At 38.0% G+C, this 115,343-nt stretch carries 89 protein-coding genes and 1 tRNA gene (2 of these 90 running past the window's edge); 22 read left to right on the top strand and 68 right to left on the bottom strand.

The features are described from left to right. From lptD to AC5NT5_RS02455, 8 genes are all read left to right on the top strand, one after another. Positions 1 to 1,691, top strand: partial view of an LPS assembly protein LptD gene (gene lptD, locus AC5NT5_RS02490; RefSeq protein ID WP_494513313.1) — the 3' portion only. Its footprint begins 562 nt before the window's first position; only the last 1,691 of its 2,253 coding nucleotides appear in the window; its start codon lies beyond the left edge, outside the window; it ends in the stop codon at positions 1,689 to 1,691. A 30-nt stretch (positions 1,692 to 1,721) separates the two neighbouring features. Beyond that, the gene (gene surA, locus AC5NT5_RS02485) at positions 1,722 to 3,017 is read left to right on the top strand and encodes a peptidylprolyl isomerase SurA (RefSeq protein WP_002960833.1); all 1,296 of its coding nucleotides are present in this window, start codon (positions 1,722 to 1,724) and stop codon (positions 3,015 to 3,017) included. A gap of 2 nt (positions 3,018 to 3,019) precedes the next feature. Continuing rightward, on the top strand, positions 3,020 to 4,012 hold the full coding sequence (gene pdxA, locus AC5NT5_RS02480) for a 4-hydroxythreonine-4-phosphate dehydrogenase PdxA (RefSeq protein WP_024589800.1): 993 nt from the start codon (positions 3,020 to 3,022) through the stop codon (positions 4,010 to 4,012). Beyond that, positions 4,009 to 4,815 carry a 16S rRNA (adenine(1518)-N(6)/adenine(1519)-N(6))-dimethyltransferase RsmA gene (rsmA, locus tag AC5NT5_RS02475; RefSeq protein ID WP_002960838.1) on the top strand — a complete coding sequence of 269 codons (807 nt, stop codon included), beginning with the start codon at positions 4,009 to 4,011 and terminating at the stop codon, positions 4,813 to 4,815. The genes pdxA and rsmA overlap by 4 nt, the downstream gene beginning before the upstream one ends. Beyond that, positions 4,799 to 5,188, top strand: coding sequence for a Co2+/Mg2+ efflux facilitator ApaG/CorD (gene apaG / locus AC5NT5_RS02470; protein WP_002960839.1), 390 nt, complete (start codon positions 4,799 to 4,801; stop codon positions 5,186 to 5,188). The genes rsmA and apaG overlap by 17 nt, the downstream gene beginning before the upstream one ends. Positions 5,189 to 5,196: 8 nt before the next feature. Continuing rightward, entirely contained in the window at positions 5,197 to 6,015 is an 819-nt protein-coding gene (locus AC5NT5_RS02465) for a symmetrical bis(5'-nucleosyl)-tetraphosphatase (protein ID WP_494513312.1), read from the top strand. A gap of 136 nt (positions 6,016 to 6,151) precedes the next feature. After that, the gene (locus tag AC5NT5_RS02460) at positions 6,152 to 8,167 is read left to right on the top strand and encodes a methyl-accepting chemotaxis protein (RefSeq protein ID WP_494513311.1); all 2,016 of its coding nucleotides are present in this window, start codon (positions 6,152 to 6,154) and stop codon (positions 8,165 to 8,167) included. Between the two features lie 1,138 nt (positions 8,168 to 9,305). Next, the gene (locus tag AC5NT5_RS02455) at positions 9,306 to 10,748 is read left to right on the top strand and encodes a capsule assembly Wzi family protein (protein ID WP_182673230.1); all 1,443 of its coding nucleotides are present in this window, start codon (positions 9,306 to 9,308) and stop codon (positions 10,746 to 10,748) included. Positions 10,749 to 11,266: 518 nt separating this feature from the next. Here AC5NT5_RS02455 and AC5NT5_RS02450 read toward each other — a convergent pair. The 20 genes from AC5NT5_RS02450 to rfaH all read right to left on the bottom strand — a co-directional run bounded on the left by AC5NT5_RS02450 (position 11,267) and on the right by rfaH (position 34,277). Continuing rightward, positions 11,267 to 12,271, bottom strand: a complete 1,005-nt coding sequence (locus AC5NT5_RS02450; RefSeq protein WP_494513310.1) for an NAD-dependent epimerase — start codon at positions 12,269 to 12,271, stop codon at positions 11,267 to 11,269. A gap of 70 nt (positions 12,272 to 12,341) precedes the next feature. Further along, entirely contained in the window at positions 12,342 to 12,689 is a 348-nt protein-coding gene (locus tag AC5NT5_RS02445) for a four helix bundle protein (RefSeq protein ID WP_165723996.1), read from the bottom strand. Between the two features lie 92 nt (positions 12,690 to 12,781). Next, on the bottom strand, positions 12,782 to 13,948 hold the full coding sequence (locus tag AC5NT5_RS02440; protein ID WP_494513309.1) for a nucleotide sugar dehydrogenase: 1,167 nt from the start codon (positions 13,946 to 13,948) through the stop codon (positions 12,782 to 12,784). A 289-nt stretch (positions 13,949 to 14,237) separates the two neighbouring features. Next, positions 14,238 to 15,320: a UDP-N-acetylglucosamine--undecaprenyl-phosphate N-acetylglucosaminephosphotransferase gene (gene wecA, locus AC5NT5_RS02435; RefSeq protein ID WP_494513308.1), complete on the bottom strand. Its 1,083-nt coding sequence runs from the start codon at positions 15,318 to 15,320 to the stop codon at positions 14,238 to 14,240. A gap of 478 nt (positions 15,321 to 15,798) precedes the next feature. Continuing rightward, complete coding sequence (locus AC5NT5_RS02430) at positions 15,799 to 17,004, bottom strand: glycosyltransferase family 4 protein (RefSeq protein WP_494513307.1); 1,206 nt, start codon at positions 17,002 to 17,004, stop codon at positions 15,799 to 15,801. Beyond that, on the bottom strand, positions 17,004 to 18,134 hold the full coding sequence (gene wecB, locus AC5NT5_RS02425) for a non-hydrolyzing UDP-N-acetylglucosamine 2-epimerase (RefSeq protein ID WP_182716412.1): 1,131 nt from the start codon (positions 18,132 to 18,134) through the stop codon (positions 17,004 to 17,006). The genes AC5NT5_RS02430 and wecB overlap by 1 nt, the downstream gene beginning before the upstream one ends. Positions 18,135 to 18,169: 35 nt before the next feature. Further along, positions 18,170 to 19,279 carry a UDP-2-acetamido-2,6-beta-L-arabino-hexul-4-ose reductase gene (gene wbjC, locus AC5NT5_RS02420; RefSeq protein ID WP_494513306.1) on the bottom strand — a complete coding sequence of 370 codons (1,110 nt, stop codon included), beginning with the start codon at positions 19,277 to 19,279 and terminating at the stop codon, positions 18,170 to 18,172. Next, positions 19,279 to 20,316, bottom strand: coding sequence for a polysaccharide biosynthesis protein (locus tag AC5NT5_RS02415; protein ID WP_494513305.1), 1,038 nt, complete (start codon positions 20,314 to 20,316; stop codon positions 19,279 to 19,281). Before AC5NT5_RS02415 ends, wbjC begins: the two co-directional genes overlap by 1 nt. Before the next feature lie 14 nt (positions 20,317 to 20,330). Continuing rightward, the gene (locus tag AC5NT5_RS02410; protein WP_494513304.1) at positions 20,331 to 21,461 is read right to left on the bottom strand and encodes a glycosyltransferase; all 1,131 of its coding nucleotides are present in this window, start codon (positions 21,459 to 21,461) and stop codon (positions 20,331 to 20,333) included. A 1-nt stretch (position 21,462) separates the two neighbouring features. Beyond that, positions 21,463 to 22,854, bottom strand: a complete 1,392-nt coding sequence (locus tag AC5NT5_RS02405; RefSeq protein ID WP_494513303.1) for an oligosaccharide flippase family protein — start codon at positions 22,852 to 22,854, stop codon at positions 21,463 to 21,465. 7 nt (positions 22,855 to 22,861) lie between these two features. Then, on the bottom strand, positions 22,862 to 23,911 hold the full coding sequence (locus tag AC5NT5_RS02400) for a glycosyltransferase (protein WP_494513302.1): 1,050 nt from the start codon (positions 23,909 to 23,911) through the stop codon (positions 22,862 to 22,864). Beyond that, entirely contained in the window at positions 23,908 to 25,176 is a 1,269-nt protein-coding gene (locus tag AC5NT5_RS02395) for a hypothetical protein (protein ID WP_494513301.1), read from the bottom strand. The genes AC5NT5_RS02400 and AC5NT5_RS02395 overlap by 4 nt, the downstream gene beginning before the upstream one ends. Continuing rightward, entirely contained in the window at positions 25,167 to 26,105 is a 939-nt protein-coding gene (locus AC5NT5_RS02390) for a hypothetical protein (RefSeq protein ID WP_494513300.1), read from the bottom strand. The genes AC5NT5_RS02395 and AC5NT5_RS02390 overlap by 10 nt, the downstream gene beginning before the upstream one ends. 75 nt (positions 26,106 to 26,180) lie before the next feature. Then, positions 26,181 to 26,912, bottom strand: coding sequence for a 3-deoxy-manno-octulosonate cytidylyltransferase (kdsB, locus tag AC5NT5_RS02385; RefSeq protein WP_494513299.1), 732 nt, complete (start codon positions 26,910 to 26,912; stop codon positions 26,181 to 26,183). After that, entirely contained in the window at positions 26,909 to 27,577 is a 669-nt protein-coding gene (locus AC5NT5_RS02380; protein ID WP_494513298.1) for an HAD family hydrolase, read from the bottom strand. The genes kdsB and AC5NT5_RS02380 overlap by 4 nt, the downstream gene beginning before the upstream one ends. Further along, entirely contained in the window at positions 27,561 to 29,174 is a 1,614-nt protein-coding gene (locus AC5NT5_RS02375) for an aldolase catalytic domain-containing protein (RefSeq protein WP_494513297.1), read from the bottom strand. Before AC5NT5_RS02375 ends, AC5NT5_RS02380 begins: the two co-directional genes overlap by 17 nt. A 9-nt stretch (positions 29,175 to 29,183) precedes the next feature. Beyond that, positions 29,184 to 31,433, bottom strand: coding sequence for a polysaccharide biosynthesis tyrosine autokinase (locus AC5NT5_RS02370; RefSeq protein ID WP_494513296.1), 2,250 nt, complete (start codon positions 31,431 to 31,433; stop codon positions 29,184 to 29,186). 15 nt (positions 31,434 to 31,448) lie between these two features. After that, positions 31,449 to 31,883 carry a low molecular weight protein-tyrosine-phosphatase gene (locus AC5NT5_RS02365; protein ID WP_007582278.1) on the bottom strand — a complete coding sequence of 145 codons (435 nt, stop codon included), beginning with the start codon at positions 31,881 to 31,883 and terminating at the stop codon, positions 31,449 to 31,451. Positions 31,884 to 31,895: 12 nt separating this feature from the next. Further along, the gene (locus AC5NT5_RS02360) at positions 31,896 to 33,011 is read right to left on the bottom strand and encodes a polysaccharide export protein (RefSeq protein WP_494513295.1); all 1,116 of its coding nucleotides are present in this window, start codon (positions 33,009 to 33,011) and stop codon (positions 31,896 to 31,898) included. 783 nt (positions 33,012 to 33,794) lie between these two features. Next, positions 33,795 to 34,277 (bottom strand): transcription/translation regulatory transformer protein RfaH, encoded by a 483-nt coding sequence (rfaH, locus tag AC5NT5_RS02355; protein ID WP_335676137.1) that lies wholly within the window; start codon positions 34,275 to 34,277, stop codon positions 33,795 to 33,797. Positions 34,278 to 34,791: 514 nt separating this feature from the next. Between rfaH and AC5NT5_RS02350 the strand changes: the two genes are divergently transcribed. The 3 genes from AC5NT5_RS02350 to AC5NT5_RS02340 are packed head-to-tail and all read left to right on the top strand — an operon-like array spanning position 34,792 to position 36,780. Further along, a complete protein-coding gene (locus AC5NT5_RS02350) occupies positions 34,792 to 36,165 on the top strand; it encodes an MBL fold metallo-hydrolase RNA specificity domain-containing protein (protein WP_494513294.1) in 1,374 nt (457 codons plus the stop codon). Positions 36,166 to 36,174: 9 nt separating this feature from the next. Then, the gene (locus AC5NT5_RS02345; protein ID WP_494513293.1) at positions 36,175 to 36,303 is read left to right on the top strand and encodes a hypothetical protein; all 129 of its coding nucleotides are present in this window, start codon (positions 36,175 to 36,177) and stop codon (positions 36,301 to 36,303) included. Positions 36,304 to 36,312: 9 nt separating this feature from the next. Beyond that, entirely contained in the window at positions 36,313 to 36,780 is a 468-nt protein-coding gene (locus tag AC5NT5_RS02340; RefSeq protein ID WP_494513292.1) for an REP-associated tyrosine transposase, read from the top strand. A gap of 85 nt (positions 36,781 to 36,865) precedes the next feature. Here the strand turns inward: AC5NT5_RS02340 and AC5NT5_RS02335 are convergent, their stop codons facing one another. The 20 genes from AC5NT5_RS02335 to AC5NT5_RS02240 all read right to left on the bottom strand — a co-directional run bounded on the left by AC5NT5_RS02335 (position 36,866) and on the right by AC5NT5_RS02240 (position 58,877). Beyond that, positions 36,866 to 37,030: a hypothetical protein gene (locus tag AC5NT5_RS02335; protein ID WP_494513291.1), complete on the bottom strand. Its 165-nt coding sequence runs from the start codon at positions 37,028 to 37,030 to the stop codon at positions 36,866 to 36,868. A gap of 116 nt (positions 37,031 to 37,146) precedes the next feature. Then, the gene (locus tag AC5NT5_RS02330; RefSeq protein ID WP_518528056.1) at positions 37,147 to 37,317 is read right to left on the bottom strand and encodes a hypothetical protein; all 171 of its coding nucleotides are present in this window, start codon (positions 37,315 to 37,317) and stop codon (positions 37,147 to 37,149) included. Between the two features lie 247 nt (positions 37,318 to 37,564). Beyond that, positions 37,565 to 39,499 (bottom strand): polysaccharide biosynthesis protein, encoded by a 1,935-nt coding sequence (locus tag AC5NT5_RS02325; RefSeq protein ID WP_494513290.1) that lies wholly within the window; start codon positions 39,497 to 39,499, stop codon positions 37,565 to 37,567. Positions 39,500 to 39,667: 168 nt separating this feature from the next. After that, positions 39,668 to 40,216 carry a sugar transferase gene (locus AC5NT5_RS02320; protein WP_494513289.1) on the bottom strand — a complete coding sequence of 183 codons (549 nt, stop codon included), beginning with the start codon at positions 40,214 to 40,216 and terminating at the stop codon, positions 39,668 to 39,670. Between the two features lie 15 nt (positions 40,217 to 40,231). Then, complete coding sequence (locus tag AC5NT5_RS02315; RefSeq protein ID WP_182716430.1) at positions 40,232 to 41,167, bottom strand: UDP-glucose 4-epimerase family protein; 936 nt, start codon at positions 41,165 to 41,167, stop codon at positions 40,232 to 40,234. Further along, on the bottom strand, positions 41,167 to 41,997 hold the full coding sequence (locus AC5NT5_RS02310) for a glycosyltransferase (RefSeq protein ID WP_182716431.1): 831 nt from the start codon (positions 41,995 to 41,997) through the stop codon (positions 41,167 to 41,169). Before AC5NT5_RS02310 ends, AC5NT5_RS02315 begins: the two co-directional genes overlap by 1 nt. Beyond that, on the bottom strand, positions 41,994 to 43,283 hold the full coding sequence (locus AC5NT5_RS02305; RefSeq protein ID WP_494513288.1) for an adenine nucleotide alpha hydrolase family protein: 1,290 nt from the start codon (positions 43,281 to 43,283) through the stop codon (positions 41,994 to 41,996). The genes AC5NT5_RS02310 and AC5NT5_RS02305 overlap by 4 nt, the downstream gene beginning before the upstream one ends. After that, the gene (locus AC5NT5_RS02300; RefSeq protein WP_494513287.1) at positions 43,276 to 44,397 is read right to left on the bottom strand and encodes a glycosyltransferase; all 1,122 of its coding nucleotides are present in this window, start codon (positions 44,395 to 44,397) and stop codon (positions 43,276 to 43,278) included. The genes AC5NT5_RS02305 and AC5NT5_RS02300 overlap by 8 nt, the downstream gene beginning before the upstream one ends. 5 nt (positions 44,398 to 44,402) lie before the next feature. Beyond that, entirely contained in the window at positions 44,403 to 45,482 is a 1,080-nt protein-coding gene (locus AC5NT5_RS02295) for an EpsG family protein (RefSeq protein WP_182716434.1), read from the bottom strand. Positions 45,483 to 46,068: 586 nt separating this feature from the next. Continuing rightward, positions 46,069 to 47,340, bottom strand: a complete 1,272-nt coding sequence (locus AC5NT5_RS02290) for a glycosyltransferase (protein ID WP_494513286.1) — start codon at positions 47,338 to 47,340, stop codon at positions 46,069 to 46,071. A gap of 3 nt (positions 47,341 to 47,343) precedes the next feature. Next, entirely contained in the window at positions 47,344 to 48,756 is a 1,413-nt protein-coding gene (locus AC5NT5_RS02285; RefSeq protein ID WP_182716436.1) for a lipopolysaccharide biosynthesis protein, read from the bottom strand. Continuing rightward, entirely contained in the window at positions 48,753 to 49,877 is a 1,125-nt protein-coding gene (rffA, locus tag AC5NT5_RS02280) for a dTDP-4-amino-4,6-dideoxygalactose transaminase (protein ID WP_494513285.1), read from the bottom strand. The genes AC5NT5_RS02285 and rffA overlap by 4 nt, the downstream gene beginning before the upstream one ends. Beyond that, the gene (locus AC5NT5_RS02275) at positions 49,864 to 50,433 is read right to left on the bottom strand and encodes an acyltransferase (protein ID WP_494513284.1); all 570 of its coding nucleotides are present in this window, start codon (positions 50,431 to 50,433) and stop codon (positions 49,864 to 49,866) included. The genes rffA and AC5NT5_RS02275 overlap by 14 nt, the downstream gene beginning before the upstream one ends. 7 nt (positions 50,434 to 50,440) lie before the next feature. Beyond that, positions 50,441 to 51,172 carry an acetoacetyl-CoA reductase gene (phbB, locus tag AC5NT5_RS02270; RefSeq protein WP_182716439.1) on the bottom strand — a complete coding sequence of 244 codons (732 nt, stop codon included), beginning with the start codon at positions 51,170 to 51,172 and terminating at the stop codon, positions 50,441 to 50,443. Positions 51,173 to 51,192: 20 nt separating this feature from the next. Continuing rightward, a complete protein-coding gene (gene rfbA / locus AC5NT5_RS02265; protein ID WP_494513283.1) occupies positions 51,193 to 52,065 on the bottom strand; it encodes a glucose-1-phosphate thymidylyltransferase RfbA in 873 nt (290 codons plus the stop codon). A gap of 1 nt (position 52,066) precedes the next feature. Then, positions 52,067 to 53,170, bottom strand: a complete 1,104-nt coding sequence (gene rfbB, locus AC5NT5_RS02260) for a dTDP-glucose 4,6-dehydratase (RefSeq protein ID WP_494513282.1) — start codon at positions 53,168 to 53,170, stop codon at positions 52,067 to 52,069. 63 nt (positions 53,171 to 53,233) lie between these two features. Continuing rightward, a complete protein-coding gene (locus tag AC5NT5_RS02255; protein WP_494513281.1) occupies positions 53,234 to 54,184 on the bottom strand; it encodes a Wzz/FepE/Etk N-terminal domain-containing protein in 951 nt (316 codons plus the stop codon). A 107-nt stretch (positions 54,185 to 54,291) separates the two neighbouring features. After that, the gene (locus AC5NT5_RS02250) at positions 54,292 to 56,967 is read right to left on the bottom strand and encodes an SLBB domain-containing protein (protein WP_494513280.1); all 2,676 of its coding nucleotides are present in this window, start codon (positions 56,965 to 56,967) and stop codon (positions 54,292 to 54,294) included. A gap of 122 nt (positions 56,968 to 57,089) precedes the next feature. Further along, positions 57,090 to 57,872, bottom strand: coding sequence for a DUF481 domain-containing protein (locus tag AC5NT5_RS02245; protein WP_182682499.1), 783 nt, complete (start codon positions 57,870 to 57,872; stop codon positions 57,090 to 57,092). 186 nt (positions 57,873 to 58,058) lie between these two features. Beyond that, the gene (locus AC5NT5_RS02240; RefSeq protein WP_002958438.1) at positions 58,059 to 58,877 is read right to left on the bottom strand and encodes a mechanosensitive ion channel family protein; all 819 of its coding nucleotides are present in this window, start codon (positions 58,875 to 58,877) and stop codon (positions 58,059 to 58,061) included. Between the two features lie 284 nt (positions 58,878 to 59,161). Between AC5NT5_RS02240 and AC5NT5_RS02235 the strand changes: the two genes are divergently transcribed. The 7 genes from AC5NT5_RS02235 to AC5NT5_RS02205 all read left to right on the top strand — a co-directional run bounded on the left by AC5NT5_RS02235 (position 59,162) and on the right by AC5NT5_RS02205 (position 73,216). Then, positions 59,162 to 59,237, top strand: a tRNA-His gene (locus tag AC5NT5_RS02235). Positions 59,238 to 59,560: 323 nt separating this feature from the next. Further along, a complete protein-coding gene (locus AC5NT5_RS02230; protein ID WP_494513279.1) occupies positions 59,561 to 60,886 on the top strand; it encodes a hypothetical protein in 1,326 nt (441 codons plus the stop codon). A gap of 12 nt (positions 60,887 to 60,898) precedes the next feature. Then, positions 60,899 to 62,020: a FecR family protein gene (locus AC5NT5_RS02225; RefSeq protein WP_494513278.1), complete on the top strand. Its 1,122-nt coding sequence runs from the start codon at positions 60,899 to 60,901 to the stop codon at positions 62,018 to 62,020. 39 nt (positions 62,021 to 62,059) lie between these two features. Further along, complete coding sequence (locus AC5NT5_RS02220) at positions 62,060 to 68,500, top strand: Ig-like domain-containing protein (protein WP_494513277.1); 6,441 nt, start codon at positions 62,060 to 62,062, stop codon at positions 68,498 to 68,500. A gap of 9 nt (positions 68,501 to 68,509) precedes the next feature. Further along, entirely contained in the window at positions 68,510 to 69,343 is an 834-nt protein-coding gene (locus AC5NT5_RS02215) for an MBL fold metallo-hydrolase (RefSeq protein WP_182694797.1), read from the top strand. A 14-nt stretch (positions 69,344 to 69,357) separates the two neighbouring features. Beyond that, on the top strand, positions 69,358 to 71,583 hold the full coding sequence (locus AC5NT5_RS02210; RefSeq protein ID WP_494513276.1) for a CHASE2 domain-containing protein: 2,226 nt from the start codon (positions 69,358 to 69,360) through the stop codon (positions 71,581 to 71,583). Beyond that, a complete protein-coding gene (locus AC5NT5_RS02205; RefSeq protein WP_494513275.1) occupies positions 71,555 to 73,216 on the top strand; it encodes an HD domain-containing phosphohydrolase in 1,662 nt (553 codons plus the stop codon). The genes AC5NT5_RS02210 and AC5NT5_RS02205 overlap by 29 nt, the downstream gene beginning before the upstream one ends. 288 nt (positions 73,217 to 73,504) lie before the next feature. On the opposite strand, the gene AC5NT5_RS02200 is transcribed toward AC5NT5_RS02205, so the two are convergent. From AC5NT5_RS02200 to trmJ, 9 genes are all read right to left on the bottom strand, one after another. Continuing rightward, positions 73,505 to 74,932 carry an NAD-dependent succinate-semialdehyde dehydrogenase gene (locus tag AC5NT5_RS02200; protein ID WP_494513274.1) on the bottom strand — a complete coding sequence of 476 codons (1,428 nt, stop codon included), beginning with the start codon at positions 74,930 to 74,932 and terminating at the stop codon, positions 73,505 to 73,507. 254 nt (positions 74,933 to 75,186) lie between these two features. Then, positions 75,187 to 75,525 (bottom strand): ISC system 2Fe-2S type ferredoxin, encoded by a 339-nt coding sequence (gene fdx / locus AC5NT5_RS02195; protein ID WP_002958430.1) that lies wholly within the window; start codon positions 75,523 to 75,525, stop codon positions 75,187 to 75,189. An 11-nt stretch (positions 75,526 to 75,536) separates the two neighbouring features. Further along, positions 75,537 to 77,399, bottom strand: coding sequence for a Fe-S protein assembly chaperone HscA (gene hscA / locus AC5NT5_RS02190; protein WP_002958429.1), 1,863 nt, complete (start codon positions 77,397 to 77,399; stop codon positions 75,537 to 75,539). A gap of 41 nt (positions 77,400 to 77,440) precedes the next feature. Continuing rightward, entirely contained in the window at positions 77,441 to 77,968 is a 528-nt protein-coding gene (gene hscB, locus AC5NT5_RS02185; RefSeq protein ID WP_002958428.1) for a co-chaperone HscB, read from the bottom strand. Between the two features lie 82 nt (positions 77,969 to 78,050). Beyond that, positions 78,051 to 78,374: an iron-sulfur cluster assembly protein IscA gene (gene iscA, locus AC5NT5_RS02180; protein ID WP_002958427.1), complete on the bottom strand. Its 324-nt coding sequence runs from the start codon at positions 78,372 to 78,374 to the stop codon at positions 78,051 to 78,053. Between the two features lie 12 nt (positions 78,375 to 78,386). Continuing rightward, the gene (gene iscU / locus AC5NT5_RS02175; protein WP_002958426.1) at positions 78,387 to 78,770 is read right to left on the bottom strand and encodes a Fe-S cluster assembly scaffold IscU; all 384 of its coding nucleotides are present in this window, start codon (positions 78,768 to 78,770) and stop codon (positions 78,387 to 78,389) included. Between the two features lie 41 nt (positions 78,771 to 78,811). Continuing rightward, entirely contained in the window at positions 78,812 to 80,029 is a 1,218-nt protein-coding gene (locus AC5NT5_RS02170) for an IscS subfamily cysteine desulfurase (RefSeq protein ID WP_002958425.1), read from the bottom strand. Between the two features lie 24 nt (positions 80,030 to 80,053). After that, entirely contained in the window at positions 80,054 to 80,545 is a 492-nt protein-coding gene (gene iscR, locus AC5NT5_RS02165; RefSeq protein WP_002958424.1) for a Fe-S cluster assembly transcriptional regulator IscR, read from the bottom strand. A gap of 237 nt (positions 80,546 to 80,782) precedes the next feature. Then, positions 80,783 to 81,508: a tRNA (cytosine(32)/uridine(32)-2'-O)-methyltransferase TrmJ gene (gene trmJ / locus AC5NT5_RS02160; RefSeq protein ID WP_002958423.1), complete on the bottom strand. Its 726-nt coding sequence runs from the start codon at positions 81,506 to 81,508 to the stop codon at positions 80,783 to 80,785. Positions 81,509 to 81,892: 384 nt separating this feature from the next. On the opposite strand from trmJ, the gene AC5NT5_RS02155 reads away from it, so the two are divergent. After that, entirely contained in the window at positions 81,893 to 82,888 is a 996-nt protein-coding gene (locus tag AC5NT5_RS02155; RefSeq protein ID WP_002958422.1) for a LacI family DNA-binding transcriptional regulator, read from the top strand. Here AC5NT5_RS02155 and AC5NT5_RS02150 read toward each other — a convergent pair. From AC5NT5_RS02150 to AC5NT5_RS02110, 9 genes are all read right to left on the bottom strand, one after another. Continuing rightward, complete coding sequence (locus AC5NT5_RS02150) at positions 82,860 to 84,074, bottom strand: oligosaccharide MFS transporter (protein WP_494513273.1); 1,215 nt, start codon at positions 84,072 to 84,074, stop codon at positions 82,860 to 82,862. The genes AC5NT5_RS02155 and AC5NT5_RS02150 overlap by 29 nt on opposite strands. 58 nt (positions 84,075 to 84,132) lie before the next feature. Next, positions 84,133 to 86,145, bottom strand: coding sequence for a glycoside hydrolase family 32 protein (locus AC5NT5_RS02145; protein WP_494513272.1), 2,013 nt, complete (start codon positions 86,143 to 86,145; stop codon positions 84,133 to 84,135). Continuing rightward, a complete protein-coding gene (locus AC5NT5_RS02140) occupies positions 86,132 to 87,469 on the bottom strand; it encodes a sugar porter family MFS transporter (protein ID WP_002958419.1) in 1,338 nt (445 codons plus the stop codon). The genes AC5NT5_RS02145 and AC5NT5_RS02140 overlap by 14 nt, the downstream gene beginning before the upstream one ends. A 50-nt stretch (positions 87,470 to 87,519) precedes the next feature. Further along, positions 87,520 to 89,229: a RagB/SusD family nutrient uptake outer membrane protein gene (locus AC5NT5_RS02135; protein WP_494513271.1), complete on the bottom strand. Its 1,710-nt coding sequence runs from the start codon at positions 89,227 to 89,229 to the stop codon at positions 87,520 to 87,522. Between the two features lie 33 nt (positions 89,230 to 89,262). Next, positions 89,263 to 92,202: a SusC/RagA family TonB-linked outer membrane protein gene (locus AC5NT5_RS02130; RefSeq protein ID WP_010554114.1), complete on the bottom strand. Its 2,940-nt coding sequence runs from the start codon at positions 92,200 to 92,202 to the stop codon at positions 89,263 to 89,265. Positions 92,203 to 92,575: 373 nt separating this feature from the next. Beyond that, entirely contained in the window at positions 92,576 to 93,331 is a 756-nt protein-coding gene (locus AC5NT5_RS02125; RefSeq protein WP_182671023.1) for a class I SAM-dependent methyltransferase, read from the bottom strand. Positions 93,332 to 93,388: 57 nt separating this feature from the next. Then, on the bottom strand, positions 93,389 to 94,567 hold the full coding sequence (locus AC5NT5_RS02120) for a response regulator transcription factor (protein ID WP_339719286.1): 1,179 nt from the start codon (positions 94,565 to 94,567) through the stop codon (positions 93,389 to 93,391). A 140-nt stretch (positions 94,568 to 94,707) separates the two neighbouring features. After that, positions 94,708 to 96,747 carry an oligopeptidase A gene (prlC, locus tag AC5NT5_RS02115; RefSeq protein ID WP_339719289.1) on the bottom strand — a complete coding sequence of 680 codons (2,040 nt, stop codon included), beginning with the start codon at positions 96,745 to 96,747 and terminating at the stop codon, positions 94,708 to 94,710. 86 nt (positions 96,748 to 96,833) lie between these two features. Next, a complete protein-coding gene (locus AC5NT5_RS02110; protein ID WP_339719292.1) occupies positions 96,834 to 97,508 on the bottom strand; it encodes a DUF2461 domain-containing protein in 675 nt (224 codons plus the stop codon). A gap of 78 nt (positions 97,509 to 97,586) precedes the next feature. Between AC5NT5_RS02110 and gorA the strand changes: the two genes are divergently transcribed. The 3 genes from gorA to AC5NT5_RS02095 all read left to right on the top strand — a co-directional run bounded on the left by gorA (position 97,587) and on the right by AC5NT5_RS02095 (position 100,796). After that, positions 97,587 to 98,948: a glutathione-disulfide reductase gene (gene gorA / locus AC5NT5_RS02105; RefSeq protein ID WP_494513270.1), complete on the top strand. Its 1,362-nt coding sequence runs from the start codon at positions 97,587 to 97,589 to the stop codon at positions 98,946 to 98,948. Positions 98,949 to 99,219: 271 nt separating this feature from the next. Beyond that, positions 99,220 to 99,852 carry a hypothetical protein gene (locus tag AC5NT5_RS02100; RefSeq protein ID WP_494513269.1) on the top strand — a complete coding sequence of 211 codons (633 nt, stop codon included), beginning with the start codon at positions 99,220 to 99,222 and terminating at the stop codon, positions 99,850 to 99,852. A gap of 107 nt (positions 99,853 to 99,959) precedes the next feature. Further along, positions 99,960 to 100,796 (top strand): mechanosensitive ion channel family protein, encoded by an 837-nt coding sequence (locus AC5NT5_RS02095; protein ID WP_494513268.1) that lies wholly within the window; start codon positions 99,960 to 99,962, stop codon positions 100,794 to 100,796. 153 nt (positions 100,797 to 100,949) lie between these two features. Here the strand turns inward: AC5NT5_RS02095 and tldD are convergent, their stop codons facing one another. The 10 genes from tldD to AC5NT5_RS02045 form a co-directional block, all read right to left on the bottom strand. Beyond that, the gene (tldD, locus tag AC5NT5_RS02090; RefSeq protein ID WP_101163214.1) at positions 100,950 to 102,389 is read right to left on the bottom strand and encodes a metalloprotease TldD; all 1,440 of its coding nucleotides are present in this window, start codon (positions 102,387 to 102,389) and stop codon (positions 100,950 to 100,952) included. After that, positions 102,386 to 103,225, bottom strand: a complete 840-nt coding sequence (locus AC5NT5_RS02085) for a carbon-nitrogen hydrolase family protein (RefSeq protein ID WP_494513267.1) — start codon at positions 103,223 to 103,225, stop codon at positions 102,386 to 102,388. Before AC5NT5_RS02085 ends, tldD begins: the two co-directional genes overlap by 4 nt. Further along, the gene (locus AC5NT5_RS02080) at positions 103,222 to 107,079 is read right to left on the bottom strand and encodes a YhdP family protein (RefSeq protein ID WP_339719753.1); all 3,858 of its coding nucleotides are present in this window, start codon (positions 107,077 to 107,079) and stop codon (positions 103,222 to 103,224) included. The genes AC5NT5_RS02085 and AC5NT5_RS02080 overlap by 4 nt, the downstream gene beginning before the upstream one ends. Beyond that, positions 107,079 to 108,551, bottom strand: coding sequence for a ribonuclease G (gene rng / locus AC5NT5_RS02075; RefSeq protein WP_002958405.1), 1,473 nt, complete (start codon positions 108,549 to 108,551; stop codon positions 107,079 to 107,081). The genes AC5NT5_RS02080 and rng overlap by 1 nt, the downstream gene beginning before the upstream one ends. Position 108,552: 1 nt before the next feature. Further along, positions 108,553 to 109,122 carry a Maf family protein gene (locus tag AC5NT5_RS02070; protein WP_154904155.1) on the bottom strand — a complete coding sequence of 190 codons (570 nt, stop codon included), beginning with the start codon at positions 109,120 to 109,122 and terminating at the stop codon, positions 108,553 to 108,555. Then, positions 109,122 to 109,601, bottom strand: a complete 480-nt coding sequence (gene mreD, locus AC5NT5_RS02065) for a rod shape-determining protein MreD (RefSeq protein ID WP_002958403.1) — start codon at positions 109,599 to 109,601, stop codon at positions 109,122 to 109,124. The genes AC5NT5_RS02070 and mreD overlap by 1 nt, the downstream gene beginning before the upstream one ends. Further along, positions 109,594 to 110,436, bottom strand: a complete 843-nt coding sequence (mreC, locus tag AC5NT5_RS02060) for a rod shape-determining protein MreC (RefSeq protein WP_173400216.1) — start codon at positions 110,434 to 110,436, stop codon at positions 109,594 to 109,596. Before mreC ends, mreD begins: the two co-directional genes overlap by 8 nt. Next, the gene (locus AC5NT5_RS02055) at positions 110,436 to 111,479 is read right to left on the bottom strand and encodes a rod shape-determining protein (RefSeq protein ID WP_002958401.1); all 1,044 of its coding nucleotides are present in this window, start codon (positions 111,477 to 111,479) and stop codon (positions 110,436 to 110,438) included. The genes mreC and AC5NT5_RS02055 overlap by 1 nt, the downstream gene beginning before the upstream one ends. A gap of 133 nt (positions 111,480 to 111,612) precedes the next feature. Beyond that, a complete protein-coding gene (locus tag AC5NT5_RS02050; RefSeq protein ID WP_494513266.1) occupies positions 111,613 to 113,661 on the bottom strand; it encodes an SUMF1/EgtB/PvdO family nonheme iron enzyme in 2,049 nt (682 codons plus the stop codon). A 122-nt stretch (positions 113,662 to 113,783) separates the two neighbouring features. Next, positions 113,784 to 115,343: the 3' end of an H-type lectin domain-containing protein gene (locus AC5NT5_RS02045; RefSeq protein WP_154904153.1), read on the bottom strand. Its footprint extends 2,181 nt past the window's final position; only the last 1,560 of its 3,741 coding nucleotides appear in the window; the start codon falls outside the window, past its right edge — the gene reads right to left on this strand; its stop codon occupies positions 113,784 to 113,786.

The raw sequence follows: 115,343 nt of genomic DNA, 5'->3' as shown, positions 1-115,343 counted from the left end.
TATTGCGTATTTTAGATACACCGGTTTTATATTTACCTTATTTTACATTCCCGCTAGACGAACGCCGTAAATCGGGCTTACTTACCCCGACTATTTCAAGCTCTGACAAATACGGTCTTGAAACAATTACGCCGTATTATTTAAATATTGCACCTAACTTTGATGCCACTATTACCCCTCGTTATATGTCTAACAAAGGGCTGCAATTACAAACAGAATTTAGATACCTAACAGAGCAACATGAAGGCTTAGTAGGGATTGAATACTTAAATAGTGATGATTCTGAGCCTGATTTGAATGAACGCTACATGTTTCATTGGCAACAACAAAGCTACTTAGGTGAAAACTGGCGCGCAAACGTTGATATAACCAATGTGAGCGATGATAACTACATCACCGACTTAACTTCAAACTACGCAAGTAAAACCGATACTCAATTGTACCGTACTGGCTCACTTACGCATTTAGGTGATACATGGCGCACCGATATAAAAGTGCAAAACTTTGAAGTACTTGGCGATCACTTAGAGTCATACACTGCTATACCGCAAGTTAATTTTACGCAAACTGCCCCTTGGCGTTTTGATAATTTTGACTTTAGTGTGTCGGGCGAGATTAGCCATTTTACCAATGATTCATCAGAAGTGGCCATAGACAGCGCAACTCGTGTACACGTAGAGCCAAAAGCACGCTACAACTACGCTACGCATGCGTGGTCATTTTTATCTGAAGTGAGCTTATTACAAACTAATTATAAGCAAAGCGGAAACTTAACCGGCACGCAATACAGCGATACCGTATCGCGTACTATCCCAAAAGTACGTTTGTACTCTCAGCTTAATTTTGAGCGTGACGCATCTTACTTTTTTGAAGATGGTATACAAACGCTTGAGCCGCAAATTCAGTATTTATATACACCTAATAAAGATCAGTCAGACATTGGCCTGTTTGATACAACCAAACTGCAAGATGATTATTATGGTTTATTTAGAGACGTGCGCTTTTCGGGTGTTGACCGTATAGCAGCTGCTAATCAGTTTACTTTAGGTGCTACAACGCGCTTATTTGATAAAAAACAAGAAGAAGTGTTTAACTTTAGTGCGGGCCAAATATTTTATTTAAGTGACGATGCCAAGCCAACAGAGCAAGGCTTAAACTCAGACACTAATTATAATGCACTATTTGCAGCTCAAACCATGTTACATTGGCACCGCCGTTGGTACCTCGCTGGAGGTATTCAATATGATACAGATGGCAAGCAAATGGTACAGTCAAATGTAACGCTTGATTATAAAGGTGATAATAATCAGCTAGTACAATTGAACCATCGCTATGCAAATGATGTCTCAGGAAATACAATCGAGCAAGCAGGTGTATTTACAAGTATTCCTATTAGCGACGAATGGCAATTTATTGCGAGCTATCATCGAGATCTTGAAAACAATAGAAGTATCGAAGTATTGAGCGGATTACAGTATGAATCATGCTGTTGGGCTATCCAAATTACTGGCCATCGCCAAATTGAAACTGATTTAAATCAGTCAATAGGACAAGAACAAGCAACTTTTGATTCAGGTATTAGTTTGAATTTTGTATTAAAAGGACTTGGCAGTAAAAGCCGTTATGATGCACAAAAATTATTACAACAAGGTATTTTTGGCTATCGTAGACCGTATTTTCTTAGTAACTAGAGTACTATCAGCAAGAGTAGTAAAAAGAATATGAATTTAAAAAAATTATTAACATCAGCAGTTTTAAGTGCCAGCCTTTGTCAAAGTGTAATGGCTGCACCAGTAGAAATAGATAAAGTTATTGGCGTTGTAAACCAAGGCGTAATTTTAAAAAGCGAAGTAGACACCATAATTGATCGTGTTAAAAAGCAAGCACAAGAACAAGGCCAGCAATTACCAAAAGATGAAACACTTCGTGTACAAGCTGTAGAGCGTTTAGTTAATCAAGCGCTTATGATGCAAATGGCTGAGCGTATGGGATTACAAATCTCAGACAGCCAACTCGATCAAACTCTTGCTAACATGGCAAAAGAGCAAGGCGGAACAATTGCCGACTTACGCCGCACTATTGAAGGTTCGGGCGAAAGCTTTCAAGCTTACCGTGAAGAAATTCGTAAAGAAATCACAACGCAGCAAGTAACACGTGCAAGCGTTGATCGTCGTATTTATATTAGCGAACAAGAAGTTGATAACCTTTTAAAAATTATGGAAACCCAAGGTCAAAGTGCTGAAGAGTACGACATTGGTCATATTTTAATAGATATCCCTAACGATGCGACAGCTGACGAAATTGCTGATGCAAAAACACGTGCAGATAAGGTTATTGAGCTATTAAACGATGGCCAAGAGTTTAAGCGTATTGCTATTTCATCATCAAGCGGCTCTAAAGCACTTGAAGGTGGACAACTTGGTTACATGGGTATTAACGAAATGCCATCGCTTTTTGCTGAAGCAGTAAAAGGCCAAAAGAAAGGCGCTATTGTTGGCCCACTTCGCTCTGGTGCTGGTTTTCATATAATTAAAGTACAAGACGTTCGTGGTCTACAAGTTGTAGAAACAACTGAAGTACGTTCACGCCATATACTTATTAAACCTTCAATTATTTTAAGTGAAGAAAAAGCACGCTCAATGCTTGCAGGTTTTGCAAAAGACTTACGTGCAGGAACAGCCGACTTTGGTGAACTTGCTAAAGAGTACTCAGAAGATCCAGGCTCTGCACTTAAAGGTGGCGAGTACGATTGGACAGATCCAACTACCTACGTACCTGCGTTTAAAGATACATTACTTTCTCTTAAAGAAAATGAAATAAGCGAACCGTTTAGAACACAGTTTGGTTGGCATATTGTGCAGTTACTTGGCAAACGTGTAGCTGATAAAACTGAACTAGCTAAACGTAACCGTGCTCACGGTATGTTGTTTAACCGTAAATTTAAGGAAGAAAGTTTTAACTGGCAGCAAGAAATGCGCGAGCAAGCTCACGTTGAAATTTTCCCTATAGACCAATAAATATGACTCTAAGAATTGCTATTACACCGGGAGAACCAGCCGGTATTGGCCCAGATTTGCTACTCACGCTTGCTCAGCAAGCGTGGGACGCTCAACTTATAGCGATTGCTGATGGCAAACTATTAAAAGAGCGTGCAAAGCATTTAGGCTTAACAATAAACTTAATTGAATTTGATGATAATGCCCCCGCCATAGCAGCACCTGCAGGCAGTTTGTATATTCATCAGGTTGATTTAGGTGCGGATGTAGAGCTTGGCGTACTAAACGACGGTAACGGCCAATACGTGTTAGATACCTTGCGTATAGCAAGTGAAAAAAACATGGATGGCACGTTCGATGCGGTTGTTACGGGCCCTGTTCACAAAGGCATTATTAACAAAGCGGGCATTTCATTTAGCGGACACACTGAGTATTTTGCGCAGCAATCAAATACTGCAGATGTAGTTATGATGCTTGCAACTGAAGGTTTACGCGTTGCACTTGTAACCACGCATATTCCACTTGCGTATGTATCGCGTGCCATTACTCCTGAGCGCTTAACTAAAGTAGCGGGTATTTTAAATCACGACCTACAAACTAAGTTTGGGATAGAAAAACCACGTATTTTAGTGTGTGGCTTAAACCCACATGCAGGTGAAGATGGCCATTTAGGCCGTGAAGAAATAGAAACAATCACCCCAACGCTTGAAATACTTAGAAGCGAAGGGATGAATTTAATTGGCCCACTACCGGCCGATACCTTATTTCAACATAAATACCTATCTGAAGCAGATGCAGTACTTGCTATGTATCACGATCAGGGATTACCTGTGCTAAAATACAAAGGATTTGGTAAATCGGTAAATATTACCCTTGGCTTACCATTTATCCGCACCTCAGTTGACCACGGTACTGCACTCGATTTAGCAGGGACTGGTACAGCTGACGTTGGCAGTTTTGAATTAGCGATCCGCGAAGCAATTAAGCTCGCCCAAGAAAAAGCACAAAATCAATGACCGATAAAGTACATTTAGGACACCGCGCTCGTAAGCGTTTTGGGCAAAACTTTTTATTTGATGAATCTATCATCGATAAAATAGTCTCTGCGATTGATCCTAAACCAGAAGACAACTTAGTAGAAATTGGCCCCGGCCTTGGCGCAATTACTGAGCCAGTAGCCGACTTAAGCGGCCATTTAACGGTTGTTGAATTAGATAAAGACTTAGCACAACGATTAATTGAACATCCATTTTTGGGTCCTAAATTAACCGTTAACCAAGGCGATGCAATGACGTTTGACTTTGCAAGCTTGGTTCGCGATGACAAAAAATTAAAAGTGTTTGGTAACTTACCTTACAATATTTCGACACCGTTATTGTTTCACCTTTTTGAATTTTCAGATCATATTGAGCACATGCACTTTATGCTTCAAAAAGAAGTAGTAAAACGCATGGTAGCAGGCCCAGGTAGTAAAACATTTGGCCGCTTAAGCGTAATGACTCAATACTACTGTAATGCAATGCCGGTTGTTGAAGTACCACCTGAGTGCTTTAAACCAGCGCCAAAAGTTGACTCTGCTGTTATTCGTTTAATACCTAAAAAGCCAGAGCAACGGACAGCAAAAAGCGTTAAAATTTTAAACACAGTGTGTTTAGAAGCATTTAACCAGCGCCGTAAAACGCTACGTAATAGTTTAGGTAACTTACTTACCGCAGAAGAACTAACTAGCATTGGCATTGATATAACGCTGCGTGCTGAGCGCTTATCTTTACAACAATTTATTGATATAGCTAACTGGATTTATGACAACAAGCAGTAACATTGGATCGCCTGTAAAGGTATCTGTAGAAACATTTTACGTAGAAGGTCAATCTCAACCTGAGCTTGAAAAATACGTATTTGCTTACTCGGTAACAATTAAAAACCATAGTTTATGTAGTGCAAAATTACTGAGCCGCTATTGGTTAATTACCGATGCAAATGGCAAGCAAGTAGAAGTTGAAGGCGAAGGCGTTGTTGGCGAAATGCCAGATATTGGCCCAGGCGAAAGCTATAAATACACCAGCGGTGCAATTTTAGATACACCTGTAGGCACTATGCAAGGCCATTACACGTTACGCAACGAGTTTGGCTCTGAGTTTCAGGCGCCTATTAATGTGTTTCGTTTGGCTTGCCCTAACATTTTGCATTAAGCACTTAGATGGCAGATTATGCGATAGGTGATTTACAAGGGTGTTTTAGTGAATTTAACACCCTTTTACAACGGGTTGATTTTAACCCAAGTAAAGATCACCTATATTTAGTTGGCGACATAGTTGCTCGCGGGCCAGACTCCCTAGCCTGCTTAGACTATATTTACCAACATCAAAATAGCATGACCATCACTTTAGGCAATCACGACCTTCACATGGTTGCCTGCTACTTTCTTAACAAACCCACTAATCCAAAAGATAAATTAAACCCAATATTTGAAAGCCCTAAATTGGCTAACTACATCGCTTTTTTACAAACCCAGCCATTGGCATTAGAGCTTATAAAACATAACTGCTTTATATCTCACGCGGGGTTAAATCCCGATTGGTCTGTTGAAGATGCGCTAAAAAAAGCTCAATTTGCACAAAGCTGTTATCAATCAAGTAACGCAAAAGCGTTTTTTGAACACATGTACCAGGCTCACCCCGCTAGGTGGTCTAACACCCTTGATGACTTTGCAAAGTTTAGATACATAGTTAATTACTTTACCCGCATGCGTTTTTTAACAAGTGATAACAAACTCGAGCTTAATGCAAAGGGTGCAATAACCGACAGCGAAACCCTCACTCCTTGGTTTAACCACCCCAATATAGCTAAATCTAAACACGATATTATTTTTGGCCACTGGGCCGCACTTGAAGGTAGAACAGGTAATTCACGGGTTCACGCCCTAGATACGGGCTGCGTATGGGGTAACACCATGAGCCTAATGGAGCTGAGTACTAAAAAAGTAATTGTAGAAAATTCCCACCTTTCGTCTAAATAAACTGAAAAAAAACAATACATCTGTTAGATTTATCAATTAATAGTTAAAATTAATTAAAGTAATTGATTTTAATTACTTAACTTATTGGTACAAACGCCGATAAGTTTTAATTGAAGTACTTTTGAGTGGAAATCTTATGAACCTGACAGTAAGCCAGCGTATTTGGGGTGGTTTTATATTTATCACACTATTATTATTAATAATTGGTGGTAATTCCTTAATAAAAATTGCAAATATTGACCGTTCCACTCAAAAAGTGAACCAACTATCACTCCCAGCATTAAATAAAAGCTCTGAGCTACAAGCCGAATTTATTTTAATGAGTAAAGCCGCACAAGCGAGCTTTTACACTACATCAGCCAATGAGCTTGCACCAATAAAAGCACAAGTCCTTGAGCAAAAACAGCAATTCAACACGCTGCACCGTGAGCTTCAAGACGTAGTAAAAAACGATGCTGCACTTAATCAAAGCAGCCAAAACGTAGAAAAAACTTATTTAAGCTTTTTAAGCACCGTTGAAAATTTATTAGCAGATAAAGGCAAGCAACTAGCATTAAATAAAACATTAAAAGCACAATTAGAAAATATAGAACTAAGTGCAGAAGATGCTAACTCTGTTGTACTCGACATTATCGACATTGACGGGTTTGAACAAAACCACCCTCGCGCTTATCAAGCTGCAAATAATTTAGAAAACAACTTTATGTCGGTAGTTAGTAACAGCACCGACATGCTAACTGTTAAAACGCTTAATACTCTCGATATTGTTAAAAATGAACAAACGTATTACCTTGAAGAAGTAATACGTACCGTTGATTTAATTAAGCCAGCAATAGAGCAAACGCATAGCGACTTATATTCAAGCCTAAAAGAGTATGTTGATATTTTAGAAAATAACATAAAGGGCAGTAACAGCTTAGCGGCAAACAAAAAACGTTTAATTGATTCGATTACGCTTACGCAATCAGAGCTTGCACAGTCAGAGCAAGCCACCAAAATGGCACTTAACCAAATTGACGAACTAGTTAATCAAGCGAGTGACGTCGCGTTTAAATTACAACAAGGTGTGCGCAGCGACGTTGACTCAGCTAATTTATGGACCTGGGTTGGTATGGTTATAGCCACTCTTTTAGCAATTGTGATTGCCATTATTACTGTTAGCCGCATTACTAAACCACTTGCCGAAGTTAATCGCATTTTAGATATTGTTGCCAGTGGCGACATGACACAACGTTTAGACGACAGCGCTAAAGACGAGTTTGGGGAGCTATCTAAAAGCTGTAACACACTAATTGACAGCCTACGCAGCCTAATTAAAGGTATTATTTCGCGCTCTACTCAGCTTGCAGCAGCATCAGAGCAAACATCTGCCATTACCTCAGAATCAAGCCAAGCAATTCGTAACCAGCAAGCACAAGTTGAACAAGCAGCTACTGCAACAACCGAAATGAGCAGTACATCGCAAACGGTTAGTAACAGCGCTCAACAAGCGCTTAGCGAAATTAAAAATGCTGATAAAGAAGCTGAACGTGTTAAAGGTATTTCGAATAACAATAAAGCAACGATTGAACAGCTAGCACGTGAAGTAGACGATGCCTCACAAGTTATAAATAAACTGCATCAAGATAGCGCATCAATAGGCAGCATTTTAGATGTAATACGCGGAATAGCGGATCAAACGAACCTACTTGCACTAAATGCCGCAATTGAAGCTGCGCGAGCTGGTGAATACGGCCGAGGCTTTGCTGTTGTAGCTGACGAAGTACGCTCTCTAGCGAGTAAAACTCAAGAGTCGACCCAAGAGATACAATCAATGATTGAGTCTCTACAAACAGGCGCAGAAGCTGCAGTAACGGCAATGAGCAAAGGTAAGCAACGTGCGGTATCGTGTGTTGAGCAAACCGACCTAGCAAGTAGCGCACTTGATTCGATTACATTTGCAGTTTCGCAAGCTCACGACGTAAGTGAAGAAATTTCGACTGCCGCACTTGAGCAACAACAAGTAGCGCAGGAAATTAGCGAACGCCTTGAGTCGATTGTAGCCATCGCAGAGCAAACAGCCGAAGGCGCAAATCAAACTAATATTTCAAGTTCAGAAGTAGCAAAACTTGCTGAAGAGCTTCGCTTGTCGGTAGACGAATTTAAAGTTTAAGTTTACTAAAACGATTAAAAAACCCCGATGGTACACAGTACCATCGGGGTTTTTGTTTATTAGAGCTTTAAAGTGAGGTATAAAACCTTACCGGTAAGCGCCGCTCTTACTCACGTAAAAACGCAATTTTAAACATTTATATTACCTACTTTTGCCTTCACTAAAGTGCAGCGCCCTCTTAACCTTTTTGTGAATAAATTACTTAAAACCTTATTGCACAAAGAGAAGTAAAAGAGGAGTAAATGAGAAGAGACTAAAACACAGAAATTACGAATTTTGCTCGCCTACAAGTAAATTTAACCACAGCATCAAACTTTCCAGGTAGGCGTGAAGCTTGCTCACGCGAAAAGCGTAGCTTTTAATATTTATACTTAATAGACTACCTACTTTTGGCTTCTCTAAAGCGCAGCGCCCTCTTAACCTCTTTGTGAATAAATTACTTAAAACCTTATTGCACAAAGAGGTTAAGAGGAGTAAATGAGAAGAGACTAAAGCACAGAAATTACGAATTTTGCTCGCCTACAAGTAAATTTAACCACGGCGTCAAACTTTCACAGTAGGCGTGAAGCTTGCTCACGCGAAAAGCGCAGCTTTTAATATTTATACTTAATAAATAACCTACTTCTGGCTTCACTAAAACGTAGCACCCTCTTAACCTCTTTGTGAATAAATCACTGAAAACCTGATTGTACAAAGAGGAGTAAATGAGAAGAGATTAAAGCACAGAAATTACGAATGTTGCTCCCCTACAAGTAAATTTAACCACGGCGTCAAACTTTCACGGTAGGCGTGAAGCTTGCTCACGCGAAAAGCGCAGCTTTAAATATTTATTACTAATAGCTTACCTACTTTTGGCTTCTCTAAAGCGAAGCGCCCTCTTAACCTCTTTGTGAATAAATAACTTATAAATCTATTTTTTGTAGGTATAACTTATTAAATGCGTTCACCGCCTACTTTATAGCAAAACACTACATGCAAAAACGCGCTCGAATTTAACGCAGCGCCTATCCCCTTCGAATGATAGCTTACTCCTATATATCCCCACTAATATATCGCTTTTTTCTTCCTTACTTAGGCGTTTATTGCTAACCTCGCGTTAACGTTTTTACTTAAACAAATTTTTGCTAACGGAATAATTATGCTCAAAAAAATATCACTGTTTATCGGGATGGCAATCAGTGCAAATGCTGTTGCTAAAGGTGGCGTATCACCCTACTTACCTTTAAATCAAGCCCCAGAACTTGAGCACCAAGTACAACGACTTTTAGCTGTAAGTAAAAATACACATATTATGAGTAAGCCCTATAAAGCTCACGATATTTATAGAGTACTACAAACAGTAAGGCATACTTACCCAGAACTATATCAAACACTTTCGTACCAACTTAGCCCTTATATTCAAAGCGACGCGGGGGCATTTGCAAAAGTAACACTTGCTGCTGGCACAAAAGATAAAACACTGCCTAACCAACGCGGCCAAACCACTAAAACTAATTTAATTGTTGAAGGTGGCGCTTATGCTAACTTCGGGCGTTACTTTGGTGTAAGTGTTGCAGGCATAGCCAACGAAGACGAAATATTACCTACACAAAGCTTTTTTTACCTTGGCAATAAGTACGCGCAGCTAGATGTAGGTTACCGAGAGCATTGGTACTCACCATTTAACGACAGTGCCATGTTACTAAGCACACAAGCTAAAACAACCCCTTCTATAACGCTTAGCAATGTAGAGCCAATAACCAGCTTTAATATTCGTTACGATATGTTTATTAGTAAAATGACAGAGCAACGTGGGATATTAAGAGAGGGAAGGCAAGATGGTGTAGCTAGGGTTTATGAACCAGGAAAACCATATTTGTTTGGCTTTCACACTAGCTTGGCAGCAACCGATAATTTAACAATAGGCTTAAGCCGCTTAATGCAGTTTGGTGGTGGCCCGCGAAGCGTTACAATTAAAGATTTTACAGAAGGATTTTTTAGTCCTGGTAGTAAAGATAATATCAATAGCGATGACGCTGAAGAGTTAGGTGAAGATTATGAGCTTGGGGATCAACTTGGCTCTATTACATTTGCCTACAGCAATAGTATTTATGCGCTACCGTTCGAGTTTTATGGTGAAGTTGCACTTGAAGATACATTAGGTGGCTCTCGCAATAATGCATATAGCTTTGGTATTTACTTGCCTTTTATTGCTAATAACCACAGCCTACGTTTTGAGCACAGTAATTGGCAAGTTAGCTGGTATAGTAACCACTTATATTTAGATGGCAACCGTAATTCAGGCAATGTAATTGGCCACTGGGCGGGTGATGAGCATGACTACACCGACTACACCTCTGCTAAATCTATGAGCGTAAATTGGCATTGGCAATTAAGTAAAATAGAAAGCTTAAATACCACTATACGTATGCTTGAAAATAAACGTGATGCTTATAAAACAAGTTATGAACTGCAAACAGCGTACACACGCAAGTTAAGCAAACCAATAATGGGCGCTAAAAGTTGGGGAGCTGAGCTATATCAAGGAAAGGATGTATACGGGGAAACATTTGCTAGGTTAGGTGTATTTGCTAATTTTTAACACCCTGTAGGCGCGAATTTACTTCGCGCTAAGCTAACTTAACTTTACCAAAGCGAGGTGTAAAACCTCACCTACAATATCCCCTGTAGGTGCGAATTTACTTCGCGCTCATCTAACTTAACTTTACCAAAGCGAGGTGTAAAACCTCATCTTCAATATCCCCTGTAGGTGCGAATTTATTTCGCGCTCATCTAACTTAACTTTACCAAAGCGAGGTATAAAACCTCATCTACAATATCCCCTGTAGGTGCGAATTTACTTCGCGCTCATCTAACCTAACGCTACCAAAGCGAGGTGTAAAACCTCACCTACAACATACCCAACCCGTAGGTGCGAATTTACTTCGCACTCATCTAACTTAACTTTACAAAAAGCGAGGTATAAAACCTCACCTACAATATCCCCTCTGTAGGTGCGAATTTATTTCGCGCTCAGCTAACATAACTTTATTTAAGCCAATAAAAAACACTGTCTCAAATTGAAAACAGTGTTTTTAAATGTTCTACAAATTGTAACCTTTATTTATAAAAGCTTTTATACCACTTAATAAGCTCACTCACGCCTTGCTTAACACCAACTTGCGCTTTATAGCCTGTTGCATTAAATAAGTCGGTAGTATCAGCATAAGTTTTATAAACATCGCCAGCTTGCATTTCACGGAAGTTCTTTTTAGCTTCAGTACCTAGTTCAGCTTCAATGGCTTCTATAAACTTCATTAGGTTTATTGGGCTACCGTGACCAATATTATAAACCGCATACGGAGCAGAGCTAGAAGCAGGCGAACCAGTTTCAACTCTCCAATCTGGGTTTGCAACAGGTATAACATCGGCAGCACGAACAACGCCTTCTACAATGTCATCTATGTAAGTAAAGTCACGCCACATATCTCCATTGTTGTTTATATCAATAGTGTCACCGGCAAGTATTTTTTTAGTAAAAATATACGGTGCCATATCTGGGCGACCCCATGGGCCATAAACAGTAAAAAAGCGTAAGCCTGTTGTAGGTAATCTATATAAATGAGAATAGCTATGCGCCATTAGCTCATTCGCTTTTTTAGTTGCAGCATAAAACGACACTGGGTGATCAACACTGTCGGTTGTTTCAAACGGTGTTTTTTCGTTTAAGCCATATACAGAGCTAGATGAAGCATAAACCAAGTGCTTAACTTTAGTATTACGACACCCTTCAAGTACATTTAAATGCCCTACTAAATTAGAATCAGCATAAGCATCAGGGTTTTCTATTGAATACCTAACACCGGCTTGCGCCGCTAAATGAACTACTTTATCAAACTGCTGCGTTTTAAATAACTCGCTCATTGCTGGGCGTTCACTTATATCAAGCTTAATAAATGTAAACGCTTCATGGCTTTCAAACTGCGCTAAACGAGCTAGCTTTAAATTTACATCGTAATAGTCGTTAAGGTTATCGATACCAACTACTACATGACCGGCCGCTAACAATTTTTGACATGTTGCCGCGCCAATAAAACCAGCAGCACCCGTTACTAAATATTTCATAATTTCCTAATCTTTAAGCTGATAAAGTTGAAAGTTGAAAGTTGAAAGTTGAAAGTTAAAGACTAAAAGCCTAATCCCAAGTTTCAATAGTTTTCATTAAAGCAGATATCATTTTTGATAACTGCCTTGACTCTTCTATCCAGGTTTCTGCTGTTTTTGTATCAACTTCACCAATTTTTAAGGCAATATATATTTGTGAACGAAGCTCACCACAGCTACCTTTAGAGTAAGAGAGAAAACGGCAGTAATCTTTAGCTGTCTTTCTCTCATAACCCTCTGCAATATTTGATGAAATTGATAATGCAGATCGTGTAATTTGATCTTTTAAACCAAATTGCTTACTTGCCTTAAAGTAAATAAAAACTTCACAAGCTAAATCGGCAGAGCGTTGCCATACATATAAGTCCTCAAACTGCACAACGCCCCCTAATATAAATTTACCTTAGTTTTTGACTTAGTCTTTAACCTTTAACCTGTAACCTTTAACTTTTAGTCTTTAAACTTTGTTTATTAATCGCTACCAAACAAATCGCGTGTATAAACTTTGTCTGCAATATCACTGAGCTCTTCAACCATACGGTTAGATACAACAACGTCAGATATTTGCTTGAATTCATTTAAGTCTTTAATTACGCGAGAGTGATAAAACTCATTTTCTTCAAGCACAGGCTCGTAAACTACTACCTCAATACCTTTAGCTTTAATGCGCTTCATAATGCCTTGAATAGCAGAAGCTCTAAAGTTATCAGACCCTGTTTTCATTACTAAACGATATACACCAACCACTTTAGGGCTACGCTTAATTATTGAGTCCGCAATAAAGTCTTTACGTGTCGTATTAGCATCAACAATCGCACCAATAATGTTGTTTGGTACATTTGCATAATTTGCACGTAATTGCTTAGTATCTTTTGGTAAGCAGTAACCGCCATATCCAAACGATGGATTATTGTAATGATCACCAATACGAGGGTCTAAGCTAACGCCCTGTATAATTTGCTTAGAGTTTAAGCCATGCGCTTCAGCGTAGCTGTCAAGCTCATTAAAGTAAGCTACACGCATTGCTAAATATGTGTTTGAGAACAACTTAATAGCTTCGGCTTCTGTTGAGTCAGTAAAAAGTACTTCAATATCTTCTTTTATAGCGCCTTGCTTAAGTAAGTTAGCAAATACACTCGCGCGCTCACTTTGCTCACCAACAACAATACGCGATGGATATAGGTTATCGTGTAGCGCTTTACCTTCACGTAAAAACTCCGGTGAAAATATTAAATTACTAATACCCAACGTCTCTTTAATACCTTGCGTAAAACCAACGGGTATAGTCGACTTAATAACCATAACTGCATTTGGGTTATGCGCTATCGCATCTTTAATTACAGCCTCTACAGAGTTTGTATTAAAGTAATTGTTTTCTACATCATAATCGGTTGGTGTAGCAATAATTACAAAGTCTGCATTTTTATAGGCTGCTACTTTGTCGGTAGTCGCTGTAAAATTTAAATCACTACGTGTTAAAAATTCACTAATTTCGGTATCAACAATTGGAGACTTTTTATCATTTAAAAGTGCGATTTTATGTTCGTCAATATCTAATGCGACCACCTCATTGTGTTGTGCTAGCAACATAGCGTTAGAAAGGCCTACATAGCCTGTACCTACTACGGCAATTTTCATATTAATCCTTTAAGATTAGTTAATAATTAATAAAATGATTCTATCAGAGTTATAAATTAGGCTCTAGCTAAAAGACTTTAGCCAAAATGTAATATCAAATGATATTACTAAAGGTTTTTACAGAATAATAAAAATGAGAAAGAAATGAAAATATTGAAATATACACCAATCAATACTCTCTAATTTACTGCACGGTTATGTAATTTAACATTATAAAAAGCGAGGTATAAAACCTCACCTACGATATATGTCAGCTGTAGGTGCGAATTTGCTTCGCGCTCAAATAGTTTTACTTACTCGCAGAATATTGTTTTTCTGGCAAGTCTAACTTACGTCTAAAAAAGTTTATAATTTTACAGTAGTTAATTAGTACAACTAAATAAGCTGCAAAAATAGCTATAAAGCTATAAAACATTAAAAATTCTGGTATTACAAAAATCTCGCCAATTATACCTATAACTGCAAATACAGATGCAATTGAGCATATTAAAATAAGTGTTTGTGTAGGCGAGCAACCTAATCGTTGGCATATATGGTGTAAATGTTCGCGATCGGGCTTAAACGGAGATTTACCTTGCTTAACACGGCGTATCATAATTGCAGCCATATCCATTAATGGTAGTGCAATCAGCCACAATGCGGTTACTGGGCGTATCATAGGGTTTCCTGGGGTTTGGCTTGCGCCAATTAATAACCAAATAACAGTAAAGCCAATCATCATACTGCCGGCATCGCCCATAAACACTTTTCGCTCACGACCAATAAGGCCTAGGTTCATAACAATATAAGGGATCATACATACAACCAATAATAAGCATAAATAACTTAAACTTTGCTCATTAGCCATATTAAGTAAAATACCAATAGCACCAAATGTAACTACTGAAAGGCCACCTAATAGTCCATCAATACCATCAACCATATTAAAGGCATTTATACAGCCTATAACAGCTAATACGGTAATTAGCCCACCTACATAACCATAGCCTAAGCTAATATCACCAAACCCTAATATATCACCAAGCGTAACCAACTCTGCTTTAGCAAAATAAATCATCGCTATAGATATAAGAGTTTGTACCAGCATGCGTATTTTTACACTTAAGTCATACCTGTCATCCAATGCACCAACTATGGTTAAACCAGCAATGCAACACATAAACAAATTAGCATGGTGAATCATACCTGGGTGGGAATATATGTATTGCACTATAGTAATACATATAGCAACTCCTCCAACTAAAGGTATGTTACCTGTATGTACTTTACGGCCAGAAGGTTTATCAACTAAACCAACTTGCCGCGCCACTTTACGCATAAAAAACAACACAGCAAAAGCGATAAAAAAAGTAAAAAGCAGATCTAAAAACATATAAAATCCATATTTTTTAAAACATGCTAATTCTAGCTAACACTATAAGTAAAAACTTGAGTATTTAGCTAACAACTAGCACTTAAACTGCTTACTTTAAATAAGCATATTATTAGTAATATTAAGCAACACTAAAAGTATTATTCGATGCAACTTAAAAGTTCAGTTGTAGTTTAGAGAACTCAATAAGCACTCTCTAAAGTTATAATTTTTTTCCTATCAAGGGCACTACCGAAAACAAAGTTAGCAAACCTTAAGTATTAGGTATTTTAGCTTTATACTTAACATACAAATAAGCTCAATGATAAAATCAGATTTATCATTGAGCTATATAGTAATAAAAATTAATAGAGCTAACTTTAAACAGACAGTACAAAATCGTTACATCAAAAATCTATTACGACATAAATTCAAGTACGTTTTTGATGAATAATTAGATAAATCAAATAGAATGAGCGGATAAGCTTTAACTACTTTATTATTTTACTTGTTTTAATTTACTTACTAAATTTTTAGCTATAGAAGTAACCGAGAATTCATCTTTAAGTAGCTCATATGCATTACTGCCAACTTTTTTCCTTAAGCTTGCACTTTCATATAAACTTACGGCATCTTTCAATAATTGTTCATCATCACCGTTTATAGTGATATACCCAGCCTGATTTGAGTTAACTAACATTTTTAAGTCATTGCCGCTGTTTACACTACCTAAAATAGGAAGAGACTGAACCATATACCCTAATAGCTTGCCCGGAAAGTTATGTGCAGTATGTTCAGCCGATAAAGAAAACAACCCTACGTCAACTTCAGCTAACACTTTTTTAAATTCATTCTGATTAACTGATGGTAAATAAGTATAGTTTTTTAAATTCCACTGCTCAGCAAGTTGATTAATAAGTTCTACCTCATCGCCTTGACCTATGAATAAAAAGTGAGCCTGCGTACAGAGCTGCATATTTTTGGCTAAGCGCATTAAATTTGCCATATCTTGCGCATGGCCAATGTTACCGCCATAAAAGTAGATAATTTTATTTTGCAATTGTAACTGAGACCGAAAAGAGGTAGCTGCCCCCTCAGCGATAACAGGCTTTACATCAGCCCAATTACGCAAAACCTCTATTGGGTATTTATCTCGGTTACTTTGTTTAAATACTTCTATATTTTTTTCTGACATTAAGCCGATTGTATTCGCGACTTTATATGATCGGTGTTCAAAAAACTTAAAATACTTCTCTATCAACGAGCCTTTTTTAATCATCCCTGCATCAATTACCCATTGAGGAAATAAATCCCTCAATACAAGGTATGATGGGCATTTACAGTGCTTTTTAATTTTATTAACCAAACCACCAAAAAAAATAGAAGGCGAATAATAAATGACTCCATCAAATGTGTGCTCGTTAACATTTTCCTTAATAGCTGACCAAGCTTTGAATGAAAGCAAAGTTTCATTTAAAGCCCGAGTTACTTTGCCTACATCTTTGATTGGGCCTGAACTAAAACGCCAAACTCTAACCCCTTCAACACTCTGCTCAGTAACCTTTTTTGCTTGCCCTACAGCAGGCGTAATTACTGTTACATTATGCCCCATTGATATAAGTTCAAGCGCCAAGTCATGAAACATCTTAGCGCCTACTCTTGTGCTATCTGGTAAATAATCATCAATTATTAGCGCTAATTTCATTAATATTTTTTCCAAACCACGCGATTAACATAGTCAGTATAAGAATGAATGATTCTAACCACCTTATCAGCTACATTTGGCATACTGTAATCGTACACTTGGCGTAATAATCGTTGTTCACCCGCTGGTTGCGACTCAAGTATTTGTAAGCCTTGCATAACACGCTCTACACCTAAACCAACCATCATTACCGAAGCTTCTTCCATTCCTTCAGGTCGCTCATGCGCTTCACGAAGATTCAATGCAGGAAAATTCATTATCGAAGACTCTTCGTTAATGGTCCCACTATCAGAAAGTACAGCCTTAGCATTTTTTTGTAAGTTATTATAATCATGAAAACCTAACGGTTTTAATAACCTAATATTTTTATGAAACTCAATTCCTTGTGCTTCTATTCTGTTTCTTGTGCGCGGGTGAGTCGAAATTATTACAGGCATATCATAATGCTCAGCAACTGCGTTAAGCGTATTTGCTAAGTTTATAAGCTGCTTTGGAGAATCAACGTTTTCTTCTCGGTGAGCACTCACTACAAAAAACTGGCCTTTTTGTAGCTCCAGCTCTTTTAATACGTTTGATGAATCAATTTGAGGCATATAATGTGTAAGCACTTCAAACATCGGACTGCCTGTTTTTATAATACGATCAGCAGGAATTCCTTCAGCTAACAAATAGTCTCTCGCAATAGTGCTGTAAGTAAGGTTAATATCAGCAGTATGATCGACTATTTTACGATTAGTTTCTTCAGGGACTCGTTGATCAAAACAACGATTACCAGCTTCCATGTGGAATATAGGAACCTTACGGCGCTTTGCTGGTATAGCTGATATACACGAATTTGTATCACCCAATACAAGCATGGCCTCGGGCATAACCTCTTCAAGTACTTCATCAACTTTAATGATTACTTGGCCAATTGTTTCAGCTGCATTTTTACCTGCGGCATTTAAAAAATAATCTGGTTTTCTAACACCTAAATCGTTAAAAAATACTTCATTAAGCTCAAAATCATAATTTTGGCCTGTATGAACCAATATATGTTCACAGTGTTCATCAAGCTTAGCGAGTACTCGAGATAAACGAATTATTTCTGGTCGAGTTCCCACAACTGACATTACTTTTAACTTTTTCATTTTACTCACTTAAAATCTAAAATTTAAAAACAGCTTTATAAAGGCATTGCAACAGTGTCTGGCTTGTCTCTGTCAAATATTTCATTTGCCCAAAGCATTACTATTAACTCCTCTGAGCCAACATTCGTTATATCATGAGTCCAACCAGGTACTGTTTCTACTATTGTACGAACAGCTTCTGAGGTATTAACCTCGTACTCTTCACCAGTAGCAATCTGTTTAAATTTAAATCGAGCTTCACCCTTTAACACTAAAAACTTTTCATTTTTCGAATGATGATAATGCCCACCGCGAGTGATCCCTGGGTGTGCTGTAAAGAATGAAAACTGGCCAGAATCAGTTGTTTTAAGCATTTCGCTAAATGAGCCACGTTCGTCAGTGTAACTCGGTACATCGTAAGTAAATTGCTCAGGCTTAAAATAGCTTAAATAAGTAGAATAAAGTGCACGTTCAAAACCAACGCCTACCTTATTAGTTATTAAAGAGGTGCGGCTTTGTTTAAACTCACTCAATAAGCTAACAACTTTACCTACTGTAGTTTTGTAAACAGGCTCCACTTGACTATATTCTTTAGGCTCTGAAGGCGTATTGGTTAGTAAACTAACAAACGCATGGCAAACATCATCTATATAAACAAGACTAAGGGGTGCATCAGCATTATGTACAGTAATTGGTAAGTTGTTTATTGTGTTATAACAAAAGGTAGCCACTGCAGAATTGTAATTAGGTTTACACCACTTACCAAAAACATTCGGTAATCTGTAAATATAAGCAGCACTACCTGTTTTTTCTCTGTAAGCAGCAATAGCCGACTCTGCGCCCACTTTACTTACCCCATAAGGATTATTTAATTCAGCTTGAATTGATGACGTAAGTAAAATTGGCGTACTACGCTTGTTATTAACAAGTGTATTTACTATTTTTTGAGTTAAACCTGTATTGCCTTGTTTAAACTCATCATCATTTTTAGGTCTATTTATACCGGCTAAATGATATATAAAATCAGCATTTTTTACTTTTTCATCAATACTTATGTCGTCATCACCGCGGGTGATTTTTTCAACATTTTCAAACCCAGCTTCTTTTAAATGAACACATAAGTTTCGACCAATAAAACCATTAGCACCAGTTACTAAAATATTCATTACACACCTTCTGGTACTATTAATTTACCTGCTTCAATATCACGCATAAAGTCAAGTTTACGCAGTAGCTGCTTCATTCCTTCAACATCTAAGCGCTCTGTATTATGAGAGTTATAGTCTTCGATAGTAGACAAATCTTTATCGCCTTCCTCAGTATACTGCGCATAATTTAAATCGCGGTTATCTGCAGGAACTCGGTAATATTCGCCTTGATCTTGTGCAACAAACATTTCTTCACGGCTGCACAATGCTTCAAATAACTTCTCTCCGTGGCGTGTGCCAATAACATTAACTTTATGCTCTGGCTTGCCAATCATTTCAAGTATTGCTTGTGTTAACACTTCAATAGTCGCTGCAGGCGCTTTTTGTACAAAAATATCACCATTAGTGCCATTTTCAAAAGCATGTAGTACTAAATCAACGGCATCATCTAATGTCATCATAAAACGAGTCATTGAGGGGTCTGTTAATGTAATGGGTGTATTTTCGATTACTTGTCGAATAAACAAAGGAATAACAGAACCTCGAGAAGCCATTACGTTACCGTATCGTGTACCCGAAATAACAGTGTTTGTACCTTCTAAATTACGGCTTTTAGCAACAATCACTTTTTCCATCATCGCCTTAGAAATCCCCATTGCGTTAATTGGGTATACGGCCTTATCGGTACTTAAACATACAACGCGGCTAACACCATGAAAAATCGCCGATTCCAGTACATTTTCAGTACCTAGTACGTTAGTTTTAACGGCCTCTAACGGGTAAAACTCACATGAAGGCACTTGCTTTAAAGCTGCAGCATGAAACACGTAGTCAACGCCACGCATTGCAGTAGAAATACTTTGTGGATCGCGTACATCACCAATATAAAATTTTAATTTTTCATTATTAAAAGCTTTACGCATGTCGTCTTGCTTTTTTTCATCACGCGAAAAAATACGAATTTCTTTAATATCCGTATCTAAAAAACGTTTTAATACTGCATTGCCAAACGAACCTGTACCACCGGTTATTAATAATATTTTATTTTTAAACATGATAACTCTCAATCTTAATAATTAGATTTAATACTATTTTTTATAATATTTAAGTAAGATACTGCTCGGTCTTTCGCTGTAGGAGACAAGGCAACCAATTCGAGGCCTAACCTTTTTTTATCTTCCCTTACATCGTTATTTGCAAAAGCCTCAAATATACTACTTGCGATACTATCAGCACTTAATGGGTCAAAATAAAAAGCGCTATCTCCGCAAACCTCTTTAACAAAAGGGTAATTAGAAGCAATAACGGTAGTGTTCATTTTCATGGCTTCAATAGGTGAAGCTGAAAAGCACTCTAATAAACTAGGAAATACTAATGCATCCAATGCATTATAAAAATTAGGGCATTGTGAAGCTTCAATTTCGCCAACTGAATAGAAATTATCGTGTCCTTCAAAGCCGCATAACTTCATTTCTGCACTTGTAAATGTAAATAAAAAATTACATTTCATTTGATACTTTGAAATTAAAATGTCATTAACTTGATTAAGTATGAATACATTTTTATGTGAGTAAGCACGCCCAATAAAACCTAAAGTAATATTTTCGAGCATAACACTAGTTTGAAAATCTAGAGCTTCCCAGCTATTTGGATCATCATAAATAGACGATACGCAATTACTAACTATAGAAATATTGTCCGACTTAAAACCAAGTTCACTTAGAGCTGATTTGATATGCTTTTGCTCAACAATTAAGTGATCATATCGTTTGAAAAAAAACAACTGTAACTTAAATTTTAATTTAAATTTCAAATACTCTAAAAATGAAAGTTTTTTATACGCTATATTTTTTGGATAAGCTATCCAAGCTTGAGCGAAACCACATATATGATATTTAACCTCTGGAGAAAAATATAATGGGCCAAAAACAGTAAAGCAAACATCAAAACCTTTAAATTTTTCTTTTATTTCCGTCGGAGGTTTTTTTATCCCGTGAACATTTAAAATATTAAATTCTCTAAAAGCCGTTTTATCAAAGCTTACAGGGAGGTTTGCATGAACTCTTTCAGAACAAATAACCGATATATCATGCGTCTCATCAATCGAATTAAGCAACTCGCTCAACTCAGCAATAAACGAACAAGCAACCTGTATACCACCACCTATGTGTAAATTTGATGCGTTGATTAATAATTTCATATTAGTTAAAGCTAAGCTTTTTCCTATAGTTATAAATAAGACCTGTAAACAACAACACAAGAGTAATTTTACTAGTAAGAAAAATCACATATGGTAAAAGTGACAATAAAATAAAAGCATAATATATAAACAACAGTGATGCCGTAAATACTATAAGTAACCATATAGAAATGGGGTTACATTTTAACAAATATGTTGAGGTTAAATAGTGGGATAAGCACAAAAAGAAGTAAGAAGCAACGGTTGCCCAAGCAGCTCCTTCAACACCATATATAGGTATTAACCACAAATTTAAGGTTACGTTAACTAATAATGCTATTGCTGTTGAAAATGAGATATAAAATGTTTTCTTTTCATAAAAAACAAAATTTGCATAAGACATATATATATGAATTAAAGCATTTCCTATTACTATAATCGGTATAATCTTAACACTGTCATAATAAGATGGATCGGCCAATATAATCACAGTCTCTTCACTAAAAAAAATGGCTAACATGCTAAAAAAGAGTATTAAAATCGCACTACTGTATATCACTTTACTAATATTTTTTTCACTTCTATCGTTTAACAATTGAAATAACTTAGGTTGCCATGAAGCATTCCAAGCCATTATGACAACAACTATAGCCATGCCTAAATTATAAGAAAAAGAATAGATACCAGTAGCTGTCGCACCCAACTCTGCATTTATCAAAAAGCGGTCTGCTTGGGACAAAAGATTATTAGTTATTGCATGAGGGATCAACGGTAAAGCAAATAGAAGTGCGGCACGGACATAGCTAATGTTGAATTTTATTATCATTAATTTATATAGTTTCGGTGCTACAAATAAAAGTGTAACTACAGTTACCAATAACTGAGCATAAATTTTTGATAGATATTGGTTATCAACCATCATAAAAGCAAAAATAAAAATAAGACTTAACTCTGCTAATTTACTTATGACATTCCATATAGAGTATTCTTTACTATTTCTGGAAGCTAATAAATACCCGGTATAAACATTAAAGAGTGTCAACATAGAACAAATAATTAATACATAAAATAAATCTCTTTCCAATAGCCCAAACCAATGTGCAAGATAGCTTAAATAAAATGGAGATAATAAAATGACAAATATTTGAACTGGAATTAAAAACGATAAACTCGAAAAGAGATAACTCCCAAAATTTTTGCTATCGCGCATATACTGATTAGTTATAGCATTTTGAATATTAAAACTTAAAAAGACAAAGAGTATTGATATTGCGGCATTAACTAATGATAATTTCCCATACTCGGAAGGGTCCATAATGCGAGATAGCAAAGGCAGCGATATAAAAAGGAATGCTTTAACAAATAAATCAGAAAAAAAATAATTTACAAAGTCCTTTACTGTTTTATTTTTCATTTAAGGCTCAACTTAAGTATGAGTCGATCTGATCTTGATCTCTTTTATCAAAATCTATCTTCATTACATTTTTTTTGTATTTACTATAATTCAACTCAACTTCAGATAGAGCATTGTTGAAACTAAAATCATTGTTTAAATCGAATACGGTTCCAGTTTTTGCCTTAATAACTAAATCTTCAGAACAACCTACATTACAGCTAACAACTACTGGTAAGCCAAACCACAAGGCTTCATCTATAACTAATCCCCAAGGTTCTGAGTTAGAGGGTAGGATAAATATATCATGCGATAAATAAATATCGGCTAAGTTCTTATTATTAATATAACCTAAAAATTTTATGTTGTTGTTGGCTGTTTTTTTTAACTCCTCAAATAGAGGCCCCCCCCCAACCATCGTAAGCGACTTTTTACTTTTATTAAATAAGTTAACTAGGCATCTTAAATTTTTTTCTTCAGCCATACGACCAACATACAAGTATTTAAACGAATTAATATTATAGTTAGAGTTACATAGCCTTTCACTGTGCTTATTCATAACACCGACGCCATGCGTTACCTTTATTATTCCCTTAAACTTTGCTTTATTTAAAATTTCTTGTTGTAAAAACCCAGAAGGGAAAGCTACTGACATATTTTTTAAAACGATCTTTTTTAACAACCAAAAAAAACCCTTAGTTTTAGATTCAATTATACTACTTTCAATTACTATTCCACATAACCGTCTAGGCAAAAAAATCATGATAGGGAGCAATTCACGGCTTTCCCAACCAGAGAAAATAACTTTATGAAACTGGACTCTACAGATAATATGTATCAGCTTTAGTGCTGTACTAAATATATTTCTTTTTTCATAATCTTTAGAGCTCAAAACTTCATAATCAAAATTAATCTCTGCACTTGAAAAATCTGAACTTCTGATTTCAGACGTAAAAGAAAGAAAAATGACCTTTATCGAACATTTTTTTGATAACTCATTGTAAAGGTTTACTTTATAAAATGAAGGTAAATTGGTAACAAATAGTAAATCGTATTTTTTTCTCATATCACTTTTCACTTAATAACAAACCTATATCTAAAAACTAAATACGCGCAAATGGCTCCGCTAACATATGCATATGCAGACAAAAAGTCACCCCTCAAGATTAATAACCAATGACTACCAATAAATCCCCAAGATAAAATCATGAAAATATTTCCTTTTGACGCAAAATTTTTCATATTATTATCTAACCTTGCAGAAAGTATGCCTAAAGCTATTGAGCCCATTATAATTCCAAAGAAGCCAAAATTAATGAAAAATTCAGATACCAACGGGTTCGCTATATTTGAATTAGTACCTGCAAAATACCCTCCATACAAAATATTTTCGAATAAAACAGCACCACTTCCCTCCATTTTATCCACCCAAAAACTTCGAGGTACAAAAAAGAGTAATGCAGTTAAAAAAGTTTCACCGTAGAAATATCCGATTTTATCAATCATTTTTATAGATAAAGCAAAATTTTCAAATGCATCAAAATTTCCTTGGAAAACATATTCTATAAAATTATTTTGTTTATAATTGCCTTCTAAGTAATTATCCCAGGCTCTAAATATACCAAAAAAAGAAGATGAGAAAGTACCAAATAATAAAAATAGAAAATAAACAATGTTAAAATTCCTGAAGGCTATTTTTTTGTAATACAATAAATAAAAAATTAAAAAAGAGGAGAGTACACAAAAGGCATAGTAACGCGATGTACCAATAGGGCTGTTAAATAAAAGAGCAACTCCACCGTATAAGAATAATTTTCTAGTACTCGCCTCTTGAGATAAATGATAGAAAAGCAGAAAAAGCGTTAAAGGCCTAAACAGATTCTGAAAAATCAGGGCCAGCGACTGATTATTAATAACAGAGAATATGCCTTTATCGGCTCCTCGAATCAATAAAGTTAAATAAGAACCTTTAATAGTAATATATATGAAAATCAATAACCCAATAACAACAATAATAGATGACAAAACAGCTTTTTTATCATCAGCAACAATATTGTCAACACTTTCACGTTGTTCAAGAGCAAGTACGTAAGAAAAGAAAACACACAAGCCAGAACAAAAACAATAAAGAGCAGCATTCTCGATATAGGAACTGTCGAGCTGAGTATTTAAAAATAAAAACTTATCAAGTTTTACTTGTAGGATTGGTATTATAGAGAAAAAAGTTAAATTAAAAAAAGCTAAAATCAAGCCAATAAAGTGAATATGATTTTTACTTTGCAATAAAAAAATAATAAAAATAGAAGAAATTAAAGCATTTCCATATAAAAAAATCATCTCCATAAATTACAAATCCTAGTAAATTCATCAGTATTTCTAGATAGATTAACTTCGTCTGCACCATTCTTCAATAAATACATTACTGCAGAACAATTATAGTGATATATCGTTACTTGATTTGAGTCAGCTAATAATTTTAAAATTATAAATTCAGCAAGTATACTTTGTGTAGCAACGCAGTTTAGGTGACCATATAGATCCGAGACATTTGGATGGGACTTAAATATTGTTAATTCATAATCATTTACATGTACATTATTTAAAAATTCAGTTTCAAAATCTATATTTCTATTATTTGAAGTAAGAAAAACAGCCACTTTTTTTCTGCTGGGTAAATTTATTTTTTTTATTTCGAAAATTTCATCTAATATATCTCGGTTATTCTCATAGTTAGAAATAAAATCTCGAAAAAATTCCTTTGACTTATATGACAAGGCCGGATGAATAAAATCATAAGCTTTTTTATTATATAAGAATATGCCTTTAGTATATTTTCCTGCGCCGTGTATTGAGTTAAATATCTTTGCTTTTCCTAATATATATATTAATGCATTTTTTATTTTACTATTAGTTACATTTGATATAAAACGCCTATATGATCCAACCCCCTCCTCATAGACATAAAAGTCAACGTTAGTACCCAACTTTCCAAGTAAAGCACCTTCACTATGTAGATCGTTATCAACATACACTTCTTCTACTTGGTTTTTTTTTAAAAAGAATATAGCTTTTTCTTTAGTATCAAACTCTTTAATATCATCCCAGCTTTTATCTAATTTTTTGATTTTTGAGATTACATATTCAGAGTTTGAAAAATTTGGTATTAAAATTAAAGTTAGTTTAGATTTATTTCTGTCTACTGTAGCTGATAAATTAAGACAGTTAAAATATTGTAAGGGTTTTGTACAAATATATACTGTATTTTTTTTCATAATAATTTCTATATTATAGTAAAAGGACTGTATCAAGTAGAGGTCATATTATGGATGTAGTACCTTTAACTAAGACTATTTAACTGTACAGTTTAATTTATCTATAACCCTTGGAATATCTTCTGGAATATCAATAGCAAATGATGAACTATCTACTTCTATCATTTGCACCGTAATATCATTTTCTAAGAATCTTAGTATTTCAATGTCTTCTACCTCCTCTATTTCAGTTTTAGCCTTGTAAGTAGCAAAAAACTCAAGGTGAAATTTTGAGAAAGCATAAATACATACTTGTTTATATGCAAAATGAAACTGATTTACTTTGCTAAGAGGGATGGCAGAGCGACTCATATATAGTAATTTATTCGATTTACTAACAACAACTTTAGGTACTGTGAAAGATCGAAAATCATCTTCGCTTTCAATTTTACACATTGCATTTACTATTGTATTAGGATTATTTTTATATGTGTTAATCACTTCACAAATATCGCTTGGATTAATCAAAGGCTCATCACCTTGTACATTTACTATAAAGTCGGCTTGTAATATTTTGTTAGCTTCTGCCAGTCGATCTGTACCTGTCATACAATTTGATGATGTCATTATCACCTGGGCACCAAAATCAGTGCATACACTTTCAATTTTCTTGCTATCAGTAGCTATATAAACAAACTCTTCTCCTACAGCTGCACAGCAGCGCTCCCAAACATGTTGTATCATTGGCTTACCACATAAATCGATCAATGGTTTACCTGGAAAACGACTTGATTGGTAACGTGCTGGAATAACAACAGCATACTTCATATTTTATCCTCTGAGAGCTCTGACCATGTTTTTATTACTGTGAAATTAGCCATCTGACTTCTTTTAGCTAGTTCAATAGGCACATTAGAAAAAGGAATATAAGCAATAAATTCGATATTATTAACTTGTGAGGCCTCTAAATCAGAGATAGCATCACCAAACATAACTGCATTCAGGCTATTACCTGATTTAAGTATACCCGCTACTAAATCAGACTTTTTGGTAGGAGAGCCGTAAATTTCATCAAAATATACATTCAACCCTCTCGCTTTAAGTACATCTCGTAACTCTTGCTGCTCAGAACCACTTGCAATATATTTTTTTCCACTTAATTGATTAATAAATTCGATAAACCCAGGTGTTATATCTGATTGTAAATAAAGGGATTTACACTGGGCTGAATACTCTTTAAGAATATTTTCTTTAGCTTTATTCTCAGTTACTTTATCAAGCTCTAAAAACTGCTCAATAAATACATCTACATGATGAAAACGAGAACGCCCAAAATTATTACGAAAATAATCAACACATGCCTTAACTTTATCTAAATCACTAATAGTAGATTCAAGCGCATGCTGCATTGCATCTATTTTCAGTTGATTGGAGTCTAAAATCACTCCATCACAATCAAATATATATATATCGAATTTAGAGATTTGGTGCATAAACAGACCCCTTAGTAAGCGGATATGTTGTTGGTGTTAGAGAGGTAATTTCTAAATTTGATTCATGCTTAGTATATAAATCTAAAATTTTAATCATTTCTTGCTGTCGAGAATCATTTTTATCATAACCGTCAAAACCAATAGATTTAATCGACTGCGGCTTTGACTCCATCAATATAGCTAACACGTAAGCTGCAGTTATATCTGAAGGAACTATCGCATGTATTTTATTAGCTGATAACTCTCCATTTTTAACTTCTAAACCATAATCAAGCAACTCAAGGTTATTAATGAGCGTAAGCTCATTTTCAGTAAAACGGTGTATTGGTAGTATTACTGGTTTATTTAATACTTTATAACGGTGTGCATCAGCTAAAAATTTAGAGTTATGGGAAATCACATAATAATTAATTAAATCAGCTGGAATAACTTCGCTGATATTAATTGAGATAACCACTGGTTTATAATTTTTAATGTAAAGTTTTATCGCATTTAAATATTTTTTTGTGCTTGGCCCATTGGCAATAATAAGTACATTTTTATTATTAAATATCCCACTTACAGATTCAGTACCTGAAATCTCAGCATTACTTGCATTAAACGATAACGCAGTATTTAACACCGCACCATTATATGAAGTCGTACTTTCTAATTTACTCAAGTAATCAATCGCACCTACAATTTCATCCGTACCGTAATGAGTATTAGATAATAAGTTTTGAATGTAGGTAGGGTGTACGTTGTTTTGAGCCCCTAAGAAGTACAGTAAATTACTACCCCAACCATATCTTTTTTGCATTGGCTCAAAATGGCGTATTACTAATTCGTAAACAGGCTTTGATTTATATACAGAGGTTTCTTTATCCAGAACAGCTAATAAGCTTTCTGTTGGTGTATTACCTGCACCTCGGCCCATACCTGTTATGGTAGTATCAAGCCATGTAACTCCTAATGCTTTAGCAGTAAGTGTATTATCAAGGCCTTTACCCATATTGTTATGAGTGTGTATACCTAACGGACCATCCCACTGCGTACGCAATGCATTAACTATACGCGTTACTTCGTCTCCGTCCATATTACCTAATGAATCAGCAAAGTATAACGAGTCTAACACTCCCCACTCTTTTGCTTGGCGTGCTTTTTCAGCAATTACATCATCAGCCTTACCGCCTGCTTGCATTAGATTATAGCCTACTAAGTAGCCTAATTTTTTTAGCTGCTTAACTATTAAACCTGACTCTTCAACTTCATGGAAGTGGGCTGCAATACGTACAAGACCAATTTTACTCTCACTAGCTGGCACAAATAATTTACTGACTGCATTTTCAATGCTAAGACCTGATTCTAAAATAGTTTTAGCGTCAACCATCACACCATAAACAGGCCCTTGTGGCAGGTCTAAGGAGTTAATATGCGACTCGGTTGTATAAGCATACGCACCTAAAAAACCTTCTTTAGGAAAATTGCGCAAACCAAGTTCAACGTAGTCTATATTTGCGCCACTGACTGCATTTAAATATGCCTCTACAACTTCAGACTCAAAATCCCAATTATTGTAATAGCCACCATCTCTTAATGTGCAATCGAGAATTTTCATGAATTTCCTTTATTTATCCGATTTATATTCATAATTGTAATAACCGTAATACCCATAAGCATTACTCGCTTTTTTAACAACACCGTTAAATACTACGCCTTTAACGTCTATGCCGTTTTGTTCAAAGCGATTGCGGGTTAGGTCGATTTCGCGTAAGTGGTTTTGCCCAAAACGTACCACAAGTAATGTGGTACCCGTATGCGCACTTACTATTGCGGGGTCGGTAACTGCAAGTATTGGAGGAGTATCTATAATTACTATGTCGTAAGCAGCGCTTACTTCTTCAACTAATTTGCTAAAGTTTGAGTGCATTAGCAACTCTGATGGGTTTGGCGGTATTTGACCACGCGTAATAACGCTTAAGCCATCTACCTTAGTTGATTTAGTAACTTGCTCTAGGTTTAAACGGCCCGATAGATAATCACTTAATCCATCGTCCCACTTTAAACCAAACTGTGTTTGTAAGTAGCCTTTGCGCATATCGGCATCAATAATAAGTACCTTTTTACCGCTTTGCGCAAGTACGCTTGCTAAGTTAACCGATATAAATGATTTACCCACACTTGGGCTTGGGCCCGATATAGCAATAATGTTGTTTTTAGCTTCCATCATCGCAAAGTGCAAACTAGTACGTAAGCTACGTAGTGCCTCAATTGCCAAGTCGGCTGGGTTATCGAGCGCTAATATACTTTTAGGCTTACTTGTTTTATTTTTAAGGGCTCGCTCGGCAAAGCCACTTAGTTTATCTTGATAATCTGAGTGCGGTACACTCGCGTATACAGGTATGCCTAGCGCTTCAATTTCGCTTGGGTCTTCAACCCCTTTGTGCATTGCTTTTTGTATAAGCACAATTGCCACAGCTAACATACCACCCAGCATAGTAGCCATTACTACAATTAATGCTTTTTTAGGTTTAACTGGCTTGCTGGTATTTACCTCTGCGTAGTCAATAATACGTACGTTACCTACAGTACCTGCGCGAACTATATCGAGCTCTTGTGTTTTACTAAGTAGTAATGTGTAAATTTCATTACTTACCTCAACATCGCGCTTTAAGCGTAGTAGTTCTTGTTGAGTTTCGGGTAGGTTACCTACCTCACCTACAAGTTCTTGCTTTTGGCTTTCAACCGCATCTATTTGCTCAAGCATGCCCTGATATGTAGGATGGTCTTTTTTAAATTTACGGCCAAGTTCTAAGCGTTTTAGATTTAGCTCTTGTAATTTAGTTTCAAGCTTTACAACTTGTTCAAGCACACCTTGGGTTTCTAGCGTTATATTTATTGATTGGCGTTTTATTTGATAATCGTTAAAGCGTTGCTCTGCGTACTCAAGCTGCTTTTTAATTTCAGGTAATTGGACTTCTAAAAACTCAAGCGACTTTTGCGCCTCAGCGCTGTTACGCTCAACATTACGGCGTACATAAATAGCCGCTACCTTATCAAGGACTTTTTCAGCGTAGCTTGGTTTAATACTTTGTAAACTTAAGTTAATTATGCCTGAGTCTTTACCTTTTTCGCTTGCACCAATTGCAGTTTGAAGGTCTAAAATAGTATTAAGGCGATCTTTACGGCTAATTGTAAACTCTGTACCAGGTCGTGCGTTTAAAGTACGTATTGTTAAGTTAAATTTACCGTTTGTAAGCTCCTCACCCACTTTACCTGATAATATTTGCTCGCCATCTGCATTTAAAAGCATAAGGCTATTATTAGCTTGCGCTACCAATGTAAATGTTTGATTAACAGCAGTACGTGGTACGTCAAACCTAAATACATTTATGCTCTCACCGCCCCATGCGTAGCTGTTAGCACCAAAGCTTGGCTCAGCTAAGTCTCCATCTTTCATTGGGGTAAAAGTACGGTAAGCTCGGCTACCGATAAACGGGAATAGTTTGGGCTCTGCTATTATATCAAGCTTTAGCGTATCAACGGCCTCACCTATTATACTGCGCGACTTTAGTAGCTCTATTTCGGTTACTGCAGCCGATGTACTCTCAAACATACCAGCCATATCGTCAAAACCTGGGACTGATGCGCCGCCGTCTTCAACTTGTATCATGGCTGTTGCTTGGTAAACAGGGGTACTTAATACTGCATAAATAACACCCACAAACATAAACAGTGCCGTTACGGCTACTATAAAGTATTTGCGATCGAGCAGAGCGCCTAGTAACGCCATTAAATTAATTTCTTGCGTTAGTTGTGTGTTGTTAGTGCTTTTATTATTAGCGTTACTAGCGCTGTTATTCGGCTGGGTATTCATTAAATTAGCCATTCCTTATAAATACTTTTGCCAAGCGCTACATGCGCTGTCGATTAATGTATAAACGTGTTCAAAAGCCTCTTGGCTTTGGCGGTAAGGATCTGGTATTTCAGCGTTATTAATCCACTTACCGAGTAAAAACGTTTTACCGCGCGCCTCTGGGTAACGAGCATGTACATCGTTTAAATGGCGTTCTTCCATTACAAGTATTACGCTGTTTTGCGCTACTAAGCTTGATGTAAGCTGTTGCCCTTGGTGGGCATCCATATTAACGCCATGTGCGAGTGCTATTTGCTTTGCTTTTGCATCTGCTGGTTTTCCTTCAAGTGCAGTTAAACCAGCAGACGATACTTTAATATTTTTGCCTTCAAGCTTTTGCTTTAAAACATACTCACCTGTTGGGCTTCGGCAAATATTACCTGCACACACTACTAAAACTGAATCAAACATTTTTAAAAACCCTTAGTTTGCAGTTATATCGTCAACACTATCTACAGTAGCAATTGACGGTAACAGTAAGCTTATTACGCGGTTCCAACGGGCAAGCGGTGCCGATGTTACATATACAATATCGCGCGGTTGTAGTTCAAACTGCTCAGCTAATACCATTGCAGCTATATTTTTAGCGTGTAATTGGTATACGTTTGCAATAATACCGGTTTGCTCTACGTTACTTTTACGCAGGACAAATACGCCATTGGCGTCTGCTGTTGCTTCGTTTAAGCCGCCCGAGTCGCTTAGCGCTTCGGCCAAGTTTAAGCCATAACGGTTAAGCGTTACTGAGCCTGCTTTTTTAACATCACCTAATACAAATATTTTTTGTGTATCGTTGCGGTTTACGTGCACTATGTCGCCATGTTGTAATAAACGGTTTTGCGAAATATCACCATGGGCATAAAAGTCATCAAGTTTAATAATTTCTGTTTTGTCGCCACGGGTAAATGTTACTGTGCGCCAATCGGCTGCATCTGTTAAGCCGCCGGCTTGGTTTAAGGCATCAATTAAGGTAAGTGGAATTTCGGTTACTGGGTATACACCTGGCTTGTTTACTTCGCCGGTAACGTAGGTTTTTTGGCTTCTAAAGCCAACTACTTTTACATCTACTTGTGGGTCTTCTATTACTCGACTTAGGCGTTTAACAAGCTCATTACGTACTTGGCTTATTGTTTTACCCGCTGCGGGTATATTTGGTGCATAAGCGTAAGTAATGGTGCCGTCTCGTTGTACACGGAAGCCGTCAAACTCTGCTGTGCGTTGTACTGCTGCCGGTATTGTTAGCTCTGGGTGATCCCATACGCCTATTGTTAGCACGTCGCCAACACCTAGTTTGTATTCGTAGTTACTTACATTTAAACCAGCAGTGCTTGAAATTGGTTTAGCTGCTATACGCGCTTGATTTTGTTTATTTATTAGTTGCGAGTCAATTATTTGAATGTTTACTTTTTCGAGATCTTGTTCGAGGTTTTGTGTTTGCTCGCCTGAGTCTATACCTTCAAAGTGGCTGCCTGGAACTATTGTACAGCCGGTCATGCTTAGTATTGCGAGTATTGATGCGAGTGATTTACAGCTTAACGCCATTGTAGAATCCCAAAATTATTTTAATATTGCACTTACTCACCAACCTTGGTGAGCACTTTTATTTTAGCCGACTAATTAAAGCATGCGCACTATTGTGAAGCAATAGCCTTTGCTTTGTAAAAGCTTTGTAACTAAGTTTTTAATTAGCACTAAAATTATATCAGTATTTTCACAAGGTATTTATGAATAAATTTAATTGAAAGCCGTTTTAGTTAAACACTTAACGCATTCATCATCAATTGCACAAAGAGAAGTGAATGAGAAACCATTTAAACAAGTGCTTTATAGCTGTTTACCTCTCTAAAGCGCAGTGGCCTCTTAACCTTTGTGAATAACCCTATTACGAGCTTTGCTCGTCACGCCAGCAAGCTGTGCGTCTACAAGTGAACTTAATCACTGTGCTAAACTTTACTGTTGGGCTTTCACGTAAAAAGTGCAGCGTGTTCTTAACTTTTTTTGAGTAAATTTATTGATAATTGCACAAAGAGAAGTGAATCAGAAGCCATTTAAACAAGTGCTTTATGGCTGCTTACTTCTCTAAAGCACAGTGGCCTCTTAACCTTTGTGAATAACCCTATTACGAGCTTTGCTCGTCACGCCAGCAAGCTGTGCGTCTTGTATATCTCATTGATAAATGATTAGCTATCATTTATCACATCGAAGTCAGTGAGCTTGCCTGTGCGTCTACAAATCAACTTAACCACAGTGTTTTAGGCACGCTTCCGCCCTTAGGTTACAGTTCCTATGTACTGATATATAGCTATTTTGTTACGCTTTTAATTATTATTGCTTAATATCTTTATTATCTACACTTACTTCAATTTTTTGGTTGAGTAAGTTAATTAGTAAAATACTGCGTAGGTCGCCGTCTGGCTCTTTGTATATTGCCTGTATATTACTAAATGAATCGTTATTCACACTTACTACATCACCTGCTTTTGGTATTAGTGACTCAGTGGTGTGTGAACGCTCATTTTTTAGCTGATTAATTATATGTGTAGAAACTAATTGATACTGTGATCCGTAGGATACAAAGCCACCAATTCCACGTGTATTTTTTACAGCAGAAAAATTACCGTTTTTTGACTCAAGGCATACAAATAAATAATTAGGGAATAAAGCGGTTTGTTTGACGGTACGCCGACCTTTAACCAACCTTTCGGTAGTTAATTTGGGGTAAAACGCTTCAATCCCTTGATTTTGCAAGTTAGTCTTGGCTCTCTCTTCTTGCTTAGGTTTGCATACGACTAAATACCAACTTTCCATAATAGTCCTTAACACATAACTAAGTTGCAAAAAACACAACGCTAAACTAAATAACGGCGGCATTATAACCACCATAGAGTGCCTATGTAAATAAGCCTTAGTGGTTAATAGGCACTCACATTAGTAAACAATGTTATTGAATTTAAGAGAAATAAAGGCTTTAGCGCTTATAAAGCAATGTTTAGAGCAAGCTAAACAAAAGTTTAGGAAAAGGTAATAAATTTATTAAAAACCTGAATTAATATGATTAAAAAATTAATATTTAAGTAAGGGCTCAAAATAATAAAAGCGCGAAGTAAATTCGCTCCTACAGGTTAATGCATGTTTGTAGGTGAGGTTTTATACCTCGCTTTTTAAGAAGTTAATCATGAGCGCGAAGTAAATTCGCACCTACAGGCTGGTTTATATTTACAGGTGAGGTTATTAATTTAGCTCAAGCGCTATAACCTTGAATATTTATGGCTTTGCTTCTATCTTAAAATTCAATGTAACAAATTGATAACAAGGAAGCGCAATGCAAATACTTCACCACGGAGCGGTTAATGGAGTTACCGGTTCGTGCCACGAACTGGTAATTAACGAGCAAACGAGTGTGCTTGTTGATTGCGGGTTATTTCAAGGCGAAGATTCTAAAGCAGATTTATCAATTGAATTCGATATTACCCATGTTACTGCGCTTATTGTTACCCATTGCCATATTGACCATGTTGGTCGAATTCCTTACTTGTTAGCAGCCGGTTTTAAAGGCCCTATTTTTACAAGTATTGCATCGGCCAGTTTATTACCTTTGGTAATTGAAGATGCTTTAAAAGTAGGTGTAACCCGCGACCCTAAAATTATAGCTGCCTGCTTAAGCTTATTAAATAAACGCATAGTTGCTGTTGATTATAAAACGTGGTTTGAATTACCTTGCAAAGCGCCCGACAAAGCTAAGGCGAGGTTTCAGCGTGCGGGGCATATATTAGGTTCTGCCTACGTTGAAATTGATGTTACAAATAATGATAACAACAAACATCGCGTTGTATTTTCAGGAGATTTAGGCGCGCCGTATACCCCGCTACTCCCTTCGCCTAAGCCGCCTTATAAAGCCGACACTCTAGTTATTGAATCAACCTACGGCGATAAAAATCACCAAGGCCGTAAAGAGCGCACAAAAACGCTAAAAAACATTATTAAACGCGCCGTAGCCGACAATGGTGTTGTTTTAGTTCCTGCTTTTAGTATTGGCCGCACACAAGAGCTGCTATATGAGCTTGAGCAACTAATACATAGCTCATCTAAAAAGTCTAAGTGGCGAGACATTCACGTAATACTCGACTCCCCTATGGCAGCCAATTTTACTGAGCAATACAAAAACTTTAAACACTTATGGGATAGCGAAGCTAAACGCAAAGTTGCAAACGGTAGGCACCCGCTCGATTTTAAAAACCTAACTACGGTTGATTCACACAAAGAGCACATGGCTGTTATTAACTATTTAAGTTCGCGGCAAACACCAGCAATAATATTAGCGGCAAGTGGTATGTGTACTGGTGGGCGAATAGTTAATTATCTTGAGCGATTTTTAAGTGATAAAACCTCCGATGTATTGTTTGTAGGTTACCAAGGTAATAAAACGCTCGGTCGCGAAATTCAAAAATATGGCCCACGTAATGGGTATGTTTTTATAAACGATGCTCGCATTAATATAAACGCCAAAGTACATACAATTAGTGGCTATAGCGCCCATGCCGATCAAAATGGATTAATTAAGTTTGTAACGGGTATGCATAAAAAGCCAAGCCATATAAAAATTGTGCATGGCGATGATGATGCAAAAAATGCGTTAGCAGCAAGGTACAAAGATATATTGAGTAGTGAAGTTAAAATAGAGATTGGTAAATTGTAGGCAAGAAGCTTGCTCACGCAATTAAATAAATACGTAAAAGCTGCGCTTTTAGTGCGCCAGCAAGCAAGACGCCTACATGGTCACCATACACCGAGGATAAAAATCCACGTAGGCGTGAAGCTTGCTCACGCAATTTAATTTATTCAAATGGAAATTAATTATATGGCTAACACACATAAACGTTTAAAAGGACGCTGCACTTCGATAAACGCTTATTACTCTATTACAATTTGTTGTGATTTTCGTAAGCCATTATTTGCTAACTTTTTATGTGCACGGTTAATTGCGAGTGAACTCATTAAATTTTCAAAAAACAATTCACTTAATACTATCTGCTACGTAATCATGCCCGATCATATACATTGGATTTTACAGTTAAATAGTAGCCTTGATCTTTCAAACCTAGTTAGGAATTTTAAAAACACTACAACATATAGACTTAATAAACATAGCGGTACGCATGGAAGGATATGGCAATCAAATTACTATGACCACAAAATAAGAAATGACGAAGATTTAATAGGTCAAGCGAGGTATATAGGCGCAAACCCTTTACGTGCTGGCTTAGTGGACAACATAAAGAAATACCCATATTGGGATTGTGTTTACTTGTAAAGCGGTGGTTTTAAAGCGCCAGCAAGCAAGGCGCCTACATGGTCACATACATCGAGGGTAAAATCCACGTAAACGTGAAGCTTGCTCACGCTATTTGATGAATACATAAAAGCGGTGGTTTTAGTGCGCCAGCAAGCAAGGCGCCTACATGGTCACCATACACCGTGGATAAAAATACACGTAGGCGTGGAGCTTGCTCACGCAAGTTAATAAATACGTAAAGCTGCGCTTTAAGTGCGCCAGCAAGCAAGGCGCCTACATGGTCATTACATCGAGGATGAAAAATCCACGTAGGCGTGAAACTTGCTCACGCAATTTGATAAATATGTAAAAGCGGTAGTTTTAGTGCGCCAGCAAGCAAGGCGCCTACATGGTCACTACATCGAGGATGAAAAATACACGTAGGCGTGAAGCTTGCTCGCGCAATTTAATAAATACGTAAAGCTGCGCTTTTAGTGCGCCAGCAAGCAAGGCGCCTACATGGTTACATACGCCGAGGATGAAAAATTCGCGTAGGCGTGAAGCTTGCTCACGCAATTTGATAAATACGTAAAAGCTGCGCTTTGTAATGCGCCAGCAAGCAAGGCGCCTACATGGTTACATACATCGAGGATGAAAAATTCGCGTAGGCGTGAAGCTCGCTCACGCAATTTGATAAATACGTAAAAGCTGCGCTTTTAGTGCGCCAGCAAGCAAGGCGCCTACATGGTCACCTACACCGAGGGCGAAATCCACGTAGGCATGTCATTCCCTACAAACATCAAACTATTGCAATCTATTCGCTTTAGGAGCCACTTACGTTTGGTAAAACTGTAACATTCGTTTGATTATTAAATTTTTGTTTCCAGTTTAAATCACAAATACCGTCAGTTGGTGAAAAAGCAGTAGGTGCGGTTAAAAGTAATCTACGTATTTCTTGATGATCTGTTTCGTCACAGGCTAACTTAAGTTTATCTAAAAATGGAGACAGCTCACTCCATGGCATTTTAATTTCTTGTGCACTTAGGATTCTTGGATGGTCGGTGCCAATAACGTTGTCTCCTATAAGGAGCTCTTCAAAAAGCTTTTCACCTGGGCGTAAACCTGTGCATTGTATTTCTATATCGCCATTTGGTCGTTTTGCGTGTTTAACTTCAAGCCCTGACAAGTGAACCATTTTAATAGCTAAATCTTTAATTTTAACAGGCTCTCCCATATCGAGTACAAACACGTCACTTCCCACACCCATTGCGCCGGCTTGAATAACTAGCTGAGCTGCTTCTGGAATTGTCATAAAGTAACGGGTTATGTCTTGGTGGGTTAGTGTTATTGGACCACCTGCTTTAATTTGCTTTCTAAACAGGGGTACAACAGAACCTGACGATCCTAAAACATTACCAAATCGAACCATGGTAAAGCGTGTTGTGTCTTGGATTTCAGATAGCCCTTGCAGTACTAATTCAGCCATGCGCTTAGTAGTACCCATTATATTTGTTGGGCGTACTGCTTTATCTGTTGATATAAGAACAAAAGTTTCTACCTTTGTATATATGGCCGCAGTTGCTAAATTATAGGTGCCGTAAACGTTATTACGTACGCCTTCTACAACATTATGTTCAACTAAAGGTACATGCTTATACGCTGCGGCATGGTAAACAGTTTGAACACTAAAAGTAGAAAATGTTGACTCAACTAATTTTTTATTTTGAATAGAGCCCAGTATTGGCAGTATTTCAATATTTAAGTCATTTTTGGCACAAAACTCTGATAACTCTTTTTCAATTGCGTAAAGCGCGAACTCAGAAAGTTCAAATAGCACTAATTTAGTCGGACTATTTTTTACTATTTGCCTACAAAGCTCAGAACCTATAGAGCCGCCGGCACCTGTAACCATTACAACTTTATTGGCTATATTTTCCGACATTAGATCTTGACGAGGCTGCACTGAATCACGGCCTAGCAAGTCATCAATTTCGACATCTTTTACTTCGTCAAGATTAGTTGTTCCTGCAACAATATCTGCCATACCAGGAACAGTCATAACTTGTAATTTAAATTTTTCTATTGCGTTAAGCACTTCTTTTCGACGACTGCGAGATGTACTTGGTAACGCCAATAATATTTTATTTGCACACTTTTGCTTTGCAATTTCAGCAATTTGCGACGGTGCATGCACACAAATACCTTGAATTAACGATAAATGCTTTTTAGGGTCGTCGTCTATAAATGCGACTGGTGAGTATTCAGGGCCATTTGCTAAGGCAGTTGCTAATTGGCGGCCAGCAGAACCTGCTCCATAAATAATTACGCTTTCTTTGCGACGCATAGTTATTTGGCCAACTACAGCTCGCACGGTTAGCCTTGCACCACCAACAAATAAAATACAAAAGCTGGCATAAATAAAAGGAACGGTGCGTGGTACTGCTGCACTAAGAAAAAAAGATAAAATAGTTAAATAAACGGTCGAAAGTACTACACCGGCAATAATGGCCCACATAGCTTGAGTGTTCATATAGCGCAGCACAGCCCTGTAGAGCCCAAGCTTTACAAAGCTTAATAAACTAAGCGGCAATAATGCTGATAATAAAATCCAAGTATGTGTATTTTTTAAAACGGCGGTGCTGTCTAGCCTTAATAAAAAAGCCAGCCAAAAAGCTACAATTATAAATACGCTATCGATGAGGAGAGAAATAATTCTTTTTTGAGGACGAGGTAAATTAACTAAAAATTTTAAAGACACAATACATTTCCCTGAAGCTAGCAGTAAGCCTACTATTCTATTGATTACAATTTTACTACAAGATGAACAACTATTGCACTTAATAAATAAAGACTATATGTAAATATTTATATAGTCTTTATGTATTTGGTTGTTTTTTTTTGTAATTTTTTGTACTATTGCGGCTTACTATTTTACTCTATCACCGCTTCCCTTACCTGCAACAGTTTGGAATATATAGCTAAAGTAGTTTTTTAAATTTAATGTGCTAATCATTTTATAATCAGTCTCAGCTAATAGCTCTGGTGTAGACATATCAATCTCGTTAACTTGAGCTAAACCTGTAATACCAGGGCGAACATCATATATATTTTTAGCATCACGAGCTTTTGTTAGCTCGTCTTGATTAAACAGCCCTGGGCGAGGTCCAACTAAACTCATTTCACCTTTTAGTACATTCCATAGCTGTGGTACTTCATCTAATTTTGTTTTACGCAAAAAGCCACCAAATGGCGTTATAGATGATGTACTTGCTAAGTGACTAGCAACTGATGCAGTATCCACTGACATTGTTCTGAACTTTATTAAGGTAAAAGGCTTTTTATTCTTCCCAACACGCTCTTGCATGAATATAGGCGAGCCCGTATCGAATAAACCAATAAGGTATAAAATCACTAAAAACGGCATCGCAAAAAATAACCCTAAAAGTGATAACAAAAAGTCGAGTAAGCGTATCATTTATAAATCCATTAATTATTTTTTAGCCGCAAGCTTAAAACCATGCTCAACTGAGTATGGCGGCTTCCAATTAAGTGTCTCTTTCGTATGCGTGATATCTAATTGCAATGAGCCTATAAGTCTATCGACCATATCACTTTTATTGAGCAACTTGCCCACTAATTTAAAGCACCAAACAGGTATTGGCAAAGCAAGGTTTTCTCTATTTTGCACCTTTGCCATTAGAGCTGCCATTTCAGCTGTTGACAAATCATTATCATCGCTCGCTAAAAATATCTGATTCGCAGCTTTTGGGTGTTCTATACATATTTTAAGCAGATCAACTAAGTTATATACTGACACTAGACTACGTTTGTTGCCTTTAATCGATCTAAAAGGTAATGGAAAACCTTTTCCTATAAAACGCATAAGTGAGGCAAAGTTTGCCTTTACGCCTTCTCCATAAACTAATGGTGGACGAATAATTACAATCTCCATGCCCGTAGTTTCACCAAGTTTAATTAGACTTTGCTCCGCTTCAGCTTTGGAAACACCATAAGGATCTGCGGGCAAACGTTTATCAAACACAGAAAAAGGCAGACCGTTTGATGTAGACTCACCATTTACTTTGATAGAACTTAAAAAAATGAATCGCTTTACGCCCGCATCTGCGGCCTGACGCGCTAAATTTAACGTGGCGTGGGTATTTACAGCACAAAACTCAGAAAGTGGATCAGAAGATGGGTCTTTCATAACGTGTACTCTAGCAGCGCAGTGAACAACATGAGTAACTCCATTGAGAGCTATTGTATAGTCTGCGCTATCACTAAGTTCGCTTTGAAAAAACTTATGCTGACTATGTAACAAAGGAGTTCTACCTAAAATAATAACTTCGTTATCATTGAGTTCTGTTAAAAGCTGCCCGCCTACAAAACCATTAGCTCCTGTTAATAAAATACGCTCAACTGACATTAATGTTTCCCCCTAGGATCGAAATTTTTAATCAACCCCTCTAGCACCTTTCTAGCTTTCAATGGCAGTAATGCTTTAAAAACAGGATAAAAAACACCAATGTGTGCTTTTAAACCTAAAGATAAAGCTCTACAACCTTTATAGCCAATCATTGCTTGTTGCCATGCTACTTTTAAACTATTTCTAGCGTAGGTGTTATCTGTAATTCGATAGCGAATTAACGGCTCACAAATGTTTGCAAAATGTGCACCTTGTTGAGCGCAACGAAACCACAACTCATAATCCTGTCGCCGTTTCAGACTTTTTGTGTAAGAACCTGCATTAAGCACAACATTCTTTTTAAACATAACAGATGGATGAATAAGTGGACAGGTCCACATAAGCTTGTATATGTCATCGTGTTCTGAGGGTACAGACCTCACCGCTATAGATTCACCATTTTCATTAATATCCTCGGCAGGACTGCCTAAAATATCAACGATTGGGTTATCTTGCATAAAAGCCAGTTGCACCTTAAAACGGTTTGGCTGAGCAATATCATCAGCATCCATTCTTGCTATTAAGTCATACTTACATATTTTTAAACCTTCATTTAATGCATAGCCTAACCCATAGTTTGAAGATAAATGATGAACAACAAAAGTTTCACTATATTGAGATTTATACTTTAATATAACAGCTTCCAGCTCATCAGTTATGGGACCATCAACAACCAATACAACTTCGCTAGGCAACACACTTTGCTTAACAAGTATGCTATCTAATGCCTCAGCTAGCCAATTGGGTTTTTCTTTAGCATAAACTGAGACTAATACTGAAAATGGTGTCATTTTAACAATATATCCTCAATATCAGAGCTCGCCATGCCTTGAGCGATACAGAAGCCATATAAATTTAGCAGCTCTAAATATGCTCGCTGCTTAACGTAGCTAGGCAATAGTTTATTGCTCTTGATTATTTTCGTTATCTTCTCGGGAATAATCTTGTCTAATACGTTAATTTTAAATGAATCTAGATCCAAATCGAAATATAAGTCCACTCCTCTTTTTTGCTGGTGCCAACCTAGCTTATTTTCTAGTAACTCCCTAAGTAAGACTTTATTCGTTAAGGAGTTAAAATCAAATTTTTTATTTTTAGGAAGATTAAACACATATTTAGCTAAGCTTGATGCTAGCCAAGGGAAGTTTACATCGGCACCTAAGTGCTTTGTAGATGCAACCGTTTTCCCCATCATACATTGGTGATCATGAAAAGCACCACGTGAAAAAGCTCTAAAATCTATAAAAGATAACTCTTGTGTTTTGGCTTCTATTTTTGAAAAATACTTATTAAGGTCATAGCTTGAACCAATTGGAAAAAAACACGCAAGTGCTGACAAATCACCATGAGACTCAGCTGGTGAGCGTAAGTACCATTTTAAACTGTGACAAGATTTAGGGAGCATCTTCCAAATACCCATTTTTGCCAACTTAAATGAGCGAATCTGATGTTCTGATGGCAAGTACCCGAATGTTTCATCATTTCCGAGACCATCAATTATGACATAGTCGCTAGGGTCAAAGTTAGGGTTGTTAAAGAAAGTTCGCAAGCCAAATAAAAAGAATAAAAAACCTTGATCTAAAACCGGAGTATTCATATTTTCACAAGCTGAAAGAAAAATACTTTTATCAAAGCTAGTTATAATTTCGTCTACTTCTACAAAGTGTGCAGTGTGACCAAGTTTATTACAAATATTTGTAATATAGTCTTTTAGTTTGCTGTCATCGCGCCTTAAAAAAGTTAGAGTATCAATTTTCATCCCTAGGTGTGAGTAACCTAAAGCAAGGCCCATTGAGTCTTTTCCATCGCTCAATAACAATAAAGGACGTTTACAACTATCAACATTTTTTAATGACTTTGCAATTTCATCAAGCAAAATGTCTTCACTAGCATCACTATCAGCTTCATAGGAATCAGATAACATACGATAAGGGTACTTAGTAAAATCTTCCAAGCCCTGCTCTGATAGCTCGGTATTTTGATTTGGGTACAATACACTATAAGGGCAAAGCATATGTTTTGCGAAAGTCGCAATATGTGCAGTACTTAATTTATTTCTCAATTCAGGATCACCCATTACTGTTTACCACTTCACGGTAAGCTTGTTGATATTTCTTTGACATTGTACCACTACTAAAGTGTTGGTTTACAACGGCAATCGTAGCGTCAGCCATGCATTGCCTGTCGAACTTTACTAGCTCTACGAGCTTACTATATAAATCAGTGTCACTTTCTGTTTTGAACGTTACACACCCATTTGGATTCAAAGCATAAATTTCTTGATGTGGTTCTATATCTGACAAAACAGATGGTAACCCGCATGACATCGCCTCAAGCACGGCATTAGGCATACCTTCAGCACGAGAAGCTGATATGAAATAATCTGCCATTCGTAAGTAATCAGATACGTTACTTACTTTACCAAAAAATTTAAACTGTGAACTCTCAGCGGCAATTTTTTGACACTCACCTCTTTGCTGCCCATCTCCTATAAAAATCAACGTATCGTCAGGATATTCGGTTAAAAATAGCTTAAAAGCAGCCGCAACAGTTACTGAGTTTTTTCTATTATCTTTGCCCAAAGATGATATCCACACATTACTATTTTCGTTAATACCGTACGTTTTTCGAAGAGACGATTTTTGTTTTGAATCAGCAGGGTAAAAATTTAGTGTATCAACCCCATTAAGTGCTGTAACAGCATCATTTATATTGTAAGTTTTTTCAAGATTATCTTTTACAGCATCAGATACGCAGCATACTTGTGATACTTGTCGCAGTGCTCGGATTTGCTGGTAAGCCATAATACTGCCGATAACACGGCCATATGTCATTGGAAAATCTAATTGGGGAAAGTTTCGTATAGTACACAAGACAGGCACTTCATCTGTGAACTTGGATGCAAGCACATCACCACGAAGGCCTTGTGAGTGGATTACGTCAGGTAGCTCTTTTTCAATTATACTCTTCACTTTGCCTTTGGCTAAAAACACCCCCTCTAACCGTGACAGATTAAGCTGATAATGTTTAATACCCAACGCCTTAAAGTCATTTAACCTACTTTGAGCAGGCTCTTGTGAAAGTGTTACGAGTACTGGCGTTATATTCGCAGGGAGGTTACTAATAATATAGTAAAGCTGAGATGTAGGGCCTGCTTTTTGTAATGTTGATACCAAATAAAGAATTTTCAATCTATTCACCGTAAAAAAAATAACTGATAGTTATAAGGGAAGTCGCTCATCAATGCTAAGAAATACAATAAGCAATAACCAGAAATAGCTAAATAACCAAGGATTTTATCTTGCCCTTTAAAAAGAAGCAAAAATGAGGGGAGCAAAACCGCATTTGCCGGTAAGCAAATCATTTCTCTAACCCTTGCTGATACTATACCAAAATCAATTAATACCAGCATAATACAAGTACCATATACATAAATAGGAATAAGAATATCATTATATGACCATTTATTTTTCAGTAGGTGGTAATACTTAATGTAAAAAAAGCACCAAAAAATATGAAATAAAACCGTCCCACTTAGCACGCTTTTACCGTCAGCATACTCGCTATTTGTGTACTTGATTATTCTTGATGTATTTTCTAAACCAAATCCGCTGGCTACTTCAGGGATCATCATACCAACACCGCCCAAAGCCGCGATGATAAAAGACACAATGGCAATTAAAGTCATGACAGTTCTGGACTTAAAATATCTTACAAAGTAAAGAAAAAGTGCTATAAAAGCGAAACTATGAAACATACCAGCTAAAAAAACCACTGCTACGTGTCGGAAAAACCACCCGTGATAAATACAATAAAAAGAATAAAGTAATATACCGGAGGCCATAGAGTTTCTAATTTGCCCCATATCCTTAAAAAAGTATTCATCTGAAATATAAACTAAAATACTTACTAAAAAAAAAGGCGATAACTTGCGAAAAGCTCTAAATTTCAGATAAATAGAAATAGAAGAAAAAGCAAAAATAAATAGGAAAAAATCTCCGCCTATAGCTTTAATAAATAGAGCAAATAATGCAAAACCAGACTCAATTGGCGTTGTTATAGAAACTGGATATATAAATAGACCTAATTTCGAAATATCGGTTATGTTTTCATATATGTACTGATACTGAAAATAATCTGTAGAAGCATACCTTGATCCAACTAGAAATGTAAAAAAAAGTAATGTAACGAGATAGAGATAAGACTCTTTTGAATGCCTGTCGATTGATAAAAGTGAAAGCAGAACAAAAACAAAAAAAACGATATAAAAAATCATAAAAAACTCAAAATGGGAACATAATATTCAGTTATATTCGAAAGGTTAAATCTAAGAGAGAAATTACAGAGAGTCTCAGGCCTTTTAGTTAAATTTACCGTTTCGAAGTAGCATTTGCAGTATAACTGCTTCTCTACTAACCAAAGCCAATAAGTAAAATTATTTTTCCTGTACATATTAATCAACGCTGCTTATATCCAGCCTTTCACTAATAATTATCAAACCCTAATTTATATTCCCTAATCTATCAGCTTCAGCTCATTTACCAAACAATGTCTATTAACACTTAATAGACAGCGCCTAATAAAAGTTTTTGCTAATAATTTATTAAATCTCCCATGTAGAAAAGTTTAAAGCCTATATGAGTAAATTCATTGGAGGCATGGGTGGTTAAGATATTAAAGAAAAATTAGCTAAAGCCCTGCCTTTCTTAAACCGAACTATAGCTTTCATATAATTCCTCTTAAAGTGTAAGATTTATACCCTTTAACGTTTATTTAGTTTAAAAATACGAACTATTAAGTACAACTATTATTAGATGAGTCAAGGCAAAAACCTTAACGAAGAGTTAAACCATTATTGCTAATCAATCTTCATTAATATTTCTATAGTCTTCAAACTGGGTTCTTCTCGGATGCTTGCTATTGAACTTTATGTTGAACCAGTCAAAAATTCTAGATAACTCGTAAAAGTATTTATTAAATTTAAAGTCATCTAAAGGCATTTCAATGTGTTTCAATACGTCCATTGAATTTTGGCAGCTTTCATTTGTAAACATATTAATACTATCGAGATGTTTCTCCTTTAACTCTACCCTTTTATCTTTTTCCATACTAATAAATTCATTAATAATATCTTCAATCTTAAGTAGTGGTAAATTTAGCCCTTTTAAATTGTACTCATGCTGCCAAACGTCACAGAAATATCCATAAGTATTCGGTTCTACCATGTTTTCTACACCAACTATACTAGGGACGCCTAATGATGATGCTTGGATAATCGCAGTACCACTACCGATAAATAAATCATAGTTCGATACAGTTGAATCAAAACTTGAATAATCTAAGGTGCCTTTTAAAGCAATGCGATCTTGTAAATTAGCTTTATTTATTTTATCTTGAATTTGATGCTTTAATTGCCCACTTCCATATATATCGAACTGTATATCAACACCTTTGAGTCTCAATTCTTTTATCACATCAATCATATAAAAATTATAGGTTTTGAATTCAACCAATCGCCCGACAGCTGCAATTTTAACAGGGGCTACTAGATCACCAGATAGTGTTATTATCTTTTTATCTATAACACCTAGTCTAAATGTATTTGATTTCTCAAACTTCTGCTTTTTATGCTTAATATACAGCTCTCTATTACCTTCTGAGAAGAAAGACAATGATTCCTCTGGAAGATATTTAAATATGAATTTCCTGTTTAACTTTTCATGCCAAGCAACATCATCACCGCCCCACAGGTACTTAATATAATGATAAAAGCCAACTGTAACTGGAATGGTTTTTTTTAATTTTTGAGCTAACCTGTAACCAAGTAAAGCATGCATACCATGATAGACATGAATTTGATCAATCGATTTTAAATTAGCTACAAGCCTTTCTTCATCCACTTGACATAATAGTGGTAAGCGACGGCATAAAAGTGCTGGGCCATGAAAAATATCCTTTGGAAAAATCACATTAGCGTATTTTTTCATTTCAGATAGCAACTCGGCATTACTCAGTTCGGGTTTCGATAGCAGCAAAATAGATGTATGTAAGTTATTTTTAAATCGCTCTTTTGCCATTCTTACGAAAAAAGTCTCGATCCCACCTACAGTTAGGGCTCCATAAATAAATAACATTGACTACCTTTTTATTATTAAGTTTTTTAATATTATTGCATTCTCAAAAACTCTACTAACATAAAGTAAGCAAGTAAAAGTGAATAAAACAACCCATATCAAATAGAAATATTCTAAGCTAGCACTTGTTAGCACCATTATAGATGTAGCAACAACATACGAAAGTATGATCATATACATTTTTAGTCGTGGTATTTTACGCCATAAGCTCATACTAGCTTCTGTTTTAAAAGTAAAAAAAACAAAAAATGCTAATACCGTAGCTAATGCAGCTCCAGCTGCGCCAAAGTTCGGAATTAACAAGAAGTTCAGCAAAAAATTAACCAAAAACGCTGAAAGTGAAGCATACATTGAATACTTTGAGCGTCGAGTTATACCAATACCAACACCTGTTGTTTCACTTAACATATAAAATAACGGCATCGCTATACAAGCTACAAGTAAATATTCAATAGCTTGGTACTGCGGTGGTAAAAACCAAGGTACTAGAAAGGAGCCAATCCCAGCTAAAGACCATATGAACGCTACCAGAATAATCATATTATCAATTACACGTTGCACTTTTGTTTGATCAACCTCGCTCTTAGCCCATTTATATAAAATTGGATGCCAAAGGTTAGAAAAAATACTAGATACAACAGATACTGAACCAGCAATTGAAGCAGCTAATGCGTAAACACCTAATTGATCAAAGCCGGATAAGCTTCGTAAAAAAAACCGGTCCATTGTCGTCAGCCCCCAATATGCTATCCCACCTGCAACTAATGGAAGACTAAAATGAAGCATTTCTTTTAAAAGCACAACATTTATACTTTTCTTAAGAGCTGGCAGCCAAGTATCTTTAGTCAAGCATAAAAAAACCAGCAATGATGAAAAAACAGCGAGAATATTCATTAACATCAATGTTTCAAAATCAGCTTTTAAGTTCAATATCATTATTAAACTAATAAATATAAATAAAAATAATTTTGGAGCTAATTGAGTTGCTGAAAAGACTAAACCACGTTCTTGCATCCTTACAACATGCACTAAAAAGTTAATAAAAAAACTAGCTAAGACTCCTACCAACAACAGAAAAGTAAGTAAAGCTGAGTCAATCCCAAATAGCAGTTTGGACATTGAAAATGGCAGTATAATTATAATACCACTCACTAGAAGTAAAGCTGCCAAGCCTGGGATAACACAAGCTTTAAATAAGGCTTGCTTATCATCCTCTTCATGATATTCACGTACATAAGCTTGATGCATAGCTAAGCTAAACAATGATACTGATAGGCTTAGCACAACTTGCAGCATAGTTAAGCGACCAACATCTTCTACCGAAAAAAACCATGCCACAAATGGTAGGGTAACTAAACTTAATAAAGCAGCGCCTATGGGCCCTATAGAGAATTGTAATATTGTTTTTGCCTTCAAACAAAAAACTCCAAAGCTATTTTTATAACCGTGTCTAGGTCCTCATTTGTCATGCCATAATAAAGAGGTAAACGAACTAACTTTGAACTTTCAACCGTTGTGTAATTATCACAACCTAAAAACACACCAAACTGCTTTCCTGCTGGGCTTGAGTGTAAGGGTATGTAGTGAAACGGCGTAGTAATGTTGAATTTTTTCATATGGCTTATAAAGTCATTTCGCTCTTTATCGGAGCTCAATTTTATATAAAACATATGCGCGTTATGTGTTAATGAATCCGGAATATGAGGTAGCTGTTCAGCCTTTAGTTTTAGGCTAAGTTTATTGTAATAACGTTCCCATATTGATAAACGGAAATTATTTATCGTGTCTGCTGCTTCCAGTTGAGCATATAAATATGCCGCTTGTAACTCGCTTGGTAAAAAGCTCGAGCCTATGTCTTGCCATGTGTATTTATCAACAATACCATGTAGGAACTGGCTACGGTTTGTTCCTTTCTCACGTATAATCTCAGCTCGTTCAACTAGCTTAGGGTCATTAATTAAAATAGCCCCACCTTCACCACCCGATGAGTAGTTTTTAGTTTCATGAAAGCTATAACAGCCTATATGGCCTAGAGTTCCTAGTGCTTTACCATTATAGGTAGACATTACGCCTTGCGCTGCATCTTCTACTACCCACAATTCATATTTTTCTGCGATAGCAAGTATTGTATCCATTTCACAAGCTACACCTGCGTAATGTACTGGCACTATTGCTTTTGTGTTAGCCGTAATCGCAGCTTCAATGAGTGTTTCATCAATATTCATTGTGTCCGGACGAACGTCAACAAATATAATTTTTGCACCACGTAATACAAACGCATTCGCTGTAGATACAAATGTGTATGAGGGCATTATAACTTCATCACCAGGCTGAATATCAATCAAAATAGCGGCTAGCTCTAACGATGCTGTACATGAGGGAGTCAGTAATGCTTTTGTTGTGTTGAAGCTGTCTTCAAACCATTTTTCGCATTTTTTAGAGAAATAACCATCGCCGCATAACTTGTCTGATGCAACCGCTTGCTCGATATACGCTAATTCTGTACCTACTTTAGGAGGTATATTAAAAGGAACCATTGTTATCTCTTAAAAATTCAATTTCTAGTTCAAGTAAATTTTTCTTTCTTTCTTTTACACGCTTTGCTGGATTTCCAACGTAAATCCCCCAAGGCTCAGTCGTTTTGTTTACTAGAGACATGGCACCTACAGAGCAGCCCTCTGCAAGCTTTACTCCTGGAAAAACAATTGATCCAGCACCGACAATTACATGCTTAGCTAAATGCACATGTTTTTTTGTCTCTTTTTTATATTTAGTCGGTATCGTAGGGTTTGTTAAAGTTCGACCAGAGTAATCATCCGACTGACTAAATACTTGTACTTGATAAGCTAAACCTGAAAAGTCATCCATTTGAATACCTTTCTCACCGCCAGCAACTAGACAAAATGGTGCTATATGGACATATTGACCTATTTTTACATTACCTGAAATAATACAAAAATCATCAATTCGGCTGTTATTACCAATCTCAATTTGGTCAGGATTATATATTGCAGCTTTGTCGCTAATTTTGACATTCTTACCAAGCGCTTTAAAGCCAACGCTTTGTAATTCAATATCTGTTAAATATGCCATTTTATAATTACCCTATGAATAAACCACCATTTACAGGAATATTCGCACCTGTAATGTATGAGCAACAATCACTCGCAAGAAATGAAGCTACATTAGCAATTTCTTTTGGCTCAGCCAGTCGTCCTAGTGGAATGTTATCTTTTATGTCTTGCAATATATCAACTCTAATATTCTTCATCATTTCGGTGTTTGTATAACCCGGAGATATTGTATTAACTAAAATATTACTTCTAGCACCTTCTTGCGCTAATGCCATTGTAAATCCATGGACACCAGCCTTCGAAGATGAATAATTTACTTGACCTGCCTGACCCTTTTGACCGTTAACAGATGAAATATTAATTATTTTTCCACCGCCGTTCTCTTTCATTATTTTATATATTGGTTGTGTAATATAAAATAATGAATTTAGATTAGTATCGATTACACTTTTCCAACTTTCCAATGACATTTTATGAAAAAAACTATCACTTGTAATACCTGCATTATTTACAAGTAAATGAACTGAACCTTCAAGCTCACTAATTTTAGCAATCATCTCTTCAACAGCTAATAAACTTGTGACGTCGCACTTAAATAAGCGACAATCATTTGATAGAGAATTTACCCAAGAATCATTTGCTTCTTGATTATCAGCCCTTGATATACCAACAATAAAAAAACCATCCTGGCTTAGCTTCTGGGATATAGCTAAACCAATACCTCTTGTAGCACCAGTCACTACAGCTATTTTTTTCATAACTAACTCACTTTATAATTTCAGCTGGCAATACTTTTTAGATACTGTCCGTAACTATTTTTTTCTAGTGGCTTAGCTAGTCTTAAAACTTCTTGCTTTGTTAACCAGCCATAATTTAATGCAATTTCTTCTAAGCAAGCTATTTTATAGCCTTGTCGCTTTTCAATTGTTTCTACAAATTGAGCCGCTTCAAGTAAGCTTTCATGCGTGCCAGTATCAAGCCAAGCAAAGCCGCGACCAAGTATTTCAACATTAAGCTTATTTTGCTTTAAATAAATTTCATTTAAGCACGTTATCTCTAGCTCACCTCTATGCGAGGGCTTAACTTGTTTTGCTATTTCAACAACAGAATTATCGTAAAAATATAAACCGGTTACTGCTAAATCAGACTTTGGTTTAGCAGGCTTTTCTTCAATGGAAATAGCCTTTTGCTTCTCATCAAATTCAACAACACCAAAACGTTCCGGATCTTTTACTTGATAGCCAAATACAGTCGCCCCTAGTCCGTTCTTAGCATTCTCAACCGCATGCTTTAACTTAGGTGAAAACCCTTGCCCATAAAAAATATTATCGCCTAGCAATAAACAAACGTCGTCAGAGCCAATAAACTCTTCACCTAAAATAAATGCTTGAGCCAAGCCATCTGGGCTTGGTTGTATCGTGTAACTAAGCTCAATGCCAAAGCGTGAGCCATCACCTAATAATCGTTTAAATGATTCTTGATCTTCAGGTGTAGTAATAATTAAGATTTCACGTATTCCCGCTAACATCAACACAGAAAGCGGATAGTAAATCATTGGCTTATCATAAATTGGGAGTAACTGCTTGGATACACCCATAGTAATTGGATAAAGGCGTGTACCGGAGCCTCCGGCAAGGATAATTCCTTTCATGCTATTTTCCTTTAGCTGTCATATTTATTTCGCCCAGACGCTCACGCTGATATGAACCATCTTGTACGTTTTGACACCACCTTTGATTATCTAAATACCATTGAACGGTTTTACGTAGGCCTGTTTCAAAGGTTTCGACCGGTGTCCAGTTTAGCTCTGCACTCATTTTTGATGAATCAATAGCATAACGTCTATCGTGACCAGGGCGATCTGCCACGTATGTTATCTGTTCTGAGTACGGGGAGTCCTTAGGCACTAAAGTATCTAGAATACTGCAAATACTTTTAACAACTTCAATGTTTTGCTTTTCATTATGACCACCAATATTATATGTTTCACCAATTTTACCTTCAGTCACTACCTTATATAAAGCTCGAGCATGGTCTTCTACATATAACCAATCACGAATTTGATCACCTTTTCCATAAATCGGTAGTTTTTTACCTTCAAGGGCATTAAGTATTACTAATGGTATTAATTTTTCAGGGAAATGATATGGCCCATAGTTATTTGAGCAATTGGTTACAATTGTAGGAAAGCCATAAGTACGTAGCCATGCACGAACTAAGTGATCGCTAGATGCTTTACTTGCTGAATAAGGACTGCTTGGTGCATAAGATGTTTGTTCAGTAAACAGAGGTAGCGCTTTACTCAACGCATTACCCGCTTGCTCATCTGGGTGAGGTAAATCACCATACACTTCATCAGTAGATATATGATGAAACCTAAAAGCGAGCTTTGCGCTATCTTCGAGTGAATTCCAGTACTCGCGAGCAGCTTCTAATAAAGTGTAAGTTCCTATAATATTGGTTTGAATGAATTCAGCGGGGCCTGTAATTGAGCGATCAACATGGCTCTCTGCAGCTAAATGCATTAAAGCATCTGGCTTGTGCTCGGCAAACACACGGTCTAGGGCTGCACGGTCACAAATATCAACTTGCTCAAATTTATAACGCTCATTATTTACAATAGAATTTAATGATTCTAAATTACCAGCATAAGTTAATTTATCGATATTAATAACTGAATCATTAGTGTTTTCTATGATATGGCGAATTACAGCAGAGCCTATGAAGCCTGCGCCACCGGTAACAATAATTTTCACGCTAATCCTTAAATTTAAAATTTAATTTATAACTTTTAGGTAAATAATACTACCTGCGACAGTTTAATCTTTTTGTACAGCTCGCTTTATAAGTACGAGTACTCCCCCCAAGAAAGCACCAAAAAAAACACTTAAAATACATATTAATGCACGCTTAGGGCCTGATTTTTTCTCAGGCACTATAGCTGGGTCAACTGTCTTAAATACATATTCATCACGCACATTAGCAAACATAATAGTTTTTGTTTGTTCTTCTACTAAGTTATATAACACAGCACGTATGTCGGAAACTTTAGTCAGCTGTATTTGTTTTGTTAAAAACTCAGTACTTTTATTTGCTTCTAAAACGTCTCGCTGCTTCATAGTCTGATTTATATCTTCTATTAACCAATTTACCCATTGCTGAGCTATATAAGGAGACTTATGCTCTATAGCAATTATTACCATACCAGTTTCTTCCTCAGGTTTGACGGTAAGGATTTCACTAAATTCTATATAAGCTTCTTGCATAGAAGGTTTTGGTTTAAATGGAGCATCAACTTCGCGCACCCATTTATTTTGCTCTACAATATAAAGCTCTTCATCATAAGTAATTATGTTAATTTCACTATTCCAAGCTTTAACAGCCATTAAATCGGGCAATATGTTATGTTTTTGAATAAAGTCTTTAGTAAATTGTCTCGATTTTAATATCTCTATAGCTAACTGGGCTTTATTACTGGAGCTTCCACCTAAATTTACCCCAGCTAAACTAGCTAGTCCGCCAAACTGGCCTGTTAATGCACCTAAGCCACCAGTATCATCCTGCTGCGCTGGTGCAAGTAATGCTTCAGACTTATAAATATCAGGCTGAGTAATGGCATAAGCAACTGATGCTACCGCAAATAATGCCGTAATTACGATAATGATCCATTTACCCTGCCAAATAACGGTAAATAGTTCACGAAGATCAATTTCGTCATTAGCGATGAATTGCTCTCTTGCTTGTTTTGGGTTATTTATACTATTTTGCATGTAAATCTCATGTTCATTCTGCGCGGCGTAGAGCCTCAGCTACAAATAAATGCGCGATGTAAAATCCCGCCTATAAACAAAGCACGGCGTAAAGCCGCGCATTGTTTTTAAATACCACTAATAGCGGCAACTGCTACACCAAGCTGATAAAGGATCTGAGTTGCGGTGCTCCAAAGTGTGAGTCGATCCATGTGATCTGCATTCATAGGAATAACAATAGTGTCACCAGGTTCCAATTGGTCTTCGTTGTTTGCTGCAAACCAACCATCTGTATTTGGTATTTTCACTGAACCATTGGCTTTAATAATATAAATTCGATCTTCAGCAGCACGCTCTTTAAGGCCACCACTTAGCGCTATATAATCGTCAACACTAACCCCTGATTTATATAGATGTGACGTTGAGTAGTTAACTTCACCAATTACGCTGATTGAATCGCGCTTACTTGGTACATAAAGTGTATCGCCATCTTGCAATACTAAGTTTTGTTGATTATTTACAATTAAAGGTAAATCAATTACTAAACGTCCTACAGCTTCAACACTTGCGAGGTCGTCTAACAGCATATTCATTTCTTCATAAGAAAGTGTGCTGCTACTCACCGAGTTTTGGAAGCTTTTAGAAGCTATATCACGGCGAAGCTCTGTGGATAAACGCGCTAGTTGTTTTTGTTCCTGTTCTTTAATTGATGTACGGGTAAACACAGCTGCTTTTGGCTCTGCAAATTGTGAAAAACCACCTGCACGCTCAAGCAATTCTGTTAATGTTTCACCACGGCGTATAGTGTACGTACCTGGAAATTTAAGCTCGCCTTTTAATTCTACTTTTACATTTTCTTGCCAATTTGGAATAGCGAATACGTTTATGCTGTCTTTGCTTTGTAGCGTAATATTACTTTGAAGATCGCCCTTCATGGCGCTTTCAAGATCAAATCGTAAGTGTTCTATTTTTGAACCATCGTTGGCTACAATACGTGTAATTTCAGCTTGTTTTACGTAGGCAGACTCTAACAGGCCACCGGCTGCTGTTATTAAATCACTTACCTCACCACCAATCATTAGTGGATAAACACCAGGAAAAGTAACATTCCCGCTGATTTCAACTAATTGCATAGCTTGTTGCACTGATGCTTGCTGCTTAAATTTAGCAATAATTGGCGCTAATAAGTTATGGCGGCTAAATAATGCGTAATCTTCAGGTTTGAGTTCTTGGTCTTCTTCTTTTGCTTTGCGTTTAGAAATTTCAGCAATTGTTAGTATTTTATTGTCTTCAAGAGCCAGTTCTTCATCTTTTAGATTAACACCAATATATTTTTCGAACTCTTTTTGCTCAAACTTGTGCCATTGCTCTGCTTTTTGTTGCTGCTCTTGTTGCTCTTGGCTAAGGGCCATATTTGCTAGAGCTGATTGCTCTGCTTCTTTTTCTTCAAAACGACTAAATACAACTATCTTGTCATTAGCTTTAAGTTGTAAGTTGTTTTCAGGGTTTTTAATAATCGCTTGAGCAACGTCGAACTGATGCGCTTCTATATCGCCGTTTACATTTATTTCGCGGATTACGAGGCCGTAGCTTAAATCGGCTTGCGGTAGTAGGTCACCGCGTATAGATTTAAGTACATCTGAAATACGCTTGCCTTGGTGCCATTGATAATTACCTGGGCGTGCTACTGCACCAATTAAGCTAATTGAATTTTGATATTGCGAGCTAACTGAATTAAAGCGAATGCGGTCGCCATCTTGTGGGATATAGTTAATTTGTGGTTTTGAAAAATCGACCGAGAGTACTTCTTTACGATCGAAATTAAAGCGCTCTACAATTGCGCTTTTAGCGTATGCATTAGGTTTAAGGCCTCCGGCCATCGCTAATAACTGCTTAGCAGACTCGCCTTTTTTAAGTTCAAAAATAGCGGGACGTTTAACTGCACCTTCAACTGTTACTTGAGCGCCAACTGATGGTATAAATACAGCATCACCTGGCTTTAATACGATGTCGTTGCTGCTATCGCCATTAATAAGTAAGTCGTAAAGGTCAAAATTTGCTACAACCTTGCCTGCGCGTTTAACTTGAATATTACGAAGAGAAGCAATATCAGACACGCCACCGCTTACAAATAATGCGTGCGAAACAGTTGTTAATGAAGAAACACTGTAGCTACCTGGCTTGTAAGCCTCACCTAGCACTAAAATACGCATGCTACGAAGCTGACCAAGCGATATAAACGCTTTTACACCTATTACCTCTTGCTCTACTTTTACTTTTACTAATTCTTTAATTTCAGCAAAGGTCAAACCGGCCACTTCTACAGGGCTTAAATCTGGAATACTAATACGTCCTTCACGGTCAACTATAACTTCAAAACTGTTACTTTCTTTACCATAAAAGTTTATTTTTAATTGATCGCCAGGGCCCACAATATATGTATCTGGTACTGCGGCATTTTCGCTTGGCATAAATGTAGTTGGTTCACCTGCAAACAATTCGTAACCGTATGGTTTTAATTCGTCTGTTTTTGGTTTAAAGCGCTCTTCATCTGTAAGCTTTTCTTTTTCGGGTTCTGCGCGTTCTCCAATACTATTTTGCTGCTGTGTATTATTTTGATTATTAGATTGGTTTGTACCAGTGATCGTTGCTATATCAACACCGTACTGTTTTGCGAGGGCTTCTTGTTGAGCCTTAGGTAACTTTTTAAATTGCTCAATTTGAGACGCTGTTGGCGTAAAAGCCAAAGTACTAAAACTACAAAGTAGAATAAAAGCACTAATTAATTGTGTAAAAACTTTCACGAGTAGGTATATCCCTAGGTCTACAACCAAAATTGGCCGCTATAATACCTTAATTTTAGGCAAATAAAAAAGGGACTTTCGTCCCTTTTGTCACTTTAGTGTAATTAACTTAACTACATTGGTTAAAAACTGTAAACCAACGTGAATGACGTTTCAGTGTCAGTGCTTTCTTTGTCGTCAGCAACATCTGAGTTGTTAGTGACATTAAAAGCGACTTTCATTTGTAACGAGCCGTTTATTTTTGCAAGTAATGCAGTTTCAGAGCGAGTTTTAGTGTTTGTATCACCGTACTCAACAGCAACTAATTGAGTAAAACGTGCATTCTCAGAAATTTGCCAGTTGTAATCTAACTTACCCAAGGCAATTACTTCGCCTTCAAATTCACCAGCAAGAGAGTTACCGTTGTCATCAACTTCAGTGCTGTCATCTGGGTATTCAAAGTATTTATAACCAGGACCAATTTCAGCACTTAACCACATGGTTTTTTCGTTTAATAAACGTAAACCGTAACCTGCAGAAATTACTGACTCACTTCTATACGCTCCAAAATAATCTGAAACGTGTGAACCATAAATGAATAAATGAGAATGATCTTCATTTAATTTGTAATTACCTTGTGCAGAAATTGAATACTTTTCGTTAGTGCGCTGCTTGTTTTTGTCACCATTTGCATCTTCAACTTCATCTTCTTTGTAGATGCCGTCTAGCTTGTATTCGTTGTTCCAGTGTTCAAGGTTGTGCTGAACTTTAATGCCACCTTTAAGTGTGGTCGTTTCTGTATTACCACTTGTGACAATAGCACCTAATTCACTGGTAACTTCCCATGTTCTTTGTTCTGCGTCTGCAGCAAATACGTTTGTTGCAGCAGAAGCCGCAACTAAAACTGATAAAAGCTTTAATTTCATTAAAAAATAACCTTTGTATAAATGTACATCTATTTTATTAAAGCATTACTTGTTAGAGCAAGCTAAACAGCTAAGTAATAATGTAAAAAATTTTCATGCAGCAAATACCGCATGAAAATTTTATGTTTAATAGTTCTTTAGCACTATAACAATTAAAGATAACTTTAATTAAATAACTATTTAAAATTAGTCTTGCTTGTGAAAGTGAACATCCATTTGTGGAAATGGGATAGTAATATCTGCATCATCTAATGCGATTTTAATATTTTCCATTAATGACCAGTAAGTAGGCCAATAATCAGCAGCGTTAACCCAAGGACGAACAATAAAGTTAACACTTGAATCGCCTAACTCATTTACAGATACATTGTAAGCTGGATCTTTAAGTATGCGTGTTTCTGCATCTAATACAGATTTTAATACTTCTTTTGCGTGACGTAAATCAGCATCGTAGCCAACACCAATAACTAAATCGATACGACGAGTAGACTCTCGTGAAAAGTTAGTAATAGCACCAGACATTATTTGAGAGTTTGGTACGATAATTACTTTGTTATCTGGAGTACGTAGTTCAGTTGAGAATATTTCGATTTTTTTAACTGTACCCATTTTATTACCTGCTTCAACAAAGTCACCAGACTTAAATGGACGAAGTAAAATAATTAGTACGCCTGATGCGAAGTTAGATAATGAACCTTGTAATGCTAAACCAACAGCTAAACCGGCAGCACCTAAAATAGCAATGAACGAAGTTGTTTCAATGCCAATTTGCGAAAGTGCCATTAAAATAGTTACAGCAAATACAAGTGTGTACACAATACTTGAAACAAATGAACCGACAGCTTTATCTACTTTCTTTTTAGCAAAACCTTTTTCAGTTAAGTTAGAACAAAACTTAGCAACACGACTACCAAGTAAAAAGATAACAAGCGCAACAACAGCTTGTATACCGTAGTGTAAAATTAGGCCTGAGTTATCGTTAAGCCAATTAAGTACTGAATCCATATTTACTCCAAATGTTTTTTATTAAGCGTTTTCGGGCATTATTATACATTAATTTACAATTTATTCTCATGAAATAATGAATTAATACTATTAAATGCAAGTATATTCTATTTTTTAGAGGCATTTATGCGATAAAACATAGCCTACTTTGAAAAAATATTAACGACTAAATACTAATTATATTTGCCTGATTTAAATTATTTTAATTTATTTCACTTTTGGGCTTCACAACAATTATTATTTTATGTATTATGCGCGCCACACCAAACGAGGTGTGTGTAGTGGCGGTTGTAGCTCAGTTGGTAGAGCCCCGGATTGTGATTCCGGTTGTCGCGGGTTCAAGCCCCGTCAATCGCCCCACTTTTTTTATATTAGTAATATCCTATCTTTATATTGAATAATCTCCCTTACTTATCTCTTTTAATATCCCGTACAGCAAACCAAAGCTTTATCACCTGAATTAATTAATATTTTAAACTAAAACAGTTTTTCAGCAACCTTCCCTATTAAAATTAGTTTAGCGCGAAGATTTATTAAACAAGTATCCAGCCTGCAATTAAATTACATTTATTTAACCAATGTGATTGTACTGGCTGTACTTCAATACAAAAAGTGCTAGGTTTCTAGTACCAACATCATTTTATTACAAAACATCAAACTTCTACTGGGATATAAAATTAAGCATGATTAAACAGGTTTTAGGAAATTTACTGTGTAGTTGTTTAGCTGTAATGAGCTTTAACTCATTGGCTCAAAGCAATGATGAATTCAATAAGCTATTGATTGAGCTTCAAAAATTAGTTTCTGAAAAAAAATACACTCAGGCTTATCAAAAAAGTAATAGCGAATACCAGTACCTGGGCGAACCCGTATACGACTTTTTATTAGGGGTCAGTGCACTTAAAACAGGGCATGCGGCGCCAGCTGTATTTGCCTTTGAACGCGTGGTTGAAAATAATCCTAGATGGTATGAAGCTCGCTTGTACTTAGTTCGCGCTTATTTAACAGTTAATAATTTACCTGCTGCCGATACTCAAGCTTTAATACTAATCAACTCACCTGACACACCTAATAATATAAAGTCTTCAGCACAGTCATTGCTAGAAACTGCAGCACTTAAGCAACAAGAGGCTGGACGCTCTTATAAACAAAATATTGAGCTTGCCCTTGGCGTAGATGGCAACGTAAACGCAGGTACTGCAGAAAATACGATTATAATTCCTAATATTGGTGAGTTTTTGTTATCGCCTGAAAGTAAAAGTACGCAGGACAACTATGCACGACTTAATTACAGAGGAAAGTACTCTCACCCTATCGATCAAAAAAGCTTAATCACTTTAAGTATTGATACCGGGTGGTACAAGTTTGAAGAACTCAGTCAATACGATCGTATAAATGCGCACATTAATGCCGCCTATCAATATAAACAAAATGACATAAGTTGGTTTGCACGAGTTGCTACCACTCCGTTGATGCTTGATGGCGAACTTTATCGTACTGAATCAGCTTTAACGGCCGGAGCTAATTTTACGCTAAATAAACAAGTTAATTTATTTAGCTCCACGACTACGGGTGTATTAAACAATAGATTTGATGAAAAGCTCGATAACTCATTTTATGCGATAAATGCAGGTGCTAGCTATGCAGCTCGAAATTGGTTTCAAAGCTTAAGCATTAACGCTAAAAGCGAGGAAGCTGACATTACTGAAGGTGAATTTAATAGCCGTAATATTACGAGCTTGTACTACCAAGTGAACACTCAGTTGGCTCAACATTGGCAGTTGTTATCTCTTGCTGGATACCAATGGATTAATTATAAAGATGATCACCCTTTATTTTTACAAGAACGTGCCGATAACCTCTTTATGTTCTCAACTTCTGTTCGCTACTTAGTTAATCGCGATTTAGCCATACAGTTGGCTGCCAACTATCAAGATAAATCCAGTAATATTTCTTTATTCGAATATGACCGTTTAGATATAAATTTAAGCGCTTCTTACTCATTTTAATTTAAGGTATTTATGAAACATTTACTCCCTGTAATTACCACTTTACTTTGTGTAAGTTTTTATACACAAGCAAACGACCCTGCTGGTAAAACTATTTTAGCACGAGGCTCTGTACTCGCGGTTGATGGAAGCTCTGAACAACAACGGCAGTTGCAGCGCAGAGATACCGTTTTTGGTGTAGATCGCATTACGACTGGAGAGAAAAGCAAAGCGCAATTTTCAATGTCGGATGGTGGTTTAATCGCTTTAAAAGAAAATTCAGAATTAAATATTGCTAACTACGAATTTAATGACAATACCCAACAAGGCTCTGCTTCTATTGAGTTACTTAAAGGCGGTTTACGCTCTATTTCCGGCGTAATTAAAAAAAATGGCGGCTCTTATAATGTAAAAACTCCCGTAGGCTCTATTGGTATACGCGGAACGCATTTTGAAGTTCAGCTGGTTAAAGGTGATGTGTTTTTAGCGGTATGGGATGGCGCAATAGATTTAACACTCGAAAATAATAACGTGGTTTCTTTGGGTGATAACGAGGCATTTTCGTTTGCACAAATTACAGCCACTGGTGAAGTATTTAAAACGACACGTGCGGCACGCGTGTTTGATCAAAATATAGTAGCAATTGACTCTAAAGACGACAGCGAAGAAGAAACTGAGCAAGCATCGGTAACTGAAGTTGAAGTAAATGCTTTTGAAGCAGATACAGATACTATGGATATATATTCTGAACAACAATTTCAAACTGTTAGCAGCGCATATTTAGCTGATCAAATAGCTCAACGCCAAGGTGTATTTAACTATGAGGCATCAAGCTTTAATGTAAATTCGAGTGTGGGTGCTGTTACTGACTTTGCTATGACTATGGCAGTTGATTTTGATAATGGCACCGTACCTGATGGCGAAATTAGTTTTAATGACGCGGGTGGAAATTGGTATGCAGCTTACAGCGGTTTAATAAATTTAAGCGAACTTGAGCTAGCCGTTACATTTGCATCCCATGGTAACAATAAAGCCGAGGGCGATGTTGATGCAATATTTTTGAATGACTTAGACAACATTACTGGCAACTTTAATCTTAACGAAATAAATAATCCTGATGTAAATGCTAGCGGTTCTTTTAAATTAGAACCATAAACACATTGGATACAAAGCTTTTATTATGGAGTATTTAAAATGACAGCAAAAAATATATTTTTGCTTGGTTCTATGGTGTTTTTGTTAAGTGCCTGTGGAGGCTCAGAAGAAAGTCCCACTCAAGAGGCAATACAATCACCTACGGCTGAAGTAATACCGCCAACGGTGACTAGCTATATTAATTTGGCTGGTGTTATAGCGAGTAATCAAACCAAGAGTACAAAAGTTTTAGGTGCTGTCACTTCAAGTAGAGGAGTTGTTGGAGCAAGTTTAGCAAATACTCGCGCTAATATTGTTTTCTCACAAACAAACGACACCGTACAAGGTAATGTTTCTTTTTTACTTGAAGCTTCGGATACTGATGGCATTGCTGAAGTTAATTTAGTGCTCCCTAGTGTTAATAAAAGCATATCACTTTGTTCTTCTGATTGTGGTGTTGACTACGAAAAGTCAATTATAGGCCTCAACCCTGCGCTTTATGGCGTAATTCCCGGTGAAATACGTCTTGAAATATGGATAACTGACACTTTAAATAATCAAGCACTTGCTGATGCAATCACTTTTAACTGGCAACCATATCAAATTGAAGGTGTTACAGCACAACGAGACGAAGATAATATTAATCTTTCGTGGCAAGCCAACCCCGAACTTAATCGTTACAACGTTTATATTGCAACTCAAGCTGGAGTCTCATCCACTAATATTAATGAATTAGAGAATGGGCAACAATTTTTAAGTATTCAAGATACTGCATTAAGCATTACCGAGTCACTTACTAATAAAAGTTACCAAGTACTTATTACCGGTATTGATGGCAGTGGTGAAAGTGGTTTGGCTAATATAATAAACATAGCGCCAGTGGGTGGAGAGCTTGCATTTGCACCAGAGGCAAATGCCGATCAGTTTCAGATAAGTGAAGATCAAACTCTGCAAGGTAACGTACTAACAAATGATACGAATCAATACAGTGGCGATTTACGTGTAAATGCAGATGCATTAATTCTACCGCAGCATGGCACTCTTAATATAAATGAAAATGGGGATTTTACTTATATCCCTATTGCAAACTTTAATGGTGAAGATGCCTTTAGCTATCAAGTTGCTAACGAGCTAGGTATGACAGACACCGCAGTTGTAGAGATAACCATTTTAGCTGTTAACGACGCTCCTATAGCGCTTGATAATACTTACAGCGTTACAAACAATGGAACCTTAGTTGTCCTATCGCCAGGCTTACTTATAAACGATAGCGATATAGACTTAGATGACTTAACTGTTGATACAACGCCGGTTAGCGAACCAACAAGAGGACAATTAACCCTTTTTGATAATGGTGGCTTTGAATACCAAGGCGAGCAAAATATGCAAGGCCAAGACAGTTTTCAGTACAGAGTTGTTGATGCACAAGGTGCTCAGGCTATTGCAAATGTAACTATTGTAAGCTCAAACACTAACGTAGCCCCTGTAACAAAAAATGACAGCTATAGTTTAAGCGAAGATGAAACACTTGTGGTTACAGCAGCCAATGGTGTGCTTAGTAACGATACGGACCCAAATAATGACAGTTTTTCAGTTGATGAAACGTTTATGGTGGCACCCACACATGGCCAACTATTATTAGCAACTGATGGCAGCTTTAGTTATGTGCCGGATGCTAATTTTAATGGTGTTGATCAATTTCAATACCAAGCTATAGACTCATTAGGTGCAACCTCTACAGCCACAGTAACTTTAGTAATAAACAGCGAACCCGATAACCCTGTTGCACAAAATGATGCCTATCAATTTAGCAAAAATAAACTATTTGAAGTAACAGTACAAAATGGCTTGTTAATTAACGACTTTAATATTGAGGCTGGTGATTTATCGGTTAATACCACGGCAATTAATACAACTCAAAATGGGGAACTTACATTAAATGCTGATGGCTCGTTTACCTATCAGCCAGACTTAGGTTTTATTGGTGTAGATAGCTTTACCTATTCAATTTCAAATGAGCAAGGCTTAACTGCAACAGCTCAAGTAACCTTAAGTGAAAGCGGCGTTAATACTTTTCCACAAGCCAATGACGATCAATATACGTTAGACGAAGACAGCTCTGCATCTTTATTAGATGTGCTAGCTAACGACACTGATGCAGATGGCGATACAATTACTATTTCTAATATAGAAAATACTGCTGGTGAAGCGACTATTGTCGCCGGAAAAATACAGTTTACTCCACCAGCAAATTTTTCAGGTGAGATAGTACTGACTTACACCATTACCGATGGTTATAGCACTGGTAATGAAGGTATAAACGACAGAACAGCAAGTGTGACGATTACTGTTACACCCGTTAATGATGCCCCTACTGCAAAAGATGATTCAGCAACGATGAACGAAGATGCTCCTGCGTTATTAGTTAACGTATTAGCTAACGACTCCGACATTGACGGCGATACTCTTGTGATAACAGCTGCTACTGCAGATAGAGGTTCTGCATCTGTTGTTGATAATAAAATCCAATATACGCCTGCTGCTAATACAAATGGAACAGCAATTATTAACTACACAATAAGTGATGGTAACGGCGGTACTACAACTACTAACTTAACAATTACTATTATTCCCGTAAACGATGCTCCAATAGCAAACGCAGACTCAGCTACAATAGATGAAGATGCAGCGCCAATACTAATAAATGTATTAGCCAATGACTCAGACGTGGATGGCGACAGCCTTACCATAAGCGCAGCATCAGCTAATATTGGCTCTGTATCAGTGGTTGGCAATCAAATTCAATATACACCGGCAGCCGACGACAACGGCTTAGCAACAGTTACTTATACTGTAAGCGATAACAACGGTGGCACCAGTACAGCAACGTTAACTATCACTATTACACCTGTAAATGATGCTCCAATAGCAAATGCTGACACGGCAACTATGGCGGAAGATGCAGCGCCAATGCTAATAAACGTATTAGCCAATGACTCAGATGAAGATGGCGACAGCCTTGCCATAAGCACAGCATCAGCTGATATTGGCTCAGCCTCAGTAGTTGGCAATCAAATTCAATACACACCGGCAGCCAACGACAATGGCTTAGCAACAGTTACTTATACTGTAAGTGATAATAATGGTGGAACCAATACAGCCACAGTCGCTATTACGATAACTGCCGTGAATGATGCACCAGTGGCTAATAACGATACTGCAACTATGGCTGAAGATGCAGCGCCAATACTGATAAACGTATTAGCCAATGACTCAGATGAAGATGGCGACAGCCTTGTCATAAGCGCAGTCTCAGCTGATATTGGCTCAGCCTCAGTAGTTGGCAATCAAATTCAATATACCCCAGCTGCGAATACCAATGGACTCGCCACGGTAACTTATACTGTAAGTGATAATAATGGTGGAACCAATACAGCCACAGTCGCCGTTACGATAACTACCGTGAATGATGCACCTGTTGCTAATAACGATACTGCAACTATGGCTGAAGATGCAGCGCCAATACTGATAAACGTATTAGCCAATGACTCAGATGAAGATGGTGACAGCCTTGTCATAAGCGCAGCATCAGCTGATATTGGCTCAGCCTCAGTAGTTGGCAATCAAATTCAATATACCCCAGCTGCGAATACCAATGGACTTGCTACGGTAACTTATACTGTAAGCGATAATAATGGTGGAACCAATACAGCCACAGTCGCTATTACCATAACTGAGGTTAACGATGCACCTGTAGCATCGGTTCAAAGTTTTAGTATTAGTGAAAATGCTACAGATGGCGACATTATTGGGACTGTTAGCGCGTCAGATATTGAAAACCAAACCTTAACTTATAGTTTAACTGGCGGTGACACTGCTTCATTTGAAATTAATAGTAGCTCTGGTGTTTTATCAACCGTAGGTGAAAGCCCATTTGATTTTGAAACAACTAATCAATATATCTTAAATGTCACTATAACTGATGATGGCACACCTAATGAAAGTTCAAACGTTAACATAACCGTTAATATTACTGATGAAGTTGAACTTCTTATTCCAACTGAAGATGTGACATTTGGCCGCCCAATTACAGGAGAGCTTGATCTTTCGAACATTTTTTCTGGTGGTGAGTTTAAAGACAGTATTGAGCTTAATGGCAACCTATATTTTGTTGGTTTTACCAACAATGCTGATAAAGACCTTCTTATTGTCTCTTACTCAAATAATGGTGATATGAATACTGCCTTTAATAACACCGGCACTAAAATACTCGATTTAGATCAAGATGAAGAAGCCACAGCTATTATTTCTGACGGTATAGATCTTTTCATTGCCTATTCGAGTTTTGATGGCACCCATAATGAAGCTTGTATACTTAAAATGGATCTCGCTGGCACGTTAAGCACTGGTTCGGATGACGATGATGATGACGACGACGGTGAAAGTGGCGCAGGTATTCAGTGTACAACGCTTAATAGTACTACCGTTATTAATGACCTTGAAATTGATGACAATAAAATACTGGCTGTAGGTAAATACTTTGACGGGTCTCAAAACGATAGCCTATGGATACATTACAAAAAATCAGATCTAGATTTTGAGAACTCTACTCCAGCTATTGTCGATGTTAGCGGCGCTAATCGAGATGATGAAGGCTTTGCAATTAAGAACTTTGATAAATCCGACTACTTAGTTGTAGGGACTGTTACCAGTGCAGAGGGAACAAAAGACTCTCTAATTCGTTATTTAAAGTCTGATGGCGATAATGACAATAACTTTAATGGTGGCTCAGCACTAATAATTGATATATCAGATAATAATAAAGACGACGAACTTTTTGCTGTAGGCGGAGTTGTTGATTCTGAATTTACTGCCTTCGCAGGTGGTTACATAACTCGTAACAGTGGTGAAAAAGAAGCCGTGGTTTTGGCTATTGATAAAACAGGTACTCTTATAACGAGTTTTGGTGATGCAGGTACTGCTATTTACGATATTGATGGTAACGGTGGAAATGGTAATGGCGGCGCTAAAATTACAGGTATTAAACACGAGTCTAGTAACAATGGCATTAGTTTGTCAGGGACGACTGGCGTATCAGCCTCAGAAAAATTATTTTCAGCACGGATTAATAATGAAGGTACTTTAGATAGTGCTTATGGCACCTCTGGCATTAATATAATTGATGGTATAAGTGGTAAGCAATTTGCCAACAGTTTAGCTATCGACCTTAATGACACTATTTGGGTAGCTGGTGTTAATGATGATTCAAATACAAAACCGTTTATTGCTGCAATAGACAGTCAAGCCACATTATTTAGTAACTTTGAAACCAATGGTTACTTTACCCTTAATAATTTAGTAGATGCGACTAACGATGAGTCAATGCACGTTTTACAACTTAGCAATGGCCCTAATGTTGGTAAGTACATTCTTGCATCAACGGCTAAATCGGACTCAGTTACTAAGTTAGTATTAACACGTTTTACGAGTGCGGGTGATATCGATACTAGCTTTAGCGAAAGTGGCCATAAAGAAATCGCCATAGATTTGAGTAACTCGCGTGTTGCTTTAACCGAGCAAAGCGACGGCAATTTAGTTATTACAGGCTCTAAAAATAGTGAAAATGGTGAAGCGGGCTTTGTAGCTAAAGTTGATCAGTCTGGTAATTTAGACTCTTCATTTGCAACAGATGGTGTATATACAACTTCTGTCAGTGGCGCAGAATTGGTAAATCTGACAGATATTGCACTTGATAACAGCGGTAACATTATTACTGTTGGGTCAATAGTAACAAGTGGTACCCCTAACCCAATCGTTGTAATGTTGACGCCAGAAGGTACTCTAGAGCCTAACTTTGGCACTGGCGGAAGCATCATAGGCTCAGCTTTTGAGTACTATAACCGCGTACATACCGACAATGCAGATATTTTCATTGGTGGTAAGTCAGTATTAAGTGGCACTTCAAAGCTAATCGCATTGAAGTTAAGCTCAAACGGTACTGAAATATTTAAATATGTAGGTGAAGAAACTACAGATACCGACAATAAAATAGTGCAGATTTTAACTGACACAACGGGTAAGCTATATTTAATAGCAAACCTTATTGATTCGCCAAATAAAGCCAATGTTATTAGGTTGCTTGTTATGGGTACGCTTGATACAAGCTTTGCCGTAAACGGTGTCGGTGAATATACTTTGGCCTCAACCGGTAACACTGAGCTAAGTGGTGCAGCGCTAGATAGCAGCGATCAACTTATTTTAGCAGGCAAGGCTAACAATAAAGGAATGTTAGCGCGCATTTTAACTGATGGTACTTTAGATAATACGTTTGGAGCCAGTGGTGCCGGATTTTATGAAGCAAGCCAATGTGTCAGTACCCATGTATTTACTTCAATTATCCTGCAAAATGATACCCAAGTTGTTGTAAGTAGCACTTGTAATGACACTAACTCTAACAATGTTAGTATTTCTAAATTCAATTTTGAAGCAGATGGAGCTTAGCCTTAAATTATGAAAGTTGAATTTTTTGGTGTTAGAGGCTCGATGCCTTCAGCTGGAAGTAATACACACATTTTTGGGGGAAATACCTCATGTGTGTACATTGAACAAAACAACGGTAAAGATCTTATTTTAGACTCTGGTACCGGTATTGTAGAACTCGGTACACGTTTACTAGAAACACAAAGTCCTATCAATATTTTGCTAACGCACAATCATTGGGATCATATTCAAGGGTTTCCTTTTTTTAAACCTATCTACCAGCCCAACCGCAATATAACCATTGTAGCTGGCAACGTTGATGATAAAAAAAGCCAAGATGCCATATTGAAGCAAATGAGTGGTTCGTACTTTCCTGTGTGTTATCAGGATTTACCTGCCAATATTACGCTTAATACTGATTTATCGTCTCAAAAGCAATTTACACTTAACGGTTTTTTGGTTTCTACTGCTCCACTGAATCACCCTGGTGGCGGTACTGCTTATTGCATTAAAGCAGATGAAAAAAAGATAGCTTACGTTACCGACAATGAGCTAAACCCACCAGACAAGCTAAACACAAGTATTTGCGAATGGAGTAATTTTATTGAAGGCGCTGATTTACTAATTCACGATGCTCAATTTATAGATGCAGACTTGCCTCTTAAGCATGGTTGGGGTCATAGCACCATAGATCAGGTTGCTGAGCTTGCTATAAAAGCGAGTATTAAAAATGTGATTATTATTAGCCACGATCCATCAAGAACCGATGAACAGTTAGTCTCTATAGAAAAGTATTTACACACGCAGTACGCTCAACAGGTAAAAATAGAATGCGGCCGAGAAGGACGAGTTTTTGATTTTTAGTCTATCAAGGAGCTTTGCTCATTAGCTTCTTAAAACCCATTACCTCAAAGCACTTTTTTATTGGCGCTGTTATTACATTATTAATTGCATCAATAGAGTTATTTTCAACTGGGTCGCTTGCAAAGTTAGTTAACCGTGTAGAAGGTATAATATACGACTCTCGATTATTACTGACGCTTTCAGAGACGCCTAGACGCATCGATGAAACCGTTGTAATAATTGATATCGATGAAAAGAGCATGCAAGAACAAGGACGCTTTCCTTGGAGTCGCTCAAAATTAGCAGACCTTGTTACAAAGCTTAGTGATGCAGGTGTTATTGTTATTGCATTCGATATATTTTTTTCTGAACAGGAAGAAAACCCTGTTACAAAAATTATGTCTGAAATTCCTGATTTATCAAAAAAGTACACCATCCCCTTTGCTGAAATTACTAAACAAGTCGATGCAGACACAAAACTAGCAAGCGCATTATCTAAAAATGATACTGTTCTTGGTTTTTTACTAATTGATGAACAACTGACTAATCAAAACTTGCCAGCTAAAAACAGTGTTGTATGGGCAAGCGAAGAGCACACTAATTCACAAATAAACCAGTTTCCTGGTGCTATTGTAAATATTCCACAGTTACAAAATGCTGCAACGGGCACCGGCTTTATTAATGCACATATTGACGAAGATGGCTTTATACGTAAAGCAGCTCTTATAAATCGAGTTGGCGATAAGCTTTATCCTTCTTTAGCACTTGAAGTTGCTCGACTTTATACCCTTGCTGAAAACATAGAAACCCGTTCCAATAGGTTAGATGGTATAACCTTATTCGAAGGTATAAAGTTTCAAGATAAGTGGATTCAAACTGATGAGTATGGGCAAATATTAATTCCTTACAAAGGGCGTGCGCATAGCTTCCCCTATTATTCGGCTACCGATATTTTGACCAAAAAAATTGGTTTAGAGGAATTAGAAGGCACAGTAGCCTTTATTGGTACTTCCGCCGTAGGGCTTGCTGATTTAAGATCAACACCTGTTGGTTTGCAATACCCTGGTGTGGAGGTTCATGCCAATATATTTGAAGGTTTAATGCACCCAGAGCTACTTCCCTCTAAACCTAATTGGTCACAGGGAGCAAGCTTACTCATCATTGCATTGACGGGTTGCGTACTGTCGTTTTTTAGCCACGCTAAGAGCGCACGCTTTATTATTGTTTTGTCTCTTACAGTCACAAGTGTCGTTATATTTTTAAACGTTTATTTATGGTCAGTACAAAAAATTAGTTTACCTTTATTAATGCCTCTTTTACTCATCATTATATTAGCGGGTTATTACATCATTGTAGGCTCTATCGCTGAAATGAAACACAGCCGAAAAATAAAATCTATGTTTGACCAATACGTTCCTCCTGAGCGTATAAATCAAATGATACTGCAAGGTAAAAGTTTATCTCAAAAAAGTGAGCGAAAAAATATGACGGTGTTGTTTGCCGACATTCGTAGTTTCACTTCACTATCAGAAAGTATGTCGCCTCATCAGTTAAGTGAATATTTAAACGAATATCTTACAGCTATTACCAAAATCATATTTGATCATCACGGAACTATTGATAAGTACGTAGGCGATATGGTGATGGCATTTTGGAATGCCCCACTGAAAGATGAAAACCACGCTCGCCATGGTGTTGAAGCCGCAATGTCTATGATCAACGGGTTAACGAAAATAAATCAGTTATTTGCAGAAAACAACCAGCCTGCAATAAAAATAGGTATCGGTTTAAGTACTGGCGACATGAATGTAGGTGATATGGGTTCGGTTTACCGTAAAGCCTATACAGTTCTTGGTGATACTGTTAATTTAGCTGCTAGAGTAGAAAGCTTGACCAAATTTTATGGCGTAGCTATTCTTGTTACAGAAGAGACGATGAAAAAATGCCCTCATATTTCATTTCGTTTAATAGATAAAGTGCAAGTTGTTGGTAAAACAGCCGCTGTACAGCTGTTTGAACCTATAAACTTTACAGATAAGCTCGATGAAGAGCAGTTAAATGAAGTTAAAAAGTCGCATCAGGCCATGACGCTTTTTTATAAAAAAAACTGGCCACAAGCGCTTAGCTTATTTAAAGAGCTACACAGTACAACCGTATTTAGCCCCAACATTTATGCCATTTTTATTGAACGTATTAAGGGCACTGATTTGCAAACACTAGCTAAGGATTGGAATGGTGCCTTCAAACATACTAAAAAGTAGTAAACATATGCGACAGCACATTAAAGACAAAACAAACCTTCAGCATTTTATCGATATTAGTATTAGGCTAACAACAGAAAAAGACTCGTCTAAATTACTTGATGAAATACTGCAAGTTGTAATGTCGATAGCAAATTCTGATGCTGGCAGTATCTACTCCATTACCCCAAACAAACAACTCAAGTTTGAAACGGTAATAAATAAGTCATTAAATCTTTATTTAGGTGGCACGTTAGGGAGCCCTGTTGATTTCCCTAATATCGATCTTTTTATTGATGGCAAACCAAACGAAACCGCTATTGTTGCCCACTCTGCAAATTCTGGCGAAGTGATTAACATTCCTGACGTGTATGATGCCTTGCCTTTTGATATGAGCGCTGCACGCAAAATGGATGCACGCACGGGTTATCGTTCTGAGTCCATGCTAACAATTCCTTTAAAAGATCATGAAGATGACATTATTGGTGTTATCCAACTTATAAATGTAAAAGATGCGCAAAATAAAAACATTCCTTTTAGTGAAGAGCTCGTCACTCTAATTCGATCTTTTGCCTCTTTAGGCGCTATTTCGCTAACTAACTCAACACTAATTAAGGGAATGGAAGATCTCTTTTCGACCTTTGCTGAAACAATTGCGATGGCAATAGATGAAAAGTCTCCTCATACCGGTGGCCATTGTAAACGAGTGCCAGCACTCACGTTAATGCTAGCTGATGCCGTTAATGATATAAATAAAGGTCCTTTGGCTTCATTTTCGATGACTGTAGCTGACCGACATGAGCTTGATATAGCTGGCTGGTTACATGACTGTGGGAAAATAGCGACCCCCGATCACATCATGGAAAAGTCGACAAAACTAGAAACTATTTTTGATCGAATAAAATATGTAGATGCTAAATTTGAAATAATTAGCCGAGATTTAAAAATAGCGTATCAGCAAAAGATCATCTGTGCGATGAAGCTGCAAAAACCTATCGAAGTTCAACAATTTGAACGCCTACTTGATACCGAGCTTAAACAGTTGGCATTAGACCGTGCATTATTACAGCGTGTTAATGTAGGGGGCGAGTTTTTAGGTGATGCAGAACTTGAGCACATTGAACGCATTGCAAACAAATACCAACTCGTTATTAATGATATTAATACACCATTGCTCTCAGCTGATGAAGTTGAAAACTTAACAATACGAAGAGGCACGCTAACCGAAGCCGAACGTGAAGTAATGAAGCGTCATATGGATGTAACTAAAAATATTTTAGATGCCCTGCCGTTTCCTAAACACTTAAGCAATGTTACTGAATATGCTTTAGGTCATCATGAAAAACTTGATGGTACTGGTTACCCAAGAGGTTTAACCAAAGAGCAAATGTCGGTGCCTGCAAGGTTAATGGCTATTACGGATATTTTTGAAGCGCTATCTGCAGTAGACAGACCCTACAAAAAAGCAAAACCGGTCAGTGAGTGTTTATTTATTTTAGGGTCAATGGTTGCTAAAAACCATCTTGATGGTGATATTTTTGCTATTTTTATTGAGTCAGAGGTTTATAAAAATTATATCAACGAGTATGCAGATCCAGAGCAGTTAGATGAGATAGATTTTGATAATTTACCCGGTTACACACCTATAAGTTAGCACCTATAAGCCATGCCTTTATTCAAAATGCGCTTATTACAGTCTATAACTATTCAAACAAAAAAATGCCACCATACGGTGGCATTTACACACGGGGTTATTTCTACTTATAGAAATCCTTTTACTTTTTATTTGTTTTTTTATTTTGTTTTATTAACAAAAAATATGGCTCCAAAGGTAGCATTTAGTGCTTTGTGTAGCAACAGTAAAAGATAAAGTTCATATATCTGCCATATTAACGTCATAAAAAAGCGCGAAGTAAATTCGCGCTCATAAACTTAACGGGCGTTATATTTTAATACACACGTACTTTTCTTCTAAGTACTCATCAAGCCCTTGATGACCGCCTTCTCGGCCTAAACCAGATTGCTTAACACCACCAAATGGCGCTACTGGGTTTGATATAACACCTTCATTAACGCCGACCATACCAAATTCAAGCCCTTCACTAACTCGGTAAATTTGCTTAATATTTTGGCTGTAAAAATAGGCTGCTAGGCCAAATGGTACATCGTTAGCAAGCGCAAGCACTTCACTTTCTTCATCAAAAGGAATAACCGTTAATACCGGACCAAATACCTCTTCGTGGTAAATATCCATGTCTGTAGTTACGTTGTTTACTATTAATGGATTTTGAAAACTGCCACCTAAGTCACTATTATCGCCAATCAGCGTCGCGCCCTTATCGAGTGCGTCTTGTACTAACTGCTGTACTTTCTCTTTGGCTTTAGGGTAAATAAGCGGACCAATATCAACATCGTCTTCAAAACCATTTGCCACTTTTAACGCTGCAACCTTAGGCGTGATTTTTGACAGTACTTTGTCGAGAATATTACGTTGTATAAAAATACGGTTTGCAGCAACACATGCCTGCCCACTGTTTCTAAATTTAGCCGCCATTAGCCCTTCAATAGCTTCATCTAAGTCGGCATTATCAAAAATAACAAAAGGTGCATTACCGCCAAGTTCCATCGAGGTGCGTTTAATTGTGTCAGCACATTGCGTTAGCAACTGCTTACCAACACCGGTAGAACCGGTAAATGTAAACTTACGCACGACTTCTGAGTCAGTCAGCATTTTACCTACTGTTTTGGCATCTTGAGAAACCAGTACATTAAATGCACCTTTAACAAAACCGGCTTGATCAGCTAAGTAAGCAAGTGCGATAGCACAAAGTGGCGTGTGTTCAGAAGGTTTAAGTATAAAGCTACAGCCCGCAGCGTAAGCTGGCGCTACTTTACGAGTAACCATAGCAATAGGAAAGTTCCACGGCGTTATACCAGCTACAACACCGACAGGCTGCTTAAAGCTAGTTAAACGATGCAAGTCATCTGTTGGCGGAATTACATCTCCGTAACTACGTTTGGCTTCTTCTGCAAACCATTTGATAAAACCTGCACCGTAATCAATCTCACCAAGAGATTCTTTGAGTGGCTTGCCTTGCTCTTTGGTCATTAGCTCTGCAAGTGTTTGCTTGTGTTTTATTACTAGCTCATACCAGCGCATCAAGGTTTCGCTTCGCTCAGTGGCATTTGTCGTTTTTAACTTAACAAAAGCCCCTTGAGCTGCGTTTATTGCGCTATTTACACCCTGCTCGTCAATATCACTTACTTCAACAATACTTTTTTCGGTAGCGGGATCGTTAACACTAAAGCGCGTATCGGTTTTATAAAATTCGCCGTTAATAAATGAGTCAGAAAAAATAAGATTACTCAAAATAAACCTCCAAAATTACGTTTTCAGGTGTTAGCTTTTAATGCGTGGCATAGAGCCAAGGCTAACATTTTAGGATCTTTGCTCACGTGATAAGCGCAGCTTCTATATTTATAACCTAGAGTTAAAACACATAACGCCAGCAAGCTTTGCTTGCCTGCAAAATAACTTACGAGCTTTGCTTGTCACGCCTACAATTCACAAACAAAAAAGCCGCTGTATCAAACAGCGGCTTTTAATATATACATCGTTAAAAACTAGTGCTCTTCATTAACGATATTGAGATTGTACTTAGGTATTTCAACCACTAGGTCTTCATCTCTTATAATTGCTTGGCAACCAAGGCGTGACTCAGGCTCTAAGCCCCATGCTTTATCTAGCATGTCGTCTTCTAGCTCATCACTTTCTTCAAGTGAGTCAAATCCTTCACGAATCACTAAGTGACACGTAGTACATGCACAAGACTTTTCACAAGCATGCGCAATGCTAATACCATTTTTAAGCGCAGCGTCGAGTACCGTTTGACCTGTAGGAGCTTCAATTGCAGCGCCGTCAGGACATAATTCAGGATGTGGAAGAAAAACAATTTGTGGCATTCTAATCTCTCTTAAATGTTGTCTACTGACTGCCCTGTAAGGGCCTTTTTAATTGATGCATCCATTCTACGCGATGCAAAGTCGCTACTCGCATTATCGACTTTTTCGATAGCTGCTTTAATTTCGCCAGGCTCTTGTGCATTTTCGCGCACTTTTACCAGTTCTGCAATTTCAGCGCGTAAGTTAGCTAGTTGCATATCGTCAAGTAATGCACCATCGGCTTCAAGTGATGCGTTAAGCGCTTCTATTACGCGCAACGCTTCTACTTGTTGCTCTTTAAGCATACGCGCTTGCATGTCGCCTTTAGCGTTGCTCATTGATTCTTTTAGCATGTTAGCTACTTGGTCATCAGATAAACCAAACGAAGGCTTAACTTGAATCTCAGCTTGTACACCTGTTGATTTTTCCATAGCTGAAACACTTAATAGGCCATCAGCATCAACTTTAAAGGTTACACGAATATGCGCAGCGCCTGCTGCCATTGGTGGAATACCTTTTAAGCTAAACTTAGCGAGCGATCGACAATCATCAACAAGCTCACGCTCACCTTGCAGCACATGTAATGACATGGCTGTTTGACCGTCTTTAAACGTTGTAAATTCTTGTGCGCGTGCTACCGGAATCGTTGTATTACGCGGAATGATTTTTTCAACCAAACCACCCATCGTTTCAAGCCCAAGCGATAACGGTAATACATCAAGCAATAACATGTCAGAATCGGGCTTATTGCCAATTAACACGTCGGCTTGAAGCGCGGCACCTAAGGCTACAACACGATCAGGATCGATTGAAGTTAGCGGCTCTTTATCAAAAAAGCTTTGTACTTGGCTACGTACCAATGGCATACGGGTTGAACCGCCTACCATAATAACTTGCAGCACTTCTTCGTTTTCAATGCCAGCATCTTTTACAGCACGACGACACGAGCGCAGCGTTTTTTTAATTAGTGGCATAGCCATTTCATCAAACGTTTCGCGCGTTACTTCAACGGTGTATTTTTGATCGTCAAACTCAAGACCCACGTTTACTTTAGCGTATTGGCTTAATGCTTCTTTACACGCTTTTGCTTTATTGATGAATAAACGTAAAACTGAAGGTGATAATGCTGACACACCTGTTTGCTGCTTAAAGTAATCAACAAGGAGCGAATCAAAGTCATCGCCGCCGAGGCTAGAGTCGCCACCGGTTGCCATTACTTCAAACACACCTTGGTGTAATCTAAGTACTGATATATCAAACGTACCACCACCTAAATCGTAAACAGCAATAATACCTTCTTGGCCTGAATCTAAACCATAAGCGACTGCTGCTGCTGTTGGTTCATTTAATAAACGTAGTACGTTAATACCAGCAAGCTCTGCGGCATCTTTAGTACTTTGGCGCTGTGCGTCATCAAAGTACGCTGGTACTGTGATTACAGCCCCTAAAATTTCTTGGTTACCAAAACTTTGCTCAGCTCGTGCTTTTAATGCAGCTAAAATATGGCTTGATGCTTTAATTGGACTAATTTTACCTGCCGCAGTTTCTATTGCTAGCGCACCGTTGTGCTCACAAAATTCATACGGTAGTTGCCCATAACTTTGCTCTATTTCAGCCTGAGTTTTACCTAAAAAACGCTTAACCGAAATAAGTGTGTTAGCAGGGTCTTGCGTTGCTGCTTGTGCAGCTTCTGCGCCAACAGTAATACCGCCTGCTTGATAACGAACAACCGACGGTAACATAGCCGCGCCAAGATCATCAGTTAACGTGCGGGCTTCGCCACTTTGCACTGTTGCAACTAATGAATTAGTTGTACCAAGGTCAATACCAATTGCTAGTTTATGTTCGTGTGGTGCCGCGCTTTGCCCCGGCTCAGCAATTTGCAATAATGCCATAATGCTCTTTAAACTCGTGTTGCTCGCTTTGCAGCAAGTAATTAATCGTCAAATAAACTGTCTTCGATACGCTCTAGTTCTTCACGTAACTTATAAACAAACTTCAGTTTACGAATATTATCTGCGGCAAGTTGATATTGCTGCTCATCATTACTTGCTAATTGCTCAGCAAGTTGTGCACTGTATTGCGCGTTTAATTGCTTAATTTGTTTTTCAAAATTTGCAATGGCGGTATCAGGATCGCTAGCTGATGTTAGCTCTTCAAGTTCTTCGCGAAGTTCCATTTGCTGCATTAAAAACATTGGATCTTGCAAGGTTTGCTGCTCTGCACGAATATCAACGCCTAGCTCGCTCAACATATATTCAGCACGTTTTACTGGGTGCTTTAATGTTTGTAGCGCATCGTTAATTTCGGCAGTGCTTTGCACAGCCATTAACTTATCGCGGCTGCTCGCATTCGCGTGGCGATCTGGATGTACAGTACGCTGTAATTCCAAGTAGTGCTTGTTAACCGTTGCTAAATCAATATTGTAATCAACGGGGACTGCAAATAATTCAAAGTAACGCATAACTTCAACCAATAATATTCAGAAATAACAAAGCCCTACATTAACTGGCAGGGCTTATTTATACTACAAAGATATTTAAAGCTTAAACGGTAAAGCTTTCGCCACAACCACACTCATCTGCTTGATTCGGGTTATTAAATTTAAACCCTTCATTTAAGCCTTCTTTAGTGTAGTCGAGCTCTGTGCCGTCAATGTAAACTAAGCTTTTAGCGTCAACAATTAATGTAACACCTTTAGCCGCAAAAGTTTCATCGTCTTCGTTTAAATCGTCAACAAACTCAAGTACATAAGCAAGACCTGAACAGCCCGTCGTTTTAATGCCAACGCGCAGGCCTAAACCTTTACCGCGGTTTGCTAAAAATGATTGTACGCGGTTTGCTGCCGCATCTGTCAATGTCACTGCCATGAGTTTCTCTTCTTACTTCGCTTGTTTGCTTTTGTAGTCTGCAATTGCTGCTTGAATTGCGTCTTCGGCTAAAATTGAACAGTGAATTTTCACTGGTGGCAACTCAAGCTCTGCACTGATATCAGTGTTTTTAATTGTCGCTGCTTCGTCTAGCGTTTTGCCTTTAACCCACTCTGTTACAAGTGAAGAAGAAGCAATTGCGCTACCACAACCGTAGGTTTTGAATTTTGCATCTTCAATAACGCCAGTGGCAGATACTTTAATTTGCAGTTTCATTACGTCACCACATGCTGGTGCGCCTACCATACCCGTTGCCACTGACGGATCGTTCTTATCTAGAGTACCTACGTTACGTGGGTTTTCTACGTGGTCGATTACTTTATCACTATAAGCCATTATTCTATCCTCATTACCTGCTAGGGTATGTGCTCACACTATTAGTGGTGAGCCCATTCAACTGAATCTAAATCAATACCTTCTTGATGCATCTCCCAAAGTGGAGACATCTCACGTAGGCGACCGATAGAGTTTTTCATTAATTCGACGGTGTAATCAATCTCTTCTTCGGTAGTAAAGCGACCAATACTAAAACGAATTGAGCTATGTGCTAATTCGTCGTTACGGCCAAGTGCACGTAATACATAAGAAGGCTCTAAGCTTGCAGATGTACAGGCTGAACCTGACGATACTGCAATGTCTTTTACTGCCATAAGTAACGACTCACCTTCAACAAAGTTAAAGCTGATGTTTACAATACCCGGTACTGATTGGTCTTGTGTGCCGTTAAAGTATACTTCGTCCATATCTGCCATAATGCCGTCGATTAAACGATTACGTAAGGCGCTGATGTGTGCGTGATCTTTTTCGAAATCTTGCTTAGCAATTTTAAACGCAGTACCCATACCCACTAATTGGTGAGTTGCTAGTGTACCAGAGCGCATACCGCGTTCATGTCCGCCACCGTGCATTTGCGCTTCAAGGCGAGCACGTGGTTTACGACGAACGTAAAGTGCACCAACACCTTTAGGGCCATACACTTTATGTGCAGAGAACGACATAAAATCAACTTTAAGCTGTTGCACGTCGATTAATACTTTGCCCGCACTTTGCGCTGCATCTACGTGGAACATAATTTTACGTTCGCGACACATTTCGCCAATAGTCGCGATATCTTGAATTACACCTAGCTCGTTATTAACGTGCATGATGCTTACAAGTACTGTGTCGTCACGCATTGTGTCGGCAAGTTTTTGTAAATCAAGTAGGCCGTTTTCTTCAACGTCCATGTAAGTTACTTCAAAGCCTTGGCGCTCAAGCTCACGACATGTGTCGATTACAGCTTTATGCTCAGTTTTAGCGGTAATAACGTGCTTACCTTTTTTCTTGTAAAACTGTGCTGCACCTTTAATAGCAAGGTTATTTGATTCTGTTGCACCCGATGTGAAAACAATTTCACGTGGGTCTGCATTAATTAAATCAGCAATATCTGTACGCGCTTGGTCAACAGCTTCTTCTGCTTGCCAACCAAAACGGTGTGAGCGTGACGCAGGATTACCAAACTTACCGTCCATTGTCAGGCACTGCATCATTTCTTTAGCAACACGTTCATCAACAGGCGTGGTCGCTGCGTAATCTAAATAAATCGGTAACTTCATTTCTCTCTCCGCTGCAGGTCAACCTTAAAGTTGACAGCTTACTTGAATGTTTTCCAACTGCTTAATTGCATTATTGATACTGTTATCTTGGCGCGATGCTATTTCTTTCACATCTGATTTTTCCACCAATTCAGCAAGGGTAATATTATTCAAAAATTCTTCTATGCGTGCGCTTAAGTCTGACCACAAATTATGTGTTAAACAACGCATACCACTCTGACAGCCGGTATCGGCACCTTGGCAACGTGTTGCATCGACCGATTCGTCTACGGCGCTAATAATATCGCCAACAGAGATAACGCCCGCTTCACGTCCTAGTAAATAACCACCACCAGGTCCACGAACAGAACTTACTAGGCCATTTTTACGTAAACGAGCAAATAATTGTTCAAGGTAAGACAAAGAAATTTCTTGTCTTTGTGAAATATCAGCAAGGGCTACAGGACCTACACCTGTGTGTAGTGCAACATCCAGCATAGCTGTAACGGCATATCTGCCTTTTGATGTTAACTTCATAACGCCCCCTGCACAAAAGAGTGCAAATTTTAATTACCAGAGTAAATTAGTCAAGTATTATCACTTGATAAAAATTTGATTTATAAACTCTTACTTTTTAAATTGTAGAGTTAACAAACTTTCAATACTTGACCTCTTTGGTCAAGTATTACAGCCATTGTAATTACCTGAGTATTTTAGTCAAGTATTAGCTAGTTATTTACCCATTGGTTTTTATAACTAATAGCTATACCTAAGTTACTTAGGGATAGACTTATTAATTGAGGTGAGAATACCGCGTAAAATATTCATTTCGGCATCTTCAGGGTGAGCTCGGTTAAATAAACGACGTAATTTAGTCATAACTAAACCAGGGTGCTGTTTGATAATAAAGCCTGTTTTGAAAAGCGTCTCTTCAAGGTGCTCATAGAACAGCTCTGTTTGTTTTGAGCTTGGGTAAACAGCATCATCTTCTTCAACCTTTTTAGGTTGTTGATTTAAAAACGCCATACGTGTTTCGTAACTAAGTGTTTGTACGGCCATAGCTAAATTAAGCGAGCTGTACTCTGGATTAGCAGGAATACATACGTGGTAATTACAAAGCTGTAATTCTTCATTAGTTAAGCCGCTGTTTTCACGACCAAATACTAACGCTACAGGACCATTTACAGCTTCAGCAACGAGTTTTTCACCACATTCACGTGGTTCAACCATTGGCCACGAAAGCGTACGAGAACGCGCACTTGTGCCAATTGTTAATGTACAGTCAGCGATAGCTTCTTCAACAGTACCTACAATAACTGCATTGCCTAAAACATCAGTTGCGCCTGCAGCTAAAGCACTTGCTTGGCTGTCTATTTCACAAGCAGGATCAACTAAATAAAGCTTTGATAAACCCATGGTTTTCATGGCGCGAGCCGCCGAACCAATATTGCCCGAATGTGACGTGTTAACTAAAACAATGCGAATATCATCTAAGATCATTACTGTGCTACTTTGCTATGCCAAAAAATTGCGCAAATTCTAACATGAAAATGTAATAAGATCCTAGATTCAAAAGGCTAGATCCTAAGATCCAAGCCAATATAACGATTCTTACATGGGTAAATTTGTCGCTGCAAACACGGTATATATCTATAGCACAAAGCATACTAAATAAAATAACTATTACTGCTCAATCTATAACCGGGTGAACTAATGTTTTAAGCTATTATATTGAGAGTATAATTTACTCTAATAACTTAAAAGTAAGCCTATGAATAAGTCTATTTTTAAATAATGGCGATAGCTCAAACCTTAACAAAAACATATAAATAAAGTACTATCTGCTGTTATACTCTTTTTATTCAGAGAGGGTCTTATTCTAGTATGGTTACAATAAAGCAAGTCGCTGTCCACGCAGGTGTTTCATTTAAAACTGTATCGCGAGTCGTCAATCATGATCCAACAGTAAAAAATATTAACCGCGAGAAGGTTCTTAAAGCTATAAAAGAATTAGGTTATCGTCCTAATCGTGCGGCAAGTTTAACGCGACGTAAAAACTCAAACATTTACGCAATTATTGCTGATGAACTGCTTAGTGTCCCTTATACTTTTGATATTATACGTGGTGCCCAAGAAATTGCGTGGCAGAAAAATAAAGAACTGTTAATCCTCAATGTTAACGAAACCCAAGCGAGTATAGACAGAGCTATCGAAAGCCTTTTAGAGTATCGCGTAGAGGGCGTTATATATTCAGCAATGTATCATCGCCAAGTTTCGATCGCTGATGAACTAAAAAAAATACCAACAATTTTAGCGAACTGTTTTCCTGCTTCAAATAACTTTCCTTGCGTAGTACCTGATGAACAGCAAGCCGGTGAAGATATTACTGATGCATTAATACGCAAAGGCTATCGCCGAATTGCTTTCTTAAACTTAAATGAGCATATAATTGCTGCCAAAGGTCGCAAACAAGGCGTTATAAATTCATTTCAAAAGCACGGCTTACCACTCGATGATTTACTCATTGAATCGGTGATTATTGGTCAAGCCGATGGTAGTGAGATTTCTACTTCGAGAGAGTCTGCAGCGCGAGTAATAGACGAGTTTAAACCTGATGCTATTATTTGTGGCCAAGATCCCATGGCGCTGGAAATTTACTTTGTTGTGCATGATAAAGGAATGATCGTTGGTAAGGATATTGGTATAGCAAGTTTTGATGATTGGGGCAGTATTCCACAATTATTACAACCGAATTTAACCACCATGGCATTACCACACCATGCAATGGGACGTTGGGCAATGGAATACCTCATAGAGCAGCGTACTGATATTGTTCATCACAGCCTACCGTTTAATTTGATTGCTCGTGATTCGTTTTAATCGCATCTGCCTTTAATGTAAAAAACGACAATACGATAAACACACAAATAATCAAACCCAAATACTGATAGGCTAACGCAAAGCCTACATTATCATATACAACGCCTATCCCGACGGCTAACATTGACGCCACCAATTGCGTAGTAAATTGAAAGCCAATAATATAGATCATCGCTGAATAGCGCGCGTCAAAATGCATATTTATATATTTAAATAACGCAATCAGCATCAGCGGTAATTCAATGGCGTGTAATAATTTCAATAAACTAATGCTGATAGAGTCACTAACAATCCCCGAGCAATATATTCGTATCGCCATCAATACACCACTTAACAGCAACGAATTTTTAACGCCCATATAATTCACCCATTTTACAGCTAAATACAAAATAGCCGCTTCAAGAATAACTTGCGCTGAAGTTAAATAGCCAAAAAACTCTCGACCTTGCTCTCGGGTGTCAAAAAAAGAGGTGTAATAAATAGCAAATTGCTGATCAAATACCGCATAAATACAACTAACACCGATCACAAATACACTTAAACGCCAAAGCCCTGCAATTTTAAAAAATGCTTTAAGCTGTTTTACAGGAGAAAAACTCCGAGAAGGCGCTATTTCGGGCTGATTTTGTGCGACCTTAACAAAGGCTAAAAAACCCATTAAGCAAACCGCTGCAATGCTTGATAACCAATAATTTAAACTAGAGGATAAATTAAAGGATAAACCGGCAAAGTAGCTTGCCATAGCCCAACCCAGTGACCCCCACATTCGAGCTTTACCAAATTCAAAGTTCGTCGAGCGACTTTGTTTATCAATATAACTTTCAAGCGTCCCTACTCCAGCTAAAAACGCACATGAAAAAACGGCACCGCCAAAAATGGCAGCCAGATAAAACTGCGTTTGTAGTAGTGGCGCGTATACATAATGAACAAATGGACCAATTAACATTATAAAAAATGCAATGAAATAAAGCAGTGTTTTTTGTAAACCAAGCTTATCTTGCAAGATGCCGTAGCAAGGCATTACGAGTAAAGCCATGATGGAATTAATACTAAAGATTATCCCGACTTTAGCACTATTGAGGCCTACTTCTTGGCTAAGCCAAATAGGAAATAATGAAAATGAAAAAGACCATGCCATAAAATAAACAAACAAAATGACACTTAATAGTCGATAATTGCTACTCATATATCGCACAGCCTTAGAGAAAGATTAATGACTCTATAATATAGAGTCATTTTGGAAGTTATTTTTCTATTGCTATATTATTTAACTTAACGTCACTAAGCGACAAAGACTGCTCAGCACTCACTTGTATTTTATTGTAAGGAGAGGTTGGAAAAACAATCGAGGTCATAGAGCTAACCCCTTTATTTACAAACACTTCTACCGACGCTTTATCTACCCATATCTCGACATCGTAATACTCAAGACCCTTTTGTAATGGCGCAGTTTGTAAAGAAGCAAACCCATCTTCAAAATCTTTTAAACCCGATTGTCTTCGGTCAAGTACAAGTTGTCCTTGAGCTGGGTCTAACTGCAGCTTAGTGTATTCACCTTTATCAGAGCTAAGCACAATATCAGTAACTTGCTCAGCGTTTGATAAACTAAAGCTCACTTTAAATTGCCCAGGTTCGACAGTAAAAAGCTCATCTAACTGGTAGCTATTTGTGCCAGTTAGGGTTGCCTTTTGCTGTGTGTTACTCAGTAAACTATCGAGTTCTTTGATAGGTTGAGATGCCAAACGCACGCCTGCTGGCGTTTGTAATAACTTTAATTCTCTGGGAATCGTCATTGCACTGCGCCATACCTCAGTCGGTACTTGGTTTGCGTATTGCCAGTTACTCATCCATCCCATAAATAAGTGTCTACCGTCTTGAGCATCAGAAAAAGTCACGCCAGCATAATTATCTGTACCGTAGTCTAGCCATATTGACGATTCATACTTTTCTGTTGCTGCTTTATCAGAAAATACGATATCAGCAATTTTTATATGCCCCCAATCACCTCGTTCATTGTCTACCACTTTAATATGAGCTTGCTGGCCTTTTAATTGACTCACGTTCCAAGAACGCTCGGCCATTGTACCTGTATTGTTTCCACTCGCGGTTTTAACTATTTCACCATCAACTAACAACTGTATTGCGGTACTGTTGTGATGCTTTCCACCTGCAATTTTGAAGTTAATGAAATCATGATTAATCGCAAATGATTTTGAAGTTAAGGTACCAATTGCCTCATCCGAGCCTTTAAAAGAACTGGCAATGGTATTTGTAGGTTGATCATTTACTATATGAAATGCTTCACCCGATACTTGCCAATTTTTTAAGCCATTTTTGAAGTTAGAAAAATCAAGCCCTTGAGGGAAAACGGCAGGTGTTGTTGTAAGCATTTTTTGATAATCGCTATCCAACACAAATTCTTCACCGTCAAAATCGCCAACAAAATATTGTGTACCAGAACCGCCATTTGGCGCGCCAGGATTAATACTCACTAATAGAACATATTTATATTCGCCGGTGCCTTCAATACGCACGCGAATAAGATCTGGACACTCCCATACACCGGCGTGACTGCCCCAATCAGCGCCGAAGTTACTTTCAAATTGCCATGTTTTTAAATCTTTTGAGCTATAAAAGCCAATATGATCATCTTGAGCTAATACCATAACCCATTGCTGGGTATCTTCATGCCAACTTACTTTGGGGTCACGAAAGTCACGGATCCCAGGATTTTTTAATACCGGATTATTAGCGTATTTTATCCATGTACGGCCTTTATCGGTGCTATATGCTATACCTTGCGTTTGAAAATCAATCGCTCCCTGTGCCGCCTTTTTATCATCATGATAGGTAAATATAGCCACTAATGGTGGGTTATCTTTACTGCCAAAGCCGCTGCTATTTTGCCAATCAACTATCGCACTGCCAGAGAAGATAGTACCGTGCTCATCAGGAAACAACTTAATTTCTTGATGCTGCCAATTAACCATATCTTTACTAATTGCATGTCCCCAATGCATTGGTCCCCATACAGATGAATCAGGATTATGCTGGTAAAACAGATGATATTCGCCTTGGTAGTAAACCATACCATTAGGATCGTTCATCCAATGCTTTTCAGGAGTAAAATGAAAAACAGGTCGAAACGCCTCTTTGCTCGGTTTATCTGTCCCCTTAAGGGCTGTTTGTTCAGTTGGGTTTGTCATGCTACATGCTGCCAAAAATGATGAAATTAAAACTAAATTAACGGTTCGCATCTAATGCTCCATGCTTATTATTGGTATCTAATGAAATTGCTTCTAAAGAACATCCCTTTGTTTCTGGCATAAACCACACAACAAAAATCAATTGCCCTAACATCATTAAAGTAAAGAAAGTGAATACTTCAGTGGCACTAAAACGTTCTAAGAAAAATGGCATAAGTAAAGTGATTGCTGCGGCAAAAAACCAATGCGTACCGGAGCCTAAAGATTGCCCTTTTGAACGTACTTTGTTCGGGAATATTTCTGCAATGAAGACCCAAATAACGGTACCTTGGCCAATGGCATGAGCGGCAATAAACACAAATACAAACGCTACAACCGTTAAGCCTCCAGAGTCAGTACTAAATGCCCACGCCACGACAGAGAGGGAAATAACGTAGCCAATTGAGCCGATATACATCAGCGAACGTCGGCCAAATTTATCAATCAACGATAAACCCAGCATGGTAAAACATAAGTTAACCACGCCAATTCCAGCGCCTGAAAGTAAGGATTGATTTACATCCAATCCTGCAAGTTCAAATACGCGCGGTGCATAATAAATAATAAAGTTAATGCCAGATAATTGATTAAATGCGGCAAATAAAAATGCAAATAAAGCCGCCTTATTGTAACTACCACCAAATAGCTTTGATTGACTGTTTTGTAACTTGTCGCGTTCTATGTCATTTAATACTTGGTCTGGGTTTTGTTCACCTAAAGTAACTAAGATTGAACGCGCTTTAGCTTTTTCGTTTTTCTTTTGCACTAACCAACGTGGGCTTTCAGGTGCCTTAATGATCATTAATAAATAAGCTAAGGCCGGTATTGCCTCCACACCTAACATTAAACGCCAGTCAATTGCAGATGTTCCTGCAATCAAAAAATTAGAAACAAACGCAACTAAAATACCAAATACAATTTGAAACTGATAAAGCGCGACCAAACGCCCACGGTACTTAGCAGGTGCAATCTCAGAGATATAAGCAGGTACAACAATTGAAGAAATACCCACTCCCACGCCACCAATAAACCGTAGTAAGGCGAAGCTATATGCGTCAGGTGCCATGGCGGAGCCAAGCGCCGAAACTAAAAACAACACACCGACTAAAATCAATGTGGGTTTTCTACCCCACTTATCGCATGGATAATTACCAGTTAAGGCACCAAGTAGAGTTCCCCACAAAGCTGAAGACATAATAAATAAGCCATGAAATAACGAGCTCGTATTCCATAATGCTTGAATAGGTTTATCCGCACCGGATATAACAGCAGTATCAAAGCCGAATAAAAAACCAGCAACTGCAACAGTGACTGACCAGTAAATAATTTTTTTCATAATCACTCTTAAAACTTAAAGCTTAAAAGGTGGGCCGAAACCCACCACTATTAATAACTTGGGTTTTGTGTGTACGACCCACCACTTAAAATAATTTGCTGGTTTGGAATAGGTAAATACTCATGCTTACCTTTAGTGAAAATAGCATCGACCAAATAAGGTTTGCGTACAGCTTCAATTGCTAAGTAACTATCAATAGTTTCTTTTGCTATTCCCCAACGCACTAAGTCGAAAAAGCGATGTCCTTCAAGCCCTAATTCTAAACGTCGCTCAAAGCGCAGTGCTGCTCTTGCTAGCTCTTTAGAACCAAAACTTGCATATAAGCCAATGTTATAAATACTCGCGTTATGCAATCTATCGGTGCTGTGTTTAGCGCGTTCACGAATACGGTTAATGATTGGCAATGCTTCGTCATATCTGTCTAACTCAATTAATGCTTCTGCTTTCCAAAGCAATACATCAGCGTAACGGATAAGCGGTGTATTTAATGAAAAGATTGGAAAAGGTCCATTCTCACCACGACAACTACAGTCAGGGTGTTCAAGATCTTTCATTGCCGTAAAGTTGCCATATATACCTGGTGCGCGTGCCCAACTATCACCGCCATGGATCAAGTTGTCATCATACTTAAATGGTTTACCTTCCATTGCCACGGTGTGATCTAAGCGAGGGTCAACTGAGTCAGTCGTCATGTCGTAGTTAAAGTCGTTAAAAGAGTCGAATAATGGCAAACCTTGTTGGTCTGTTTTAAACGCATTAACAAAATTTTCTGTTGGCACATGAAAACCACAACAGCCAAAACCACCAGCCATTGGCGCATTTAATGCACTAGGCCAGCTACCACGTCCATCTGGAGAGCCGTCATTTAGAGAGCGCTGAATAGCAAAAACTGATTCTTTACCATTTTCACTTTCAAACAAAAAGTTATTCGCGTAATCATCAAATAAGCCATAGACGCCGGCCTCTTCAATTTCATCAACCAGGGCCACTACTTTTACAAGTTTATCTTTATTAATATTAATAACTTGATGTAGCTCATTCTGCTCATACGCTTGGTAGAGCAATGTTTTAGCTAGATATGCCTTAGCCGATAACGCTGAAGCGCGCCCTACATCTTCTTGGGTTTGTGGTAAATTGTTTGCAGCAAACTCAAAATCTGCAGCAATTTTATCCCATAGCTCCTGATCGTTCAGCTCACGATTAGTAGCGCTAAGAATTTGATCTTGCGTCATTGTTTCATCAATCCACGGAATATGCTTATGATGTATTTTTAAATCAAAGTAAAAAATACTGCGGATAAACCGCAGTTCGGATTGTTTTGCAGCACTGTTTTCAATTGCTTCTGGCGCATTTGCGATTACTGCTAATGCTGAATTTGCTCTCGAAATTCCCGTGTAATTACGTACCCATTTTTTATTGTTCAAATCAATTAAATCTGGCGGGAAAGACTCCATATCAGGCACTATTGGCTGATATAAAGACAAAGCATGATAAGCAAAGATATCACCGGGTCCATTACCACCTTTGTGAGCATCTCCGGCACGTAAGTTTCCTGTCGGCCATAAAAAGTTAGGCGCAGTATAATGATCGTTTCCTAAATATGAGTAGGCAGCAATAATCAACGCATCTACATTTTCACTGTTAGAAACTTGCTCTTCGGTTAATACCCCAGAAGGTGCAACATCAAGATCAGAATCACCACACGATGCTAAAGAAAGCGCAAGTGTAGCTGCTGTAAATAGTGTTTTAATTTTATTCATAATATGTGCTCGTATCGTTGTCGTTTTAATAAATCAAAAAGAAAGGTTCACGCCTAACGTGATACGTTTTGGTATTGGGAAGTTGCCGTTTGGAGTTTCTGGATCCTGGCTTAGCGTCCCTGATGGAGTAATGGTCAATAAGTTACTTCCCTGCAAATAAATTCGTGCAGAACTTATACCGTATTGACTTAACCACTGTTCATCAGGTGTATAACCGATAGATAAGTTACGAAGCTTTATGTAGCTGCCATCTTCCCAAAACAAACTTGATTGACGGCCTTCACCATTATTATCGATTAAAGTTAATGCCGGTACATTACTGTCTGTATTGTTAACTGACCATGCATCAAGAACACGATCACCGTAGTTAGAGCCTATATTTAATGATGTGAAGTCAGTAAACCCACGCCAGCTGTTACGTATCTCGCCACCCTGAACACCCTGCCAGAACATATTGAAATCCCAATTTTTGTATTTGAAATTCATGTTCAATCCATACATAAAGTCAGGATCAGTATCGGTGAAAAAGCTTTGATCGTTTTCATCAATCACGCCATTGCCGTCTAAATCTTTCCAGCGAACTCGGCCTAAACCAGCCCCAGATTGCGCTGCGTGAGCATCTATTTCACCTTGATTTTGGAATAACCCATCGGCAACATAACCATAAATAGAATTGACTGAATGACCAACAATCGTTTTATCATCACCATTACCACCAAATGAGTTAACAACGTCCTCTGGTAATGAAACAACCTTATTTTTAGCTGAAGAAATGTTAAAGCTAATATCGACATCGATATCACCATCTAAGCTATCAAAGGTAAGGTAATCGGCGTATCCAATGAGAAACTCAAAACCAGAGTTTTCAATCGTGCCGCCATTGACCCATTGCTGAGCGCCTTCCCCTAATGTTGCAAGTGGATTGGTTAACGTTAAAATATCCTCTGTGGTTTTCTCAAACCAATCGATACTGCCGTAAATGGTTTCGTAACGCATGCCAAAATCAAGACCAATGTTTGTTTGCGTTGATGTTTCCCACTTTAGGCCATCATTCCCTGTTTGTGCTTTTACAAACCCAGAAGGAAGCGTGCCGCCATTTGCACCGCCTATATCATAAGCGGTCCCTTCATCTTGCTGATCAGTGAATAAAGATCGAGTTGCATAGCGGCTTAAATACGTTGTATATGTTGCATCGGTAGGGATTTCTTGATTACCCGTTTTGCCCCAACTAGCACGAAGCTTTAAGGTAGATAAAAATTCAATATCATAGAATGATTCGTTGCTGATCACCCAACCTGCAGAAATAGCGGGGAAATTACCGTAGCTATTATTACTACCAAAACGAGATGAACCATCGCGACGAATTGTTAAACCTGCTAAATATCGGTCATCGAAGTTATAGTCAATACGCGCAAAATAAGAATTAAGAGACCATTTATCGCCATCCCCTTCCACACGAACATCGCCCGTTGCTTGTGATAAATGAGCATAATCACGATCATCAGACGCAAAACCTGAACCAAAACCAACAGATCCTTCATACTCATAATCTATTTGTTCTGTACCAACCAAAAACGTAAAATGATTTGTGTCTAAATCAAGCTTATATTCTGCGGTATTAGTCCAACTAAAACTGCTATTCCAATTTTCTGTCACTGACAGCTGATCACCATAGTTTAGCGAGCCAGCTTGAAAAGCACGGGTATAGTTTCTGAAGTAGTATTGCCCGTAATCTAAACCGATAGAGCTTTTTAACGTTAAGTCCTCTATTGCCTCATACTCAACAAAAATATTCCCCATTAATTTATTGAATCTACTGACATTGTCTCGATTCATTTCAATTAATCTAAATGGATTATCACGGTCAGTTACACCTGGAACAGGTCCTCCCCAGCCACCTTCATCGTTGTACACAGGAACGATAGATTGTTGTTCTATTGCCAAAGTTAGAATATTACCGGCCAGATCATTAACCAAGTTTGATTCTTGGTTTGTCACTATAAAGTTTTCACCAATCTTAAGCTTATTCGTTAGCTGATAATCAGAATTAACGCGAAAGCTTATTCGTTCAAACTCTGAGCCATCAACAACACCTTCTGAGCCGAAATATCCAAGTGAACTATATATCGAAGCTTTGTCTGAACCACCTGCAACTGAAAAGTTAAGATCGGTTACTTTTGCAGAGCGTGTAACTTCATCAAACCAGTTTGTATCTGCTGGGCGTTGCACCTGTGCAGCATCCGTAAACTCAGGAAAAACAACGTTGTTTAATTGAGGGTTATTAAAATCATTATTCCAATCATAAGTATAAAGAGAACTTGCTGCATTTGGATCTGAGCCGTCGTTTACTGCAGCTTGCCAAACTGCTTGTGCCCTTTGCTGTGTATTTAATGGATTTAATTCATAGTTAAAATCATCATATGACTGATTAAAAGAGAAATTAAAGTCGAGCCCTTCATTCCCTTTTTTGGTGGTGATAATAATGACCCCATTACCAGAGCGAGCACCAAAAATACTTGCAGCTGCCGCATCTCTTAGCACCTGTATATCAGCAATATCATGGCTATTAAGTTCATGCATTCCAGATTTAGTTGGTACGCCATCAATAACATATAATGGATCGTTATTTCCAAGTGGCCCTAAACCTTGACCACGAATACGCACCGTTGCTGCAGAGTTAGGTGAACCATTCGTTGTAATTTGCAAGCCAGGCACACGCCCCTGCAAATTTTGCATGATATTACCTGAAGGCTGATCAACGACATCTTCAAGCTCAACTGTACTCACTGCGCCGGTTAAATCTTGTTTTTTAACACTTCCATAACCATATGAAACTTCAATAACTTCAATACCATCATTAGGAGTAATTTCATTTTTTTGCTGCTCGGCGGCAAAAAGACTTAATGGCAATGAACAACCTAGCAGTATAGTGCTAACACTTACTGCTAGTTTAGTTTTGTGAAATATGAGCATTGTGTGTCCTCATTTTAATTTTACTTTTTAATATTGATTTCAGCATTCAATTAAACAACGTTGTCTTTTGTGTAAAAAAAAATACTTTTTTTATCGTTCTTAAGTTGCTTTAGTAAACCAGACAAACAAAACAACGTTGTCTTTTTAACATTTAAAAAACATCTATTCAATATAAATTAAAAATTATTAACGACAGCATTAATGCTTTTGAATGTTAATCTGGGATGGATAAATAATAATCAAGGTGTTATGAATTTATTGCGAAGTCAATTATCCAGCTTAAAGATAACGACTATCCTAGTGCAGGCAATTATTTTAAATTATGGTTTCAGCGACAAGACATCTATGTAGGAAGCTTATCGCGTTGTTATTTTTAAACCATTGCCGCCTTTACATAAACATCAAAACGGTTCTTTTTAGTTTTAATTTGCATACTTGGGGTTTTTTCGTTTAAGAATGGGGCGTAATCGGGGCGTTTTACAACGACACGCTTACTGGCAAGTGGATAGGCAAAATCAAGTAGGTCGTCTGCGTCGTTGTCTGCACCAACTAGCTCTTGAAATACGCGCATTTCTTTTTTAACTAATGCTGATTTTTCGCGATGCGGAAACATGGGATCTAAATAAACAACATCGGGCATGCTTTCGCACTGAGAGAGCAAGGTATGGCTTGAGCCAAATATTAGGCTCATGTTTTCTTTCATCCACACACCAATTTCAATATCGCTATAGGCTCGCTTTAACCCATCGTATAAAAGGGCTGCAACAACCGGATGACGTTCATGTAATATGACTTTACACCCTAGCGAGGCAAGTACAAAGCCGTCTCGCCCAAGGCCTGCGGTAGCATCAAGCACAACAGGCGTTGCACCTTTATTTAAGCCAACTGCTTTGGCAATTGCTTGCCCTTTACCACCGCCAAACTTACGCCTATGGGCAGCAGCACCGGTTACAAAATCAACATTAATTGCACCTAGTTTAGGCTCGTCGGTTTTAAATAGGCTTAACCCTTTATCATCGTAATGTAAGCTAAAGCCACTGCAATTTTGCGCCCATTGGGCTAAACCAAAGCGTGTTTCTAATTCATTTAAATAGGGACGTAACTCTTTAAAAGCACACTGAATAACCACAATAAACTCCGACGATAAAATACGCCTGTAGTATATCAACCGCTTTACTTTAAAGCACTAAAATAGCTCTATATCACTGTGATGATTCGTATTGACCTTTGCGGCTTCCGCTTTAGTGCGTAAATTAGATATAAGTTCATTGCGGCTTTCGGCAACTTGTTTTAGCTGATATTTGATAAAGGCTAAATCGCTATTAGCCGATACAAATAACTGCATTGTTTGATCTAATTGAGATATATATAAGGTGAGATCGGCAGGATTTGCTTGTGTTTGTTGTAGCTTAATAGCGCAGTCCAGCTCATGTAGCTGCTCTATAAACACTTTAGTACTTTTGTTTTGCTCTATATTTTGTGTAGTTAACTGCTTAACAATATCTTGAAGGGCTGTACTTATTTGAGCTGCCTGCTCATAACTGCTTTCGCTTCTTTCCATGGTAATAACCTTCTCGTTAGTTACTTCTAATATATGCGGGAACAGATCTTTATAGCGCCCGAACAAAGCATCGTTATCAACTGGCATATTTTTTATTAAAAGTGATACTTTGGGGTAATTAATTATAGTACTACTACCAATATCAACAAATCGTTGAGCTTGTCTGTGTTGCTCCAGCAGCTCTTGCTCTAACGGGCAAACACCGCTTTGCTGGCTGTAAAAAACACCTGTTCCTTGATACCAAAAAACAACCACAACATCTAAATTTAAAGGAGCAAAAAAGGTAAAAAAGTGTTCACTCAACGATTGAAAGTTATTAGCATGATAACTTTGTCCAACGTAGCGCATTATACGGCCCATATCGCCCGACTCTGTCATCGCTATTTCCGCTGTTTTATTCGCTTTTGCTATATCCAGTTTTAGTTTTGTGCATTTTTGCCTATATTCGTAAAGTACCTTTATTCGCGCTATTAACTCTTCTGCATTAAAAGGTTTTGTAATGTAATCAGATGCGCCAACGCTATAACCTTTTACACGATCGCTTAGCTCTATTTTAGATGAGAGAAACATAACGGGAATATCTTGAGTGCTTTCACTGTGCTTTATCGTTTTACATACGTCATAGCCTGACATACCTGGCATTTCAATATCGAGTAAAATAATATCAGGGTTATATTTATTGGTTAGCCTTAATCCTTCATCGCCATCTTTTGCATGAATTATTTTACAAAACCCTGCTAAAGACTCTTCAATTATATGATGAACATACTTGTCGTCATCAATTGCCAATACCAACTTTGCCATGCCTTAATCCATTTTAATAGGTGTGCTAAAAGCATAGTACGGTAGGATGAAATTACTAAAAATTATTAGATAATAATTTACAAACAATAAAAAAGCGCCATTTAGGCGCTTTAATTTGGTTTGTGCTAAATATTAGCTTTTTAAGCTGCAATACCGCTGTGGCGTAATAACGCGTCAACGTTAGGCTCACGACCACGGAACTTTTTAAATAATTCCATTGGCTCTTCACTGCCGCCTTTTTCTAAAATATTTTGCATGAAGGCTTGACCAGTTTGCGGGTTAAAAATACCTTCTTCTTCAAATTTAGAATAAGCATCAGCAGAGAGAACTTCAGCCCATTTATATGAGTAATAACCAGCGCTGTAACCGCCTGCAAAAATGTGGCTAAAGCCATGCTGAAAACGGTTAAATTCAGGTGGATTAACGACTGAGGTACGGCTGCGCACGTCGTTTAGTACGGCTTGAATTTGACACTCTTCACCCGCTTTATAATCATTGTGGATTTTAAAGTCGAATAACGAGAACTCAATTTGACGTAGCATTTGCATGCCTGAGTTATAGTTTTTAGCCGCAAGTAGCTTATCAAGTAGCTCTTTAGGTAACGGCTCGCCCGTTTCATAATGGCCTGAAATAAAGCTCAATGCTTCTTCTTCATAACACCAGTTTTCTAAAAACTGACTAGGAAGCTCTACCGCATCCCACGCTACACCATTAATACCCGCAACAGGAGCAGCATCAACTTGTGTAAGCATATGGTGAATACCATGACCAAACTCGTGGAATAAGGTTGTCACCTCGTCATGAGTAAACAATGCAGGTTTATCGCCAACCGCTTTATTAAAGTTACACACTAAATAAGCCACTGGAGTTTGTAGTTCGCCGTTAGCACGTACTTTACGACCCATACAGTCGTCCATCCACGCCCCGCCGCGTTTACGGTCGCGTGCATATAAATCGAGATAAAAACGTCCGCGTAGAGTATTGCTACTATCTACAATTTCAAAAAAACGTACATCTTTGTGATAAGTATCAAAGTCAGTAACTTCTTTTACGCTAATACCAAATAAGCGGTTAACGGTTTCGAATAAGCCACTTAATACTTTATTTGCTGGGAAGTAAGGACGCAGTACTTCATCTGAAATAGCGTACTTTTCTTGCTTAAGTTTTTCGCTGTAGTAACCAAAATCCCATGCCTGTAATTCAGAAATACCATGTTTTTGCTCAGCATAGGCTTTTAACTCTGCCACTTCTTGTTCTGCTTGTGGTTTTGATTTAGCCGCTAGGTCTTCTAAAAACGAGAATACTTGCGCTGGTGTTTCGGCCATTTTAGTTGCCAATGACTTTTCAGCGTAGCTGTTGAATCCTAATAACTGTGCAAGTTCATGGCGAAGCGCAAGCTCCTCACTCATAATCTGTGAGTTATCAAATTCACCAGCATTAGGGCCTTGATCTGATGCGCGCGTAGAAAACGCGGTGTAAGTTTCTCTGCGTAATTCGCGGTTATCTGCATAGGTCATAATTGGTAAATACGACGGAAAATCAAGGGTAAATACCCAACCGTCTAACTCTTTACTTTTTGCAGTGTCAGCTGCAAGCGCTAAAGCAGATTCTGGCAAGCCAGCTAAGTCGCTTTCATCAGTAATATGCTTGTGCCAAGCAAGTGTGGCATCCATTACGTTGTTGCCAAATTTTGAGGCAAGTTCTGATAAACGCGCGCTAATTTCGCCGTAGCGTTTTTGCTGCTTCGGCGCTAATGCAATACCCGATAATTTAAAGTCACGAAGCGCATTAGTAATTGTTTTTTGCTGTGCTGTAGTCAGCGTTTTAAATTCGTCGCTGTTATAAAGCGTATTATACGCGTTGTATAAACCTTGATGCTGACCTACAAATGTTGAATATTCAGATATTAACGGTAAGCACTGCTCGTAAGCTTCACGTAATTCGTCGTTATTCATTACTGAATTTAAATGCGATACAGGGGAGAACATACGCGATAATTTGTCGTCGGCTTCTTCAAGGGGTAATACTAAGTCATCCCACGTGTACGAACCTTTCGCTAGCACGTCATCAATGGCTTTACGACAAAGCTCAATACCGTCTTTTAGTGCTGGTACTACGTACTCAGGCTTTATTTTTGAAAATGGTGGTAAGCCTTCAAGGCCAATTAGTGGGTTGCTCATAAATACTCTCTTTGCGTTAATGCATTACGTTTTAAATTGGGTCTAAAAGTAAAAAAACAACTCAGCCGCTTTTAAGTTGTTTAATTTTAATAAGGTTGTTCTAAAGCAAAACACAAATAACCCATTAATGAGTCGGCCACTTTATAACGATCTAGTACCGTATCAACTAGGTTATTACTGCATATTTGCTTTTGAGTAAGTGGGCTAATGGCTATAAAGTCTTTTCGTTTGAGCTCATCTATTAAGGGATGATCTTTTTCAAAACCCCTTGGTGGGCGTTTTAGCGACTCTCCTGACATTTCAAAAATAGATTTAAATTGCTCATCATAAATTGCTTTTTTATAGCTATTTGGGTTTTCATCTATGCAGGTTCTAATTGCATTAAGCGCCTTTGATTCTGGTCGCCAAATACCAGCACCTACAAAACATTCGTCATTTGCTAAGTGAAAATAAAAACCAGGGGCGTGTACGTCTTTTCCCATAAAATGGCGAAATTGAATCCCTACATTAATTTTATATGGGGTTTTATCTTTACTAAAACGCGCGTCTTTATGGATTCTCATTAAACTACCGCCGACTTTTTTATCAGATGCGACAAAATGGCTAGAAACCTCAGCAAGTGGTGCTTGCATTTGCCTAATGAAATCTAAAGCGGGCTCTCTTACGTATTCCTCATACTGTGATTTATGGTCGTTAAACCAGTCTCTATTATTGTTTTGATCAAGCTGAGCAAGAAATTCGAATGTTTTTTTACTAAACATAGGTCACCTAAACACTCTTTATTTTTAAAACTTAATGTTATGCTAATGCGCATAAAACTCAACGCCTAAGGACATAAAATGACACAACACTTTGATTATATTGCAATCGGTGGTGGCAGTGGTGGTATTGCCTCTGCAAATAGAGCGGCAATGCGTGGCGCTAAAGTAGCACTTATAGAAGCAAAACACATGGGCGGCACGTGTGTAAACGTAGGCTGCGTACCTAAAAAAGTAATGTGGCACGGTGCTCAGGTTGCTGAAGCAATTAATTTATATGCCCCAGATTACGGCTTTAATGTTGAAGTTAAAGGCTTTGATTGGAGCAAGTTAGTAGAAAGCCGTGAAGCCTACATAGGTCGAATTCATAAAGGTTACGACAGTGGCCTTGCTAGCAATGGCGTTACTGTAATTAAAGGTTTTGCTAAATTTGTAGATAATAAAACAGTTGAAGTAAACGGCGAGCACTACACAGCCGATCATATATTAATTGCAGTAGGTGGACGCCCAAGTATTCCGCATATTGAAGGTGCTGAACACGGTATCGATTCAAATGACTTTTTTGAGCTAAAAGAGCAACCTAAGCGCGTTGCCGTTATTGGCGCAGGCTACATAGCCGTCGAGCTTGCTGGTGTATTACATGGTTTAGGTACTGAAACACATTTATTTGTTCGTAAGCATTCTCCACTTCGTAACTTTGACCCATACATAGTTGAAACACTTGTTGATGTTATGGCTGCTGAAGGCCCTACTCTTCATACAGAATCTGTACCTCATAAATTAGTTAAAGAAGATGATGGCTCTGTAACGCTACATTTAGATAATGGTAAAACTCATAACGTTGACCAAGTAATTTGGGCCATTGGCCGCCAGCCAACAACAGATGCAATTAATGTAGCCGCTGCCGGCGTAGAAGTTAACAGCGATGGTTTTGTTAAAGTTGATGAGTTTCAAAATACCACAGCTAAAAACGTTTATGCTGTTGGTGATATTATCGAAAACGGTATTGAACTTACGCCTGTAGCAGTTAAAGCAGGGCGTACTTTATCTGAGCGTTTATTTAATAAAGAACTACCAGATGACTTAAAGATGGATTACAGCTTGGTTCCTACTGTTGTATTTAGTCACCCACCAATTGGTACTATTGGCCTTACTGAACAAGAAGCTATTTCTCAGTATGGCGAAGAAAACGTTAAGATTTACCAATCTGGTTTTACAGCTATGTACACAGCGGTAACTAAACATCGCCAGCCTTGTAAAATGAAGCTTGTATGTGCCGGCCCAGACGAAAAAGTAGTTGGCCTACATGGTATTGGTTTTGCGGTTGATGAAATGATTCAAGGTTTTGCAGTTGCCATGAAAATGGGCGCTACTAAAGCTGATTTTGATGCCGTTGTTGCGATTCACCCAACAGGTTCTGAAGAGTTTGTTACTATGCGCTAGGCGCTAGGCGCTAAACTCTAAGCGCTCAATTATAAAAAGCCCTTGTTAAGTAATTAGTAAGGGCTTTTTAATGCTTGTTATATTTTGCACAACAAACCACTTAAAACGTCACATTAAAAACATCCATTCAACATTAAATAAATATCCAAGCCATTATTTTAACAGCAAAAATTTTAGACCGATAAAAAGGTTAAAAGTTTAAATTTTGTTTTGGCTTTAAAGCATTTTAACGATTAGAATCCCGCGCATTTATAGTTTCTCTTGGTTATTTATGTTTTTACTGCGATCTTTTATTTATTTATTATGCCTAGCGGGTGTTGCTCATTTAATTCAACTTGAAGGTTTTGAATTAAAACAGTATGCACTTTACAGTGAAGAAACTCTTACCGAACATATGCAAGATATTTTAACTTTTTTAAGCTGTATTTTGTTTTTCTATGCTTCGCGAATTAACTTTCAACTCAAAATACCGGCAGTATTACTTGCTGCGTTATCGGCAATGATGTTTGTAAGAGAGTTTGATACCTACCTCGACTTATACTTTTTTGATGGCGCTTGGCAAAGTATCGTCTATTCAATTTTAGCTGGCGTGTTTGTTTATTTAATAACAAACAGAGGAAGTATTTTTAACTCTTTAAAAGCCTATAGCCTCACTCCTAGTTATGGAATTTGCTTATCAGGCATGGTTACTTTACTCGCATTTTCGCGAATGATGGGCAAAGGCGCATTTTGGCATTCAGTAATGGGCGATGACTACGTACGTGCAGTAAAAAACATTGTTGAAGAGGGTATAGAAACGCTTGGCTATACTCTAATCTTTATTTCAGCCATTGAGCTTGTACTCATATGCCGAAAAAGAATGGCTAAAAATCACAAACATTGCACTGATGAAGTAACTCAATAGCGTTTCTCCATTTTTATTGGTTACTTTTTTTGCACTAAATTTGCTAATTGGTTTAATAAATCAATATACTGAGCCTGTTTTTATCAACTCGCGTTTAATTGGATATTATGACTAAAGATATATTACTGCATCCGTTTCTTCTTTCAATTGTAATGATCACAATTGCATTTGTACTAAAAGTGCTTGTTGATAAGCTTGCTAAAAGTCGCGCAGAAAAAAAAGAAAAAGACATCCGTTACATCGCACACAATATTAAGCACTTTGTTAATTTTGTAATGATGATATCGCTGCTGTTTGTGTGGTCTACCGAAATTCAAAACTTTGCACTTTCTATTGCTGCTTTTGCTGTGGCGATTGTGCTTGCAACGCGTGAGTTTATTCAGTGTGTAATAGGCTTTTTTTACCTCGTAACAACTCGCCCGTTTAGAGTCGGTGATTGGATACAAGTTGGTGATTACTTTGGTGAAGTAGCTGAAACGGATTGGATAAAAACAACCATGCATGAAATTGATATACATACTTATCAATTTTCTAGAAAAACCATATACATACCTAATAATAAGCTGATTACCAGCTCTATTAAAAACTTAAACTTTGTAAAACGCTTTGTTACACATCATTTTATTATTGTCCGAAGAGAGAGCTTTAATCCGTACCCTATTCACGACACACTGACTGAGCAAGCTAAACTGTACTGCGAAGAGTTTCAAGAAGTAGCAAGCCGTTATAATTCGATGATTGAGCGCAAACTTGATGCAAAAATATCTGGCCCGGAGCCAGTAATTCACTTTGGTACAACTGATTTAGGTGAATTTAAAGCAAGCTTTACCTTGTTTTGTCCTACAGAAAAAGCGCTTGAGATAGAGCATAAATTAACAGAGTGCTTTTTTTCATTATGGTATAAAGAGGCTGAAAAAAATAAAGAGGATGAAGGAGAAGCCTAAACCTCGCCTACACAAAGTAAAAATACAAATCGTAGGTGCGAATTTATTTCGCGCTCTATTTCTAAGTCTGTATTTAAAAAGCGAGGTGTAAAACCTCACCTACAATAAACATCAAGCACGTAGGTGCGAATTCACTTCGCGCTTGAGTAATATTTAAGCTGTACCACCGACTGTTAGCCGATCAATTTTAAGGCTTGGTTGGCCTACGCCTACCGGTACGCTTTGACCATCTTTACCACACACACCAACACCTTTATCAAGTGCTAAGTCGTTACCAACCATCGATATTTGCTGCATTACTTCTGGGCCATTACCAATAAGCGTTGCGCCTTTAATTGGTTGGGTAATTTTACCATTTTCGATTAAATACGCTTCTGATGCGCTAAATACAAACTTACCTGACGTTATATCAACTTGCCCGCCGCCAAAGTTAGGCGCGAATACCCCTTTTTTAACTGAGCTTATAATATCGGCTTGGCTGTGCTCTCCACCTAACATGTAGGTATTAGTCATGCGAGGCATTGGTAAATGTGCATACGACTCACGGCGTGCGTTACCGGTAGGGCTTACACCCATTAAACGCGCGTTTAGCTTATCTTGCATATAGCCTTTTAAAATACCGTTTTCGATAAGAACGTTGTAAGCGGCTGGTGTGCCTTCGTCATCTACATTAAGTGAGCCACGGCGATCGGCCATGGTGCCATCATCAACAACTGTACACAGCTCAGATGCTACTTTTTGGCCTACTTTACCACTAAACGCAGACGCGCCTTTGCGGTTAAAGTCGCCTTCAAGTCCGTGCCCTACCGCTTCGTGTAAAAGCACGCCAGGCCAACCATTACCAAGTACAACTTCCATCGTGCCTGCAGGGGCATCAATAGCCTCAAGATTTACTTTAGCTTGGCGTACCGCTTCTTCAGCAAATTCCATCCAACGCGGTTTACCGTCAACAAGTTCTTTAAAGTAACCATAATCTAAACGAGCACCACCGCCTGCGCCACCGCGTTCACGGCGACCATTTTTTTCAAGCAGTACTGAGCAGTTTAAACGAATAAGCGGGCGAATATCGGTCGCAAACGTACCATCACTTGCTGCGATTAATACTTCTTCGTAAACCGCTGACATTGAACTAATTACTTGCTCTGCATCGGGTGCTAGTTCGCGAATATAGTTTTCAAGTTCGCGTAATAAGCTCACCTTGTCGGTGTCGCTCATACTCGAAATTGGCTGATGCGGTGCAAATTGCTCTTTAGCTTTAACATCACTAAATACTTTAATCGCTCTATCTTCGCCAGCATCTGCAATGCTACGAGCCGCTGTAGCCGCTTTATTAAGTGCTTCAAGATTTATTGCATCAGAGTAAGAAAATCCTGTTTTTTCGCCGCTTACAGCACGTACACCAACGCCACGTTCAACGTTATAAGAGCCTTCTTTAACTAAGCCGTCTTCAAGCACCCATGATTCGTGGTGGCTTGATTGAAAATATAAATCGGCATAATCCACTTTATGCTGATGTATGTAAGCGAGCGTTTTTTCGAGCTCTTCTCTATTTAGCTGGCTGTCGTGTAGTAAATGCTGTTCAACCGAATTCATAATAAATGCTCTCTAAATCGTTGATGAGACTGCACGGGCATATCTCGTCTAATTTTTTGTAACTGGTCTAAATCTGCGTTGCAGCTTATAAAACCGGTGCCTGTTGGCAATTCACTCAGGATACTTCCCCAAGGCGAAATAATAATACTGTGGCCATATGTTTGTCGGCCATTTTCATGTGTACCGTACTGAGCTGCTGCAACTACATAACATTGTGTTTCTATTGCGCGAGCTGCTAATAATGGCTGCCAATGCGCTTGTCCTGTGACGACTGTAAATGCACTTGGTACTAAAATAATATCGGCGCCTTGGCGTACTAGTTCGTTGAATAAGCCACTAAAGCGCAGATCATAACATACTGTTAAGCCTATTTTACCAAAGGGAGAATCAACAACAACCAAATCGCTACCTGCTTGGGTAAAATCTGACTCTCGATAGCTACCTGTTTGATCATCTACGTTTACATCAAATAAATGTATTTTGTTATACGTTGCAACCAGCTCGCCTTGATTATTATATAAGTGCGATGCTGCATAATATTTATGTTCGTTAAATGGCTCAGGCATTGTCCCTGCATTTAACCAAATATTATGGTGTTGGCACAATTCACTAAGTTGTAGTTTGTATCGCTCAACTTGCTTAGCAACACGTAACGTATCGTTACCACTTTTACTAAACACTAAAAAAGCCTCAGGCAAACAAACAAGTAATGGTCTTGTTGCGGGGAGTGTTTTAAGTGCACGCTTTAAGCTTGCTATGTTGTCATCAGGGCTTAGCCCTGAACACATTTGCAGGGCAACTATTGTGGGAGTGCTTAGTATTTCAGTTTTGTTCATTGCGTTACTGTTACTTGTGCATCTTTAAGTTTTAAATCGACTGATGCTTGTGGCTGATTTTGCGCAGCTTGAGGAAGCGTAACTTCACGACTTTTTCTGTCGAGTTCTTGAACAATAGGATCGTTCATTTTACCCGTTACTTTAAAGTTGATCTCTGAGATGACGCGCGCAGAATGAATAACTTTATCAATTGCTAAGGCAGCAAGCCCTGTTACTGGGTTTACCATCCATGCAACTATAACCGGAATACTCGAGGTTACCTGCGGCGCTACAGCAAGATCATAATCTATATCAAGCGTGTTTAAATTTGCATAACCTTTAATGGTTAAATCGGCGGGTACGCCGTCCATTTTGGTATCTTTAGTGTAAGCAATACCGTTTTCTAACTGCATAGTGCCTTGCATGCTGTTATAAAAAAAGCCCTTTGAAAACACATCTCTAAAATCAAGTTTCAGCTTGCGTACTAATGAATCAAGGCTCAGTAACGAAAATACGCGTGCCCCGCCATCGCTAACTTCAGTTAAGTGACCTTCTCCTAAATCCCAAGCTATCTCGCCACTTAAACTTTTCACATCAAAATCATAAGGTGCTGCTTGCCAAGTAAGATCATAATTTAGATCGGCTTTTGAGTCTTTAATCGCGGAGGTTATATCAAACTCACCAAACAGTGCGCCTATGTCATCACTTTTAAGCTCGCCACTTAGCGTTGTTAATCCATTTTGCCACTGCCCTTTAGTGCGCAGTAAATGATCGCCTTTATCGACTACAAGTTCTGATATTGATAAACGCTCTCCATCACCTAATAATGACGCACTCACTTTATCAAGTTGGTAGCGGTCAATTTTGCAATCACTACATTCAAACTCAATGGCAGGTATTTTAGTAAGCCAGCTCAAGTCTTTCTCAGGAAGTACATCTGTTATTTCAAGTACTTGCTCATTGTGCGGTGCAAAATTAAGCCTTAAGTAATCGGCATTAATTCGTATGGGCTGGCTAGGCTGTGATGTAGGGATAAAAACCCCAGCTCTAAGTTCTTTAGCATTTAGCTTTAGGTATAAATCGTCTTTTGATGGTGCTAAACGCATTTCAAAATCATTAAAGATGATGTTACTCGCATCAAGCATACCTATATTTGCGACCACCTCATTAAGCGGTGGCATAATCCCTTTTGATTTTTTATCTGGGTTTGCTTTACCTGCTTTAATTATTTGATCAATCAGATCAAACCAAGGCACTAGTTCACTCTGTTCAAGATTTATATTTACGCTTAAGTCTTTTTGGTTTAATCCTAAATCTTGTTTTCCGAGCACAAAATGGACATTACTAAACTGTGATTTTCCATTTTCTAAAATAGCATTAAAGTAAAACTGTTGATTAGCGTTTGCGGTAATGAGATTAGAAATATCATCACCTTGTACTACTGCATCAAGCGCCCACACTTGTTCACTATTTTTATTATAAGGTGCAGGTAGATTACTTGTTAGACCAAGTAGCTCCGAAGTAACTTGGGCGCGGTAATTAAAACCTTGTTCTTCAAAATTAAGTACTAAGCCAATATCAACATCACTTTGCCCGCTTAAATAATTTTTCAATATGCCTTGTCCACTATCTATTAGTGTATCGGCATCAATTTTGGCGTTTATATCTATGTTTGCTTGGTAATTTTTTGCATCACTTTTACTGCTGTAATCAATAGTTAGCGGCATGCCCAGCCACTTCGCAGTCGCATTTTTAAGTGTGATATTGTCGTTTTTAAAATTAAGCTCGCCAGTTAAGTTTTTAAGCTCAATCCCTGGCGTTGCTATAAATACTGGCAAGTCATTTAAATTAACCTTGCCGCTAACACTGGCCCCACCTTTAAATTTTGAGCCTACTAAAAGCTCAATACTGGCATCGGCTTCGCCTTTGCCCTGCACAACTTTAAAAATTTCAGCAAGAGGTTTAGCAATAGGTGTCGCTGCAAAAAAGTCATGTAACTTTTCCATTTGTGCTTTTTTATCAATTTGCACAATAAGTTCATCAGCATGCATTAAATCTGCAATGCTTACCTGTACACTATTACCAATATCTAAATTAACCAACTTACCTTGCTGGCTATATATGTCCATACGCTCATTATCAAAATGTAGCTGTACATTAGCATTAGTGACCGCAGGCCAATCAGGGTCAAACTCATAGGTTGCATTGTCTATTTGTGCTAATACATCAAACTGACCACTACCATCAGTAAATGGGAAACCAGACAAAGGCCCTGCAAATAAGACCTGTGCTTTAGATACTTCTCCGCCTTTAATTGCACCATTTAAATAGCTAATAAGTTCAGAGCTCATCGCTTTTAATGGGAAGTAATGACCTGCAATATTGGCATCTGGAGCGAACGCTTCTGCGTAAAGATCTAATCGAGGATCATCTGTTAGGCTAATTTGTAATTCTGCAGCAAGAGTAACTTCATCATTATCAAACCAGATATTGTCACTACTTATATGCCAGCCATCATCTCGCTTAGCTAAATCTAGCTCTACATTTAGCTGATTATAATTTATGTCGTTACTAAAGCTTTCGCCTGTAACTAATGTGCCATTTTCACCAAATAAATTTATTCGACCAGTACTTTGGGTAAGTAAACCATTTACTCTAAGTTCTTGCGCTGCTGGTACCGATCTTAATTCTTGCCAGCCAATATTGTTAGCCTCAAACCATAATTGCCATTGCTGTGCATTAGAAAAACTTAAATAAGCTTGATCTATTTGCCCACTAGGTTGGCGTTCTAAAAATGGTTCAAGTGCATTAAAATTACTTAGCCCGGCTAGGTTACTCAGTAATTCAAAATCAACTTGATGCAGCCACACCTTATTCTGTAGCCCTAGTTGGGCTTCAAACTCTAAACTTGGCCATGCTTTATCGTTACTATTAAATGTTAAACCGGTGCTTTTTAAGTGCCAGCTATTTTGTTCTGGATATAGATGGAATCCACCTTCACTCAAACTAACTTGGTGGCTTTGCTCTTCTCGCTGCCAGCGTACAAAGCTTGGTAACCACTGCATTTTCACATCGCTTACAAAACCTTTATCTAGTTTTAGCCATGCTTGTAAATTAATATCGCTATGCAGTTGTTGTTTTTGCGTATTTATATATTGCGCTAACCAGTTAGATACATCGACCTTATTAGCCTGCACATAGATGTCGCCCGCTACTTGCTCTAGAGTATCCCCGGTAAGTGCTATGCGCGCGTCAAAGTCTCCGACCGAAATACCCGGCAGTGCTAAGCTTCCACTACCAAGATGCTGCTCATCTTCATTTTGCCAAACAATGTTTTGAAGAAGTAATTTACGTTCTTTACCGTCTTCTAAAATAAAGTTAATACTGGAATTTTCTATTGCAAAATGACCCGTTTTACCCAAAAACAGTTCTTCAATTAGCTCTTTTTGCTCAAAAGAAACTTCGTCGTTGTCACCGGTTTTAAATAAGTTGGTGATATTTACACTGGTGTGAAAACCATTAATAACAAAATAATTAGATCTAAGTTGCAGTGCTTTTAAGCTTTCCCATAGGTTTAGCTCTAAGCTGGTTTTAGCAATGGTGAGTGATATTGGTGCGGTTTCGTTATCTTTAAACGATAAATTTTCTAGCACTAATGCAGGACCACTGCCCTGCCAACTAGCTGATATCTCACCGATAGATAAGCTTATTTCAAACTTTTCGTGTAAATAGCTTTCTATGTCACCTTTGTATTCGTTTGCATACGGGAGGGTATATTTTAAAATTGAAACAATAACGGCCAGTAATACCAAAATTATGGCGCAGGTCTGCCATAACTTTCTAAAACAAAAAAAACAGACCGCTTTTGCTTTCATTACATCATTACCACATCAAACTGTTCTTGGCTGTATAAGCTCTCTGTTTGAATATTGACTTGCTTACCAATAAATAGTTCAAGCTCAGCAAGGTTATGATACTCATCGTTTAGTAGGGCCTCACTTACAGCAGGCGCTGCATACACCATAAACTTGTCCGCTGCGTATGCTCGGTTAACACGCACTATTTCACGTAGTATTTCGTAGCAAACCGTTTCAACTGTTTTTTGTGAACCACGACCGGAACATGCTGGGCATACATCACATAAAATATGCTCTAAGCTTTCGCGTGTACGTTTACGCGTCATTTCAACAAGGCCAAGCGCTGAAAGCCCGTTAATATTCGTTTTAGTGCGATCTTTTGCAAGGGCTGATTCAAGTGAATGAAGCACCCGCCTTTTATGATCCTCACTTACCATATCGATAAAGTCGATAATGATAATACCGCCTAAGTTACGCAGCCTGAGCTGGCGGGCAATTGCAGAGGTTGCTTCTACGTTGGTATTAAAAATCGTTTCTTCTAAATTACGATGCCCTACAAATGCGCCTGTATTAACATCAACAGTCGTCATTGCTTCTGTTTGGTCAATAATTATATAACCACCCGATTTTAGCGTAACTTTACGATGTAGTGCTTTTTGAATTTCGTTTTCAACGTCAAACAAGTCAAATATAGGCCGCTCGCCTGGATAGTATTCAAGCACTTGAGAAAGCTGTGGAACAAACTCTTCTGTAAATAATTTTAGTTCTTCATAGCTGAGTTTAGAGTCAACGCGAATGCGCTCCATATCTTCGCCTACGTAGTCACGCAGGGTTCTAAAGGCAAGGGTTAAATCTTCGTGTAGGATACTGGCTTTACTCGTTTTTCTACGACGTGATGTTATTTTTTCCCATAATTTTCTTAAAAAGCCAGCATCGTGTCGTAATTCAGCTTCGCTAGCACCTTCGGCAGCTGTACGTACGATAAAGCTGCCATTTTCATCGCCATATTCTGCGACTATTTTTTTAAGACGTGAGCGCTCTTCTTCAGTTTCTATACGCTGACTAACCCCTACATGGGTCGCATCAGGCATAAACACTAAATAGCGAGAAGGAATAGTTATATCAGTGGTGAGCCTTGCGCCTTTAGTGCCTAGCGGATCTTTTACCACTTGCACCATAATGTATTGGCCTTGACGAACTAACTCTCTAATATCTTGTACTTTTTTTATTGGTACGTCGTCTACGCCTTCAACAATAGAAGCACTATTTACAATATCGGAAGCATGCAAAAATGCAGCCTTTTCAAGGCCGATATCAACAAAAGCAGCCTGCATACCAGGAAGTACGCGGCTTATTTTTCCTAAGTAAATATTGCCTACAATACCTAGGTTACCAATTCGCTCTAGCTGTATTTCTTGCAGTACACCGTTTTCTATTAGGGCAACACGGCTTTCGCTCGGTGTGACATTGATCAGTAATTCTGTACTCATGTTACCTTCTTAAGAATGTTTTTAATAATTGTTCGGTTTCATATAAAGGTAAGCCTACAACAGAAAAATAGCTACCTGCAATGTGTGTTACAAAGCGGCCGCCTAAACCTTGGATACCGTAGCCACCGGCTTTATCTTGTGGCTCACCTGACTCCCAATAAGCATTAATTTCTTCATCTGTTAAAGTTTTAAAAGTAACATCTGTGCTTACAACACAGCTAAGTACATCACTTTGCGTCGCAAATGCAACTGCTGTGAGCACTTGATGCGTGTTACCCGATAGGCGTTTTAACGTATGTGTAAAATCGTTTTTATCGCGAGGTTTACCCAATGATTCGTTATCGATAACAACCACAGTATCACTACCAAGTACAGGGCGATCGGTATATCCAAGCTCTACACCGCTTTGGGCTTTTAAGCGCGCTAAACGCTCAACAAGTGCTCTAGGTTGCTCGTTTGGAAGTGGGCTTTCATCTGCATCAACACTAAATTGTGTAAATTCGACACCTAATTGGCTTAATAACTCTTTACGACGGGGCGAGGCTGATGCCAAATATACTGCGGTAGTCATTACCTGATCCTAAAATGTCTGCGATATTTACGAAGTAGTAAAAAGACCCAAAACCAGCTAACCATTCCGGTTGCTACTGGCCATAAATACTGTGGATTAAAATAAACCCCTAACAAAAAGTGATTTAGCCAAAACTGCATTAAGTGATACAGCGTTAAAAATAAACCAATTAGTAGGCTTTGTTGCCAAAGCGAAAAGTTACGAATTTTTTGAAAGTTGCTCGCGGTTACAAAAATACATACCGAGAATGTAAGCGAGTTCACGCCCAGCGGTGAGCCAGACGCTAAATCTATTAATAAACCAACAACCCAAGCAGTACCAATATTTAAACGATGCGGTACTGCTAGCGACCAATACATAAGTACAAGTAAAACCCAGTCAGGTCTAAATGGTTCAAACGAAAATGGAAGTGGCATTAGTGCCATTATTAACGCAAAAAAGATGCTTAGCGCAATTAACAATGAATAACGGTTAATCATCGCTGATTTGCTCCTGTTGATTACGCCATAAAATAACCAGCAAACGAATGCGATCTAGTTGCGCAATAGGTTCTGCAAAAACTTGTGCAAACGGTCGCCCTTCATCACGATTTATTTCGGTTACTACTGCCACCGGGTATCCTTCAGGGAATGTGCCCCCTAAACCCGATGTAACAAGTACATCGCCAATTCGCACATCTAAACTGTGTGGAACGTGAGAGAGCTTAACGACGTTAATTTTACCTATGCCTTCAACAACCGTTCGTACATCGTTACGAAGTATACGTACAGGTGTGGCATGTGTGGTGTCGGTCATTAGTAGCACGCGTGAAGTTGTTGAACCAACCTTTGTAAGCTGCCCTACTACACCCATTTCATCAATTACAGCTTGGCCTTCACTAAGCCCGTCAGTAGTACCACGGTTAATAACAACCTGATGACTATACGGGTTTGAATGTACAGAAAGTACCTGAGCAATAATTTTACGATTTGATTGCTTTGCAGATGAGCCTAATAAGGCGCGCAGTTTTTGATTTTCTCTGGCTAGAAATTGATACTGCTGAAGTTGCTCGCTTTGTAGCATTTGCTTTTTTTTCAGCGCTTCGTTTTCAGTAAGAAGTTGATCCCGCGTATGCAGGCTTTTAGCACTTAAGCTAAATAATTCGTAGGGTAAATTAGCTACATAGATTAGTGGGCTAACTAGAGTATTAAGGCTGGTACGAACAACGGTACCACCTTGCGTATATCTGTCTCCAACTATGAGTACGATACTCAAAAGCACTGCGACAAAAAGTCGCAGTTGCAAAGAGACTGTGCGTCCAAACATTAATTTCATTAGTCGTAACTAAAAACGTCACCACCATGAACATCGATCATTTCTAATGCTTTACCACCACCACGCGCAACACACGTAAGTGGATCATCAGCTACAACAACCGGAATACCCGTTTCTTCCATTAATAAACGGTCTAAATCTTTTAACAATGCACCACCGCCAGTAAGTACCATGCCGTGCGCAGAGATATCTGATGCCAGCTCAGGTGGTGATTGCTCAAGTGCAACCATTACTGCACTCACAATACCCATTAACGGCTCTTGTAGAGCTTCTAGGATTTCGTGTGAGTTAAGCGTGAATGAACGCGGAACACCTTCGGCAAGGTTACGACCGCGCACTTCAATTTCGATTGGCTCATCAGTTTTGAACGCAGAGCCAATTTGATGCTTAATATTTTCAGCTGTCGCTTCACCAATTAAGCTACCAAAGTTACGACGTACATAATTAATAATAGCTTCGTCAAACTTATCGCCACCAATACGAACAGATGATGAGTAAACAACACCGTTAAGTGAAATAATAGCCACTTCAGTTGTACCACCACCAATATCAACAACCATAGAACCTGTTGCTTCTGATACTGGTAAACCTGCGCCAATAGCTGCTGCCATTGGTTCTTCAATTAAGTAAACTTCACGAGCACCAGCACCCATTGCAGATTCACGTATTGCACGTTTTTCTACTTGAGTAGCACCACACGGCACACAAATTAGTACACGCGGACTTGGGCGCATAAAGTTATTGTTATGCACTTGCTTAATGAAGTGTTGTAACATTTTTTCAGTTACATAAAAATCAGCAATTACACCGTCTTTCATTGGACGGATTGCTTTAATATTTCCCGGTGTACGGCCTAGCATTTGTTTTGCTTCTGTACCTACAGATGCAACACTTTTAGGTCCACCAGCGCGTTCTTGGCGAATAGCAACAACTGAAGGTTCGTTTAATACAATACCTTCTTCTTTTACATAAATTAGGGTATTGGCTGTACCCAAGTCGATCGATAGATCGTTAGAAAAAATACCACGGAGTTTTTTAAACATGAGGCTGGATGACCTTTGAAATACGTTCTTATATTAGCTGCCTCACTTTAACATGCTCAACTATATGAGCAATATAAAGCGCAGCGCCTTTGTGAATTTGTGAAAAAAGGAAGCAAAGCTTCCTTAATTGAGTTTATCGTTCGCGAACTAAGCGAAAACCAATGTAGTTAGATCTAAAATCAGGCGCTAAAATTAAACGCGTAGATGCACGAGCAAGGCTTGGTGCAAAGTTCCACGCTCCGCCTCTTACTGCTACATCAGACTCACCTGATTCTTTATCGGTCCATTCCCATACATTGCCTACGGTATCGTATAATCCAAATGCATTTGGAGAAAAAGAACCTACTGGTGATGCACGTCTATTTGACCATTCACTACCACACCAACCACAGTTAGCTAGGTTTTTACCAATTTCGTTACCCCAAGGGTATTCTGTTTCGGTTCCTGCACGTGCTGCGTATTCCCACTCAACTTCGTTAGGTAAACGAAATTGCTGCCCTGTTTGACCCGATAACCACTCAGCGTAAGCTTTTGCATCGTTATAAGTTAAACATACAGCAGGAAAGTCACTGCCTTGCTCAAAACCAGGATTACGCCAATTTAAATTTGCTTCCCATACTGGTTCGCCATTTAAATAATACGCACACCCTTTATTTTTTTCCGCTTGAGTTTTATAACCTGTATTTGCTACAAACTTTTCGTAGGCACCCACGGTTACTTCTTTACTTTGCATAGCGAAAGAATTTGCTATTACTTTTTCAATTACTGGACGTTCATTAGCTAAACCATTGCCGTTAATATCGCCCATTTTAAATTTGCCTGCAGGAATAACGACAACCGGCGTTTCAACGTTTGCATTTAATACATTAACGTTTTCACTAACCTGGCGTGTTGTTACTTCTGGTTGCTCTCGAGTATAGGTCGGTGCAGCAATCGACTTAGGCTTTTTTACTAAATTTGCATTAATTGTTTGCGCTTTATTCAAATCAACACGTGCTTGATAAGGTTTATAACCAAGTTTACGTATTTCAATGTTATGAATGCCCGGCGGTAAACGTGTGATCAAGCGTGTTGAGCCAAAGCTTACACCATCGATAAACACTTCATCGTCGTATACGTTTGATCGTAATGTCAGCTCTACTGATTGATCCTTCTTCTTATTAAGGATAGAAGGGTAATCTTTTTTCACCGATGCAGGTTTAACTGAATAATCACGTACTGGCTGCTCATTTAAACGAGAAACCGACACCGTGTTGCTATTATCCGCGCTATTACTGAATGTTAACTGACTATCAGTAAATGTATTGTTATACGCGGGTTGATAAGCAGCAGTAAGTGGCGTGCCGTACTCAGAACAATAACGGTTATCAATGCTTAATAAGCTACATAAACGGCTACTGTTTACTTCGCCGCGCATGGTTACGCTTAAGTTGACGTTGTAGTTACCTTGGCCGCTAAATGCACTGTTAACTACATGGCTACTTAATATTTGTACTTGAGCGCCCGCCAAATTACGTTTTGGCTCAACAATGCGCTCTTCTGTTAAGTTTGCAAATATTTGATCTACAAAGCGTTTAGTTGCTTTTTGTAGCCCCATTTGCTGACCGCGTTGCTCACACGCTGCTAGCGTTTCTGTTCGCTTACAGTTAATCGTATGGTTAACTTCAAGCGTGCCTTCACGTGTAAACTCGTTACGTAAACGCTCTACTCTGGCTGTAGTTAACTGCTCTTTTAAGCTCTCTAAAGTATTTAAAAGCGTATGTTTAGCAACACGAATTTGCTCTATATCTTTACGGTGGGATGCAATTGCCGCCAACTGCATAGAAATATCATCTTTGTTTTGCTTATGATCAATCACCGCTTTTTGATAGCGTGATTGAGCCGCACTAATATTAATAGTGGGATCGTCAATTAAACGACGGTACATTTCGTTCATCGCATCGAGCGCTTGGTTTTTTTCTTTATCTAGCTCTGTAGAACGAGAACGAAGTAGCTCTAGTTGATTTTGTAACTGACCTTCTTCTTTAAGATGTTTTTCAAGTATTCTTGTCGAGTTATCGTATTCTGTCTGTTTAACACTAATCTCTGACTCAATTCCAGTTACTGTAGCTGTGTCTTGTGCAAATGCACTACTAGCTAACAAACTAGCTGAAATTAACAGAGATAAAGGAGTAATTCGCATATATTCCAGTCCCAAAAAGCGGCAATTATTTGGTCGTTATTATTTTTTTATAATTAAAGCCTTATGCTATGTACTTGCAGCACAAAACACAAGCTTTGTTCAATTATTATCTTAGTTTACAACTATTCGCGTGTTTCACGCCAGTAAATAACCCGATCATTTCCTCTAAAGCGTCCAAATTGTAAAATAGTACGAGGATTAAGCTGTGTTTCATCCCCCTGCCAATCCCACTTTAACCAATCATAAGTATTATATTCTAAGGTAAATTCACCCAAACCATTTGGCTGCGCATAAATACCATTGTTTGCCGGATACACTCCCGCCTCTAACTGGCCAGATACACCTGTTCCATATTCGTAGGCTAATTGCGGGCTGTTAGGTGATATTTGAGTGATTTGGGTATGATCAAATACACTACAGTTATCTTCTGCGTTATTTACAAATCCACTGCCGTTGTAATACTGAGCCTGCATAGGAATAAGTAAAGGGTCGAGATCGGAGCCTGCGTTATTACCAAGTACTAAACGTCCAAATCTAAACTCTATTGGTAATGTATTTAGTCGTACACTATTACAGCTACCCGAACATGCTGTTTGTGTATTAGGTTTATCATTTGCATCAATGAGCGTTGCTCCTTCTATGTTAGAAAGCGTTGCCATTAAACTGACCATAGCGAACGGTCCGTCTGCTTGCCCTACACCTAATCTTTGAAGTGTGGTGTTTATTTGACTCATTTGCCATTGGCCGTCGCTTATATCTCCCCAGTTATTATTTCCTAGGTTTACTAAGCGGCTAGCAAAATTAGTTGCGGGTACATAGTTAGCTACTTCATTATTTTCGGCATTAATGACTACACTGGACTTATCAAAGCCCTCTTTATAATTAGCCATTAGCTCACCATTTTGATTTAGTGCTTGTACTGTAAAGCCGAGTTCAAAAGGTTGATCAAGGTAAGTTAAATTACTGCCGTATTGCGTGCATTGTGCGGCAGCTTGAACCCCCACTACCTGAAACTGCGAAGGTGCAAAACGACCAATATTATATAATTCACCTTTTACATCTCCCGCGCCAAAATAATCGGCATCTTGAAGGCCTGCTGTTAAATCAATTATGCCAACTTGGTCGTAATTATACTGCGATATAGATTCACTCAAACTGCCTGTGTCACTAAAGGCAACAGTGCTCATCGCTTCAAGCGTACCTTGAACGCCTGGCGTAGGCGCTTTAAGTAATGCCTCTACAAGTGGTTGCTCTGTAATAAAGTGCTTGGCAATGGTGTTATTTGTTATATTGCTGTAGTTATCTGGGTAACCATCGTTGTTAGTGTCTTGCCCTGTTTGCCATTGCACCGCATTCATCTTTAAATCAAATGCTTCGCCAGTTAATCTAAATAAACTTCCATCAGCGTCTGTTGCATAACCATCACTTGCAACTTCCATCGCTAATCCAAATGGCTTTACAACATACTCATTTGAACTCCCCGTTAAATTTACTGATAAATTAGTGGCTGGGTCTAAAATTAAATTGGTATTTACATTTAAACTCAACTTTCCTGCATCGGGATAATTTATAACAATCGGGGCTTTAGACTCACTATCAAAGTTAAGTATGAATGATTTAGAGGCTTGCTCTACCGCAAAGGTATTATTGTTATTACTAAGTGAAACCGTATCAGAGCAACT

This window comes from Pseudoalteromonas sp. J2K-J599 (assembly GCF_059295115.2).
Note: the sequence above shows the minus strand (reverse complement) of the source record. Positions and strands in the feature narration are given on the sequence as shown.

Bases quoted from the DNA above. Each gene is read 5' to 3' on its own strand.
- surA (WP_002960833.1), top strand. From the start codon at position 1,722: ATGAATTTAAAAAAATTATTAACATCAGCAGTTTTAAGTGCCAGCCTT.
- pdxA (WP_024589800.1), top strand. From the start codon at position 3,020: ATGACTCTAAGAATTGCTATTACACCGGGAGAACCAGCCGGTATTGGC.
- rsmA (WP_002960838.1), top strand. From the start codon at position 4,009: ATGACCGATAAAGTACATTTAGGACACCGCGCTCGTAAGCGTTTTGGG.
- apaG (WP_002960839.1), top strand. From the start codon at position 4,799: ATGACAACAAGCAGTAACATTGGATCGCCTGTAAAGGTATCTGTAGAA.
- AC5NT5_RS02465 (WP_494513312.1), top strand. From the start codon at position 5,197: ATGGCAGATTATGCGATAGGTGATTTACAAGGGTGTTTTAGTGAATTT.
- AC5NT5_RS02460 (WP_494513311.1), top strand. From the start codon at position 6,152: ATGAACCTGACAGTAAGCCAGCGTATTTGGGGTGGTTTTATATTTATC.
- AC5NT5_RS02455 (WP_182673230.1), top strand. From the start codon at position 9,306: ATGCTCAAAAAAATATCACTGTTTATCGGGATGGCAATCAGTGCAAAT.
- AC5NT5_RS02450 (WP_494513310.1), bottom strand. From the start codon at position 12,271: ATGAAATATTTAGTAACGGGTGCTGCTGGTTTTATTGGCGCGGCAACA.
- AC5NT5_RS02440 (WP_494513309.1), bottom strand. From the start codon at position 13,948: ATGAAAATTGCCGTAGTAGGTACAGGCTATGTAGGCCTTTCTAACGCT.
- wecA (WP_494513308.1), bottom strand. From the start codon at position 15,320: ATGTTTTTAGATCTGCTTTTTACTTTTTTTATCGCTTTTGCTGTGTTG.
- AC5NT5_RS02430 (WP_494513307.1), bottom strand. From the start codon at position 17,004: ATGAAATTAGCGCTAATAATTGATGATTATTTACCAGATAGCACAAGA.
- wecB (WP_182716412.1), bottom strand. From the start codon at position 18,134: ATGAAAAAGTTAAAAGTAATGTCAGTTGTGGGAACTCGACCAGAAATA.
- wbjC (WP_494513306.1), bottom strand. From the start codon at position 19,279: ATGAATATTTTAGTAACTGGTGCTAATGGTTTTATTGGTCGAAACTTA.
- AC5NT5_RS02415 (WP_494513305.1), bottom strand. From the start codon at position 20,316: ATGTTTAAAAATAAAATATTATTAATAACCGGTGGTACAGGTTCGTTT.
- AC5NT5_RS02410 (WP_494513304.1), bottom strand. From the start codon at position 21,461: ATGAAATTATTAATCAACGCATCAAATTTACACATAGGTGGTGGTATA.
- AC5NT5_RS02405 (WP_494513303.1), bottom strand. From the start codon at position 22,854: ATGAAAAATAAAACAGTAAAGGACTTTGTAAATTATTTTTTTTCTGAT.
- AC5NT5_RS02395 (WP_494513301.1), bottom strand. From the start codon at position 25,176: ATGGAGATGATTTTTTTATATGGAAATGCTTTAATTTCTTCTATTTTT.
- AC5NT5_RS02390 (WP_494513300.1), bottom strand. From the start codon at position 26,105: ATGAAAAAAAATACAGTATATATTTGTACAAAACCCTTACAATATTTT.
- kdsB (WP_494513299.1), bottom strand. From the start codon at position 26,912: ATGAAGTATGCTGTTGTTATTCCAGCACGTTACCAATCAAGTCGTTTT.
- AC5NT5_RS02380 (WP_494513298.1), bottom strand. From the start codon at position 27,577: ATGCACCAAATCTCTAAATTCGATATATATATATTTGATTGTGATGGA.
- AC5NT5_RS02375 (WP_494513297.1), bottom strand. From the start codon at position 29,174: ATGAAAATTCTCGATTGCACATTAAGAGATGGTGGCTATTACAATAAT.
- AC5NT5_RS02370 (WP_494513296.1), bottom strand. From the start codon at position 31,433: ATGAATACCCAGCCGAATAACAGCGCTAGTAACGCTAATAATAAAAGC.
- AC5NT5_RS02365 (WP_007582278.1), bottom strand. From the start codon at position 31,883: ATGTTTGATTCAGTTTTAGTAGTGTGTGCAGGTAATATTTGCCGAAGC.
- AC5NT5_RS02360 (WP_494513295.1), bottom strand. From the start codon at position 33,011: ATGGCGTTAAGCTGTAAATCACTCGCATCAATACTCGCAATACTAAGC.
- rfaH (WP_335676137.1), bottom strand. From the start codon at position 34,277: ATGGAAAGTTGGTATTTAGTCGTATGCAAACCTAAGCAAGAAGAGAGA.
- AC5NT5_RS02350 (WP_494513294.1), top strand. From the start codon at position 34,792: ATGCAAATACTTCACCACGGAGCGGTTAATGGAGTTACCGGTTCGTGC.
- AC5NT5_RS02340 (WP_494513292.1), top strand. From the start codon at position 36,313: ATGGAAATTAATTATATGGCTAACACACATAAACGTTTAAAAGGACGC.
- AC5NT5_RS02320 (WP_494513289.1), bottom strand. From the start codon at position 40,216: ATGATACGCTTACTCGACTTTTTGTTATCACTTTTAGGGTTATTTTTT.
- AC5NT5_RS02315 (WP_182716430.1), bottom strand. From the start codon at position 41,167: ATGTCAGTTGAGCGTATTTTATTAACAGGAGCTAATGGTTTTGTAGGC.
- AC5NT5_RS02310 (WP_182716431.1), bottom strand. From the start codon at position 41,997: ATGACACCATTTTCAGTATTAGTCTCAGTTTATGCTAAAGAAAAACCC.
- AC5NT5_RS02305 (WP_494513288.1), bottom strand. From the start codon at position 43,283: ATGGGTGATCCTGAATTGAGAAATAAATTAAGTACTGCACATATTGCG.
- AC5NT5_RS02295 (WP_182716434.1), bottom strand. From the start codon at position 45,482: ATGATTTTTTATATCGTTTTTTTTGTTTTTGTTCTGCTTTCACTTTTA.
- AC5NT5_RS02290 (WP_494513286.1), bottom strand. From the start codon at position 47,340: ATGTTATTTATTTATGGAGCCCTAACTGTAGGTGGGATCGAGACTTTT.
- rffA (WP_494513285.1), bottom strand. From the start codon at position 49,877: ATGGTTCCTTTTAATATACCTCCTAAAGTAGGTACAGAATTAGCGTAT.
- AC5NT5_RS02275 (WP_494513284.1), bottom strand. From the start codon at position 50,433: ATGGCATATTTAACAGATATTGAATTACAAAGCGTTGGCTTTAAAGCG.
- phbB (WP_182716439.1), bottom strand. From the start codon at position 51,172: ATGAAAAAAATAGCTGTAGTGACTGGTGCTACAAGAGGTATTGGTTTA.
- rfbA (WP_494513283.1), bottom strand. From the start codon at position 52,065: ATGAAAGGAATTATCCTTGCCGGAGGCTCCGGTACACGCCTTTATCCA.
- AC5NT5_RS02255 (WP_494513281.1), bottom strand. From the start codon at position 54,184: ATGCAAAATAGTATAAATAACCCAAAACAAGCAAGAGAGCAATTCATC.
- AC5NT5_RS02245 (WP_182682499.1), bottom strand. From the start codon at position 57,872: ATGAAATTAAAGCTTTTATCAGTTTTAGTTGCGGCTTCTGCTGCAACA.
- AC5NT5_RS02240 (WP_002958438.1), bottom strand. From the start codon at position 58,877: ATGGATTCAGTACTTAATTGGCTTAACGATAACTCAGGCCTAATTTTA.
- AC5NT5_RS02230 (WP_494513279.1), top strand. From the start codon at position 59,561: ATGATTAAACAGGTTTTAGGAAATTTACTGTGTAGTTGTTTAGCTGTA.
- AC5NT5_RS02225 (WP_494513278.1), top strand. From the start codon at position 60,899: ATGAAACATTTACTCCCTGTAATTACCACTTTACTTTGTGTAAGTTTT.
- AC5NT5_RS02220 (WP_494513277.1), top strand. From the start codon at position 62,060: ATGACAGCAAAAAATATATTTTTGCTTGGTTCTATGGTGTTTTTGTTA.
- AC5NT5_RS02215 (WP_182694797.1), top strand. From the start codon at position 68,510: ATGAAAGTTGAATTTTTTGGTGTTAGAGGCTCGATGCCTTCAGCTGGA.
- AC5NT5_RS02205 (WP_494513275.1), top strand. From the start codon at position 71,555: ATGGTGCCTTCAAACATACTAAAAAGTAGTAAACATATGCGACAGCAC.
- fdx (WP_002958430.1), bottom strand. From the start codon at position 75,525: ATGCCACAAATTGTTTTTCTTCCACATCCTGAATTATGTCCTGACGGC.
- hscA (WP_002958429.1), bottom strand. From the start codon at position 77,399: ATGGCATTATTGCAAATTGCTGAGCCGGGGCAAAGCGCGGCACCACAC.
- hscB (WP_002958428.1), bottom strand. From the start codon at position 77,968: ATGCGTTACTTTGAATTATTTGCAGTCCCCGTTGATTACAATATTGAT.
- iscA (WP_002958427.1), bottom strand. From the start codon at position 78,374: ATGGCAGTGACATTGACAGATGCGGCAGCAAACCGCGTACAATCATTT.
- iscU (WP_002958426.1), bottom strand. From the start codon at position 78,770: ATGGCTTATAGTGATAAAGTAATCGACCACGTAGAAAACCCACGTAAC.
- AC5NT5_RS02170 (WP_002958425.1), bottom strand. From the start codon at position 80,029: ATGAAGTTACCGATTTATTTAGATTACGCAGCGACCACGCCTGTTGAT.
- iscR (WP_002958424.1), bottom strand. From the start codon at position 80,545: ATGAAGTTAACATCAAAAGGCAGATATGCCGTTACAGCTATGCTGGAT.
- trmJ (WP_002958423.1), bottom strand. From the start codon at position 81,508: ATGATCTTAGATGATATTCGCATTGTTTTAGTTAACACGTCACATTCG.
- AC5NT5_RS02155 (WP_002958422.1), top strand. From the start codon at position 81,893: ATGGTTACAATAAAGCAAGTCGCTGTCCACGCAGGTGTTTCATTTAAA.
- AC5NT5_RS02150 (WP_494513273.1), bottom strand. From the start codon at position 84,074: ATGAGTAGCAATTATCGACTATTAAGTGTCATTTTGTTTGTTTATTTT.
- AC5NT5_RS02145 (WP_494513272.1), bottom strand. From the start codon at position 86,145: ATGCGAACCGTTAATTTAGTTTTAATTTCATCATTTTTGGCAGCATGT.
- AC5NT5_RS02140 (WP_002958419.1), bottom strand. From the start codon at position 87,469: ATGAAAAAAATTATTTACTGGTCAGTCACTGTTGCAGTTGCTGGTTTT.
- AC5NT5_RS02135 (WP_494513271.1), bottom strand. From the start codon at position 89,229: ATGAATAAAATTAAAACACTATTTACAGCAGCTACACTTGCGCTTTCT.
- AC5NT5_RS02130 (WP_010554114.1), bottom strand. From the start codon at position 92,202: ATGCTCATATTTCACAAAACTAAACTAGCAGTAAGTGTTAGCACTATA.
- AC5NT5_RS02120 (WP_339719286.1), bottom strand. From the start codon at position 94,567: ATGGCAAAGTTGGTATTGGCAATTGATGACGACAAGTATGTTCATCAT.
- prlC (WP_339719289.1), bottom strand. From the start codon at position 96,747: ATGAGCAACCCACTAATTGGCCTTGAAGGCTTACCACCATTTTCAAAA.
- AC5NT5_RS02110 (WP_339719292.1), bottom strand. From the start codon at position 97,508: ATGTTTAGTAAAAAAACATTCGAATTTCTTGCTCAGCTTGATCAAAAC.
- gorA (WP_494513270.1), top strand. From the start codon at position 97,587: ATGACACAACACTTTGATTATATTGCAATCGGTGGTGGCAGTGGTGGT.
- AC5NT5_RS02100 (WP_494513269.1), top strand. From the start codon at position 99,220: ATGTTTTTACTGCGATCTTTTATTTATTTATTATGCCTAGCGGGTGTT.
- AC5NT5_RS02095 (WP_494513268.1), top strand. From the start codon at position 99,960: ATGACTAAAGATATATTACTGCATCCGTTTCTTCTTTCAATTGTAATG.
- tldD (WP_101163214.1), bottom strand. From the start codon at position 102,389: ATGAATTCGGTTGAACAGCATTTACTACACGACAGCCAGCTAAATAGA.
- AC5NT5_RS02085 (WP_494513267.1), bottom strand. From the start codon at position 103,225: ATGAACAAAACTGAAATACTAAGCACTCCCACAATAGTTGCCCTGCAA.
- AC5NT5_RS02080 (WP_339719753.1), bottom strand. From the start codon at position 107,079: ATGAAAGCAAAAGCGGTCTGTTTTTTTTGTTTTAGAAAGTTATGGCAG.
- rng (WP_002958405.1), bottom strand. From the start codon at position 108,551: ATGAGTACAGAATTACTGATCAATGTCACACCGAGCGAAAGCCGTGTT.
- AC5NT5_RS02070 (WP_154904155.1), bottom strand. From the start codon at position 109,122: ATGACTACCGCAGTATATTTGGCATCAGCCTCGCCCCGTCGTAAAGAG.
- mreD (WP_002958403.1), bottom strand. From the start codon at position 109,601: ATGATTAACCGTTATTCATTGTTAATTGCGCTAAGCATCTTTTTTGCG.
- mreC (WP_173400216.1), bottom strand. From the start codon at position 110,436: ATGAAATTAATGTTTGGACGCACAGTCTCTTTGCAACTGCGACTTTTT.
- AC5NT5_RS02055 (WP_002958401.1), bottom strand. From the start codon at position 111,479: ATGTTTAAAAAACTCCGTGGTATTTTTTCTAACGATCTATCGATCGAC.
- AC5NT5_RS02050 (WP_494513266.1), bottom strand. From the start codon at position 113,661: ATGCGAATTACTCCTTTATCTCTGTTAATTTCAGCTAGTTTGTTAGCT.